Below are 115,343 nucleotides of genomic sequence, written 5' to 3' on the forward strand. Positions count from 1 at the left end.
TTGTAACTTTATCCAATTGCCCAATCAAACCGCGGTAGGCGGCTGAGGCACCGATCATATCACTGGCGCCAGACTCTTTGCGTCTTAGACTGGAGTTCTCACGGCGCAAACGCGACGCTTCCATCGCCCGCTTAATAACGACCATTAATTGGTCTATATTAAATGGTTTTTCGATGAAATCATACGCCCCTTGCCGGATAGCTGCGACCGCAATTTCAATATTTCCATGGCCAGAAATAATAACAACCGGGATCTCTGGCATATCACGTTTGACGGTCTTCAAGATATCGATGCCGTCCATCTGACTGTCTTTCAACCAGATATCCAAGATCAACAGCGAAGGCGCTTCCTGATCCAGCTGCGACATGCACTCATCCGAGTTGGCCGCCTTTCGCGTCGTAAATCCTTCATCCTCTAGGATATCAGAAATCAACTCACGAATGTCGCGTTCATCATCAACAATCAGAATATCACTCATGTCAGACCTGTTGCTATCATTGTGTTATGGGGGGACATACCGTCTAAACTGGCGGGCAGACGGATCACCGCCATTGCGCCGTAATGGTTTTGCCCTTCAAAAATCGGTGCATCCTCAAGAATGAGAGATCCGCCGTGCTCCTCGATGATTTTTTTAACGATGGGGAGACCAAGACCAGTGCCCTCATCTCGCGTGGTTACATAGGGTTCGAACAACCTGGCTCGGTCTTCGGGCAGTCCGATGCCGTTGTCCGCAATCGTAATCACATGCATCTCTCCGTCATCGTGCAAAGAAACGCGAATTTCTGGAATAAACTCTGGCGCATCAGAACGCCCCTTCAAACTTGTAATTGCTTCGCCAGCATTCTTGATCAAGTTCGTCAATGCCTGCCCGATCATGGTGGCATCCAATTCCGCCATAAGTTCGCCTTCAGGCAAGTCTGACGTAATCTTCAAATCTGGCTGCCCCGATTCTTGCAACAAAACAGCCCCTCGGACGAGATCCGATAGATCCTCTGAACGACGTTTGGGTTCAGGCATTCTGGCAAATTTAGAGAACTCATCAACAATGCGGCGTAAATCATTGGTTTGGCGAATAATTACCTCGGTCATACTTTGTAGTTTTTCGCTATTTTCCTCAATAAGCAATGGGGAAAATTTGCGTTTAATCCGCTCAGCGCTCAGCTGAATAGGTGTCAGCGGGTTCTTGATCTCATGCGCAATACGACGTGCGACATCTCCCCAGGCTGCCATTCGTTGCGCGCTCACAAGGTCAGTCACATCATCAAATGCCAGCACATAGCCTTCCAATGTCCCGTTTTCCGACCGTCGCGGCGACATGCGCAACAGTAGGTTCTCTAAGCGTCCGTGCCGCGTGACCTTCACCTCTTCTTGAACCACTTCGGCGCGACCTTCGACCAACTGCTCAAACAAGGCGCCAAATTCAGGGACAGCTACAGAAATTGCTACGTTCTTTTGGGTCTCTTGCCAGTCCAAAAGACGCTCAGCCGACCGGTTCACAAATGTAATGCATCCTTTATCATTTAACCCAACGACACCAGAAGTCACCGAAGACAGAACAGAATCAAAAAGGCGACGGCGTTGTTCGATTTGCTCTGTGTTCTCAAGCAGGGTTTCATGTTGTGTGTTCAGCTCGGCCGTCATCTGATTAAAATATTGTCCAAGCTGGGCAATTTCGTCCCCATCCTCCTCGGTTGGAACTTTTACCGAGAAATCGCCTGCCCCGACACGTTGCGCTGCAACCGTCAAACGGCCCACCGGGCGTGAAAGACGTTCAGCAAACCACATCCCCAACCATATTGCAGCCAGCACAAGGATAAGAACAAACCCCAAGTACAACAGTGCAAATTCAAACATGACACGGCCGCGGTCATTCTCCAGCTGATAATACAGATCCACTGTCTTTTGCGTGTCATCCAACAGTTGAAGCAGATCCCCCTCCACTTCACGACTTACATAGACATATCGATCCACGTAATTCTCTAGATGAACAAGCGCGCGAAATTCGTTGTTTTGCCAATCTTCAATGATCAAAATACGCTCATTGCGGGCCGCTTTAAAATCGGTGGCGCTTGGCTTTTCATAGTCAAATTTATAAGATCGCTCACCCCGTAGCCGGATTTCACCCGCACCATCAACGATATAAGCTTCGCGCAAGCCACGCTGGATCAACAATTGACCTTGAGTCAAAACTTCACGCAGACCACCTTCGCTGATGTAGTAATCCCGGCGCCGTTCGGTTTCTAGGAATTGCGCTAAAGCCAGTGCATCGTCAGTGAGATCCCGACGTTGAACCTCTTGATAGGCTTCTGCCGCTGCGAGTGAGCTGCCCACAGCGTCCCGAACACGGTTGGAAAACCATCCTTCCATGCCCACGTTCACAGTAATAACTGCAAAAACGGCCACAATGACGGCTGGAACCAGCGCTAAAAATGCAAAGGTTCCCGTAAGCCGTAAGTGTAGGCGGGATCCCGCCGATTTTGATCGGCGGGCTGCTCTGAGGCGCAAAATCTGCGTCAGAACCAGTACCGCAATCGACAGGATATAAACCAGATCCGCCAATAAGATGAGTCGCAGAGACGGAGATGCAGACCCCTGATTCAAAGGACCAATGACCAGATAGGTCACCACTGCCAACAATGGTCCAAGGAATACCAGACCAAATGTCGATAAATTGCGTGCTCGACGCGATTTTCGCCACCGATCCAGTGCCAACCATGCACCATACGCAGAGCGTAATTGTGACCTATGCGCCACCGACTGCCCTCACCCTGATGTGTTGTCTTTCTAGACAACCGCCACATTTAGTGACTCGATCCAGACCTTTGGCCCAGACGTCACTCTTATGTGACTAGATTACATCAGTTTGCGTCGCCGTGTCACCTCAATATCGAGATCAGTAATTTTTTTACGGAGCGTATTACGGTTGATCCCCAATAATTCAGCGCATCTCGCTTGATTTCCGCTGGTTGCGGACAGCGCAATCTCAATCATCGGCGTTTCGACCTCACGCAAAATACGTGTGTACAGCCCGGGAGGCGGTAACATGTCCCCGTGCAGATCGAAATAGCGTTGCAGATGGCGCGCAACCGAATCTGATAGTTTTTCATTACTCGCTCCAGTGACATTGGGTTCGGCAGCGGTTTGTGGGCCCAATGCAGAGGCAACATCAACCTTGGAAATCTCTTCTCCGCGGGCGGTTAACGCCAAACTTCTGATTACATTCTCCAACTGGCGTACATTGCCCGGCCATGCATAATGGCGTAAAAGATCCGTCGCATCATCGTCCAGAACCCGATGTGGAGCCCCTTCATTCTCGGCCCGGATCAGGAAATGCGCCGCCAACAGCGCGATATCTTCAACACGTTCTCTAAGAGCAGGCACGCGCAATTCCGTACCACAAATCCGGTAATACAGATCCTGCCGCAGGCCACCATGTTCGAGCAACTCATTCACATTTTTCTGGCAAGTCGCCATGAAACGTGGCGCGTGTTCACCGGGCGTGTCAATCATACGAACCAGACGGGCCTGAATTTCGTCCGGCAGATCGGCGATCTCATCAATCAACACGGTTCCGCCCTTGGCCTGTGTGAGCAACTGTGCTGGCCCCTCCAACGAGGTCAACTGTCCCGGCGTAGCCGTTACAAACGGTAAATTACGACGATCCGAAAAATCATGAATAGCCCTTGCAATCAGTGACTTGCCTGTCCCACTTTCTCCAGTGATCATCAAAGGCATGTCAGAATTCATCACGCGCGCAATCAATCGGTACAGCGCCTGCATCACCTCAGTACGCCCGACCAAGGGGAGTTCTTCAGGTCTCTCTTCCAACTGAATACGAGAATTAACAGGCGCGCTGCGCGTTTCATTCAACGCTTTTGCGGTGCGCTTCATCAATTCGGGAAGGTCAAAAGGTTTTGGCAGATAGTCATACGCATCTGCTTCAGCTGCCTTGATCGCAGTCATGATGGTGTTTTGCGCAGAAATTACGATCACCGGCAGACCGGGACGATCTTCCGCAATCTTCGGCAACATCTCCAAACCATTTCCATCGGGCATCATCACGTCCGAAATCACCACATCCCCTTTCCCTTCGGCAACCCACCGCATCAAGGTGGTAAGGGAAGAGGTTGCATGCACACGGCACCCTGCTCGCGTCAGCGCCTGGGTTAAAACGGTGCGGATCGTGCGATCATCATCTGCGACAAGAACGGTTCCGTCCATCGGAGCTACTCCTTGGGTTTTCGCTGGCGCGGTTCGCGCGGTAGCGATAGTCTAAATTTCGTTTCGCCGGGTTTGGATTGAACAGAAATCCATCCCTTATGGTCGGCGATAATCTTACTCACCAGCGCAAGCCCAAGACCCGTGCCATTTTCACGTCCCGATACAAATGGATCAAAGATGTCATCTTTGATTGCCATTGGCAGGCCGGGACCGTCGTCAATAATCTCAATCTGCAAAGGCAATGCATCCCCCGTGCCATCACTGCGTCGCAGATTAAACGAATGCTCGTAGTATGTCCGAAGGCGAATAACGCCGCCATCACCACCACAGGCTTCCGTCGCATTACGTAACAAGTTCAGTATCACCTGCAGTAGCTGATCTGCGTCTCCCCAGGCTGGCGGCAAGGAGGGATCATAATCCTCTACAATCGTCATCTGGGCACCAAATCCTAAAATTGCAGAACGGCGCGCCCGGTCCAAAACATCATGCAGGTTTACGGGCTGGAAATCTGGTTCAGTCAGATTTCCAAACTGCTCCACCTGCTCTAGCAATTTCACGATCCGTCGGCTTTCGCTCACGATCAGATCGGTCAACTCCAGATCTTCTGGGGCCAGGTTCATGCTCAGCAATTGCGCAGCCCCCGTAATGCCTGCCAGCGGGTTCTTAATCTCATGCGCCAGCATCTCAGCCATGCCAATGGCTGATTGCGCAGCGGATTTTGCAGAATGATTGCGCGTCAGACGGCCCGCCAATTCACGTGGGGACAGCATCAGCAACATGATCCCCTCTTGGCCTTGCAACGGTGCAACCTGCACGCCGCACTGCAACGGTGATCGTTGTCGCGTGCCAACGTCGATATCATTCACAAACAAGGTTGTGCTCTGGGCACGCGCGCGCTTAAACGCTTCTTCGATTGGCGCATCAATCGTAAGCAGGTCCCAGATGGTTTTACCAATGACGCTCTTGCGAGAGCTGTTCAAAAAACCTTCCGCCGCAGAGTTCACATCCGTGATTGTGTTGTCTTCTCCGATCAGGAAGCTGGGCAATGGAATGGAGGCCCAGAGCAATGTATCGACCAAAGTCATGCCACCATCTCCCCCTCATCTGAGGCCAAAGCATCTGGCAAAAGCCGCAAAACATCTTCTGGTTTTTTTGAGGTAAGGACTGATTTACGCAAAGCCGCGCCTGTGCGCGCCTCATCCATATACCACCCCAAATGTTTCCGCGCGACGCGCCCCCCTAGATCTGTCCCGTAGAAAGAAAGCATGGTCTCATAATGGGTTGCTACTAACACCACCAAGTCATCGCCCACAGGGATTTTGGGGGCAGCATGGCCCCACAGATCATGCGCGACCTCCGCCAAAAGCCAGGGTTTGCCCTGCGCACCACGACCAATCATGACACCATCAGCCCCTGAGGCTCCCAGCGCAGCCTGTGCCGTTTTACTATCCACAATGTCACCATTGGCTAGCACCGGTACACCAACAGCCTGTTTCACAGCGGATATCGCCTCCCAATCGGCGGAGCCTTTGTAGAACTGACATCGCGTGCGCCCATGTATCGTCACCATCTGGACACCTGCATTTTCGGCACGGTGGGCGACATCCGCTGCGTTCAGGCTGTTGTCATCCCATCCCAAACGGGTCTTTAGTGTTACAGGAATATCAACCGCTTCCACGACAGCCTCGATCAAAGACAACGCGTGGTCCGGCGTTTTCAACAAAGCTGAGCCCGAATAACCATTCGTCACCTTCTTTGCAGGGCACCCCATGTTGATATCTATAATACGTGCGCCGCGATCTGCGACTTGGCGCGCCGCTTCTGCCATCCAATAAGCGTCTCGCCCGGCGATCTGCACAGATGTATTTTCAACATCCGCACTCAGCTCTGCGCGCTCGCGCACGCCGGGTTTCGATTGAACCATCTCCTGACTGGCGACCATCTCGCTCACCATAAGACCAACGCCAAAAGAGCGCACCAGATCACGAAATGGGCGATCTGTGATTCCCGCCATTGGCGCAAGCGCGATAGGAGGAGAGAGCGATGTAGGTCCGATGTCAAAAGACAACTGCTTAATCCTTGTGCAATTGAGGTTAATTTAGCCCAAGATGCCTCTATGCTACAATGAGAGCTCGGTTGGCAATGCTCAGCAAAATGGCGAGTGCCTAATTTTTAATCACAGCTTTAGGGGTTATTGCCTCTCCCTGCATCAACTCATAAACAACTCGTAAAGAGATGGGAGAAAAAATGACCACAGCAGCCCTGATTGTCGCCGCAGGTCGCGGTATTCGTGCTGGGGGTGGTTTGCCCAAACAATGGCGTCTTTTGGGCGACCGCCGGGTGATCGACTGGACGCTAGAGGCTTTTCGAAATCCCTGCATTGATCACATCTGCATCGTACTCAATCCAGATGATACTGACATTTGGCAAGAGTTCTCAGCTGCTCCTGACATCATTACCGCACAAGGAGGTTCTGACCGCGCAAGTTCGGTGAGAAATGGCCTGAAAGCTTTGCAAAAATACAGTATCGATAAGGTTCTTATCCATGACGCAGCGCGCCCATGCATCAGCAGAAGCTTAATCGAGAACATTCTTCTTTCGCTCGATACAACATCTGCGGCAGCACCTGCACTTGCCGTGACAGATGCGCTGTGGCAGGGCGACAACGAACAGGTCATCGGAACACAAGATCGATCAGGTCTTTTTGCCGCACAAACCCCGCAAGGGTTTGACTTTGAAACCATTCTAGCTGCACACACATCCCATACCGGCACCGCAGCTGATGATGTAGAGGTGGCACGGGCGGCTGGCCATCCCGTTCACATTGTTTCAGGCGATGCTAATAATATCAAAATAACACGTCCCCAAGACTTTGCGCGGGCGGCCGAGATTTTACAGATCAAAGAAAGAGACACCATGGATATCCGTCTGGGCAATGGCTACGATGTGCATCGGTTTGGCGACGGAGATCATGTCATCCTTTGTGGCGTGAAAATCCCACATGATCGCGGGCTGCAAGGGCATTCAGATGCGGATGTCGGCATGCATGCAGTCACAGACGCGATCTATGGTGCATTGGCACAGGGAGACATAGGTCAACATTTTCCGCCATCAGACCCTCAGTGGAAAGGTGCCGCCTCAGACATCTTCCTTCGCCACGCTGTTCGTCTCGCAAACGAGATGGGCTACACGCTGTCAAACATCGATTGCACGCTTGTCTGTGAATACCCCAAAATAGGCCCACGGGCAGAGGCCATGCGCCAGACCATGTCGGATATCTTGGGCATTGAACCATCTCGCGTCTCGGTCAAAGCCACAACCTCTGAACGTCTTGGCTTTACAGGGCGAAAAGAGGGTATCGCCGCAATTGCAACCGCAGCATTGGTAAAAGCATGAAACCGCTGGCCCGCCTGATTGCCACTGTATGTGGTGTTGGATACCTGAAACCAGCACCCGGCACCTGGGGCTCTGCTGTCACGCTTCCTTTGGGGTTTGCATTACATGCCCTTGGTGGCTTTCCACTTATACTCATTGGCATCATCTCTACGTTTGCTAAGGGCTGGTGGGCAACCGCGGTCATGACACAAGGAAAAAAAGATCATGACCCTTCAGAAATCGTCATTGATGAGGTCGCCGGACAGCTGATCGCCCTCGCCCCCCTTTCCTATGCTGCATGGGCCCACGACCTGCCCGCGCTTGCGCTTTGGCCGGGATGGGTTGCAGCATTTCTCCTCTTTCGGCTGTTTGATATCCTCAAACCCGGCCCAATCGGATGGGCGGACCGTCGTGGGGATGCGCTTGGTGTGATGCTTGATGATATCATTGCTGGTATCTTTGCAGCCCTTGGCGTGATGGTGTTGGCCGGCCTATACCACGGAGTGTTAGGGCTATGAGCATAGATCTGGCACAATTGATCGCACAGGCGCGCAGCAAAGGTATCACAATTGCAACCGCTGAAAGCTGCACAGGTGGTTTAATCGCCGCTGCGCTTACGGAAACGCCCGGCTCATCCATTGTGTTTGACAGAGGTTTCGTAACCTACTCCAACGCCGCAAAACAAGACATGCTTGGAGTGCAAAACACCACACTAACGCAATACGGAGCGGTCAGCGAAGCTGTTGCGCAAGAGATGGCAGAAGGGGCGCTCAACGCTTCATCCGCGACACTCGCAGTCTCAGTCACTGGCATCGCAGGTCCAGGCGGATCCGAATTCAAACCTGAGGGTCGCGTCTGCTTTGGACTTGCGCAGGATGGGCATAAAACCCGCGTAGAAACACAAGACTTTGGCCCATTGGGACGCAGCAACGTGCGTAAAGCCGCACTGGCACATGGGTTGGATCTATTGTGGCAAGCCATCGACCCCAAACGATAAAAAGTAAAAACGGGCCCCGAAAGGCCCGCTTTGATCACAAATGAGAGAGCGTTTCGCACGTTCTGCGCGAAACAGAGGTTAACCCGTCGCATTCAAACCTGATGCATAGCCCATTTGGGCAAGCTTAGCGTTTGAAGAACGGGCTATATCGTTCGCCAAAGCACTCGCTCGCGCATCGTCCAATGCGGCTTGCGCTGTTTCCTGTGATTGTCTCACAGAGTGCGTTGCGCTTGCATCCGGGCCTTTTGAAACTGTCATTTTAATAGACACCTTCAAATCACCCGGCGCTGGCCGATTGTTTTCTACGCTTTTTGCGGGTTCTGCTTTGGCAACAGCAGGTCCGCTGCCTGTCCGAGCAAGAGACATATGTTGTGAGGCCGGTCCGGCCACGCCTGAAATCATTAGCACCCCCAATATGTTGTTAACCACACGATTGCATCCAGCATTAACCTATCTGAAAGGTATCGCGTTAACTTTTGGACAGCTTAGTTACCAAAGTGTTAACAATATAATTGACCTGTTTCAGGCCCCGTACAAAGCTTCAGCCCGGTTTTCAAAGGCACGCACGATACGTTGCATCGCTTCATTGAAAACGACACCGATAATGCCCTGCAACACCGCGTTCTTGAATTCGAAATCTACAAAGAATGAGACATCACACCCGCCTTTAGCACGGTCTTTGAATTGCCAATTCGATTTCATATACCGGAATGGGCCATCCAGATACTCCGTATCAATAGAATGATCTTCGGGATGCAACACCACCCGACTGCCAAAACGCTCTCGAAACACTTTGAACGAGATAACCAGATCTGCTTCCATAACTTCTGCTGCGTCCTGTGGCGTGCGACTGCGAATACGTGCCGCAGCACACCAGGGTAGAAATTTTGGATATTTCGCCACATCTGATACCAGCTCATACATTTGCTCGGCGCTGTAGGGCATCTGGCGGGTTTCAGAATGTATGGGCATTGTATCGTGATTTCCTACTGTCTTTGTGTCACTTGATGTCTTATGAACGGCGTGAAATTTCAAGGGGAGTCAATATGACACAGCGCCCATATGCCATCGATGTGATGATTTCCGCAAAAGCAATTGCTGCGCGTATTGAAGCCTTAAGTGCTGAAATCAAGGCCGAGTTCAACGACACCGATAAGCTGGTTGTCGTTGGCCTTTTGCGCGGCAGTTTCGTCTTTATCGCTGATCTCGTGCGCGAACTTGATCTCCCGATTGAAGTAGATTTTCTTGAAGCGTCCTCGTATGGAAACAGCACAGAAAGCAGTCGTGAAGTACGCATACTCAAAGACTTACGAGGCGCAATTGAAGGCCGTGATGTGCTTGTCGTTGAAGATATTGTCGACACGGGCCATACGCTCAAACATATCACACATCTCTTACAAAGCCGCAGCCCTGCACGTCTCAAAACGATTGCGCTTCTCGACAAGCCCTCTCGCAGAGAGGTTGAGGTGCGCGCCGATTGGATTGGATTTGAAATTCCAGACGAATTTGTCGTCGGGTATGGAATTGATTTTGCACAACGCAATCGCAACCTCCCCCATATCGGGAAGGTGCGGTTTACCGACTAAGGCAGGTGCGTCCCGGCGTCACCCGGATTCAAAAGATCCTGAATGATTTGTCGAAAGATCGTGATGCCAACCGGCAGGATTTCATCAGGAAAATCATAATCAGGATTGTGCAATTGAGGCTGCGTCTCACCAGAGCCCAGCCAAAACATCGCACTTTTTGCTCCTTGCCCAAAGACGCCAAAGTCTTCTGACCACCGCTGCGGTGCGTCCCACAAGTCCATATCATAACCCACTGTAAAAGAGGCTCTTTTTAGAATATCAGATGCATCTATGTTATTGTCACAGGCAGCAAAGACATCGTCAAAGTTCAGCGTGACGGTAAGCTCCTCAGCTTGCGCGACCTCTATCATCCGTTGCTCAACATTTGAAACAAGACGCGCCATACGCGCATCAGAAACAGTGCGCAGCGTCACCCAAAGCGTGCCCACCCCAGGCGCAACCCCAAATGTCGGCTCCCCCAATTGCACATGCGTCAAAGTGACCAAAGCGTAGTCTTCGTTCAATGGCGCGGATTCATTGCCCAATGCAACCAATTCAGACATCAGCTGAGATATGGCCCGCGCTGGCGAGAGCCCGTCCTGAGGTGCGGCCGCATGCGACGTTCGCCCATTTAGAGTGATCTTCACACCACGCGAGGCGCAATTCGCTGGTCCAACGCTCAACGCAGTTTTCCCAGACGCAAGGCCCGGAACATTATGAAGCGAAAATGCGTAGTCCGGCGCAATTTCATGAAACCGAGGATCGGCGACAACTGCAGTAGCCCCCTGCCCGGTTTCTTCGGCAGGCTGAAACAAGAGCACCACGCGCCCAGATTCAGGACGATTTTCTGCCAGCGCTTCAGCCAAGGCAAGCACCATGGTCATATGCCCATCATGCCCACACAAATGCCCGCACCCGTCATGTTGCGAACTATAAGGTTTGTCTGACTGTTCTGGAATTGGCAGCCCATCCAATTCCGCGCGAAACAGCACTGTCGGACCTTGGGCTTTCCCCTCAAACACCCCAGCAACACCATGCCCACCCAGTTGTGTAATCAACTTATCTGGATGGTATTTCGAAAGGTAATCCGTCACGTAATGAGAGGTTTTCTTTTCAAACCCAGACACTTCTGGAAATGAGTGAAGGTGTTGGCGCAGCTTAGTCAACCGCGCCAAATGGTCTGGCGTCATGCCAAACCCAGCTTTTTGTTCCGTGCATCACGCAGACGCACAAAATCATCACCCGCGTGATATGAGGAGCGTGTTAGCGGTGTTGCAGAAACCATCAAAAAGCCCTTGCCATAAGCCGCTTTTTCATAGGATTCAAATTCCTCAGGGGTCACGAAACGATCCACGGCGTGGTGCTTTGGTGTGGGTTGTAAATATTGACCAATAGTCAAGAAATCCACATCCGCTGCCCGCATATCATCCATCACCTGACGCACAGCCTGTGCGTCCTCGCCAAGCCCAACCATAATTCCAGATTTGGTAAAGATTGATGGATCCAGTTCTTTAACGCGCTGCAGCAGTCTCAACGAATGGAAATAGCGCGCGCCAGCCCGCACTTCTGGGTAAAGCCCGGGCACTGTTTCAAGGTTGTGATTGAACACATCAGGCTTTGCATCCACCACAATTTTGAGCACCTCAGGATCACATTTCAGAAAATCTGGCGTCAGAATTTCAATCGTGGTTTTAGGACTGCGATGGCGCACGGCACGAATAGTCTGTGCAAAATGTTCTGCGCCGCCATCTTCGATATCATCACGGTCCACAGACGTGATCACGACGTGGTTAAGACCCAGCTTTTGCACAGCATCTGCAACCCGCCCCGGTTCGAAAACATCCAATTCTTCTGGGGGTTTGCCAGTCGCAATATTACAAAAAGAGCAGGCACGCGTACAAACTTCCCCCATGATCATCATGGTCGCGTGACCCTGACTCCAACATTCGCCCACATTCGGACAACCTGCCTCTTCACAGACTGTTACCAACTTGTGCTCGCGCATAATTTTATGCGTATCTGCATAGCCTTTGCCACCGGGAGCCTTGACGCGAATCCAGCTTGGCTTCTTGGGCTGAGCATTGTCAGGGCGGTGCGCCTTTTCGGGGTGGCGCTGCTCTGGGATTTTAAGATCTCTCACGGGTCGTTTCCCTTTGGCATCTGTTGTTTCCTGTTTGTAACATAGCAAAAGAGGAATGACACGGCCCTATCTGCAATACAGCTATGCACTGTACACTACCTTCATACCGATGATTTCGCGGTTAGTTTCATGCTTGAAAATCCATCATAGATCCCATTTTTTCAACAAGTTATAGTTAACTTAGGAGAAAGTCGCATTCCCTCAACTAGAACAGAAATGCGGCATTGCCATCATTTTAGAACTATTATAATTCATCGCTTGAAAACGTATTTGTGATGTATGGAGTTTCCCATGAAAGCCGACGTAAAACTGCCTGACGTAACCTTTCACACCCGCGTCCGCGACGAGGCCGTTGACGGCCCCAACCCGTTCCGCTGGGAAGACAAAACCACAGCTGATTACTTTGCTGGCAAACGTGTGGTTCTGTTCTCTCTTCCTGGCGCATTTACCCCCACTTGCTCCACGTATCAGCTGCCTGGATTTGAAAAAGGCTTTGCAGATTTTTCTGCCGAAGGCATCGATGCGATCTACTGCATGTCAGTCAACGACAGCTTTGTCATGAACAAATGGGCTGAATCGCAAAATCTGGAAAACGTTGAGGTCATCCCAGACGGCTCTGGCGAGTTCACTCGAAAAATGGGTATGCTGGTTGCCAAAGACAATCTGGGTTTCGGTGCCCGTTCATGGCGCTATGCTGCGATCGTAAAAGACGGTGTTGTTGAAGCTTGGTTTGAAGAGCCCGGCTTGTCAGACAATCACCCCGAAGACCCATATGGTGTCTCTTCACCTGAGAATGTGTTGAAACATCTGAAAGATACCGTATCAGCTTAACGTATCTAACGAAGCGAAATTATAAGGGCCTGCAACTGCGGGCCCTTTCTCTTCAGCCAATCAGCTCTTTTTGATCTGCTAAAGCATCATAATGTGATTTCAGCTGTTGTAGTGCGATACGAAGAACAACCTTTCCAGAACGCGCTGACCACCCCAGTTGTTTCTCTGCGGTTTCAAGCCCTTCCAGATGACAACAACATCTTAAAGCGATATCGCATAGCCCTGGCCCTAAGGCTGCCAGGGCTTCATGCGCCCGCTGCCCTGCTGTGTCGGCATGCGCTTTGCCATGTGCAGGTTTCGCCGCACATGGCACATCAAAAACCGTATTTACCGGGTAAATATGCTCTGCAATCTGTGCAAGTTCATAATCTTCGCGCAACCTCTCACCTGCCCGCACCAGATCAACTGTTAAAAACGGCTCTCCGTTGCGGTCAGCCAGACGTGCAAGCATTGCAAGCGGAGTTTCCCCGCTGCCATATCTTACACGGCGCGCACCGCCACTATTGGCCACCTCTTTCCCCTGAAAAGACCGGGCTGCTTCGGCAAATCCAACATCTCTGCGCACACGTGCGCGGTTTTCCTGAGCTGCGACCATAGAAGACAAAGCAGCCCGACCATCGTCGCTCAATTGATATCGACTTAAACGCTTATGTGAGACGCATTGCACCCAGCCACGCAGTGCAATTTCACCAGCCAAGCCTTTATCAATGCTTATTTTCTTCTCATCTTGATCATCTCTTACGATAACCGCTTTATCCATACCTTCTGCATAGGCTAAAATAGCATTTCCGTGGTTCAACCAGATCAGCGCTTTCGTTACTTTCGCCTGTCCAGCTGTATCTTGGGGCGTCCGCTGTGGGCGAGGCATACTATGTCGGATATCCTCTTTAAAATACTGCTCTGTCAAACCATCGAGCGCACTGTCAATTAATGGGTCATCCCGCAAGGTTTCCATACGACGCACCTGCCTTAGCACCGTGGAAGGATGACAGCCCGCGCGCCGTGCGAGTTGTCGGATAGATCTACCATTTTCCGTATGTTCCAGATAGCGCCGAGCCTCCTCCGGAACCCATTCGGGAACTTGAATTACACGCATGGTTTGTATCATTCTTGACCCCATACCCTTGATTAAAACCTTTAGGCACGTACCACCCTCATCTTAGGTCACAGAGGGCAGAGGTCTATTCGCCGGATTTTGCGAGGTTTTCCTAATGCCGGGCACAATGTTTCCAAAAGAGTATCAATCAAGGCTAAAGCCAGCGCACGCTTCAATCTTGGAAACGCAACACCCCTTTAGGTTGTGGTATTTAGCAATTGATCCGAAAAATAGGAGACATCGATGCAAGATCTCACAACTCGCCTATCCGCACTATCACGCCCACGTCTGCTGGTAAGAGCAGCCCGAATGGGTGCTGAACACTACCAACGCACGCACAGTCTGGCCAAATTACTGCCCTCATCCGAGCGGCTACGCCCGGCTGCGATTGTCACGCAGTTGCTGGATCTGGAGCATGCTTATAACAAAAAGCGGCTCACAAATGACATTGGGTATCATTTTACACGGCACATCGAAATCCTGATCGCGCTGCAAGCCGAGGCACGGCTCTTTCATGCTCAACGCGCTGGCTCCCATCAGATAAACAGGGCAACAAAAAACGGCCCCCAAGAAGAGGCCGTTGATCATCAAAGCATAAGGTTTGCGTTGAACTCTTACGAAAACGCGTCTGGCATGGATGCTTTTTTCTCCGCCACATAAGTCTCAAGCGCGGCTTTGATCTCAGCATCAAGTGGAGGGGCTTGATAATTGTTCAACAGTGTATCGACGCGACCGCTTGCAAGCGCATAAGTATCACGTGCACCTTCTTCTTCCCATGTTTCAAAAGGCTTGTAATCCAAAACTTCAGATTTCCAAAAGGCCGTTTTGAAGTTTTGCTGCGTATGTGCACAGCCCAGATAATGCCCTCCGGGACCGACTTCGCGGATGGCATCCAGCGCCTGCGCGTTCTCATCCACAGAGACCCCTTTGGCAAGCCCATGGAGCGCGCCAAGCTGATCAGCGTCCATAACAAACTTTTCAAAGTCTGCAACCAGTCCCCCCTCGAGCCAACCACAGGAATGCAGCATGAAATTCACCCCCGCCATTAATCCCATGTTGAGTGAGTTCGCAGTCTCATACGCGGCTTGTGCATCTGGTAGCTTTGAACCACAGAAAGACCCCGCAGATCGGAACGGCAGATTGAGGCGCCGCGCAAGTTGCCCTGCACCATATGTCACCAAGGATGCTTCAGGCGTACCAAATGTCGGCGCACCAGAGTTCATATCGATTGAGCTAACAAAAGCACCAAAAATTACTGGCGCACCTGGGCGGATCAACTGGCTATAAGCCACACCGGCCAAGACTTCAGCCAGCACCTGCGTCAATGTCCCGGCAACGGAAACGGGTGCCATCGCGCCGCCCACAATAAATGGCGACACGATACAGGCTTGATTGTGCTTTGCGTAAACTTCAAGCGCGCCCATCATCACATCATCAAACGTCATAGGAGAGTTGATGTTGATCAGCGAGGTCATGACAGTATTGTCACGCACGAACTCTTTACCAAACAGGATTTCACACATCTCAACCGAGTCTTGTGCCCGGCTTGGTTCGGTCACAGATCCCATGAACGGTTTGTCAGACAAGGTCATATGGGCCAGCATCATATCCAGATGACGCTTATTTACCGGAACGTCTGTTGGCTCACAAACGGTGCCTCCCGAATGATGCAGCCACTTGGACATATAGCCCAGTTTCACAAATTTTTGGAAATCATCCAAGGTTGCATACCGGCGCCCCCCTTTTGCATCGCGCACGAAAGGTGGACCGTAAACTGGTGCAAGAACAAGGTTTTTACCACCAATGACAACGGACTTTTCAGGGTTTCTTGCATGTTGTGTAAAAGAACTCGGTGCCGTTTTGCACAGTTCACGCGCCAATCCGCGCGGGATACGGACACGTTCACCGTCGACTTCTGCACCTGCGTCCCGCCATCGCTGAAGCGCGGCTGGGTTGTCAACAAAGTTCACACCAATTTCAGCCAGAACAGTTTCCGCGTTGGTCTCAATAACCTCAAGCGCCGCGTCATCCAAAACTTCAAAGTTTGGAATGTTACGTTCGATATATTTCGCAGTCTCAAAGTTGATGGCGGACCGTTCAGCGCGGCGCGCTGCTCCCCCACCACCCCGAGCCCGGCGACGTGGCGCTCTTTCGGCCATGTGCATTTCCTCATAGCAGGTCTGTCAATTGATTTTGGTGTAGCGCTTCTCCAAAAGGCCGCACCCAAAGTTTGCGGCCTTTCAGGAGAAAAAACGACATTTCCCTGTGGTCAGGTCAGCTACGCAGCTTCCAACCTGGTTGTTTGGGCAAAAAGACTTCGATCGCAGTCGTCGCTAGAATCTGGCGCGCACCGCTTTCAGGGTCCACCACATCCATTCCCCCATCTACGATATGAATTTCGGGCGCGGGCGCAAACGGCAATACAATATCAGCTGCAGAAACTCCTGTACTGTCTTTGATACCGACAGAGACCTTAACCCGGATCTGATCTTCTGAGATGTTCATATTTTTCAATATACTTAGGGACGAATGTTGGAGCGCTTGCGAGATCGCATTCTGCACAGCAAGCGCAGCGCTTTTCCCGGTAACATCCGTGCCGATGCCCATAGCGATGATCAACCGACCCTCTTTGTTCAGATCAATGCTCATTCTGCGCGCTCCATATCAAAGGCCACTGACAGGGCAACATTCGCAATAATGGTTGGGTTACCCGTTCCTTCGGGGCGCGCAACATCCAAGCCGCCCTTTTGAACATTAAATGTTGTCTGACCGTAGGGAAATACCTCTGCCAGACCAGAAATATCCACCTTTTCAGGCTGTTGTACAGCAACGTCAACTGTGATTTGCATCGCGTCTTTGGGGAAATCAAACAGCTCAGCCAGATTAATTGAATTGTGCCACAACGCATTTTGCAGCGCACGTTTGGCCGCTTCAGTATAATCACCACGTCGCAAAGACGTGCCCATTCCAAATTCCGTCAACATGCGTTGCATTTCGCACCCTCACCTTTTGCCATGCTTTCATCGACGCCTACCCAGAAAGCTCGAAAACTCCAAGTCCCAGTCGCATTTCTTCCGTTGCGCTTTGGGTCAACTGTGCCTATTTGGAACCATGACAGAGACATCCCATGACCGCCTTCTTATTATCGACTTTGGCAGCCAGGTTACGCAGCTGATTGCGCGTCGCCTGCGCGAGCTGAATGTCTATTGTGAAATCCACCCCTACCAGAATGTGACGATGGATTTTGTGCGCACATTCGCGCCCAAAGCTGTGATCTTTTCTGGTGGCCCTGACAGTGTCACCCGTGAAGGAAGCCCACGCGCGCCACAAGAAATCTTTGAATATGGCGTCCCAATTCTGGGTATTTGCTATGGCCAACAAACCATGATGACCCAGCTGGGTGGTAAGGTTGAAAGCGGTCATGGCACTGCTGAATTTGGTCGGGCCTTCGTTACCCCATCCTCAGCCCAGCTTGATATTCTGGACGGCTGGTTTGCTGATGGCGATGAACAGGTCTGGATGAGCCACGGCGACCATGTCTCAGAAATCGCTCCAGGTTTTGAAGTATACGGCACCTCGCCCAATGCACCCTATGCGATCACGGCAGACACCAAACGCCATTTTTATGCCGTGCAATTTCACCCTGAAGTGCACCATACCCCCAATGGCGCAAAGCTTTATGAAAACTTTGTCAAACTTGCAGGGTTTGAAGGCGACTGGACCATGGGCGCCTACCGCGAGATCATGGTCGAGAAAATCCGCGAACAAGTGGGCGATAAAAAGGTCATCTGCGCGCTGTCTGGCGGCGTAGATTCTTCGGTTGCAGCTGCCTTGATTCATGAAGCCATTGGCGATCAGCTGACCTGCGTTTTTGTTGACCACGGCCTTTTGCGCAAGAACGAAGCAGATGAAGTTGTGGGCATGTTCCGCGACAATATGAACTTGCAAGTGATCCATGCGGACGAAACCGAATTGTTCCTTGGTGAACTGGACGGCCAATCTGACCCAGAGACCAAACGCAAGATCATCGGAAAACTGTTTATCGATGTGTTCCAGAAATACGCAGATTCCATCGAGGGCGCTGAATTCCTTGCGCAGGGAACGTTGTATCCTGATGTCATTGAATCTGTGAGCTTTTCAGGCGGCCCTTCCGTTACGATCAAATCGCACCACAATGTCGGTGGCCTGCCCGAAAAGATGGGTCTGAAACTGGTCGAACCTCTGCGAGAGCTGTTCAAAGATGAAGTTCGTGCGCTCGGACGAGAGCTGGGCCTGCCCGATAGTTTCATCGGCCGCCACCCCTTCCCCGGACCCGGCCTTGCAATTCGTTGCCCCGGTGAGATCACCCGTGAGAAACTGGAAATTCTGCGCGAAGCCGATGCGATCTACATCGATCAGATCCGCAAACATGGACTTTACGATGAAATCTGGCAGGCTTTTGTCGCCATTCTTCCGGTGCGCACCGTTGGTGTGATGGGAGATGGTCGAACCTATGATTATGCCTGTGCGCTGCGCGCGGTCACGTCGGTAGATGGTATGACCGCTGATTATTATCCCTTCAGCCATGAATTCCTGGGCGAGACAGCCACCCGGATTATCAATGAAGTCAAAGGCATCAACCGATGCACCTATGATATCACCTCCAAGCCTCCGGGCACTATTGAATGGGAATAACAGACACTCCAAAAAACCCCGGCTTTCATGCCGGGGTTTTTCTTTGCAATCTTGACGATCTTTGTGTTTTGCGCCCTGTTGCGGTGATCCCTTTTGAGAAAGCCAGAAATGCCACACAACCAAGCCCCCGTCGGACGCGCAGCCCTTTGGATGGTTGGTGCCATTTTGTCGTTTTCTTCGATGGCTATTGCCGGACGTGAAGCCGGATCGTCTTTGGACACCTTTGAAATCATGACCTACCGGAGCTTTGTGGGCGTCATCATCGTTTGCGTTGCGCTCACACTCACCAGATCATGGAACCAGGTGCGCATCGGGTTATTCAGTTTACATATGATCCGCAACCTTGCTCATTTCACCGGGCAAAACCTTTGGTTTTATGCGGTCACAGTGATCCCTCTTGCTCAGGTCTTTGCGCTTGAATTCACCTCTCCCTTGTGGGTACTTTTGCTGTCACCACTCTTACTCGGAGAGCGGATGACAAGGCCAAAGGTCGTGGTTGCAGCGCTAGGATTTATCGGCGCATTGGTTGTCGCACAACCCAATTCGGGTCAGTTGAATGTCGGTGTAATCACCGCGGCCGTCTCAGCGATTTTCTTTGCTTTAACGATTATAACGACAAAAAAGCTCACGCAAAGCGAGCAAATCGGCTCCATCTTGTTTTGGCTGACGATCATGCAATTGGGGATGGGATTGGCGATGGCTGGTTGGGATGGGCAGATTTCCGTGCCAAGTGCCGCAACGTCGCGATGGCTTTTGTTAATTGGCTGTGCGGGGTTGACCGCTCATTTTTGTGTCACCAAAGCGCTGTCTTTAGCACCTGCAACAGTTGTTGTGCCAATTGATTTTTGCCGCCTTCCAATCATCGCATTACTGGGAATAGTCCTTTATAATGAGAACCTTACATTAACTCTGATCGCTGGAAGCCTTTTGATACTTGTTGCAAACTATTTCAATATCCTCAACGCGGTTTCAACCAAAACCACACATCCGACGACCGCTAAATCGCAATAAATATATTAACTTACGCTCCGTTTGCTTTCCCCGGCGTCAATATTGACCCGAAACACTGTCTCACTAACGTTTCTGCCAGTCACAATCAGGTGTTAGCATCTGGACAGGGAGGAACAATGAAGAATTACTTGGCGACATCAGCGGCATGCGCGTTGATCTCAGCGAGCGGAGCCTGGGCAACAGGTCTGGACCGTACAGGGCAACCTATCGGGATACTCTTTGAAGAAGGAACCTATGTTGAATTCTCAGCAGCCACCACATCAGTGGATCTTTCGGGCAACGATCGGACATCGTTAAATCCATTTGGGTCAGCCAGCGGAGATGTGGGTGATCGCTTCAACCTGTTTGGAGCCGGTTTCAAAACTGACATCAATGAGCAACTGTCTTTTGCGTTGATCTTTGATCAGCCATGGGGCGTTGATGTCAATTATCCGGTCGGAGGTTCTGCGTTGTTGGGAGGCACACGCGCAACCGCTGACTCAAACGCACTAACAGCATTGCTGCGTTACAAATTCAACGAGCGTTTCTCCATTCACGGAGGTTTGCGCTATCAAGAGATTGATGGCGAAATCAATCTCCAAGGTGCAGCCTATGCCAGCATTCCTGGTGGCACCTATAATGTGCAAATCCAACAGGATGGCGCCTTTGGCTGGGTGGCAGGCGTCGCTTATGAAATTCCCGAAATCGCTCTTCGCGCAGCACTCACCTACAGCTCAGAAATCACCCATGACTTTGCATTGATTGAAAGTTTAAGCCCAACGACAACAACGTCGGCAGAGACGAAAACGCCACAGAGCGTGAACTTTGATTTTCAAACAGGTGTTGCCACCAATACGCTTTTATTTGGCGGCATTCGGTGGTCCGAAAGCAGCGTCACAGAGCTGACACCAACAACATTGGGCAGTAATCTGATCGACCTCGACGACTCGGTCACCTACACTATTGGTGTGGGGCGAAAGTTTAATGAAACATGGTCTGGATCTCTGGCCTTCATCTATTCAGATGTAAGCGGGGACGATCTTGTCTCCCCCCTTGCCCCAACCCACGGGCGCGAGGCAATCCGCCTTGGCGTACAATACACCAAAGACAAAATGAAAGTCTCAGCTGGGGTACGCTACACCATGCTTGGCGATGCTGTCGCTTCACCAGGTGGCAATCCAGTGGCAAACTTTAGCGGAAATGATGCCATAAGTTTTGGCGTAAAGGTCGGATATAATTTCTGATATACCCCTTATCCCCTCTCGATGTCAGTTTATCGAGAGGGGGAATACCATCTGTGCCGTTGTCTCTTGATTGACCCGTGATGCATTGATCATTAGCTAGTCAACAAACAACGGGGGTCCTTCATCCATGCTCTACTCGTCTGCGCAAGACTGGCGCGATGCTACGCAAAAGCGTATTTTGTTTTTTGGTATGTCGGGTTTGGGTAAGACCTATCTCAGCAATATGATGCGCAGCGCGGGTAGCTGGTTTCACTATTCCATCGATTACCGTATCGGCACACGCTATATGGGTGAATTCATTGCCGACAATGCCAAAGCTGAAGCCATGAAGGTCCCGTTTCTACGGGAGCTTCTACGGTCTGATTCAATCTATATCGGGTCAAACATCAGCTTTGAAAACCTTGCACCTGTTGCCTCTTATCTGGGCAAACCTGGCGATACCTCCAAAGGAGGATTGCAGATCGAGGAATACCGCCGTCGTCAGGATCAGTTTCAGCAAGCAGAAATCAGAGCACTGATGGATACCGAATATTTCGCCGAGCGGGCAGAGCGGCTTTATGGGTATCCTAATTTTATCTGTGATACTGGCGGATCTATCTGTGAATGGGTTGATCCAACTGATCCAAAGGACCCGATCTTAACCGAGTTATCCAAACATACGCTGATGATCTGGCTCAAAGGCGATGAAGCTCATACGCAAGAATTGGTGCGCCGCTTTGATCGCGCGCCCAAACCTATGTCATACCAACCTGAATTCCTTACGCAGGTTTGGGAAAAATACCTATGTGAAAACAACCTTAAAGAGCATGAAGTTGATCCAGATACCTTTATACGCTGGACCTTTTCACAGGCTATGGCGCATCGCCAACCCCGATATCAGGCTATGGCCGACAATTGGGGCATTACACTGACAGCAAAAGCTGTGAGCTCTGTAAAATCTGTGGAAGATTTCGAAAACTTGATCGCAGCAGCTATTGAGGCCCGCAGCTAGACAGACTATCTCGCTGCACTCGGCACCGTTTGTATATTTAGAAGGACATGACATGCCCATTAAGATCCCCGCTGACCTTCCTGCCTATGACGTTCTATCGAACGAAGGCGTGATGGTTATGTCGCCGGATCAGGCGGCGCATCAAGACATACGTCCCCTTCGTATCGGGTTGCTGAACCTGATGCCGAAAAAGATCCAGACGGAAAACCAGTTTGCACGGCTGATCGGCGCGACACCCTTGCAGATCGATCTTTCTTTGATCCGTATGAGCGAGCACCGCACAAAAAACACTGCTGCCGAGCATATGGCAGAATTTTATCGTCCTTTTCAGGAGATTAAGGACGAGAAGTTTGACGGTCTCATCATCACCGGCGCTCCAATTGAACACCTCCCGTTTGAGGATGTGACCTATTGGGATGAGCTGCGCGAGGTCATGGACTGGACTCAGACCAATGTACATTCAACCTTTGGCGTGTGTTGGGGCGGTATGGCGATGATCAACCACTTCCACGGCATTCAAAAACACCCCTTAGAGGCCAAAGCCTTTGGATGTTTCCGGCATCGTAATCTGCATGCAGCATCACCATACCTCCGAGGTTTTTCGGATGAATGTGTCATTCCGGTAAGTCGCTGGACTGAAATTCGTGACGATGACGTTTCCGAGCAAGCTGGCTTGCGCACCCTATTGGGCAGTGATGAGGTTGGGCCTTGCCTGATCGAAGACCCTTCCCACCGCGCGCTCTACATCTTTAATCACTTTGAATATGACAGTGATACGCTAAAGCAAGAATATGATCGTGACGTGGAAAACGGCACCGAAATCAATGTGCCCTGCCATTATTATCCAGATGATGACCCCAGTCAGCCACCTTTAAACCGGTGGCGGAGCCATGCTCATCTTCTGTATGGAAACTGGATCAGTGAGATCTATCAAACCACCCCGTTTGACAGGTCAAAGATCGGTCTAGAGACAACGGACCTTAGAGCCTAACCAAGCGCCAGCAAGAATTCTCTTGTTGGCGTTTTTTTCTCTCCAGGGTGCAGATTTTACTTAGTGCATATAAGGTTACTAATCACCAAAAGTAACTAGAGATGCAAGTGACTTTAAAGATACTTAAATATTATAGTATATAAAATATGCTAGGTTGCAGTTTTCAAATCTACCCCGCATACTCGTTTCATCGAATGTATTGACTGCGAGATGGTAGATATGCCCCTGCCCTTTGACGGCGCGATAAGTAGCTATTTTAAAACCAAAGCCCCAGCGGACATAAGAACCCAGATCGAGCAGAGCGATAAAGATGATATTCTATGCCCCAGCTACCCTCATCGGAAACGTTTGGGCCGAAAAGAATATGAAAAAACCTATGCCGCTTTGCAGGTTGAGCTGGTCAAGATGCAAGCTCACATCAAATCTTGTGGCACACGTGTCGCTATCGTATTTGAAGGGCGCGATGCAGCCGGAAAAGGCGGTACAATCAAACGCTTCCGTGAAAACCTTAACCCAAGAGGGGCACGGATCGTAGCCTTAGCAAAGCCAACAGATCTAGAACGCAGCCAGTGGTATTTTCAACGCTATATCGCCCAACTCCCCTCTGCCGGAGAGCTCATCTTCTTTGATCGCAGCTGGTACAATCGCGGGGTTGTTGAAAAAGTCTTTGGGTTTTGCACCAATGCAGAACGCGAACGGTTCTTTCATCAAGTTACCGGCGTCGAGGATGCTCTGGTTGAAGACGGGGTTCAACTCATCAAATTCTGGCTAAACGTCGGACGTGGAGAGCAGTTACGCCGCTTCATGGCCCGTGAATCTGATCCTCTAAAACAGTGGAAGCTCAGCTCTATTGATGTCGAAGGATTGGCAAAGTGGGATGAATATACGCGCGCGATCAAAGAGACGTTAGAACGCAGCCATACAGAGGCAGCCCCATGGACGATCTTGCGATCAGATGATAAACGCCGCGCTCGACTGGCGGCAATCCGACATGTGCTTTGTCAGGTTGATTACGCAGAAAAGGATCATAAAATCTTGAAAGACCAAGATAACACGATCTGTGGTGGGTTAGAAATCTGGAATGCCTAAACGCGGCTATCACCATGGGAACCTAAGGCAAGCCTTAGTCGAAGCCGCATTGCGACTGGTCGAAATCAAAGGGCCAACAGGGTTTACTCTTTCAGAAGCAGCCAAACAGGCCGGTGTAACCCCTGCTGCCGTATACCGCCATTTTGAAGGGCGTGAAGATCTAATTGCAGAGGCCGCGCGTCAAGGGTTTGAGATGTTTGCAGATCTCATGCAACATGCCTACGATAAATATCAGCCCTCAGCTCTTGCTGCCTTTGAAGCAACTGGCCGCGCCTATCTTGCCTTCGCCCGCAAGCATCCCGGACATTACATCGCAATGTTTGAAAGTGGTATCTCAGTGAATCGCACCCCCGAGCTTGCGGAAGTTGCAGCGCGAGCACGCGGTATTCTGGAACAGGCTGCTGCGGATCTAAGTCAGCATATCCCTGCAGAAAAGCGCCCTCCTGCCTCAATGTTTTCCGCACATATCATCGCCCTAAGCCATGGGGTGGTTGAACTATACGCGCGCAATTCTCCGGGAACAGCGTCGCCTTTTGCGCCAGAAGACCTATTAGAAAGCGGCATTGGCATCTATTTGCGTGGTCTGGGATTGATTGACGCCGACACCTAAAGCATTGTTATCCAGATACCTTTTACGGTCAAAATCGCCTAAAAGATCAATATATCAGCGTCGAACTGTATCATCAGGTGATGGGCAAACGGTTTTGCCGTTGGATGAGCATCCTTCACAAAAGCCTTGATAAAATGCGAAAAGGCCGCCGCAAGATTTTGCAACGGCCTTTCCCCAAAATATAGCAGCGATTAACGCTTTGAGAACTGGAAAGAACGACGGGCTTTGCGGCGACCGAATTTCTTACGTTCTACAACACGGCTGTCGCGCGTCAGGAAGCCAGCGGCTTTGAGAGCGCCACGCAGGGAGGGTTCATAAAGCTGCAGAGCTTTAGAAATACCGTGCTTAACCGCACCCGCCTGACCGGACAGGCCACCGCCTTTTACAGTTGCGATAACGTCGAATTCACCTTCAACACCTGCAACACCAAACGGCTGGCGAACGATCAACTGAAGCACAGGACGTGCAAAGTAAGCGTTCATCTCTTTGCCGTTTACGGTGATCTTGCCAGAACCTGGCTTGATCCAAACGCGTGCAACCGCATCTTTCCGTTTACCGGTCGCATAAGAGCGGCCCAATTCGTCACGAACAGGCTCACGCGGGGTGATCTCTTCTGCAACAGTTTCAACGCCTGCAACAGCGCTCAGCTCTTCGAGAGTAGTGATCTGATCAGCCATTGGTCATTAGCTCCGGGTGTTTTTCTTGTTCATGGATTTCACATCCAGAACTTCGGGGCTCTGTGCTTCATGCGGGTGTGCTTCACCAGCATAAACGCGCAGGTTGGTCATGATCTGGCGAGACAGGCGGTTGCCTGGCAGCATACGCTTAACCGCCATGGTCACAACGCGCTCGGGGTGCGCGCCATCCAGGATTTCCTGTTTGGTGCGCGACTTGATACCGCCTGGGTGGCCAGTGTGCCAGTAGAAGTTTTCATCGCGCTTCTTACCAGTCATCTGGATCTTTTCAGCATTGATTACGATGACATTGTCACCACAATCCATGTGAGGCGTGAAAGAAGGCTTGTGCTTGCCACGCAGGCGCATGGCGACGATCGAGGCAAGACGGCCCAGCACCACGCCTTCGGCGTCGATGATGATCCACTTCTTCTCGATGTCTGCTGGGGTAGCAGAGAAGGTTTTCATAGCAGGTCTATCCTGTTTGTCGTGAAGGCATCACAGTTCGCACTGGTGCCTGAATTCGATGGAGGGGTTTTAGGGAGTAGCCAGCACGCAGTCAATAACACTTTTCTCTATTTTATCGTTTAAATTCATATGCTTAAAAAATAGGTATAATGATACCCCATAATTTTCATCCCAAACCCTCAGCCACTGATCGTTTCTGGCGGATTATCAAGCAAATGCCGCAAACGTAACATCGCCCCTTCAAATCGCTCTAGCGAGATATGAGCGTTGATTGCAATCCGTACTGCATGAGGCGCGCGGCCATCACGCAGCGCAAATTCATCTGCAGATCGGATCTGCACACCTTGTAATTCCGCGGCACTGGTGAATGGTCCTGCACGCCACCCTGCAGGCAAGCGCAACCACAAAAATGGTACATCTGAACTCCAAGTCACATCAAACGCCCCGAGCGCATTAACAGCGACCTTAATGTAGCGCGCCATCTCATGACGGATATTGGTGACCAATTCCGGCGTCCGGAGATCACTCAACAATATACGCGTCACTTCCGCAATGGGTTGCGAGACACCAAAATACCCATATTCTGCAGCACGGCGCAGATCATTGCTGCGCCCATCCGGACCTACAGCAAAACCGACCCGCAGCGAGGGTGTTAACAGCTTAGAGATCGACGTCACATACCATGACAGTTCAGGTGCAAGAGAGCGATATGCAGGCGCGCGCGCTTCACCAATGCGGTAGCAATCATCCTCAATGATCTGAACATTATGCTTACGCACAACTTCTACAATTTCCTGCCGTCGCCATTGTGGCGTGAACAATCCAGTCGGATTGTGTACTTCTGGACTGGTACAAAGCACGGTGGCGCCTGTTTTTCGGATCATGAGTTCCAATGATTCCGGGCGGATCCCATATTCATCCATCGCAACGCCGCGCACACGTGCCCGTAGCATTTCAGCAGAGCGCCGAAATCCAGCGTAAGATAGATCTTCGACAAGTACGACGGGATCATTGCCGCGAAAGATCGCCTGCATCGCAAGCATCAATCCGTTTTGTCCACCGTGTGTCAATACAATGTCGCGCTCTGTTACAGCTCCAATTGGCGCGGTTGCAAGCCATTGAACGACCGCCTCCCGAACAGGACGATACGCGTCACGCGTGGGGTAATTCAAAAGCGCGTGAGCTTCGCTTTGAGCCACCTGTTGCAGGGCTTGCCGCATAGCCGCCACCTGCCCCATGTCGGCCACGCGTGGACTAAAAAGACTGATATGACCGGGATCTTTCGCTTCTTTCAAGTGCAATTGGCGCGACCATACATCGTCCTGCACTGGGGTCATTTTCTCAGCCACAAAAGTGCCGCGGCCCACTTCAGCCTTTAAAATCCCCTCATCTGTCAACACAGTATAGGCACGCGCGACGGTGCCCGGCGTAATCGACAATTGATAGGCCAAATCCCGAACGGGTGGCAGCTTTGTACCAACTGTCAGATTGCCACCTTCAATTGCGCCACGAATGGTCTCCGCCACACGTTGATATTTCGGACCGCTTTTTTTGCCGAGATCGGCGTTCCAAATTGTACCCATGACAATCCTTCCTTGGACTTAATCCCGACTGTATTGTACCTCCACAATCACAGCAACAATACAGGATTGTATTAATACAATATTGGAGAGAGATCATGACTTCGTATCAAGACACTGCCGAACCCCATCTGGCTTACCTCATGCGCCGCACGGCGCTGCCGATGCCTGCTCAGTTTGCAATCTCTTTCGCGGTCTTGGTCACAAAATGGTCTGTCCGTCGTCGCAGCCGACAGCATCTGGCGCAATTAAGCGCACACCAATTGAAGGATATTGGGATCACAACGCATGACGCGTATGTAGAAAGCACTCTTCCGTTCTGGCGCTCCTGATCCCGGGGCAAAAGAACCACCTAGTGGCCGGGGTTCGCCCCGGCCTTTTTTCATTGTTTGCGCTTTTAACAAACAAATTGCTTGATTGAAAATTAACTCCGGCGTATCTGCCCCTCACTTTCGGTACCGATCCCAACCCCGGACTCTTATCCGGGGGGGCGCTAAGGGCCGGCTGGATTGTCATCTACTGGAACGAAGGGGCTCGTCATGACAGACGCCAACCTCTTCCAACTGGGGATCGGTCTGGAGACAGGCGCCCAAGAGGAAGATACCACCCGCAGCACAACTGCTGCGACCATCGAAGCTATTGCCGATGCGGAGCGTGAAGATCATTTCATTCGCCGCGATGGTAAAATCTTTGCAGGCACACATCTTATCCTAGAAGTCACTAAAGGCACAGGGTTGGATTGCGAAACACGCATTCAAGACGCATTTCGCAAAATTGTAGAGGTGTGCGGTGCCACTTTGCTGCATATCCACACACATAAATTCTCTCCCCAAGGCGTATCCGGCGTTGCGGTTCTGGCCGAAAGCCACATCTCAGTGCACACATGGCCTGAAATCGGCTATGGCGCATTTGATGTTTTTATGTGCGGCGATGCGGAGCCTTGGAAAGCTGTTGATGTGCTAAAAGAGGCCTTTGAAACGGATCAGGTGGACGTGCGTGAATTGCTGCGCGGCGAAGAGCTGGTCGCAAAGGAAGTTGCAGCATGAGTGAGATCTGGAACACCGAGAAACTGCACGCGCACTATGCGCAATCCCTACGCGTAGATGATCTGCTTTATGACAGTAAAACTGAACATCAGCGCCTTAAAGTCTTCACCAATGGCACCTTTGGCCGAATCCTGACGTTGGATGATGTGGTACAAACCACAGAAGGTGATAACTTTATCTACCACGAGATGCTGACACACGTGCCACTACTTGCCCATGGAGCCGCAAAACGCGTGCTGATCATTGGTGGAGGCGATGGCGGCATTGCGCGCGAAGTCTTGAAGCACGAGAGCGTGGAACATGTCACTATGGTTGAGATCGACGCCGGGGTGGTGGATTTTTCCAAAGAATACCTGCCCATGCTCAGCCAAGGCGCGTTTGAAGATCCTCGCCTCAATCTGGTGATCAACGATGGCGCTGTGTTCATGAAAGAAAACACAGAAACATTTGATGTGATCATTGTAGATTCAACCGATCCAATCGGCCCGGGCGAAGTTCTATTCACAGACACATTCTATGGTCACGCCGCGCGCGCACTGTCTGAACATGGCATTATTGTGACGCAAAACGGTGTCCCCTTTATGCAAGGGGATGAACTAACAAACACAATGCGCGCCTTTCAAAGCCTGTTTGCAGATGCGACCTGTTATCTGGCGACCATTCCAACATATGCGGGCGGACCGATGGCTCTGGGCTGGGGAAGCCATTCGTCCCAATCGAGAAACGTGAACCTAGAAACAATTGAACGTCGGTTTATAGCAGCAGGCTTGAACCCTGATTACTATACACCAGAAGTTCATAAAGCGGCATTCGCCCTGCCCGGCTACGTCAAAAAATTGATGCCTTAACAAGGAATCGACAACGCATTACACCAAACAACCTCGCTTTCATTGCGGGGTTGTTTCGTTTTGGAGGTGTGTATTGCGAAATATTTTCAACTTTTCTGAAAATTTTATCGTTTGTTTACCAATTGAATTTTATTGTTTCCATGTCAGCTCTTTTAATTGGGGCACAAACATGGCAAAAACTGGACAAGGTTAACGCGATGTTAACCACGCTCGACAGAGCACAGATTTGGGCCGCAGTTGCGGAAGGTCCCTCCATCCGGATCTCTCACCCGGACAGACGTTCCCGCAGCAGCGGCCCCAAAATCTCTTCACTCGACAATTCATAGCAATACGTGATATGGCGGCTAAATCAGGCCTCAAATCCATTGCGCAAACCGCTGCTCTGGCCTATGTCGCATTTCATGACACAGACAGAGACATTACATATCGTCGGCGGCGGAATGGCCGGTTCTGAAGCAGCTTGGCAAGCGGCCAATATGGGCGTGAAGGTGGTAATCCATGAGATGCGCCCAAAGGTGGAAACCTTTGCTCACCAGACAGGCAATCTGGGCGAGATGGTGTGTTCTAACTCTTTTCGATCAGATGATGATGAACAAAACGCTGTTGGCCTTTTGCATTGGGAAATGCGGGCAGCCAACGGGCTGATTATGCAAACAGCTGAGGAACACCGCCTGCCCGCCGGTGGGGCATTGGCGGTAGATCGCGAACCTTTTGCCGAAAGCATAACCGCAAAACTCAAAGCACATCCTAATGTCTCTGTTTCATATGAAGAAATCACATCCCTCCCCACAGAGGGGCATTGGATTTTTGCCACTGGGCCGCTGACCTCAACCCAGCTAGGTCAGGCCATTCAATCCGAAACAGGAGCGGAGGCGCTTGCGTTTTTTGATGCAATAGCGCCTATCGTCTATGCGGATAGCATTGATATGTCTCAGGCGTGGATGCAGTCTCGCTATGACAAGGGAGAGACGGAAGAAGAGCGCACCGCCTACCTGAACTGCCCGATGACAAAGGAACAGCACGAAGCGTTTATAGATGCGCTTCTTGCTGCCGATAAAACTGAATTCCACGAAGGTGAAACCGCTGGCTATTTTGATGGCTGCCTGCCGATTGAAGTCATGGCAGAACGTGGACGTGAAACACTTCGCCATGGTCCAATGAAACCGGTAGGCCTGACCAATCCGCATCAGCCAGATGAAAAACCCTATGCAGTTGTACAACTGCGCCGAGACAACGCGCTAGGCACCTTGTTCAACATCGTTGGCTTTCAAACGAAGATGAAGTACGGTGCGCAAACCGATGTTTTTCGTATGATACCGGGATTGGAAGACGCAAAGTTTGCCCGCCTGGGTGGCATACATCGCAACACCTTTCTAAATTCTCCAACGCTTCTGGATGCGCAGATGCGCCTAAAATCCAGACCCAATATTCGGTTTGCAGGACAAATTACCGGTGTTGAAGGCTACGTAGAAAGTGCTGCGATGGGCCTTCTTGCCGGTCGTATGGCCGCAGCAGAGATCCTTGGCAAAACGCTAGAAACTGTTCCGCAAGACAGCGCAATGGGCGCGTTGATCCATCATATCACAGGGGGCGCTGAGGCAAAAACATTCCAACCAATGAATGTAAACTTTGGCCTCTTCCAACCCGTAGAAGGGCTAAAAGGTGGCCGACGCGGTCGTAAAGATCGCTACAAGGCTTATACGGATCGCGCGAAAGCAGCCTGGTCGACATGGCTTGAACAGTTCAGCTGAGATGGCAGCGCGTACACGCTTTGCCCCTTCCCCAACTGGTCCCCTTCATCTGGGGCATGCTTATTCTGCGATGATAGCCGCCCATGCAGCAAAAGTGCTGGGCGGGACGTTTTTATTGCGTATAGAAGACATCGATCAATCACGTGCACGGCCCCAATGGGAAGCGCAGATTTATGATGACCTCGCCTGGCTTGGTCTAAGCTGGCCCAAGCCCGTTCTACGCCAGTCTGACCGCTTACCACGCTACAGTGAAGTCGTCAGAGAGCTCACAGAGATGGGGCTTACCTATCCCTGCCGATGTAAACGCGCAGACATAGAAGCCGCAGCGAGTGCTCCGCAAGAAGGCGTACCACAGTTTGGACCAGACGGCAGAATTTACCCCGGCACCTGCCGCACAAGATTAGATGAAGCTTCTCAGCCCGAAGATGTGCTGCGTTTGAATGTTAAGAAATCCATTGAACACATTGATAAGGCTTTATTTTTAGAAACTGGGCCGGACCATGCAGGCAGCTATCAGCTTGATCCTGACCATCTGCAAAACACCATTGGTGACATTATTTTGGTGCGCCGCAACATGGGAAGTTCTTATCACCTATCCGTTGTTCTGGATGACGCGGACCAAGGGATCACCCATGTACATCGCGGTGCTGATCTGTTTGAAGCGACGCATATTCATGTTTTGCTACAACGGCTGCTGAAACTGCCAACACCCGTATACCATCATCATAAGCTTATTCGGGATACCGCTGGAAAACGGCTGGCAAAACGAGACGACGCACGCGCCATAACAACCTATCGCGCAGATGGGGCCGCTCCTGAAGATATTTTTAGACTGCTGGAACTCACACCGCTGTAGAAACCTCTGACAGTTTGACAATTGGCAGCCAAATTTTGACTGCCACATTGCCTAGTCAGTCATCGGGGTCATCAATTCTGTTTTTTCTCCGTCACGCACCGCAGTATAAAAACAGCTGCGCCGGTGCGTGTGACACGCCGCGCCCTCCTGATGCACAAGGGCAAGCAAACAGTCCTGATCACAATCCAATCGGAAATCTACCAATGTTTGCACATGGCCCGAACTTTCCCCTTTGACCCAAAACGACTGGCGAGACCGCGACCAATAAGTGACCCGTCCGGTTTCTAAGGTACGGACAACACTTTCAGAGTTCATCCAGGCCATCATCAGCACCTCACCATTGTCGGCATCCTGCGCGATACACGGGATCAGGCCAGCGGAATCAAATTTCAGATCTTGGACATCAAACGAACCTGAAGGCACAACATCTTTTGACATGGTAAAAACCTTTTGCATCTGGACTTTCGCTCCCTATGTATGGGGAACATTCACGAAGGGAAAGCCCGGTCGATCAACAGGCAGGGCCAAAATGCAGGACCGTCCATGCCAGCTGATACCGATCTGATCAAACTTTATTCACAAAAGATCCTAGCTCTGGCGGCAGATATGCCACATGTGGGCCGCTTGGATACCCCGGATGCAACGGTTAAAAAACGCTCTCCGTTGTGCGGGTCAACTGTGACGGTTGATCTTACAATCGCAGAAGGGCGCATCACCAGTTTTGCGCAAGACGTCAAAGCCTGTGCTTTGGGGCAAGCAGCCGCTTCCATTCTGGGTGCAGTGGTGATTGGATGCACATCTGACACGCTGAACCGTGCACGTCAGCAGTTAAAGACCATGTTAACAACCGAAGATGGTCCAGTTCCTCTCGAACCGTTTGATGGGTTTGAAGTACTACTACCCGCGCGGGAATTTAAAAATCGACATGCCTCTATCATGCTTGCCTTGGATGCCACGCTGGAAGCTTTTGAGCAGGCCGAGGCGCAACACTGCGCATGACCAAGCCACTTTTAAATAAAAAACCGCCGCACGTCGGGACAGACGGCGGCGGTGAGGCTTGTGTTCATGCGGGACCCAGACACGCGCTTGGATCAAGAGGCAGGTCCAATCGAAAATTCCATGAAACATACAGGCGGATATTTTCTATACTGTTCGGGACAGAACAGGCGTGGCTGGCACAAACACAAATCTGAAAATTATAAGAAACCAGGCGCATAAAGCGCAGCTATCAACATCACAATCAAGGCTGCGGCTCCGATTGCATCTTGCAACAAAGTGGAGTGAGCATTTTCAACGGTCTGTTTGATCTGTGCAATCATAGCTGGCGTCCTGTCGTCTGGTAAAGCAGTCTATCGTAAGCGAAGTTTCTTGTTTTGTTCTTGTTGCCACTTTGTTCTCATTTAAATCGCCAGCTGTAAAGAACTTTATGAGAACATTTTGCGAAAAATCGATCCTACCCTACGGGTAGAATCAAATTTTTCATACGTTAATCAGGCTAACCAACTGATATCAAACGTATCGCCTGATCTTGCTTCATCAACCACAAAAGGACGCGTGCCGCTTGCCCACGTGGCGTTTTTAGATGTGGATCCTGCGCTAACAAGCTACGCGCATCACTTTGCGCTACAGCCATCAGGTTTGATTGCTTTTCAAGATCCGCAATCTGGAATCGCGGAAGACCAGATTGCGCAGTCCCGATGACGTCTCCTGCGCCACGCATCTGCAGATCCGTTTCAGAAATAACAAAGCCATCCTCGCTTTCGCGCAGGACTTCCAGACGCTTGCGGCCTGATTGGCTTAAGGGAGGTTGATACATCAAAAGACAGGTTGATTGCGCGTCCCCTCGCCCCACGCGCCCACGCAACTGGTGTAATTGGGCAAGACCAAATGTCTCAGCCCGCTCGATCACCATGATGGTTGCATTTGGAACATTAACCCCAACTTCGATCACCGTTGTGGCAACCAGAACCTTCGTTTCTCCTGCCTGAAATGCGGCCATAGCAGCATCTTTTTCAGCAGCCGGCATTTGACCATGCACAAGGCCGACAATCCCTTCGCCCAAAATTGCGCGCAAATGTTTAAACCGCTCTTCTGCGGCCACCAAATCCATAACTTCAGATTCTTCGACCAAAGGGCAGACCCAATAGCATTGTCGCCCTTCGTCAATTGCACGGTGCAGGTGACTGACCACTTCCTCAATCCGCTCCGTTGAGACAACCGCGGTTTTGATTGGCTTTCGACCCGGTGGTTTTTCATCCAAGATGGACACATCCATATCGCCGTACTGCGCCAGCGCCAAAGACCGTGGAATAGGTGTCGCTGTCATCACAAGGACATCTGCACCCTTGCCTTTCTCAGCGAGTTCCATCCGCTGGCGCACCCCAAACCGATGTTGTTCATCGACGATGGCAAGACGTAAATCATGGAAATGTACATCTGCTTGAAACACCGCATGTGTACCCACCAGAATATGAATATCTCCGCACGCAAGCGCCTCTAGTTTGGCCCGGCGTTCTTTGCCTTTGTCACGCCCTGTGAGCAGCTCCAGCACCACACCTGCATCCTGTGCAAGCGGCTGTAGCCCTTCAAGGTGTTGACGCGCCAAAATCTCGGTTGGGGCCATCATCACCCCTTGTCCGCCAGCCTCTACAGCTATCAGCAACGACATAAAAGCAACCAAGGTTTTCCCTGCACCAACATCACCTTGCAGCAACCTGTTCATGCGTTCTGACGCGGCGAGATCCTTCGATATCTCGTCAATCGCGCGGGCTTGCGCCCGTGTCGGACGATAAGGCAAACTGGCCCAAACCCGCGCTTGACGTTCTCCGGTGCCTAATGATGACATTCCGCGTTGTTTGCGCTCGTTTTGACGCGCAAGCGCAAGTGTTAATTGATGGGCAAACAATTCGTCATAGGCCAAACGTTGACGGGCTGGGGATATCGCCTCGATCCCCTCAAACTGCTCAGGCCGTTGTGCTTGGGCAATTGCGGTATGCCAATCAGGCCAGTCGCTTTTTGATTTTTGGCCTGGATCAATCCATTCGGCCAATTCCGGGACACGCTGCAAGGCTGCGTCCACAGCTTTGAACATCGTCTTTTGCGTGACACCCTGCGTGAGATGATAAACGGGTTCAAAGGAAGGGATTCCATCTGCCTCGTCAAGAGCAACCATATGATCTGGATGCACCATCTGTGCCATACCATCAAAAAGCTCCAGCTTACCCGAGATCAGCCGCTGGCTCCCTTCTGGGAGTTGTGCTTCAAGATAACGAGTGCGGCCATGAAAGAAAACAAGTTGAAATTCTGTTTCAGAATCCTGCACATGAATGCGATAGGCCCCGCCACGATTGCGCGCGGGATGATGTTTTCCCACGGTGATCGCGACAGTGGCCACACTGGGTAATTCCAGCCCCTGTATTGTCTCTCGACGACGGCGATCAATCACCGAATATGGCAGTGAAAACAACAGATCACGTGGTGTTTCTACACCAATCTGCGCCATGTTCTGGGCCGTCTTTGGCCCGACACCAGACAGGCTCTCCACCCCTGCGAACAAGGGAAACAGAATTTCTGGGCGCGCACTCATAGATCTGCGATCAGCTCAAGCCATTGATCTTCATTCAGGATTTGAACGCCAAGATCCTGCGCTTTCTTTTCTTTGGACCCCGCCCCTGGACCTGCCACAAGAATGTCGGTTTTTTTCGAAACTGATCCAGATACTTTCGCCCCCAACCCTTCAGCGCGTGCCTTAGCTTCGTCTCGCGTCATTTTTTCCAGTTTGCCTGTAAACACAACAGTTTTTCCAGACACGGGGCTTCCTTTGGCGGGCGCTTCTGGCGGTAGAATTGTCAATTCCTCCGCCAATCGTAAGATCGCTGCACGTTCTTCAACATTGGCAAAAGTATCTGTCAACGAAACACCCACTGCAGCCCCAATACCGTCGATACCGGTTAATTCATCCCAAATGCTGGTGGACCCGGACGGTACAGCGCAGGCCATTATAGCCGCATCACGCGTTTCCTTGATACGTGCACGCCGCTTTTCATCTGCTGCCTGAATGCGTTCGGCCTCTTCCGCTTCGTCCGCTGCACGCCATGCTAAGGCTGCAGCGCGGGCCGCATCTGCCCCTTCTACCAGTCTGCGCCAATCCATAAAATGCTGCGCCAGATCTTTGGCAGCGCTTTCGCCAATATGGCGGATCCCTAAGGAAAACAGCATGCGCCCAAATTCAATCTGACGCTTGTCTTCAATCGCAGCAAAAAGATTGTTGGCACTTTGCTCCCCCCAACCTTTGCGGTTCTTTAATTTGCCCAGGTTGTCCGTATCACGCGAGGCGAGACGGAAAATATCAGCGGGCTCACGGATAGGTAAATCGTCGTCCTCATAGAACATTTCAATCTGCTTGGCGCCCAAACCTTCAATATCGAAGGCCTTACGAGATACAAAATGTTTAAGCTTTTCTTTGGCTTGCGCCGGGCAGATCATCCCACCGGTGCAATAGCGAACCGCGTCTCCTTCTTCACGCACGGCAGGACTACCACACTCCGGGCATGTGATTGGAAAATCAAAAGGCGATACCCCTTCTGTGCGTTTTTTCAAATCCACATCCGACACTTTTGGGATAACGTCCCCTGCCCGATAGATCTGCACCCAGTCTCCTGGGCGAATATCTTTACCCTCCCGGATTTCTGCACCTTTGGAGTCGCGGCCTTGAATATAATCTTCATTGTGAAGCGTTGCGTTGGAAACAACGACGCCGCCTACAGTCACTGGTGTGAGACGGGCAACAGGGCTTAACGCGCCAGTACGACCGACCTGAATATCGATGGCTTCTAGTCGTGTCCAAGCCAATTCTGCAGGGAATTTATGCGCAATCGCCCATCTGGGTGTGGTGGAACGAAACCCAAGCCGATCCTGCAATGCCAGTTCATTTACTTTATAAACAACACCGTCAATATCATACCCAAGCGTCGCACGCTGCGCCTCGATCTCACGGTAGTGTTCGATCAAAGCGGTTGTATCCTCACATTTTCGCGTAAGGGGATTCACTGAAAACCCCAACTTCGAGAGCCGTTGAATCGCCAAATCCTGCGTAGGTGCAAGCCGCTCTGAACATTCCCCCCAGCTATACGCAAAGAATTGCAAAGGGCGGGACCGGGTGATTTCGGCATCCAACTGGCGCAGACTGCCAGCCGCCGCATTGCGCGGATTGGCAAAGGTCTTTTCATTCTTCACAGCCTGGCGTCTGTTCAAGGCCGAGAATTCCTCATGGCTCATGTAGACTTCGCCACGCACCTCTAAAACATCAGGAGCGCCGTCGAGTTGCTGAGGAATATTGGCAATTGTGCGTGCATTTGCCGTAACATTTTCGCCTGTACTGCCATCACCACGTGTTGCGGCTTGCACCAGAGTTCCGTTTTCATACCGCAGCGACAAAGAAAGCCCATCGATCTTTGGCTCAGCTGTAAACGACAAAGGTTGGTTTGAAGCGAGACCAAGGTATTTTCGAATACTCGTATCAAAATCAATAACGTCTTGATCTTCAAAAGCATTTCCTAGTGACAGCATGCGCACAGCATGTTGCACTTTACCGAAACCAGATGCCACAGGTGCGCCGACCGTTTCCAGCTGTGTCGCAAATTTTACCAAATCCGGGAAGTGTTTCGCGAGATCAGCATATTTCCGTTTTGCTGCATCATAGTCGGCATCAGACAGGTCAGGTCGATCTTGCTGATGATAGGCCAGATTTGCCGCCGCAATCTGCGCATCCAGTTCAAGGAACTGTTGCTTTGCCTCTTCTGCTGACAGAATTGCAACCTCTTTGGACGGCATCTTGCTCATCGACGATCCCCTTTCGTTCTTATCAAAGGAGATAAGCTGCCCCTGCCCGCGCGTCGAGAGCAAATTTGGGCAAAAAAGAGCCCGGAAGAAATTCTCCCAGGCTCAATCCCTGCGCAAGCGCATTCAATTGACGTCAGTCTCTTCCTTTCAGGCGCCGACCGCGATGCGATGATCTTCAGGCATCGCTTCCTCCTGCGGGTCCCGCAGAACATAGCCTCGTCCCCAAACGGTTTCGATATAGTTGTCGCCACCTGTCGCTGTACTTAGCTTCTTGCGCAACTTACAGATGAAAACATCGATGATTTTCAGCTCAGGTTCATCCATGCCGCCATACAAATGGTTCAGGAACATCTCCTTGGTCAGAGTTGTACCTTTGCGCAATGAAAGCAATTCAAGCATCTGGTATTCTTTGCCCGTCAGATGCACAGCTTTGTTGTCAACTTCAACGGTTTTCGCATCCAGATTAACCGAGATTTTGCCGGTTTTAATAATAGACTGCGAATGCCCTTTTGAACGACGGATAATCGCATGGATCCGTGCGACCAACTCTTCACGATGGAAAGGTTTGGTCAGATAGTCGTCCGCACCAAAGCCGAACCCTTTGATCTTGTTCTCGGTATCATCTGCACCAGACAAGATTAGGATCGGAGTCTCAATCCGCGCCATACGCAGCTGGCGCAAGACCTCATGACCATTCATATCTGGTAGACCCAGATCCAAGAGGATCAGATCATAATCGTAAAGTTTCGCAAGATCGATACCCTCTTCACCTAGATCCGTCGTATAGACGTTCAGGTTGGCATGGGTCAGCATAAGTTCAATGCTTTTTGCTGTTGTCGGATCATCTTCAACTAGAAGAATACGCATATTCTATGTTCTCCGCCTGTACACTGTTTCCCTCAGGTTGAATTAACCGTGATCGAAAAAGGTTAACGCCTCGTTACCATGTTTATTAATTCTTTCGTTTGGAACAAGTGCGCAGAGAAATCAGTTGGAAAATAGTCCTATGTGTCACGGAATTTCTTCAATTGTGTTGTCTTTAAGGCCTCTTCGCCATGATCGGCCACCGCAGCAACCCAACTGCGGAACTCTTCATCGCTCAACCCGTATTTTTTTAATGCCTCTGTTTGGGGAATCAGCCCGTATAGCACGCCGCGTACAACAGCTGCTTTTCGTGACGCCACCCAACGACGCGTGTTTTCTGGCGGCAAATCCGCACGTGTCATGATGCTGCCATCAGGCAAGGTCACCGCACGGGGGCCATCTACTTTTTTCAAAAACATCGCTTAATCCTTTGCGGACCTGTATTTTTTCGCTCAGCCTCAGGTTTCGGCGGCTTTCCTTAACGATCAGTAAAACCTGCCCCTTGAGAGTCTGTAGGATTTTCCTATATTCTGCGACGCTTATGCTCTTTGCCTGATTGGAGACGCCACATGGCGCTGGATACAAACCACCCTGTGAACCTGCTTGGCTTTGCAAAACCGCCCTCTGAGACCCGAGTCGTCGTCGCTATGTCTGGCGGCGTAGATAGCTCTGTAGTGGCTGCATACCTTGCAGATCAAGGCTTTGACGTGGTTGGCGTGACACTCCAACTTTATGATCACGGCGCGGCATTGGCTAAAAAAGGCGCTTGTTGTGCGGGCATAGATATTCATGATGCCCGCCGGGTTGCCGAAGAGCGCGGCTTTCCGCATTACGTTCTAGATTATGAGAACATTTTTAAGGATGCCGTGATAGATGAGTTCGCAGACAGCTATTTGGCGGGTGCGACTCCTGTCCCCTGTATCCGATGCAATGAGCGCGTGAAGTTCAAAGACCTTCTCGAAACCGCCAAAGACCTGGAAGCTGACTGTATGGCGACCGGTCACTATATTCAGCGCAAAATGGGTGAGCACGGTCCTGAATTGCACAGCGCCGAAGATGCAAATCGCGATCAGAGCTATTTCTTGTTCTCGACCACGCCAGAGCAGTTAAACTTCTTGCGTTTTCCTTTAGGGCATCTGCCCTCCAAAGACGCAACCCGCGAGATGGCAGCACAATATGGGCTGGCCGTGGCCGATAAACCTGACAGTCAGGACATCTGCTTCGTCCCAGATGGGAATTATGCCAGTGTTATTGAAAAACTACGTCCGGGGGCCGCAGAACCTGGAGACATCGTTCACCATGATGGCCGCGTTCTTGGTAAACATGAAGGTGTTATTCACTATACCATCGGTCAGCGTCGCGGCCTTGGGATAGGTGGCTTATCAGAGCCACTTTATGTGGTGCGTTTGGATGTCGATAAAAAACATGTGGTCGTAGGTCCCAAAGAGCTGCTTGCCACGCGTAAAATCCCGGTCCGCGAAATCAACTGGCTGGGAGACCAGCCATTCACATCGCAAAAAGAATGGCACCTAAAAGTAAAAGTCCGTTCCACCCGCCCCCCAAGAGAGGCAATCATACGACCTTTGTCAGAGACAACGGCAGAGGTGGAATTGCTCACCCCCGAAGAAGGCGTCTCCCCCGGTCAGGCCTGCGTTTTCTATGCAAATGAAGACAGCCGTATTTTTGGCGGCGGCTGGATCTGGCGGGGGTATTAAGTTACCTCCTTGAGCACGACGCTCAACCCTCCCCCATCCCACGTCTAAAGCCAAAACTACATCACTCGCACGTACAGAATAAATTCCCAAATGAGAACTGCTCTGTTTTACAGGAGTGACAGAAGGCCCAAGAGATTTCCTGTACTGTTGGAAAATATACCCCTTCAAAGTTACCGTAATTTTCTATTAGCGTGAAATGCAACTTTTACGGTATCTTTTCTATTTTTAAACACTTTCTTAATATTTCAAAAATTACAAGAATTTACACAATTTCACTTTAAAGACAAAGGTTTAACATGCCTCAAACACCCGATAATATCCCACATATTCCTGTAGGCCATTCCTTTTACAATATCACTGGTGATTGGACCGCTCCATACTACGGCAACTATCGCGCCTCTGCCTCTACCGAGTTTGCATATGACAATAAGTTCCATTCAGGTAACGGGCACGACATATTAGATGGTTGGGATGGGAATGACTCCATCTATGCAGCTGGTGGCGACGATATCGTTCAAGGAGGAGCTCATGATGATACAATTAGCGGAGGTAGTGGAGATGATTGGCTTTACGGTGACTACTCATTCGGAGAAAGTGCGCACGATGGAGCCGATTACATTGTTGGCGGTACTGGCGACGACTATATATTTGGCGGCGGCGGCAATGATACTTTACTAGGTCTACAAGACGATGACACGATCGAAGGTGGCAGTGGTAACGACTCGTTACGTGGTGATGATGGCCTAGACCTACTTAGCGGCGGCACTGGAAACGATACGCTCAATGGTGGATCCGGTAACGACACGTTACTTGGAGATGATGGTAACGACTCATTGCTTGGTGACGACGGTCTAGACCTGCTTAGCGGCGGTACTGGAAACGATACGCTCAATGGTGGATCTGGTAACGACACGTTGCTTGGAGATGATGGTAACGACTCATTGCTTGGTGACGACGGTCTAGACCTACTTAGCGGCGGTACTGGAAACGATACGCTCAATGGCGGCTCTGGCAACGATACCCTACTTGGAGATGACGGTGATGATTTACTCTTCGGCGCTTTTGGCGACGATGTGCTAACCGGTGGGGAAGGCGCAGACTCCTTCGTGTTTATTGCGGACAACGGCGTAGATGTTGTTAGCGACTTTAGTCAAGGCGAGGATCTGCTTGTTTTTGCAGGCGCAACATCTCTATCGTTAGCCGAGTTTAATGGGGATGCGCTATTCATCCTCAATGAAAACTCCTACATCCTGCTCGAAGATATCGAGGTCCAGACAATTACCTCATCCGACTACACATTTATCTAAAGATATATCAACTATTGAGGCGTTTGAACAAAGCGCCTCAGTCATCTTGTTGCGAGCGAAAGCGTCTATAGATTTAGAGAGCAGCTAAAATCGCTTGAGCAGCACGAGTCCCCGGTGCAGCACCACCCTCCCCTAAACTCTGCATAGTCAATGCCATTGCGTCCTGCTGTGCTTTGGGGTTTTGCAAAACACGCTCCAGTTCAAGAAAAATGTTCTGCGGATGGCAGTCCGGGCCCAGACATTCTGGAACCACACGCGTATCACTGACCAAATTGACCAGTGTTGCTGTATCAATCAAAGCCATACGTTTCATCATCTGCCACGTGAGCCAATTGAAATTATACGCAATCACCATTGGTGTGCGGGCGGCAGCCAGCTCTAACGAAACTGTTCCGGATGCTGCAAGAGCCAAATCCGCTCCAGCAAAGGCCGCACGTTTGTGACGTTTCATTTCATCAACGGACAAGTTTGTCGGATCTAAAATGACGGTTTCAACTGGCCAGCTTTGCAATTCTTCCCGAACAAGATCCGCAACCGGACCTGCTGCAGGTACAACAACGCGAAACTCAGGGTGTTTTAGAACAAATTCCCCCAAGGCGGCACCAAACACAGGCGCAAGACGCCCCACTTCAGATCGGCGAGATCCCGGCAATGCTAAAAGAAACGGGGCATCATCAAGCCCATATGATTCACGAAAGTGCTGAATATCCTTCGGTGTTGCTGGAGGTTCTGCCACGACCGGATGCCCGACAAAGTCGCAGCGCATGCCAGCTGCTTCCATATAAGGTGGTTCAAACGGCAAAAGCGCCAGAACATGATCGATACACCTGGCCATCTTGACGGCACGTTTAGGGCGCCAGGCCCAAACGGACGGGGCAACATAGTGCACCGTCCGTATGTCGCTGTGTTCTTTGACTATTTTCGCCACACGTAGACAAAAATCAGGACTATCAATAGTGATCAATACGTCTGGTTTTGATGTAATAACAGCTTCCGCAGTTTCGCGAATGCGACGTTTCAGGTGGCGATACTTGGGCAGAACCTCTGCAATCCCCATCACCGACAGCTCTGCCATTGGAAACTGGGAGACCAAGCCTTGCTCTTGCATCAATGCACCACCGATGCCAGAAAATTCCACATCAGCTTTGAGTGCGCGCAAACCTGCCATCAGTGCGCCGCCCAAACGATCGCCAGAGGGCTCTCCCGCGACAACAAAGACCCGCAGGCTCATACCTGACGCACCCAGAGGAACAGGCCCAATCGGTCGCAAGCGTCAACAACCGCATCACGCTCTAACACAATGACGCCGCCTGCTTCGATAACGATACCTGATAATGCCGCCTGGGCCACCTGCTCCACTGTGTCAGGACCAATTGTGGGAAGATCTGCACGTCTTTCTTGTCCAGGTTTTGGCGCCTTGTACAACAGGCCACCTTCGCCATCGGGACGTATTGCGAGACTGTTCAGCATCCATTGCGTTCCAAACTGCCCTTCAATCGCAATAGCTTGCCTGTTGCGGATCGCACAGGATTGTCCAACATCGACAGCTGCCATTGCGGTCACCACCTCTGCACCACGTGCTGCATCTGCTTTGTCGATTTCACCGGGTTGGACAGAGGTCAGTACGCCCTCTGCCAAAAGGAGATCAGGCGCAACATCATGTGCGGCACGAACCGTAAAGCCAGATTTTTCAAAAATTTGGATGACGGCACGCAACGCCCCATCATCCCCCTGCCCTAAGGCTGCTTGTAAGATAGGTACCAAGGGCAAAGTTGCAGCATCAATTGCAGCCGGATCAATATGGGGGCGCGCGACAGCCCCCGCCATGCAAATCTCTGTTATATCCGCAGATTTAAGACGTTCAATAAAACTGCCAAGATGCTCCAGTCGGAACACCAATTCCGCGTCAACGTAATCAGGTTCTGACCCGTGCAGAGCACATATTAAAGGCCGCGCCTTAAGCCGTCCGGCAACTTCGTGCGGCAAGCGCCCAGTCCCGGCAATAAGAGCCAACATATTTTACCCTCCAGGCGTCAAGAACGAGCGATCACTTTGACCTGTGATAAATCCAACGATTTCTTTCACATAGCTGCTATCAGTTTCATCCCCGAGGCGTCGCGCCCGTTCCTGAAAAGTGCCTTCGCCCTGTGCCAGCATCTGAAAAGCAGCCCTTAAAGCTGTAATATCAGAGCGTTGAACGCCGCGCCGCTTCAAACCAACAAGATTTAGACCGTCCAACTCTCCACGCGGTGCCTGGACAAGCCCATAGGGAATGACGTCATTGGTTACCATTGTAACGGCACCAATAATTGCGCCTTTGCCGATCCTGACCCATTGATGAATACCAGACAATCCGCCAATGATCACATCGTCTTCCAACACACAATGACCCGCCACCGCTGCAGAATTCACGACGATCACACGATCACCGATCTGGGCATCATGGGCTATATGACATCCGGCCATAAAGAGCCCATCATCCCCAATTTTTGTGATACCGCCGCCGCCTTCCGTCCCCGCATTTACGGTCACATGTTCCCGGATGCGATTGCGTTTGCCGATGATTGTTTGGCAGGCTTCGCCCTTAAATTTCAAATCTTGTGGAATTTCACCAAGTACAGCAAAAGAAAACACCACTGTGTCTTCCCCGATCTGGGTATTGCCTGTCACAACCACATGGGATTTCAGCTGAACCCGATCCCCCAGCACAACATTTGCACCAACGACGCAAAACGGACCAATTTCTACATCATCACCTAGGATTGCTCCGTCTTCGATAACTGCACTGGGGTGGATCTGGGACATGATGATTACCCTTCCTGACGGTCAACCATCGCGGTGAACTCTGCCTCAGCGGCAACCTCACCTTCAACACTTGCAACGCCATGGAATTTAAAGATCTTACCACCGGGCTTACCGCGTGTGGTTGTAACCTTCATTTCTAAAACATCCCCCGGAATTACTTTACGGCGGAACTTACATTTGTCGATGTTCATGAAATAGATCAGCAATTCTGTATCGATCATATCCATACCAACACCAAGCATCACACCTGCCGTCTGTGCCATCGCTTCGACAATCGTCACGCCCGGCATAATCGGAGTGCCAGGGAAATGCCCTTGGAAATGGGGTTCATTCATGGTGACGTTTTTAATGCCGCGAGCGGATGTATAGCCGTCAATATCAACAACTTTATCGACAAGAAGAAACGGATAGCGATGTGGCAGAATCCGTTGAATCAGGTGAATATCGGCACTTTTCAGCTCTGCGCTCATGAGAAATTTCCCGTCATTTGATCTTAACTTGAGACGTGGGTATCAACTGTAACAGCTCAGAACAAGGGCACGCGCCCTTATTCCAACGGATCAGTCAGGCGGATACCATCGCCTAAAACAGCATTGATCCGAGCGATCGCGAGCTGTGTGATATCGGCACTGGCAGAGCTTAGGAATACGGTAGATTTTTCAAGAATTGCCCCCGCTCCCGCCTCGATCATGATTTCTTGTAAAATTGGATCTGCAGCTTCTAAAAATTCGCGCCGAGCTGTGTCGCCGATCTCATTGATTTCGCGTAATTTTTGCTCTTGCGTGCGTCGTGTGAGTTGCACTTTTTGATCAAAGGCATCAGCCAACCGACGAAAGGCTTCCGGGTCCATCTCTCCGCGACGGGCAACCAAATCCTGCTCTTCTTCGCGAAGATCCGATTCAATACGCCGATTTTCAGCCGTAAGCACAGCGCCCTCGGCCTCGATCTCTTGCGCGACCCGTTTACCAAAAGTGCTTTCGCGAAAAAACAAATCCGACTGGATCGTCACAACACCACTTTGTGGGACACCAAGATTCAGTACAGTTGTTGGCGCAGGTTGATAATTTTGAGCGTGAAGAGATCCGGCAAAAAATGACGCCGCCCCTAAAACAGAGGCGACGCACCAACGTATATTTGGTCGCTTAACGTTCAAAATCTAGAACCGAGCTTGCAAAGTCAGGTCAAAGTTACGCTCGATATCAAAGTCTTCACTGCTCAGAGGTCGTGAGAAGTTAAAGCGAAGAGGACCAATTCCAGTGGTCCATAACACCGAGAACCCTACAACATGACGCAAGGAGTTTCCTCCTCCAACCACGTTGGCTCCCGCTGTATCAACGTTATCTAATCCAAATAGGGTACCGACATCGTAAAACAGCCCCCCTCGTATACCCAATTCATCCGGTAGCCCCAGAGGGAACTCCGCATCAAAGCGCGCAACTGCGAAATAATTCCCGCCTAAGAAATCGTTAAATGTTGTTGAACCAACTGTCGATTGATCACGTGGCCCAATACCGCCGGGATCAAAACCGCGTAAAAGATCTGGCCCAAGAACAAATCGATCAATTGTACGACTGTTGCCATTGCCCTGGAACATGAATGCGCCAGCTTCAACAGTTGCTCTTAGCGTGACTTCCTCGTTGAAGACCTGTCTTTGCGCGACAAAACGTGCATTGGTTTTCAGGTACTCGGTATCCCCACCAAGACCTGCATAATCTGCGCCAATCTCGAACAGAAAGCTCCGGGTTGGGTCTAGCTGATTGAGTCGGCTATCGTAAGTGTATGTAAAACCAACCGAACTGGTAGATTGGCTCCCCTGCGCGATCTCACTCAGGATAACTGGACCAGCCAGCGGATCTCCAGCGCTGTTATTACCACGCGAAATCATTTCGTCGTCTTCCCAGCTGTAACGCAACTGAAGACGTGTGTTTTCGCCTGTGCTAAACGTTAGCGCGGGGCTAAAGAAAACGCGTTCAGTATCGAATTCAGAGAAGCTTGAATCACTGTTGAGCAACCCAAGGTTCAAATCAAATCGAAGATCACGCCCTAAAAGCAATGGCTCGGTAAAACCGATTGTGTAACGCTCGTTCTCTTGAGTGGTTGCAACATTCAAGGACAACCGTTGCCCACGGCCCAAAAAGTTATCTTCTGACAGGCCAATAGCAACACCAAATCCATCTTCAGCTGAGAAAGATCCACCAAGGTTCAAGGACCCTGTTGGCTGCTCTTCTACATCAACATCGACGATAACTTGGTTTTCGCTGCTCCCATCGCGCACATTTACTGCGGCATCAGAGAAGAACCCCAACGCCCGAATACGTTCAGCAGATTCGCGGATTTCACGCGGGTTAAAGGGATCTCCTTCAACCGTTCGGAAACGCTGACGAATAACACGATCCAATGTCGTCGCATTGCCTTCGATATCGATACGTTCCACAAAAATACGCGGTCCGCGCACAAGCGCAAATTCCACATCAATCGAAAGGTCACGATCATTCCGCGTTAAGCGTGGTTCAACCCGTAAGAAGTCGACCCCTTCGCGAACACCCAAGCGCTCAAGCGCTGTTACAGCATTATCGACCACATTCGGCGAATAAGTCATGCCTGGTTTGATCCGTAAAACAGATTCATACAGATCTGGATCAATCTCAGCCAATTCGCTACTCAGCGTAATTTCACCAAAGCTGAACTGCTGGCCTTCAGTGACATCCACAACTAGGAAGACGCCATCACGTTCTTCTGTCAGTTCAGCATTCGCACTATTTACGCGAAAATCCACATATCCCCGCGACAGATAGAAATCGCTTAGCAATTGGCGATCAAAATCAATGCGATCTTGAATAAGCGTGTCCTTATTGATGAAGTCACGCAAAAGGCCTGCTTGTTTTGTTTCCAGAACACGACGTAAGCGACGGTCAGAATATGCACGGTTTCCAACAAATGAAACACGTTCAACTTCTGTCGTATCCCCTTCAGCGATTTCAAAAATCAAATCGACACGATTGTTATCGCGGCGAATAATTCGTGGTGTCACCCGGGATGCCAGACGCCCTTGTGCACTATAGATTTCCGCAATTTGATTTGCATCACGTTCCGCGATGGTTGGGTTAAAAACACGACGCGGTGCAGATTCGATCGCTTCCGTCAGAACGTCATCTTTGACCCGACGGTTGCCTTCAAACCCGATACGGTTGATCGTCGGAAATTCAACAACCTTAATAACAAGTGTGTTTCCATTGGGAACAATTTCAACGCTTTCAAAAACGCCGCTGTCCAAAATGCGTTGGTTGGCTGCATTCAATTGGCCGCCACTGATGGCCTGCCCGCGTTCCAACCCTGTAAACGCCACAATAGTTGACGCTTGAATACGCTGATTGCCTTCTACGCGAACATCAGTGAACCGGAAAGCCTGCGCCATAGAAACATCTGGCAAAGCCGAAAAACCAACAGCAACGGCGATTGACAAAGCCGAAACTTGCCGCATCAATATGTTGCTGCGTTTCTGACGCCCACCACAGGATTTACCCGCTGCATTGCCCCAAGCCATCATTTTTAACCCACTTTATCGCAACTTTTTACATGTGCGTAACGGGTTTGAAGACCGTTGTCAAAAGCAACTCTACCGTGTCAAAGCTGTTAGCAAGAACAGGCGCATTTTAACAACGTTTTAAGGGTCATTGAACGATCAGAGCCAAGCCCAAATATAGACTTCCGATGATCAAAGAGGCCGTCAAAAACAAATCAAAATTGAGGCGAAGCAACAGATTCAGGCCTTTGTAGGAAAAATTCATCTTTTGCATGATATCTCCACATCAGTTTTGCACGACACACGCGAGATCTCCCCCGCTTAACAAAACTTTAATGGAGGAATGTGGCAGCAGTTTGGCACCGCCACACACCCTGTTGTGATATCAGCAAAACAGATCGTTGCTGAGCGAGAAAACCATCATCGACAACACCAGAGCGATACCAACGGTCATCAAAACTTGCATAACACGATCACGCGGTGGGCGACCGACCACGGCCTCATAAGCGTAAAAGACCAAATGCCCGCCATCGAGCGCTGGGATTGGGAAGAGGTTTAACATACCGATGCCTGCAGAGATCAGAGCAACCAAACGAAAGAAGCTGTCAATTCCCTGACTGGCAACCGCGCCAGAGGTCTCAGCGATACCAATTGGACCCGAGAGATTACAGGTACTGATATTGCCTAAAATCATATGTCCCAGGCCTGATAGCGACATCTGAATAACATTGCCAACCTGTGCAACGCCGCTCCCAATTGCAGTGCCAACACCGACGGTTTCAGTGGCAGGATCAAATGCCATTCCACCGCCAATTCCGATACGCCATTTCACTTCGAATCCGCCACCGGGCTGCGGCTCATCCGTGCGTCGTGGCGTCAACGTTTCTTCGAACTCTGCGCCATTGCGCCAGATATCCAACACCAAAGGGGCACCATTACCGCCTTCAACCGCTTCGCGAAGCTGGGAAAACTCATAGACGGGCGCACCATCGATAGCGGTGATAACATCACCGGGTTGCAGATTGATATCTGAGGCCGCGCTGCGAGGGGCTACGAAACGAACCAGCGTCGGCGACAAGACTGGCCCTGCGACCTCTTGCTCAACCCCATCTCGCAACACACGATAGCCCAAGACCTCTTGCATTGGTATGGCATCTGTAAAACGCGTCCAAGCTTCGCCATTTGCGAGACTTGGCACTTTAATACCTTCAACGGCTAGGATTTCATCACCAGCTTGCAGGCCATAAACCTCACCGGTCGACGCCGCTGGAAGATCGATCACCTGCCCCACAGTCAACGGATCACGTGCAGCCCCAGACGACAAAATCAACACTGTAAAAATCACAGCAGACAGCACGAAATTGAACACAGGCCCAGCGGCCACCGTTGCAGCCCGCGCCCACAATGGCGCACCATGCATTGTGCGCCGCAATTGCGCAGGATCGATTTCCGCCATAGCATCTGCATCTTTTCCCGAAGCGGCATTCGCATCGCCGAGAAATTTTACAAAACCGCCAAATGGCAAAAGCGCGATTTGCCAACGTGTGCCATGCCGATCAACGCGGCTACACAATACCGGGCCAAAACCAAGCGAGAACACCTCAGCATGGATACCCGACCATCGGCCAACGATATAATGCCCGTATTCATGCACCGCGACGACAATCGAAATCACCGCAATAAAACTCACGATGGTAAAAGCAAAACCGCTGATTTGCGGTAAGAAGGAGGCTAGGTCCAAGGGTTTATCCTATATTCTCGTGACACGCTCATCGGCGGCCATTCTGGCCAGATGGTCAACATGCGCCACACTATCAAGGGTCATTGAGGCATCAATGAGGCCAGGCTCTCGGTCAAGAGCTGCCATCACCCATTCGGTCAGATCAGCCATGTCTAAAAAGCCGATACGTCCAGCGATAAAATGATCTAACGCACGTTCTTTTGCCGCATTAAACACAGCCCCCATTAGGCCACCTCGTGCCATGGTCTCACGAGCGAGACGCAACGCTGGGTAACGCTGATCATCCGGTGCGTGGAAGTTCAACTGGCCAATCCTGGTCAGGTCTAGACGTTCTACCGGCAAAGGCTTGCGTTCAGGCCAATGCAACGCATAACCGATCGCATGACGCATATCAGCTGCGCCAACATGGGCCATCAGTGCGCCATCTTGAAACCCCACCAACGCGTGAACCAAAGATTCAGGATGTACCAACACCTCGATCTGCTTTGGATCTACCCCAAAGAATTCACGTGTTTCAATGACTTCCATGGCTTTGTTAAACATCGATGCACTATCGATTGTGATCCGTTGCCCCATGTCCCAGTTTGGATGCGTAGATGCTTGTTCGACTGTTGCTTTGGCAAGGTCTTCTAACGGCCAATCACGAAAAGCCCCACCAGACGCTGTGATAAGAATACGTTCAACAGCTGATAACTCTTCCCCAACAAGGCCTTGAAAGATAGCTGAATGCTCGCTGTCTACGGGGAGAATGCGCGCCTTGGATCGCGCTGCTGTGCCCAGCAGTAAACGACCAGCGCAGACCAAGGATTCCTTATTGGCAAGCGCAAGAGTCGCCCCCTGTTCAAGTGCGACGATACCGGGCTTTAGCCCCGCCGCGCCCACAATTGCCGACATGACCCAGTCCGCAGGTCGCGCTGCAGCCTCAGCCAACGCCATCTCGCCGGCTGCAGTTTTAACACCGCTTCCGGCAAGTGCTCTCTGCAATTCCTCCAGCTTTTCTGGATAAGCAGTCACAGCTATATCGGCTTTTAGCGCAATTGCATCTTTCGCAAGTTGCGCAATATTGCTGCCACCTGTTAATGCAACAACATCATATTCCTCAGGTGCTCGCCGAATTAGGTCAATCGTATTTTGTCCAATCGACCCTGTGGCTCCAAAAATCGAGACACGGCGCATACTTAAAGCCCCCAAAGAGCCGCTATCAGCAAAAAGACTGCAGAAGCCCCAAGCATGCCATCAAAGCGATCAAAAAGCCCACCATGACCAGGGATAATATCGGAGCTATCTTTGACACCGGCCTGGCGTTTCAGCGCGCTTTCAGCAACATCACCAGCCTGACTGGCCATCGATATGACAATGGACAACAAAACCAGCGTTCCTCCCGTATTAAGCGGCGCGGCAAAAGCCATGCCAACCCCGGCGGCAGCAATCCAACCAGAGGCGGTGCCTGACCATGTTTTCTTAGGGCTAATGCGTGGCCAGAACTTTGGGCCACCAATGATTTTTCCGGCGAAATACCCAACGACGTCCGTCGCGATCACCACAGAAACCAACCACAACAGAACACCTGTTCCATAAGAGTTGCGCAAGAAAACGAATCCCAGTGCTGCGCACATGATCCAGATTGAGAAAATCAGGAACTTTTTCTGTGTATCGCCCTTTGCCTCCCGCAGTCCGACAATGGTCGGTAGCGCCAGAACACATATTGCAAGCCAGATCGGTGTGATGGACGCAACGATGAGTGACACAGCCCCCAACAGGCCAAATTTCAAAGACCGGATTGATTGTCCTTGCCACAACATCCCTGAGAGCTCCCAAAGGATGCCACCGCAAACAGCCGCGATCACGACATTAAAAACCATGCCCCCTGCCCAAATGGCAAAAAAGCCAATGGCCAACATAACAACAGCTGAAAGGATACGGGGGCGCAAATCAGCCCAGCGGCTAAGACGGTTCATGTTTTCACGGCACCAAAGCGGCGATCACGGGCTCCAAATTTCCCGCAGAGACGCCCCATTTCTTCGGCCGTAAAATCAGGCCATAGCGTATCGATGAATTCATATTCCGCATAAGCTGACTGCCAAAGCAGAAAATTAGAAATTCGCGCTTCACCACTGGTTCTAATCACCAAATCTGGATCGGGCAAAACATGCGTATCCAGATATTTGGGCAGCGTCTCTTCGTCCACATTTTCGGGGTCCAAAGCACCGCTTGCGACATCTTGTGCCAAACGCTTGGTTGCGCGCGCAACCTCATCGCGACCGCCGTAATTCAGCGCAATCGTCAAATGGGTTCCTGTATTACCGGCCGTCTTCTCTTCGAGCCGGTCCATTAACGCAATTAATTTCGCATCCAAACGTGGCCGATCTCCGATAAATCGCACCCGCACATTTTGCTCAGCAAGGGCGTTCATCTCTTTGGAAATATATCGCCGGAACAAGCTCATCAAACCGGCGACTTCCACCTGGGTGCGCTTCCAGTTTTCCGTCGAAAAGGCAAAAATAGTGAGATATTTCACACCAAGTGCGGGACAACACTCAACCACTTCACGAACCCGGCGCGCCCCTGCGTGGTGCCCAAACAAACGAGGCCTGCCCCGTGATTGTGCCCAACGTCCATTGCCGTCCATGATAATCGCAACATGGCGCGGGCCTTCACCCGCGCCGGTTTTGCTGTTTTTTGCAGCTACATCCATGTCAGGTGTCAGACCTGCATAATTTCGGCTTGTTTGGTCTCAAGCGCCTGATCAACCTGTTTGATCATGCCATCCGTCAACTCTTGCACTTCAGATTCCCACAGCTTCTGGTCGTCCTCAGACATCCCATCCGCTTTGGCTTTCTTGATCTGGTCCATCCCATCACGACGCACATTGCGAACCGCAACACGAGCATTTTCAGCATATTGGCCAGCAACTTTGCCCAACTCACGGCGACGTTCTTCGTTCAGTTCAGGAATAGGCAACATAATAATGGTGCCGTTGAGCTGTGGATTGATCCCAAGGCCGCTTTCACGGATGGCTTTTTCCACTTTACCGACAAGTCCCTTGTCCCATACGTTGATGGTCACCATGCGAGGTTCTGGTACGTTAACAGTCCCCACCTGGTTGATTGGCGTCATGGACCCATAGGCATCAACCATAATGGGATCCAGCATAGAGCCAGACGCCCGGCCAGTACGCAGGCTTGCAAATTCAGTTTTCAGATTAGCCATGGCACCATCCATACGGCGCTGCAGGGCATCGGTATCCAGTTCAAAATCGTCAGACATTCTGCTCTCCCCTATTTGAGGCATTCTGGTGAAAGCTCTTAAGGCATGGACCTTCGATTGTATAGCAATCAGTTCTTATAGCTACACAAGGGCGGTCGATTGACACCTTTTTGATTGTAACTCAGTCCTTCACGCCAACCCGCTGCAGCAGTAATCAGATAATATTCCATCCAGAACCAAGCATTTGGATTGTCTTGCTGGCCAAGTTGCGCAACAAAATTTGGCCCATGTGGAACCCTGCTATCACACACACTGTGCTTTGAAAGAAATCGGACATAATCAGAAAACCGCTCTTCGTATCCTGCCCGAGCCAACCGCGCTTGATTAGCGTATTCAGTCGTTGGGCAAGCGCTTTCATCAATCACCAGATACCCAGCTGGTACAGTCTGCGCCTCGTCCGAAAAGAAAGCGATATCCCCAGCGATAAGAGCCCCTGCTACTGTGGAAAAGAAATCTTGAAATGCTTTTTCCCTTTTGAACCAAAATACATCGTATATCTGGTCTAGATCATCAAGATAGCAACCGGGTTGGTTGGGATAGGCGTCCGGTGCTGAGATGAATTTAGCTATAAATGGATCGTCAAGCGTATAACGCGGAGTGATCTTTGGCAGCCTGATCGTACATATGCTGTCATCAAGCACCACCCAATCGCGCTCTTGTTTGGCTTGACCTGCAGCCAACGAACGTTCTGTAAGGTTTTCTATTCCAGCAAGATCAATACCTTGCGCCGCAGCTTTTTGCAGAACAGGCGCACCAATCGTGCAGCCCTCGTGTTCTAGAAATGAAATCAAATCAACATCTTCCGCCTGCCCCAAAGCAGGCAGAAGAATCAGAGCACTTAAAAGCTCTTTTAATTTCAACAGGAAACCCTTTACCCTTGTACGCGAGTATAGGTGCCCTGACCTGACAAAATCCCCTTGAACCCACCAGGTTCATCCAGTGAGAACACAAGCAAGGGCAGATTGTTGTCACGTGCCAACGCAATCGCCGACGCATCCATAACCTTCAAGCGTTTTGCCAGAACATCGTCATAGGTCACTGTATCATAGCGAACAGCGTCAGCATGTTCTTTTGGATCTTTGTCATAAACGCCATCAACACCGTTTTTGCCCATCAAGATGGCCTCACATGCCATTTCATTTGCGCGCAACGTGGCGGCGGTATCAGTCGTGAAATAAGGATTGCCTGTGCCCGCAGCAAAAATGCAGACACGTTTCTTTTCAAGGTGACGCACAGCGCGGCGTCGAATGTAAGGTTCAGCCACCTCATCCATACGGATCGCAGAGATAACACGGGTAAACACGCCAAGCCCTTCAAGCGCAGACTGCATCCCCAGGGCGTTCATAACGGTTGCCAACATGCCCATATAGTCGGCGGTTGTACGTTCCATACCTTGGGCTGATCCTGAAAGGCCACGGAAGATATTCCCACCCCCAATGACCATGCAGATCTCAACGCCCATATCATGAACCGCTTTCACCTCTTTAGCGATACGCTGAACGGTGGGCGGATGCAGGCCAAACCCCTGATCTCCCATCAGGGCTTCGCCTGAAATTTTTAACATCACGCGCTTATATTTAGCCGCGAGAATATCATCCGGCTGATCCAGGTTAATGGGCATGTTGCGCTCCGCAATTTGTAGGGGTTATTTTGTCGGCAAAATGAAGCAAATCGCAGCTAGGATCAATCCATCGATCTTGGAAATGCTGCAAATTGTATCGCAACAGTCAGGATTTTTAAGATGAAGCTGCCCTCGATCGATCAAACATCCCCTATTTTGATCGCTGGACCAACAGCATCCGGAAAATCTGAACTCGCTCTTCAATTGGCCGAGACCTATGGCGGCGTGATTGTGAATGCAGATGCCAGTCAAGTCTTTGATTGCTGGCGGGTGATCACTGCCCGCCCTTCGGCCGCAGACGAGGCCCGCGCCCCACATCTCCTTTATGGTCATAAACCGTTTGATGCAGCCTATTCAGCCGGTCATTGGTTACGTGAAATCAAAACCCTATTGAAATCGGAAGCTCATGAGAGGTTGATTATCGTTGGCGGAACGGGGCTTTATTTTAATACATTGACCAAAGGTATGGCCGACATCCCTGCGACGCCCCCAGAGATTCGCGCAGAAGCAGACCAAGTTTCATTATCAAAGTTGCTTGCCGATCTAGAGGAAGACACAAGGGAACGCATCGATTGTAACAATCGCATGCGCGTACAGCGGGCTTGGGAAGTTCAACGCGCAACCGGACGAAGCCTCACATCTTGGCAAGATGGCACACCTCCGCCAACACTCCCTCTCGCACAGTGCATTCCTTTACATCTTGTCTCTGACAAAGAATGGCTGGAAGATCGCATTCGAAGACGATTTGACATGATGATTGCAGCCGGTGCGCTTGAGGAAGTGGAGCAAATGCTGTCACGCTACGACCCCTCTCTTCCATCCTGTAAAGCAATAGGTGTTCCTGAACTTATATCTTATCGTCGCAACCTCATCTCCCTTGATGAAGCACGCGAGCGCGCATCAGTGGCCACACGACAATTCGCAAAACGTCAGCGTACCTGGTTTAGATCTAAAATGCGTGATTGGCACTCGGTCCATTTACAGTAGAGATATTTTACAATCACAACCTTAAAGAGAAATATCTGATCATACGCACAGCTATATTAAATTTTAATTAAAGTTTACCGATGGACCTTGAAATGCTGTAGTAACACAGTTGTCTTTTCAGTTCGAATCACTTGCTGAGACTTGGAAAGCATCACCGTTCATTTGTATTCCGTTTGCCCTATGCCTTTAACACTTCTTTCAAGTAATTCCGTACAGGTCTTAACTTTGCCGCAGCTCAGCACTGCAGGTGATTGGCAGATAGAATTGTCGCACCACCGTCAACGCGATCTTCTGATCTGGTTATCGCAAGGCCAAGGCGATCTAATGTTTGATGGGCAGCGCATGACCGTCAATGCCAATGATGCATTGTTTATTCCGGCAGGAACGCTTTGGTCTTTAAAGACAATGTCGCAAACATCTGGACGGTGTTTACAGCTCCCTACCCATCACCGCTCCTCTATCCTCACCCACCCTTTGGTACATAAAATGGAAGGCGCGTGGGACCGTAGATACTTGTCAGCGCTTTTTGAGCAATTACAGCGTGAACAGAATTCAAAACGCGAAGGTTGGCAAAGCGCGATGTCTTCTTTGGCGCATGTTTTGCAGATCCACGTCAATCGAAACATACCAGCGCCCCAAACCCTGACCGCAGCACAACGATTGAGCCGCGCCTATTGTGAACGCGTTGTCGCGCATTACCGCGAGAATATCACCATGGCGGAACATGCAAATGCGCTACAGGTCACGCCAACGCATCTTACACGCGTCTGCAAAGCAGAAACAGGCAAAACAGCTGCGATGCTTTTAACAGAGCGTCAGCTTTATTCTGCGCGTGCCCTACTGGCTTTTAGTGACCTTCCGATCCAAGATATAGCCGCGCAACTTGGGTTTGGCAGTCCCGCCTATTTTACGCGCTTTATTTCGCAGCACACTGGAAATACGCCCAGTCGGTTGCGTAAAGTCGCACAACTGGATGTCGCATAACAGTTGACCGCGCATGTCGCCTCATATTTGACACAAGACATACTACAAGCAAAAAAAACCGCAGCTATAACCACTGCGGCCTCACCACCATAAAGATTACTCTGTAACCTCTACGACAAGTAATTCACGCTCTGATGCATCCCGCGCATGGGATAGAGCCTCTTGGTAATCCGCACTATTGTAACAGGCGACCGCAGCTTCAACGCTTGGAAATTTTGCGACCACGTTACGTGGACGCTCTTTTCCTTCAAGCTGAACATACCGCCCACCGCGTGCAATAAAGCTGCCACCATGTTTGGCAATCGCTGGGCCTGCCAATTCTGCATATTTCCCATAAGATTCAGAATCTGTGACAGTTACATGCGCAATCCAAAGTGCACTCATATCTTAACCCTCCAACAATCGTTCAGCAGCAGCAATCGCATCTGCGGCGCCTGAGAAATCTTTCCCGCCGCCTTGCGCCATATCTGGGCGGCCACCGCCACCTTTGCCACCTACAGCGGGAACCGCAGCCTTTAGTACATCAACCGCAGAAATCTGTTCTTTCAGATCATCTGTTACACCAGCGGCAACCGCTACTTTCCCGCCGTCATCTGCAATGAGCAGGATAACACCGGATCCGATCTTTTGCTTATGTGCATCAATCAAGCCGCGTAGATCTTTGCCAGACACTCCTTCAAGCGCCTGCCCCAGGAAAGTCTTGCCATTGATCTCTTTGGTTTCAGCACCTGCGCCACCACTACCCCCCATCGCAACCTCACGCTTGAGGTTCGCAACTTCATTCTGCAAGGCTTTGCGCTCGTCCATCAACGCCTTTAGGCGATCCACCACTTCAACCGGCTGCGCCTTGAGCGCACCCGCAATTTCAGCCATGCGCCCGGCTTCGGTTGCCAGATAATCAAAGGCCGCTGCACCTGTCAGCGCTTCAATCCGGCGTACCCCAGCGGAAGACGCGCTATCGCCTAGGATCACAAAGGTGCCAATGTCCCCTGTCTGTTTGACATGAGTACCGCCGCATAATTCGATTGAATAGGTTTCGCCGTCCTGACCCTTACCGGTTTCGGCACGCCCCATTGATACAACACGGACTTCTTCCCCATATTTTTCACCAAACAGGGCTTGCGCACCCAAAGCGCGTGCATCATCCGGTGTCATAATACGGGTTGTAACTGCACTGTTTTGGCGAATAAAATCATTCACTTCCCGGCTCACAATAGACAGTTCTTCGCTGCTCATCGCTTTATTGTGGCTGAAATCAAACCGCAGGCGATCGTTTGCATTCAACGATCCCTTCTGCGCCACATGATCACCTAGGGCATTGCGTAGTGCTTCATGAAGCAGGTGCGTGGCAGAGTGGTTGGCCCGGATCTGCGCACGACGCCCATGATCCACAACCATGGCTGCACCAGCCTCCACAGAAACTTCACCCTCAGTGACCTCTGCGATATGTAAGAACAGGCCTTCAACTTTTTTGGTGTCCGTTATCGTCGCCGCACCACCTTCGATCGTCAACTGACCACTGTCACCGACTTGGCCACCGCTTTCTGCATAAAATGGCGTCTGGTTCAAAATAACCTGAACGCTATCGCCTTTGACAGCCTTATCAACCTGCAAACCATCTTTCACGATGGCCACGATTTGGCCTTCTGCTGTTTCGGTTTCATAGCCAAGAAACTCGGTTGAGCCTTTGGCATCCAGAATATCGAAGTAAACTTTTACGTCCGCGGCTTCACCCAGACCAATGCCACCTGCACGTGATTTTTCTTTCTGTTCTTTCATCGCCGCATCAAAGCCGTCCGTGTCGACCTCAATCTCTTTTGCACGCAGCGCGTCCTGTGTCAGATCAAGCGGGAACCCATAGGTGTCATACAGTTTAAACGCAGTTTCACCCGGTAGCGTATCGCCTTTATCCAGATCTGCAGAAGCATCATCCAGCAGCTTCAACCCACGATCTAAAGTTTTCAGAAAACGGGTTTCTTCCTGTTCAAAAGTCTCTTCGATCAGCGCCTGCCCCTGTCCAAGTTCAGGATAGGCCGCCCCCATTTTCTGTACCAATGATGGCACGAGCTTGTGCATCACTGGATCTTTTGCCCCCAACAAAGACGCATGGCGCATCGCCCGGCGCATAATACGGCGCAGCACATAGCCGCGTCCTTCATTGGAGGGCAAAACACCTTCTGCAATCAGGAACGAACAAGAGCGCAAATGATCCGCAATGACCCGATGATGAACATTCTGATCGCCAAAGGGGTCAGTATTGGTTGCATCAGCAGAGGCTTCGATCAACGATTTAAACAGGTCGGTTTCATAGTTGTCATGGGTACCTTGCAAAAGCGCCGCAATCCGCTCCAACCCCATACCGGTATCAATGGATTGCATATCCAAATCCACCATAGACCCATCTGCGAAACGCTCGTTCTGCATGAAAACAAGGTTCCAGATCTCGATGAACCGGTCTCCGTCTTCCTCGGGGGAACCGGGAATACCGCCCCAGATATGATCGCCGTGATCGTAGAAAATTTCAGTACATGGGCCACAGGGACCGGTGTCGCCCATCTGCCAAAAGTTATCCGAGGTCGCGATACGGATAATACGGTCCTCTGGAACACCAAGTTTCTTCCAGATTTCAAAGGCTTCATCATCGGTGTGATAAACAGTGGTCAACAGGCGTGACTTATCGATCGCAAATTCTTTGGTGATTAGCTCCCACGCAAAGGGGATCGCGTCGTGTTTGAAATAATCGCCAAAGGAAAAGTTGCCGAGCATTTCGAAAAACGTGTGATGGCGCGCGGTGTAGCCGACGTTATCGAGATCGTTGTGCTTTCCGCCTGCGCGCACACATTTCTGCGAGGTTGTGGCACGCACATAGTCCCGCTTTTCGACGCCGGTAAAACAGTTCTTGAACTGCACCATCCCTGAGTTGGTGAACATCAAGGTCGGATCGTTGCGCGGCACCAAGGGGCTGGAGTCCACAACTTCATGGCCTTGTTTGGCAAAATAGTTGAGGAAGGTGGAACGAATATCGTTAAGGCTCGGCATCTCGGGATCTCTTTTTCAGAGGGAATTATAGCATCTGATCCGGTGTATCCCGGCGCTGGGGTGCTGTCCACAGGGGGTGTTGTGATAAACCCCTGATGCTGTGAAATATCCACGCAAGGTCATGTGGTGGCGTCGCTTACCTGACGATGAGCTTAGGCTGTGTCTGTTATCACGCACGGGATGACAGACACGCCGAAACTTCCCAATTGATAGAGTGAAATTGGCGTACTCTTTTACTTGTGCGTTACTCGCCGTCGTTTTCTTTGAAGTAATATGGTGAAAAAGGAGCGTCGAAATGTCCGTCACTGAACATATCATTCACATAATCTGGAAGCATCTCTCCCAGTAATTCATAGTACGCAGTGTGGAGCAGTTTATATGCGCGAGGATCATCAAAGCTGCCCAAAAATTCGTTCACCTGGTCGACGGTCTGATAGTGTAACGGCTGATGAAAGAAGCGGTTAAATTCGCCGAGTGTGGCGTGAACTTTCAATAGATCTCGCAATGGCACTTGTACGGTGGTGTTAGCATCAATTTTTTCGTCGATACCGTAGTTTGCGCATGCGATCAGATCTTTTGAGTATGTCTTCGCCATCGAGTTTCTCATTTTTGTGAAATATTGCTACATAGCTGAGCGCGTAATCAGTAATGTCTGGACGAGATGGTGAAGATACCGAATTTCCGCGTACGTTAAATTATAGGGTGAAGTTTTTATATTAGAATTCAATAGGAATTAAGGACGTTAAATGGAAAAGATATTTTTGATCGACAAGATGATGCATGGCACGGGTTCGCTTCTGAAAGTGTATGGGCGACCAATCTTGGTAAAGGTTTATTCAAGATGGAGAACTCCCTGTTTTTCGCAAAAGGGGTTAGTTTCGAGGACATTGTTGAAACTCAGTTGATCGACGGACGAAACACCTTCGTAAAAACGATCACTAGATCGGGCCATTCAACCTATCGCATTGTGACAGTTGCAAACTGTATACCAGAGGCTTTTGAACGCTTCTGGCGGCCTTTACAGAACGCCGGCTGCCTGTTTGAGAGTGGCGATTTTGGCTTTGTTCTTTATTCGGTCGACGTACCTGCAAACGCGGATATTAGTCTAGTATATGCTCTTCTTGAAGAAGGCGAGCGGAACGGGATTTGGGATTTTGAAGAGGCGCACTTTGGCCATTCAGTGATATGAGAAGGGCGCAGCCGAAGCTGTGCCCTTCTCATAAATCACCCCTCAAGAATATCGTCATCCTCGGCGATCTCAGGCTTTTCAAACTCCAGCCCATGTGAGGCGCGGATTTTGTCTTCGATCTCATAGGCTATGCTGGGGTTTTCCTTCAGGAAGGTCTTGGCGTTTTCACGCCCCTGCCCGATGCGTTCATCCCCATATGAGAACCACGCCCCCGATTTATTCACAATCCCGGCGGTGACGCCCAAATCCAAGAGTTCACCCATTTTCGAGATGCCCTCGCCATACATGATATCGAATTCGACCTGTTTGAACGGGGGGGCGACCTTGTTCTTGACGATTTTCACGCGGGTGGCATTCCCTACGACCTCATCCCGGTCTTTCAATGCGCCGATACGGCGGATATCCAACCTAACAGACGAATAGAATTTCAACGCATTCCCGCCGGTAGTCGTTTCGGGCGAGCCGAACATAACGCCGATCTTCATGCGGATCTGGTTGATGAAAATAACCATACATTTAGAGCGCGAGATGGAGCCTGTCAGCTTGCGCATAGCCTGGCTCATCAAACGGGCCTGAACGCCAACATTGCTGTCACCCATATCGCCTTCGAGTTCAGATTTCGGCGTCAGCGCCGCAACCGAATCCACAATCACCATGTTCACCGCACCCGAGCGCACCAGCGTGTCGGTGATTTCCAGCGCTTGTTCGCCAGTGTCGGGCTGTGAAATCAACAGCTCATCGAGATCAACGCCCAGCTTGGCCGCATACTGTGGATCTAGCGCGTGCTCCGCATCAACAAAGGCACAAACACCGCCCTTTTTCTGCTGCTCTGCTATACAGTGCAGCGTCAATGTCGTCTTACCCGAGCTTTCGGGGCCGTAAATTTCAACGATACGACCCATTGGCAAACCGCCAATGCCCAGTGCAATGTCCAACCCCAGAGAGCCGGTGGACGAGGCTTCGATCTCTTGCAACGGATTACCGTCGCCCAATTTCATGATTGAGCCCTTGCCAAATTGCCGCTCAATCTGTGCCAAAGCGCTATCGAGCGCTTTTTGCTTGCCGTCGTCGTTCTTGTTCTTTTTCATGGTCAAAAGATCCGCCATAGTCCCTTGTCCCTTTCTATGTGTCATACCCGCGCGTCGGCGGCAATCACTGCTTTGTTCACCTCTTGTTCCAATATGGACCAAAAAGAGAACATTGCAAGGCAAAACTTCTACTACCCAGAACATTCTGTGACTGTTAATAAGTGATTTACATCAACCTTTGGTTTGCATTATTTACCGGGCGCTTAACGAAATGCTTGTATTTTTAAAGGAAAACTTGGTTCTTTTATCTGTGCCCAAAACGGGGACCACAGCGCTGCACGAGGCTTTAAAGGACCGCGCTGATATCGTGATTTCCAATCCACCCGAGCTCAAACATTCTCCGGTTTATCGCTATAACCGCTGGTTCAGACCGATGTTCTCGAAAGTCTGCGACAAAGAACCTGAACTTTGCGCGGTTGTTCGAGAGCCTATCAGTTGGCTGGGCAGCTGGTATCGGTACCGACAACGCCCTCTGATTGATGGACAGCCGACCTCAACCAAGGGAGTAAGTTTCGATGACTTTGTGCACAGCTATTGCCGCGGAAAACAATCACCTTACGCAAATGTCGGCAGTCAGGCCAAATTTCTGGAAGCACAACCAAATGGATGTGCGGTTCAGCATTTGTTTCGCTACGAAAACATAGACGCCTATCATCAATTTCTACAGGCGCGTCTTGCGACGACACTAGACACGAAAAAAACGAATGTCAGCCCAAGTGGTGACCTGAGCCTGAGTATGAAGACCGAAGCCCTGTTTCGTCGAAAAAAACCAGAAGAATTTGAACTTTATAATAGCGTGACCTAAGCTGCCTCGGTCACCCCTTGCAACTGTTCATGCACCGTTTCCGTCAATTGGTTCAAAGAGAATGGTTTTGGAAGGAAGACAGAATTTGGCACTTCAGGTTCGTCTTCATCAAATGCGCCTTCCGAATATCCTGACATAAAGACCACGCGCGTCTCTGGGCGCACTTTTAAGGCCTCACGGACCCAACTGGGGCCATCCATACCTGGCATGACCACATCGGTCACAAAAACATCAACATGCAGTGATGGATCTTCAAGTTGGCTAAGCGCATCTTCGGCGTTTTCTGCCTCTAGCACGGTATATCCACGCATCCTTAAAGCACGTGACGCAAAAGCACGAACGGGTGCTTCGTCTTCAACCAGCAAGACTACGCCCTCTCCATGATTTGGAGCAGTGTCTGCCGCTTTCTCAACTTTTTCGACATTGACCTCGGGCTGTGCCTTATAGACCGGGAAGTAGAGTATGAACTGCGTGCCCTGTCCTTTGACAGAATCGACAAAGATAAAACCACCTGTCTGCTTGATAATTCCATAGGCCGTAGACAGGCCAAGACCAGTCCCTTCACCCGTGCGCTTTGTCGTGTAAAACGGCTCAAACACCTTTTCAACGCGATCGGGATCAATCCCGATCCCTTCATCTGAAACGCGAACCGTCACCCAGTCTCCCTCGGGCACAACTGCGCGGTTTCGCTGCAAAGCCTTGTGCAGGTGTACGACTTCGGTTTCCACGCGAATCTCACCGCCCTGTGGCATTGCATCACGGGCATTCACGACAAGATTCATCAAGACCTGTTCCAATTGTCGTTTGTCCGCGCGAATATTTTTCATGACTGGATCATGGCTCAGTGTGAGAGTTACTTTCTCACCGACCAGCCGGTTCAACAGGTGCGTTAGATCAGAAAGAGTATCACGTACGTCAATTACCTCAGGCTGAAGCGTTTGTTTCCGCGAGAAAGCCAGCAGCTGGCTCACAAGAGATGCAGCGCGATTCGCGTTTTCATGGATCTGAATCAGATCTCCATAATCCTGATCCCCCTGATCATGCCGCAACAAAAGCAAATCACAGTGGCCAGATATTGCTGTCAGGAGATTATTGAAATCATGAGCAACCCCCCCCGCCAGCTGTCCAATCGCCTGCATTTTTTGGCTTTGTACAAACTGCGCTTCCAGAGTTTTCAACTCGGTCGCGTCATTAAGCACGGCAATCAGCATCGGCTCTCCGTCTTCGAGTACCCGTGAGAGAGTAACCTGGACAAAAACCTCTTTATCTCGGCGCGCTATGCGTAGAAATTCTGATTTGTGCGGCGCAACACCTTTGGCAGTGTCATCCAGCCAATCTGCCATTGGCCGACCAAGCCCCTCCATCAACTGACCCAGCTTGATACCATCGCAGTTTGCGACACCTAACAGGCTCAAAGCCAAACGATTAGCAGATAAAACATCCCCATTTGGAGCAACTTTGACAAATGGCACTGGTAGTTTTTCAAAACTGGTTTGCCCATTTGAAAGCTCGGAATCGTTGATTTTTGAAACGTGATAATCAACGCGCCCGTTTTCCCTACTCTGCACCGTTACTGCAACTTGGACAGGTCCCGTTTTTGTAAGGATCGTATGGATTTGCCCGCTTTCGGTCGGGAGATTCTCAAACAAATGATCCGCAGATCGGGTGCGTTCTCCAATCAGGGTACGTGCGGCTTCGTTCATAAACCGCACCGCGCCTGTGCGTCCAACAGTGATCATCGCAACAGCAGATGTATCCTGTCGCCGGTTAGATGAGGGAACAGTATTGTTCAAATCTTCGACACGCCACAGAAAGCTGCCACTGGCCATCTGATGCACAGCGACACGAATCTGCCCTCGGCGGGTCGTGATATCTTCGCGGGCGGTTCCTTCTGCACTTGCACGGCTTTTTAGGCGAAACAAAACAGCTGGAGGATTGGCCAATACGGACCGCAAAGCCCCTGCTAAAGTTTCGCGCTCGGCGCTTGGAAACCGTTGTACAGCGGCGTTGTTACATGCATGAATGACGCCATCTTCGTCTGTGACAAAGCTTGGCGTTGCATCTTTCTCGATAAATCCGGTCAACAAATCTGTCGCCATGTCACGCGTGCGCCGCCGTAACCGGCTTTGTGCAAGCATGAAGCCAGACACAAGCGTAAGCGTAAGCCCAACCGCAGTCATCCCCCGCCCAAGCCAGTCCGCCAATGGAACCACCAGAGGTGTCCCAAGCATCAACGCTGAAACTGCCACTGTCGCCATAAGACGAGAGGTTTCAGGAGAAAAAATGCGCAGCTCGGGTACGTTGGTAATCTGGCGACCGATCATTGCGGCTCCATGCGTTGGCTTAAAGGTACTTCATAAGTCAATAATCAAAGTTAAGGACGCGTTAATTTAAACAAAAAACCAGTCAAAAGTTAATAAGATTAAGAGTGCCGTTTGAGAAGCGCGACAAAAAAGCCATCTGCCCCATCCTGAACCAACCAACGTTTAGAGAGGGTTTTCTGCCATTCAGGGTTGGACTGCAGAAATCGCGTCACTTGGTTTTCATTTTCAACATCAAGCATTGAGCAGGTCGCATAGGCCAAAACGCCATCTACGGCGACCAATTGCGCTGTCTGTTGCAAAACCTCTGCTTGTGTTTCTACAACTGCGGCAAGCCGCTCGGCTGTGAGACGCCATTTGCCCTCTGGCGCACGACGCCAGCTACCAGACCCAGAACAAGGCGCATCGCAAAACACGATATCAAAAGGAGCTTGTGCTGACAGTTCTGCAGTTCTGAGCAGTTCAATCTGGACACCAGCCCGTTCCGCCCTGGGCGACAGATCTTTCATCCTGTTCCAGTCGATGTCATGAGCATAAACTTGGCAATCAGCATGTGCGGCAATCGCAAGTGATTTGCCACCACCCCCTGCACAATAGTCCAAAACGCGTAGGCCAGCGCGCAACGGCAAAGCTTCGACAACCGCCTGACTTGCCGCGTCCTGCAATTCTACAACACCGCTTGTATAGGCCTTGGAGTTCCTGATTTTTCGCGCACCCTCACTGACGTTCAACGCCGCAGGTGCAATCGAGAGGCGTTCAGTTACGATCCCCTCCTCTGCAAGCTGTGATTGGGCATCTGCAACATCGGAAGCACGTAGGTTAACCCGTAGGTGCACCGGCGCGCGATGACGCAATGCTTGCGCTGCAGCCGTTGCATCCGCACCAAGACTGTCAGAAAACATCGGCCAAATCCAATCCGGCAGATCATTTTCCTCTGCCGCGGTCATGCGCGGGGTTCGCGCTACACTTTCGTCCCCCGTCAATCTGCTGGGGCCATACCCATCACCGGTAAACATCAAGGCAGGATCAGCGCCTGCCTCGCGCACGGCACCAAGCATCAAGCCCCGGCCAGTTTCCGCGCCGCCCAGCGCAGCATGAGAACGCCAACACCGCAGAGCCGTGAAAACATGATCACGCACAGCTGCGCGATCCTTGGATCCTGCAAAGCGGCTGGCGCGTGCCCAGGAAGTCAACGCCTGTTCAGCAGCCGCGCCAGCAATGACACGATCAAGGATTTCAATGGCAGCCTGCAATCGCGCAGCTGGGGTCATGTGCTTGTTCCATTCGGCAAAAGAGATGTAAACAAGCCCGCCCATTGGGCGGGCCTTTCATTTACTGCGTTGCTGCAGCACTGATTTTGTAGGTTAGCCCACGCGATAGTTTGGAGCTTCTCGCGTGATTTGGACATCATGCACATGGCTTTCTTTCAAGCCAGCGCCCGTGATGCGGACAAATTCGCAGTTTTTACGCATCGCATCCACAGTGGCGCAGCCTGTATAGCCCATCGCAGCCCGCAAACCGCCAACCAGCTGATGCAGTACCGCAGACGCCGGACCTTTATAGGGGACTTGGCCTTCGATCCCTTCCGGGACCAGCTTGTCATTGGCCGCGTCTTTTTGGAAATAGCGATCTGCAGACCCCCGTGCCATTGCCCCCATGGAGCCCATACCACGGTAAGATTTAAACGAGCGCCCCTGATAAAGGATCACTTCGCCCGGGCTTTCATCGGTGCCTGCAATCATTGATCCAACCATGGCGCAGGAGGCTCCGGCCGCGATGGCTTTGGCAAAATCACCAGAAAATTTGATGCCGCCGTCTGCAATGACAGGAACGTCACCCGCCGCCGCCGCGCAATCCATAATCGCGGTCAGCTGCGGCACACCGACGCCAGCAACCATGCGTGTTGTACAGATTGAACCGGGTCCGATGCCAACTTTCACCGCATCAGCTCCTGCCTCGATCAACGCTTTGGTCGCAGCGGCGGTTGCAACATTACCCGCAATCACATCAACCTTGTCATTATAGGCCTTAACGCGTTTGACGGCTTCAATAACACCTGCCGAATGGCCATGCGCCGTATCAATAACCAGAACGTCAACACCCGCTGCAATCAGCGCCTTGGAACGTTCAAAACCACTGTCCCCAACCGAGCTAGCGGCTGCCACACGCAAACGCCCCAGATCATCTTTGCAAGCGGTAGGGTTTAAAACCGCCTGAGAAGAGTCCTTGAGCGTCAAAAGACCTGTAAGCTTTTGATCTCCATCAACAACGAGCAATTTTTCGATGCGACGGGCTTGCATCAAGGATTTCGCCTCTTCAAGATCCGCAGGCTCTTGCAACATTGCGAGATTATCTGCCGTCATCATTGTCGCAACCGGTGTTGCATCATCAGATGCAAACCGCATGTCACGATTTGTGACGATGCCTAGAACTCGGCCCTCGTGATCCACCACAGGGAAACCTGTCACACGATACCGTTCTTGCAAAGCTTTGGCATCCGCCAGTGTTTGTTCAGGGCTTAGCGTGATGGGGTTATAAACAATCCCGGACACAAAGCGCTTTACGCGGCGCACCTGCCGGGCTTGTTCATCCACATCCAGATTTTTGTGGATCACACCCATACCACCTGCCTGTGCGAGGCAAATCGCCATTTTGGCTTCGGTTACTGTATCCATCGCTGAAGACAACAGTGGAATGTTCAGTGCAATATTGCGCGTGACGCGCGTGCGCGTATCTGCCGTGTTTGGCAGAACATCTGATGCACCCGGCACCAAAAGAACATCATCAAATGTGAGAGCCTCACGAATCTGCATTTTACTACCCCATGCATAGCCCGTTTGGCGGTGACCCTATGGCATAGAAACGCATAAGGGGAAAGGCTGGAATATCAGAAAGGTGAAAATCTTTATGAGAGGATATGGATTTCACGGGCTAACCCAATGGATCACTGGAAAAATAGCCGCGGTTAGATGCCGAAAAGGCGTTTCTATACCTTTTAGCACGGATAAAAACGCCATAGTTTGCGACAAATCACAGATCATCTGCAAACAGACGTTAGGACGCCTGCATGACCACCGATCCGCTCGTAGTCTTTACCCCTTCAGGCAAACGGGGAACTTTCCCAATTGGCACTCCGATCCTGACGGCCGCACGGCAATTGGGGGTTGATCTGGATTCTGTGTGCGGCGGTCGAGGCATTTGCTCCAAGTGCCAAATCACCCCCTCGTATGGTGAATTCTCCAAACTCGGTGTATCGGTCGAGCAAGATGCATTAAGCGAATGGAACGCTGTTGAGCAACGCTACAAAGACAAACGCGGTTTGATTGATGGCCGCCGTCTTGGCTGTCAGGCCACTGTTCAAGGCGATGTAGTTATTGATGTCCCCCCCGAAAGCCAAGTGCACAAACAGGTGGTGCGTAAACGGGCTGAGGCGCGCGATATCAAGATGACCCCATCAACGCGTTTGTTCTATGTTGAGGTCGCAGAACCAGACATGCACGAACCTTCAGGCGATATGGAGCGCCTGATTGAGGCTCTTGAACAGCAGTGGACTATTACCGGAGTGCAAACAGATCTGCACATCCTGCAGCAAATGCAACCAATCCTGCGAAAAGGGAACTGGAAAGTCACTGTCGCTGTACATCTTGGCGACGCAGCCCATGCCCCAAAGATTATGCATATCTGGCCCGGCTACTATGATGGAACCGTATATGGGCTGGCGGTTGATCTTGGTTCTACCACTATCGCCGCGCATCTTTGCGACCTAAAAACAGGTGAGGTCGTCGCCTCATCCGGGATCATGAATCCTCAGATCCGTTTTGGCGAAGACCTGATGAGCCGTGTCTCCTATGCGATGATGAACAGTGGTGGCGATCAGGAAATGACGCAGGCTGTGCGCGAGGGGATGAATGCCCTTTTCACCCAAATCGCCACGGAAGCTGAGATAGACAAAGCCCTGATTGTAGATGCTGTCTTTGTCTGCAATCCCGTCATGCATCATCTGTTTTTAGGAATTGATCCATTTGAGTTGGGACAGGCCCCTTTTGCACTTGCTACGTCCAATGCACTGTCTTTGCGCGCAGCGGAGTTGGACCTGAACATCCACCCGGCCGCACGTGTTTATCTGCTGCCTTGTATCGCCGGTCATGTCGGCGCAGATGCCGCAGCTGTTGCCCTTTCTGAAGCGCCAGACAAATCCGAGGATCTTGTTCTGGTGGTAGATGTCGGAACCAACGCTGAAATCTTGTTGGGTAATAAAGAGAAAGTCCTTGCCTGCTCTTCCCCCACCGGGCCCGCGTTTGAAGGCGCACAGATCACAAACGGGCAGCGCGCGGCTCCCGGCGCCATCGAACGCGTTGAAATAAATCCCGACACCAAAGATCCCCGTTTCCGGGTCATTGGATCTGATCTGTGGTCAGATGAAGAGGGATTTGATCTGGCCATCGCAACGTCGGGTATCACTGGTATCTGTGGATCAGGTATCATCGAAGCCATCGCAGAAATGCGTATGGCCGGTATTTTGGACGCTTCTGGGCTCATCGGATCAGCCGAGCAAGTTGGAAGCACGCGCTGCATCGCAGATGGACGCACAAATTCGTATTTGTTGTGGGACGGCACCGCTGAGGGCGGACCCAAAATCACTGTAACCAATCCCGATATCCGTGCCATCCAAATGGCCAAAGCAGCCCTGTATTCCGGGGCCCGTCTTTTGATGGACAAATTTGGCGTTGATCAGGTTGACCGTGTTGTCCTTGCAGGCGCTTTTGGTGCACATATTTCGGCCAAACATGCGATGGTTTTAGGCATGATCCCCGACTGCAAGCTGGAGCATGTTACCTCAGCAGGCAATGCTGCGGGCACTGGCGCACGTATCGCACTTTTAAATACAGATGCACGCAGAGAAATCGAAAACACGGTGCGCCGCATCGAGAAAATCGAGACCGCCGTAGAACCGCGCTTTCAAGAACATTTTGTCAATGCCTCTGCGATCCCTAATGCGGTAGACCCTTTCCCAATCTTAGCTGAAACAGTGACCCTGCCTTCTGCAAATTTCAACGCCGGGGCTGCCAGCTCAAACGCGTCAGGCTCACGGCGTCGCAGACGCCGCAGCTGAACACTTGCCACATTATCACTCCCTGCTTAACCTCTTCTCATTTGAGTCATTTGGTTAAAGCAGGGATTGGGTATATGTCTCGTAAATTGATTATTTGCCTAGATGGCACAGGCAACGAAGTTGAGAAGAATGAAAGCAATATTCTTCGCCTCTACAAATGCCTAAAACATGATGATAACCAGTTGGTCTATTACGAACCTGGCGTTGGCACGCTTTCAACACGCCCCTTTGCACGGTCTTTTCTTGCAAAAACGCGTCAGGTGATGGGGCTGGCATTCGGGCATGGTTTGCATGCAAACGTCATACATGCCTATTCCTTTCTCTGTAACAATTACCAAAACGGCGACCGGATCTATTTCTTTGGGTATTCACGCGGAGCCTACACAGCGCGCGTTCTGGCCGGGTTCATCAATGACTTTGGATTGGTTGCCTCGTATGAGCTGCACCTCATTGGCCCCGTCTTCGAAGCATGGCGAAAATTGCGCCAAGATGGTCCGCGCGAGCAATACGCCCCTTTGCGTATTTCTGAACAGTTCTTCCACGTCCGCCATGTTCCCATTCGTTTTCTTGGACTTTGGGACACCGTCAGCTCGATGATCAGAGTGGGATTTAGCCAAGGAACCTTTATCGAATATGGGACACATTCCAGCGTAGATGAAAACCCTTCGGTCGAGGCGGTCCGCCATGTCCTGTCTATCGATGAAAGACGCAGGTTTTTCCGCCCTCAAATGTGGATTGAGGGAAAAAAATTCTATGGCAATCGGTTTAAAAAACGATCGGACCCGCCGTCACAAGATGTAAAACAGGTCTGGTTTCCGGGCACACATACGGATGTGGCTGGCAGCATTCCAGAACAGGAAGCAGGTCTTTCAAAAATCACACTGCATTGGATGCGACAGGAACTCGATGCGCTTGGCGTAGATGCTCTAGAGTTCCGAGAGATTTATTATAACAGATATGCGCTTGGAAAGCGCGATAAGGTGACTGAACGCATGCAATTGGAAATCTCTGAACCCAATGCCAAAGGGCCATTGCATGACCAGCTTCAAAACCTGGCCTGGAAGGTTCTGGAATATCTTCCACGTTTGAAATCGCGCAGTGACTGGCCTGACCAATACAAGGAACCCGGTTATTATCAACCGAAAGGCCAGTACCGCTACATTCCCCCAAATGCAGACATCCATTCTTCTGCCTTTGACAGGCGTGACTGTCCCGAAACCGAATATGCCCCCCCTAATTTACGCGCGTTCACCCCCTCTCCTAAAGAGGAAACCTAAGATGATATTCGTTTTACGAGCAGACCAGCCCACGCTTATCCTCCCTATGTATCGATGCGCAAATCATGTGTATTGGGGGCACTTCCAAGCAATATAGTTTGAACATCAATATCTAAGTTGTTTATTGGACTGCATGGCGAAAGGGTGTTAAGCGCACAGCGTGTTGGAATGCTTATGCATTCTGGCAAGATAGTCTTTCGTCGACATCGAATGGGGTGGCCTTGGCCTGCGCAACAGATCATTTGCCTTTATGTTTTGATAAAAATGCGCAGCAAAAGCAAAATCGATCATGAATAAAAACATCGTGCGTATTGGTCTCACACTCCTGCTCGTTAGCGGTTGTGCTAAAACACCAGACCGTATCACAGCCACCTATGTCAGCCCGGCGCTCTTTCAGGAACAATCCTGCACAACACTGCTGGCTGAACGCAATCGCATCGTCACAGAGCTAGACCAGCTCGTAGCGGGACAGCAAAAAGCATCTGCAACCGACGCGGTTGCAACCGGTATCGCCTTGGTTTTGTTTTGGCCAGCGGCCCTGACGCTTGGCGTTACAAAAGATAACGCATCTGCATTGTCGTCGGCAAAAGGACACTACGATGCAATCTCTACTGCGATGCAACAAAAAGGCTGCCATATTACGGCTGCATAGGCGATTTAGGCACTCTCCAACAGCTTATCTCACGCTGCGTCACAGCTTGGCGTCTAACGGGACAGTGCATTAAGATCACCCTATGGCATTGCAATATCACACCCCCCTTTCCGCTGAGGCACAACTTGCTGCAGGCATCTCGCAACCGCAAACTCTTGCAATGGCGGATCGGGTTCGGTTTTCCGAACTCGACATCTTGCAGCACGTAAACAACAAAGCCTACCTGGATTGGTTTGAAGTGTCGCGTGTTGCCTATTTCAATAGATTTTGCGCACCACATTTTGAAGGGAAAGCCCCACCCAGAAACGTCTTGCGCAACGCAAATGTGCATTATGTTAAAGAAATGACACTGGGAGAGACCTATATCGCGACCTCACATGTCATTTCATTTCGCCGGACCTCATATGTTCTTGAACAACAAATCTGGGCTGGAGATCTACGGTGCCGCATGACAGGCGTTATGGTGCTGCGCACACCAGATGGCGCATCAGGCTATCCATTTCCAGACAGCCTGACCAACTATTGGACGCAAAGCGAAGGGGCCTGTTTCGAAGGCTAGGCCTGATTTAACACATAAGCCAAAAGCGCGGCGGTCGAACCATCCTTCTGGTCCGCGCTGGTTTCCCCCTTGACCATAGGTTCAAGAGATTTTGCCAATTCTTTACCAAGCTCCACCCCCCATTGATCATAGGAGTTAATACCTAAAATAACGCCCTCAACAAAAACGCGATGCTCGTAAAGCGCAATGATTTGTCCCAGAACAAAAGGTGTAAGCTGCGGATAAATCAGCGTGGTAGAAGGCCGGTTCCCTTCAAAAACACGATGCCGGGCTTGGCGTTCCAATTCATCACCAGATAGTCCCTTCGCAGCCATCAGACCACGGGCCTCATCCAGTGAACGCCCACACATCAACGCCTCTGACTGTGCAAGACAATTGGCGACAAGAAGCTGATGATGATGGTGCAGGTCAGGCTCATGCCCCTTGGCGGCAACCATGAATTCACATGGGACGATGCCTGTTCCCTGATGAATAAGCTGATAAAACGCGTGCTGGCCATTGGTTCCGGGTTCCCCCCAGACAAGCGGACCAGAAACGTATTCCAGACGGCTGCCATCCATTGCAACGGATTTACCGTTACTTTCCATTTCCAATTGCTGAAAATAAGCTGCAAGGCGCGAAAGACGCTGATCATAGGGCAGTACGGCTCGGCTCGGATAGCCGCAAACCTGATGATGCCAGATCCCCACCAGCGCAAGCATCAAGGGCATATTATCAACACCCTTGGCGGTACAGAAATGATCATCCATCGCCTTGCCACCTGCAAGGAACTGATCAAACGCTTCGGGGCCGACCGCAATCAACACGCTCAACCCAATAGGGCCCCACATCGAATAACGTCCGCCCACCCAGTCTTCAAACCCAAAGACCTGCTCCGCCGGGATGCCAAATGCGGCTGTTTTCTCAGCGGCCGTTGAAAGCGCAAGGAACTGCTTGCTGCAATCGCCACCACCCTGCTCCATCCAGCCTCGGGCAGTTTCGGCATTTGTCATGGTTTCGATCGTCGTGAACGTTTTGGATGCCACAACTACCAAGGTTGTATTGGGGTTTAGGTTGCGCAATTTGTCATGGATATCTGCCCCATCAACATTTGAGACAAAGTGGCACGCTGGACCGTCGTGGTAAGGTGCAAGCGCCAAAACAGCCATGGCAGGCCCAAGATCTGATCCGCCAATTCCAATATTGACAATGTCGGTGATCTTTCCGCCACTGCCCTTGAATTCACCAGACCGAATGCGGCGCGAGATGTCCTTCATTCGTTCCAATGTATCGCGCAAGGCTGGGCGGATATCCGCGCCTTCTACCTGCAAAGGCGGCCCATCTGGATCACGCAGGGCCGTGTGGAGCACCGCACGCCCTTCGGTATCATTGATGGCTTTGCCTGCGAACATCGCATCACGATAACTTGTGACACTACGCCTCTCAGCCAAATCCAAAAGCGCGTCTCTGACATCCGCGTCGATCTGCGTTTTGGAGTAATCAAAATACAGATCGCCAAGCGTGGTGCTGAAATCTTCCGCGCGATCTTTTGATACGGAAAACAGCTCCAAGATCGCACGCTCTCCAATTGCAGCGCGTTTCTGTTTTAACACATCAAACATGTTAAACTCCAATATCTTAAGGTGCCCAGTGAACCGTCATACCAGCTAAAACAGCCTGCACGGGTGCTTGTTCGGGCGGCAAGGATAATGCACGGTTTAGCGCATCTTTCTTAGCCTCACCATAGATCACCAGATGTTTCGAGAGCGCCCCGTTTAAAATATGTGCAGAAAGACTTACACGTGCCTCTGGTTGACTGTCTGGGCGCATTTCAACAAGTATTGGAGCATCTGCCGCCAGCGCTTGCTCTAGCCCTTCCACTCCAGGAAAGAGCGACGCTGTGTGCATATCCTCGCCCATCCCAAGAAGTACAACTGACAATGGCAAATGCGTATTCAACTGATCTGCCACTTTAGGAAGCGCTTCAGCCGGTGTTTCCCCATCACGATAGAAGGGAACAAATGTTGCAGCCTTGGCGTTATCTGTGATCAATCGTTGTCGGATCATCGTCGCATTGGAACGGTCAGACGTATCTGGCACCCAGCGTTCATCACTGGCCATCACGCTGACTCGTTCCCAATCAAGATCTACGGCACACAGATCATCAAAAATTGGCGCTGGAGACGTCCCGCCCGCTACCGCAAGAGAGGCATAAGGATTTTGATCCAGATGCTGCTTCAGCGCTTCCGCCAGTTCTTTGGCAACGTCGATCGCGAGTTGATCACGGTCCGCATATTCAACAATATTCAAGCTCAGCACTCCCTCATCTACGGTGACCCGCGAACTATCTATAAAATCTTTTGATACCTGAGTATTGTGACGGATTTACTGCGTCAAAATTCAAATGATATCGCTAACATTTCTATAGAAGGTCGCGCGGGTAACTTCTACCCCGAACAGATGCGGCATGCAAAAATGAGGAAAACATCACGGTGGCGCGGGCTAATGGATCGGAAACTCTCCAACGACATTTCGCCATTCACCGGGGGAAATCATTTTTCGGTGCTCAAACCGCACAGAATGCAACGGACCATCAATTTCACGATGCCAGAAATCAATGAATTCAAACAATCGCGGATGGTCTGGTGCCAGATCATAGTCTTGCCAAACAAAGACATTCAAAACATGGGCATAGTCAGGCATGTGATAGGTGAATTCTGCCGTGGTCAGCCCATATCCTTTTAACAGCAGTTCAGTTTCGCTCATCTCCATGTAGTGCCTCCTTTGATGGATGCGTTTCACCAGACTAGCATGAAAGAGCTTAATTTTAATATAATTCCGACACTTAGCCGCTTATTTGCCACCCGCAGCGCCCTATTGAGCGCTCTTACTTGCGCATGATATGCCCTGTCTGATAAGGTGCAGACACAAGATATAGACCCCAAAGAAAGAACGGGCAGCCAACGTGAGCGATACGCCGGAAACTCCTGAAAACATGGAAGAAAACCTACCGGAACGTCCGGCATATGATGGACCTTCTGTTTCTATTGAAACCGAGATGCGTAATTCCTACCTGGATTACGCAATGTCTGTTATTGTCAGTCGGGCCATTCCTGATCTGCGCGATGGCTTGAAACCAGTGCACCGACGTATTCTTTACGCCATGCATGAAACAGGCAATACGCACGAAAAGACTTATCGAAAGTCCGCACGTCCTGTTGGTGATGTAATGGGTAAATACCACCCTCACGGGGACGGTGCGATCTATGACGCGCTTGTGCGTATGGCACAGGATTTCTCTATGTCACTGCCTCTTCTGGATGGTCAGGGCAACTTTGGTTCCATGGATGGCGACAATCCAGCGGCGATGCGCTACACCGAAGTGCGCATGGATAAACCCTCGGCCTTTATGCTGGCAGACATCGACAAAGATACCGTCGATTTTCAAGACAACTACGACGGCAAAGACAAAGAGCCGACTGTCCTCCCTGCCCGTTTCCCCAATATGCTGGTCAATGGTGCGGGTGGTATTGCGGTTGGTATGGCGACCAACATTCCACCACACAACTTGGGCGAAGTTGTTGATGCGACACTGGCCCTGATTGACGAACCCGATCTTACATCAGAACAGCTGATCGAATATGTGCCCGGTCCTGATTTCCCAACTGGAGCCACTATGCTTGGCCGGTCGGGCGCCCGCAAAGCTTATCTGGAAGGGCGCGGCAGCGTCATTATTCGCGCAAAAACCCGCGTCGAAGAGATCCGCAAAGATCGCTATGCAATCGTCGTGGATGAGATCCCCTATCAGGTCAATAAGGCCTCGATGATTGAAAAGATCGCGGAACAGGTGCGCGAAAAGCGCATTGAAGGCGTCGCTCATGTGCAAGATGAATCAGACCGCAACGGCGTGCGCGTCGTTGTCGAACTGAAGCGCGATGCAACGCCTGAAGTGGTCTTGAACCAGCTTTACCGTTTTACCCCCATGCAGACCTCTTTTGGCTGTAATATGCTGGCTTTGAACGGTGGCCGCCCAGAACAGCTAACCCTGCGTCGGTTCTTGACCTCATTCATTGATTTCCGCGAAGACGTTGTTGCACGCCGCACAGCTTATCTGCTGCGCAAGGCACGCGAACGCAGCCACATTCTGTGTGGTTTGGCTGTTGCAGTGTCGAATGTGGACGAAGTTGTTGCGACGATCCGCGCCTCTGCTGATGCCGCCGAAGCCCGTCAAAAACTGATGGAACGTCGTTGGCCTGCTGCAGATATCGCAAGTTACATTCGCCTCATTGATGATCCAACGCATACAATGAATGACGATGGCACCTATAATTTGTCTGAAACTCAGGCCCGTGCCATTCTTGAACTGCGCCTTCAACGCCTGACACAGATTGGTGTAAAAGAAGTCACGGACGAGCTGGAAGAACTGGCACGTAAGATCAAAGAATACCTTGAAATTCTGTCCTCTCGCGAACGTATCATGGGCATCATTGCCGATGAACTGCGCGAAGTGAAAGAGAATTTTGCAGTGCCCCGCCGTACCGAGATCGTCGATTGGGCTGGCGATATGGACGACGAGGACCTGATCGAGCGCGAAGATATGGTCGTGACGGTGACTTCAGGCGGGTATATCAAACGCACACCTCTGGCTGATTTCCGTCAGCAAAAACGCGGCGGCAAAGGCCTGTCGGGGATGCAGACCAAAGAAGAGGATGTGGTCACCACCCTCTTTGTCGCCAACACCCACACACAACTGTTGTTCTTCACAACGGATGGGATGGTTTACAAACTCAAGACTTGGCGCCTGCCACAGTCTGGCCGAACCGGTAAAGGTAAGGCGATTGTGAATATCCTACCAATCCCAACCGGTGTCTCGATTGCCGCAATCATGCCGGTAGATCGTGACGAGAAAGAATGGGCTGATTTGCAGATTATGTTTGCAACTTCTGCAGGGACTGTCCGGCGCAACCGCCTGTCAGATTTCACCAACGTGAAATCCAACGGTAAAATCGCGATGAAGTTTGAAGACGATAACGTTGACACCAAGCTCATCAACGCGCGCATCTGTTCAGAAGATGATGATGTTATGCTGGTCACCAATTCAGGCCGCGCCATCCGTTTCCCATCTACAGAAGTTCGCGTCTTTAACTCTCGCAATTCTGTTGGCGTGCGGGGTGTTAAACTGAATGATGGCGATGAAGTTGTGTCTATGTCGGTGATCCGTCATTCAAAATACACACCAGAACAGCGTACCGCTTACCTTAAAATGCGTCGCGCAATGGCTGGTCTCACCGATGACGATGCTTCAGATGAAGAGGCTGTGGAAGATCCAAATTTCTCAACCGAGCTTTATGCGGAAATGTCAGCAGCAGAAAACCTGATCCTGACCATCACCACAGGGGGGGCCGGAAAGCTCTCCTCCAGTCATGACTACCCAGTGCGTGGTCGTGGTGGCATGGGCGTGACAGCGATGGACAAGGCTATGCGGGGTGGTGCACTGGTCGCATCTTTCCCGGTTGAAATGGGTGATCAGATCATGTTGGCAACCTCGAAGGGGCAATCAATTCGCGTCCCCGTCGAAGGTATTTCCTTCCGGTCCCGCTCGGCAGGCGGTGTGCGTGTCTTTAATACCGGCGCTGGTGAAGAAGTTGTCTCGGTCGCTTGGATTGCAGAGCAAAACGACGAAGAAACCGAGGCGAACGAAGAGTAAAACTCTTCGCTGAAACCTCTAAGATATCTAGAGCCGCCCAATTTGAGGGCGGCTTTTTTCATATTGCGTCGCGCCAGAAACAAAAAGCGCCCCATCTGACACCAGATGAAGCGCACGAGTATTGTGAGCGATAGACCTTATCGTGATCAGCTGAGCGTAATAATCGCGACCATGACCAAGTTGATCGTCGAAAACCCAGCCCATGAGGGAACCCGTTTTTGGCGAAATATGTTAACAATCGCCAATACAACTGAGGCCACAACTGCCGCAAGGCTGAGCATGGAAAAAAGCTGGTCTAAATCGTTTTGGAAAACTGCCGTTTCTAAAATCCAAAACCCTTTAAAGGCAAAGCCAATCAAACAGCCCAAAAGTGCTCCCAAAAGAGATAGCTCAGTCAAGGGTTTACGTGTTTCGCGTGCTGCAATCACCTGATCAACCATCATTTTGGATGGTGCGGCTGTTGGGACCCAGTGAATGCCATTCAGGCGATTTTCAAAGCTACTTACGGTCAAGTTCTTCACTCCTAGAATTGGAGAAAAGTTGACAAAAGATTAAGGCGACTTAGTGGCAAACTGACGTCGTTAACGAGACATTAAGCATTGTAAACAAATTGTTTCGAAAATTCTAACAGACTGCTCCCTGCCGCTAGCTGCCCCAGATTTTACGCACGTAATTCTGGGTCTCTTTATAGGGTGGAATACCACCGTGTTTCGTCACAGCATGAGGCCCTGCATTGTAGGCTGCCAAGGCCAAGCGCCAAGATCCGAAAGTGCGATATTGCTGCGCCAGATACCGCGCGCCGCCTTCCAGATTCTGCTTGGGAATCGTTGGATCGACCCCCAGTTCCGCAGCTGTCGCGGGCATCAACTGAGCGAGGCCAAGCGCACCCTTATGAGACTTGGCCTTTGGGTTCCAGTTACTTTCTTGTTGGATCAGTCGAAGAAATAGCTCTTCTGGTATGTTGTGTGTTCGCGCTACTGCGCGTGCAAGGCCCAGATACTCACCCCGATATTTTCCACGGTACTGGCGGGTGAAGTTAGAACTTTGCTCTGGAATTTCAATTGCATAGGTTTGAGGTTTCAAACGATCAGAATTTTTGTACTGCGACGCAGCACGCGTATCCAGAACTTTTGCATGCGCAGAAAAGATATCTCGACGGCTTTTGCTGCCAAAAATCTCAGCCTGAACGGCACTCGCACCAACGGACAGCGCAACCGTCGCTGCAATCACAAAAACTCTCATTGATCCATCCCACACTTCGCCGCTCTCGGCTCGCTACGACTATAGCCGATTTAAGAACAATTTGAACCACCTGCGTTGAACACGAATAATCTGCCGTTCAAAATCGGCAGGAACGTGCCTTCCCTCGGTCTAATCGCGCGGGTAATATGGCGCAAATCACAACACTCTGACGGCGGAGAATCGACACCTTCCGCCCAAACGACGAAGGACAGGACCATAAAATGGCCGGATCACTGAACAAAGTCATGCTCATCGGCAATCTGGGCCGCGACCCTGAGGTTCGCAGCTTCCAGAATGGCGGCAAGGTCTGCAACCTGCGCATCGCAACGTCTGAAACCTGGAAAGATCGAAACACAGGTGAACGTCGCGAAAAAACGGAATGGCATTCTGTTGCAATCTTCAATGAAGGTTTGGTGCGTGTTGCAGAGCAGTACTTGCGCAAGGGTTCAAAAGTTTACATCGAAGGCCAGCTGCAAACCCGAAAATGGCAAGATCAAAGCGGTCAGGACCGATACAGCACCGAAGTTGTGCTCCAAGGATTTGGCTCTACGCTCACCATGCTAGATGGTCGCGGTGAAGGCGGCGGTGGCGGCTTTGGCGGTGGCCAAAGCGGTGGTGGCTACGGCGGCGGCCAAAGCGATGGCGGTTATGGCGGCGGAGGGTATGATAGCGGCCCGCAAAGCGGCGGTGGTTTTGGGGGCGGCAGCCAAAGCGGGCCGTCTCACAACATCGATGATGACGAAATTCCGTTCTAATCACGAACAGATCAAACGATATACACCTTTAGAAAGAGCCACATATGCAGGCTCTTTCTATTTTGGCTTATTGCAGTTGATCTCTCGCAAGCCAAAACCCATCTGCACTGTCCCCGCCTTTAATTAAATGCCCCTGTCGTAATACTTCAGGGTAGGCTGCAATCCAGTCTCGGAACCGGTCATTGCTGACAATTTTTGCATCCAAGGTGCGCGCGAAATCCAAAATCATGGGATCCGCTTGCGTACCGCGATGCACAACTGTGACCTGTTTTTCAGGTACACCCAGTGCTTTGGCCAGTGCTCGGTTGTTTTGGTAATGCCCCGACAAAAGATAACCAGCATTCGCATCGAAAACGATGCAAGGCACAAACTGCAAACGGGTCAGTTGATCAACGATTTCCCGAACACTGTTAACGCTGGGCACCCCATCACGCCAGTACATCACATTAGAACCATCGATGACGATATACTTGGGTTTTAATTTTCGGATGCGCGCGAAGACTGCGCGAAATAAAATAAATAAGCTGGCAGAGAATATAGCAAAGCCAATCACAACAAAATCTGACCAAGCGTCATTGATTGCCGAGAGAACCAATACAAGTGTTGAGAAAATCACCAAAGAAAGTGCAACAAACATACTCGTCAAACCATCGCAAACACAAAAACCTGGCCTGCAGTCCCAAACTAGGTCGTGAATATTATCAACTTACGCGATCACAACTGACGCCCAGTTTGGGAGAACAAATAGCAGCTAAAGGGCCGTTAAACCTACCGCGCTGCGAGAGCATCCTGCAGCACATTCAAAACAAGATTTTGGGGAACATCTGCGGTGACAAATGCCTCGCCAATGCCACGCGCGAGGATAAAGCGCAGCTGACCATCAATGACCTTTTTATCCTGGCCCATCAAGTCTACCAGCGCCTGTGCATCTGGAAGATCCCCCGGAATGTCTGCAAGATCAACTTTCATGCCCATGTCTTTTAGATGTGCACGCACCCGACTGGGCGCCTCTTGGCTGCATAAACCAAGGCGAGAAGACAGTTCAAACGCCAAGGCACATCCAATCGCAACCCCCTCGCCATGCATGAGACGATCAGAATATCCCGTCGCAGCCTCCAACGCGTGACAAAAGGTGTGCCCAAGATTCAATAGCGCGCGATCCCCTTGTTCGGTTTCATCCCGCACAACAATATCAGCTTTCATTCGAACGGAATGTGCTACGGCTTGCACACGTGCCTCAATATCCCCGGCTGAAAGCTTAGGGCCATGTTCTTCGAGCCAGGCAAAAAACTCAGCGTCTCCCAACAATCCATATTTCACCACCTCGCCATAACCTGACAGGAAATCGCGCGGTTCGAGTGTGGCAAGAACGTCTGTATCTGCAAGTACCAAGGAGGGTTGATGGAAGGCCCCAATCAAATTCTTTCCGTGTGGGGCGTTAATGCCGGTTTTTCCACCAACAGAACTATCAACCTGAGCTAAGAGCGAGGTCGGAATTTGAACGAAACGTACACCACGACGCAGGACTGCGGCTGCGAATCCCGCGAGATCTCCGATCACCCCACCGCCCAAGGCGATCACAATATCATTGCGCTCCACCTTTTGCTCGAGCAGCCATTCCACAGAGCGGGTAAATTGAGGCCAGCCTTTCGTACTCTCTCCGGCAGGCAAGGCAAGCGCGGTCATTTCGATACCTGCTCTTGCAAGACCTGCCTGCAAAGCTTCAAGATGGAGCTCTGCAACAGTTTCATCCGTCAAAACAGCAACCCGGCGGCGCGTGCCAAGCAGTGGTAAAATACGTTCACCCACTTGCGCAATCAGACCCGGACCGACAACGACATCATAGGCGCGCACGCCAAGATCCACATGTACGGTTTGTTCCATTATTCAAACTCCACCACGTCCGGGCGTGCTTTTAATGCGTAAAGCACCCGTTCAACCATTTCTTCAATCGAGGAGAGCCCGTCAGAAACGACGCTTAAATCGGCCAAACTATAAATTGGCACACGGGCTTCGTATAAGGATTTGAGCGTTGCATAGGGATCATCCGTCCGCAGCAAAGGACGCGTATCGCGATGGCGCACACGTTTCCACAACACTTCAAGATCGGCCTGTAAACAGACAGCGACACCGTGTTTTGCAATAATGGAGCGGTTCTCATCCGCCAAAAACGCACCACCACCCGTTGACAACACGCCCCGCTCTTCTTTGAGCAAACGTGCAATCACCTGACGTTCTTTATCACGAAAAAAAGCTTCTCCTTCACGCGCAAAAATCTCAGGGATAGTGAGGTTTGCAGCGGCTTCGATTTCATGATCACTATCAAGAAACGGAACCTCCAAGCGCTGCGCCAGCGCCCGACCTACTGCCGTTTTACCAGCCCCCATCATGCCAACCATGACGATCGTCTTTTTAAGACGCCCCGGTGCTCTATGCATCACACCGCTCTCGTTTTGCTCTTTTTCGCTCATACTTCAGTGAATGACGTGATATTCCAGAAAAGGCCATATATAACTTTAAGAAAAGATATTGAGACGGGTAGGAGTGACCATGGGGCGACTAATCAAATATTTGCTTTACCTTGTAATTCTCGCCGGAATTGGTCTGGTGGCCTATGCTTATGTAGGACCTTGGTTTGGAGCAGATTTTAACGCACCATTAGAAGAAGTGCGTAAGCCTGTGGTGCTGAATGCCAATTAGGCTGGCAAGCGCCGCCACATTTGTTGCTGTCTGTCTGTGCACTGCGCCTAAGTTAGGCCAGGCAAACGAAAACATGCCGCTGGCGGCAATTGACTGGCTATCGCAAAACCAGCTGCGCAACGATCTGCCCGGCACAATTTTGAAAGAACCACCGGCAACCACAAGCGCTGCACAGCCTGAAATAACAGTCACGCCGCTCAAAGCCAAAAGTGGCCCCATTGGCCTTGTTTCAGCAGCAACTACGGGATTGCCCGTCGATCTATGGGGAAACAGTGCAGCGAAAGAGCTTGCGCATCTTATCCACGCCGTAAAAGTCGACAAAAGTCCAGCCATGCAGGCTCTTTTGTTTACGCTTCTTTTATCTGAGACACATCCCCCCACAACTGATCCAGATACTTTGCTTTTGGCCCAATTGGATCGGCTGATGCAATTGGGGGCACCAGATCCAGCGCAAGCACTTGCAGAGCAAGCAGGCCCGACCGCCACACCTGCGCGTTTTCAAAGATGGTTTAATGCCGCGCTTCTGACCGGGGATGAAGATCTGGCTTGTGCTGCGTTGGCTGCAAAGCCGTTCCTTGCGCCAAATTATGCAGCCCGCATTTTCTGCTCGGTGCGACGTGGTGACTGGTCAACGGGTGCCTTGACCCTTGAAACGGCTTATAGTTTGGAATTGTTACCTGAATCCGAACTGGCACTTTTAGATCGTTTTCTGAACCCAGACATCTTCGAAGATGCATCACCACTCCCAAAACCGCGCAACGTAACCCCCCTAGAGTTTCGCCTGTTTGAAAGCATCGGAGAAGCGCTTCCAACCCCCCCCCTGCCCCGCGCCTTTGCCGCGGCAGATCTGCGCGGTGTATCAGGCTGGAAAGCCCAAATCGAAGCCGCAGAGCGGCTCACTCATATAGGTGCACTGAACCCCAATCAACTGCTTGGCCTTTATACAGAACGCAAGGCCGCCGCATCAGGTGGCGTATGGGAACGCGTTGCGGCCATCCAAGATTTAGACAATGCCTTGAATGCGAAAAACAAAACAAAGGTCGCTGAAACACTACAAACCGCCTGGCATGAGATGCAAGCTATTGGGATCGAAATCGCTTTTGCAGATCTGTTCTCCACGCGCCTCGCCGCCCTTCCTTTGGAAGGTTCTTCTGCTGTCTTAGCTTGGCACATCAACCTACTTTCAGCAGATTACGAAGTAGCAGCAGAAAACCGCCCGAATGAGACGCCAGAAACCCTTTTGCTATCAGCGATTGCAAGTGGGGATGCTGTCGAAAACACCCCTACCTCACCTCTTGCGCAGGCGATAAACACAGGATTCAACAGCGGCAGTAAGGCCCAAGAACTGGCCCCCAAAGCGCTTCGCGACCTCATCGAACAAGGTGACCTGGGAGAAGCCATCCTAGAAGCAATGATGCTGTTTCAACAGGGCGCGCAAGGCAACAGCGCCTCGCTTTCACAAGCGCTTGCAACATTCCGATTGGTTGGTCTGGAAGACACTGCACGTCGGGCAGCGTTGCAATTGTTGATTTTGAAAGACGAATAACCATGATGAGTATTCCCCGTGATGATCTAGGGTGGATCTCCCTCTTTTTAGATGCTCAAGCTGCTGAAATAGGCGCGGCGCAAAACACACTCCTTGCTTATGGGCGAGATTTGCGTGATGTCGCGAGCTGGCTCAAATCCAACACCTCCAGCTTTGTCGAGATGCAGCGGTCAGATGTGGAATCATATCTGATTGCCTGCGATGCCGAAGGGCTATCACGCGCCACACGTGCCCGGCGCCTCTCTGCGATCAAACAGATCTATCGTTTTGCCTTTGAAGAAGGCTGGCGCGAAGACAATCCCGCCATACAAATCAAAGGGCCAGGACGCGCAAAACGCCTTCCCAAAACCTTGGAGGTGATCGAGGTTGATCGCCTATTGGACGCCGCACGCAAAAGCGGACGAGCTAAAACAGACAGGCTGCGCAATACCTGTTTGGTCGAACTTCTCTATGCAACTGGCATGCGTGTCACCGAATTGGTATCCTTGCCCGTCTCTGCGGCACGGGGTGATCCACAGATGATATTGGTCAAAGGCAAAGGTGAGAAAGAGCGTTTGGTGCCTCTCTCCCCGCCAGCCCGAGATGCGCTGGCAAGTTGGTTGCTTGAACGCGATCGCGTTGACGCTTTGGCACAAAGCAAAGGCAAACCTGCGTCTCGGTTTTTGTTTCCCAGCCGGGGAAAGTCTGGCCACCTCACACGACACCGCTTTTACCTACTTATCAAAGAGTTTGCCGTCACGGGCGGAGTTTCCCCGGAGAAAGTGACGCCGCACACGCTGCGACATGCCTTTGCCACCCACCTTCTCGCCAATGGCGCAGACCTGCGCGCAATTCAAGCGATGCTAGGGCATGCTGATATCGCAACAACTGAGATCTACACTCATGTTCTGGATGCGCGCCTGTCTGAACTGGTGCATGAACACCATCCCCTTGCAAACACTGCGACCAAAACAGCGTCGATCACTGAAATTGAAGACGAAACACCTTGAAAAATCACCAGAGATCTCTTGATCCAACCAGTGCTGCGCCCCATAACCAATGGGGTATCCTAAATATTTCCAATTGATAGCGGTGATGGACACATGACACTTGACGGCGCGTTCTGGCTGACAGCGGGCGGTATTTTATTGCTTTTGGTATTGTCTGGATTCTTTTCAGGATCAGAAACAGCGTTAACGGCCGCGTCTCGCGGGAAATTGCGGACCCAAGCAGACAAAGGTGCACGCGGGGCAAAACGTGCGCTCAAAATCACCGAGGACAGCGAGCGCCTGATTGGTTCGGTTTTGCTCGGCAACAACCTCGTCAATATCCTCGCAGCCTCTTTAGCAACCTCATTGTTTACCCGCCTGTTCGGCGAAAGCGGCGTTGCCCTTGCTACCTTAGTCATGACTCTGTTGGTCTTAGTGTTTGCCGAGGTGCTGCCCAAAACCTACGCGATTTCCAACGCGGAAAAAGCCGCATCCACCGTTGCGCCAATCATTGGCGCTCTTGTCACGATATTGGCGCCCATCGTCGGTGCTGTCCGCCTTATGGTTCGCGGCATTTTACGCCTGTTTGGTGTCAGAATTGATCCAAACAGCCATATCATGGCGGTCCGCGAAGAAATTGAGGGCGCTCTTGCTCTTGGCCATTCTGAAGGATTGGTCGAAAAAGAAGATCGTGACCGTATCTTGGGAGCCTTAGATCTGGCAGAGCGCTTGGTGGAAGAGATCATGCTGCACCGCTCCAATATTGAAATGATCAATGCCGATGATGATCCACAGGACATTCTAGAGCAGATTCTAAAATCTCCACACACCCGCTTACCCGTGTTTCAAAACGAGCAGGAAAACATCATTGGTGTGGTTCACGCCAAAGATCTCTCTCGCCATATGTACGCGCTGATCAGCGGCCCAAATGGCGATGCCAATGCGCTGAGCACATTTAAAATCACAGAGGTTGCAACCCCCCCCTATTTTGTACCCGAAACCACAAGCCTTGATGATCAAATGCGCCAATTCCTGCGGCAAAGGTCTCATTTTGCACTGGTCGTTGACGAATATGGTGCATTGCGCGGCTTGATCACTCTTGAAGACATTCTGGAAGAGATTGTGGGTGAGATCACCGATGAATTTGACCCTGCTGCCGAGACTGTGGTGACGAAAACGCCAGAGGGGCATTTCCTGATCGACGGAGCAACAACCATTCGCGACTTGAATCGGGCCACCGATTGGGCCCTTCCTGATGAAGAAGCGAATACCATTGCAGGTCTGGTCATTCACGAAGCCCAGATGATTCCTACCGTTGGGCAGGTCTTTTCATTCCATGGTTTTCGTTTTGAAGTATCTGCACGCGAAGGCAATCGCGTAACAGAGCTGAAAGTGCGCCCGCTTCAATAACGACGCAATCCACACACACCAGGCAGATTTTACTTGATTTCCCATAAGAGATGCATGTTACGATGATTATTATACATTATTTTAATCGAGTAACACATGGAAAATCAAATCAATCGTCGCACGATGCTTGGCGCGGGTGCTGCATTGGCAGCGACTGCATCAATTGCCTCCTCCTCCCTCGCCCAAGCAGAGCCAAATAGTCTTTCAGGCCAATCTGTACTTATCACAGGTTGTTCAAGCGGGTTTGGATATTTAACCGCCCTGCATTGTGCAAGATTAGGCGCAAAAGTCGTCGCAAGCATGCGTAATCTGCCGCGACCTGAGGCAGACACGTTACATATGGCAGCCAAAGATCTCGATCTCCATATCGTCGAAATCGATGTCACAGATGATATAAGCGTCACGACCGGTACCGAGGCGGCGATATCTCTGATCGGTGGCGCTCCCGATATTTTGATAAACAATGCAGGCCTCGCCATCGTTGGTCCTTTGGAAGCACAGGATCTGGACGCGACGCGGCTGATTTTTGAAACCAATGTATTTGGATATCAACGAATGATCCGAGCCATACTTCCCGGCATGCGACATCGCGGGAGTGGCCATATTGTAAATATGTCTTCTCAATCTGGTCGTCTGATATGGCCGGGTCTTGGCCATTACTGCCCCACAAAGTTCGCCGTCGAAGCAATGTCAGACACATTGGCCTATGAAGTCGCAGATAAAGGGATTGATGTGACGCTCATCCAGCCCGGCGGATATCCTACAGCTTTCTGGAACAATCGTGAGACTTTGACTGGCGCGCTTAAAAAACGGTCTGACCCTAAGCACTTAAATGGTTACGGCGCGATGAGTGATAACATGGGTTCTGGTCGTGTACCTCAGTTGACGGGCGATCCGATGGATGTGCCCGAAGCTATTGCACGCAGTCTGGTCAGCCCACAAGGACAGCGCCCACATCGTGTTATGGTCAGCGCAAGCCGTCATCCGCAAGAAACTATCAACCAGACACACCGTGAAACACATCTCAATTTTTTAGGGCGCGGCCCATTTGGAGATGCTGCACGTAAAGTACACAACAGCTAATTCAGAAAAAATGAGGGGCGAGATTTTGCAACCTCGCCCCTCATTTATCAGACTTACGTCAGTGTCCTAGTGGACCAACAAGCGCGCTTCATGTTTTTTCAGAGAGCGGCGTGCGGAAACATATCCTTTGCGCCCCTCTTGATCTTTCAACTCAGGGAAGAGTGCAAAGATCTCATTGCGCTGATCTGCATCCAAGCCACGCAGGGTTTGATCCCCTGGTTGGAAGCTTTCGGTCCAAGCGCCATCAGACAGCACAACCTCGTGCTGATCAAACATGAAGTGGATATAGGTGATACCCGCTGTTTCGACAACGTCGACACCTTTTAGACCAGTCAGATGTTTCGCAGCGACCAAAACCTCACGGTCTTCGAAATAAAGCGCTGTTTTGTCATTTGCGACAAGAACACGGTGGTTTGGAGAAACCAACATGTCGCGCTCTGGCAGACCATTGCCCAATGCGCCCTGCCGGATCAGCACAGGCTGCAGTTTGGGTGATCCATCCATTTCTTCATGCGCCAGAGAGCGATGACCAACCCAGCGGATCTGTTGGATGCCATTATCACGGGTGATAATACGATCACCGACCTGCAGCTCTTCGACTTTGCGCTCACCCTGCGGGGTTGCGATCAAAGTGCCTGGCGTGAAACAGGGCAGAACCACGTTCTCAATCTCAGAGAAGGTCGCGGTGCCTGTTTCCATGCCGTCAGCATCAAGGAAGGTGACGGTGCCACTTTCTGGATCCCCGGGAGTAAAATCAACGGTCAAGCTGCCGCCAGGATTCGCAGCTTCAGCTGCACCTGTCAGGTCAAGAACGTCAATGTCGCTGTCATCCGGGTTTTCACCGCCGACAATTGTGTCGCCGACGCCAACACCTGTGAACCGGTCGGAATCCAACCCGCCACTTGCACTGTCCGCTTGCGCATCACCACCAAGGTCAATCGCATCTTCACCGTCGCCACCAGCCAGACTATCTGCGCCCTGACCACCAAGGATGGTATCATTGCCTTCACCACCGGTGACCGTGTCATCATCGATACCTGCGTCGATACTGTCGTTACCAGTACCGCCATCAATGCTGTCATCATCATCTTGGCCAAAGATAACATCATCACCTTCGCCGCCAAGGATCGTATCCATACCATTGGTTGGATCTGGATCTACTGGACGTCCATCCGAACCATCATCCGTGATATTCAGCGCATCTGGGAAGGCCGGATCCAATCCGCCATAGATCGTATCTGCGCCGGTTCCACCGAGAATACTGTCAGACCCTTCGCCGCCAATAATAACATCCGCGTCGGTTCCACCATCAATGGTATCATCATCGATCCCACCATCAATACTATCACGACCGGCACCACCTGAGATTAAGTCAGCGTCATCCCCTGTCGTAATCGTATCGTTGCCAGCACCACCTTCGACTGTGTCACGATCATTTTCAGGGTCAGTATCAGCAGGAGCCGCTGGGATATTTGGTGTTGTGCCCGTATAGCCTGCAAATCCGCGATCAACGAGTGGTCGACTACCGGACGTGTCGATCAGGTCATCGCCATCGTCCCCGGTAACACTGTCGTTGCCATCGCCAGCCTCAACAACGTCGTCGCCTTGACCGGCAATAATCGTGTCGTCGCCATCCTCACCTGAAAGCGTATCGTTATCGATCCCGCCATCAATGTAGTCATTGCCCGCACCGCCATCGATGCTGTCTGCGTCATCAAGACCATAGATGACATCGTCACCTTCGCCGCCATCGATGGTATCGCGATTATTCTCTGGGTCCGGATCAACGGCATTGCCGTCTTCATCGACATCCACCAGATCCAGCGGACCAGCAGCTGTCGGATCACCACCACCACTAATCGTATCGTTGCCTGCGCCACCTTCGATAAGGTCAGCGCCTTCGCCACCGATGATCGAGTCATCGTCTTCGCCACCATCAATCGTGTCATCATCAATGCCACCATCAATCGTGTCATTGCCTGTGCCGCCGGTAATGAGGTCAGCATCATCGCCTGTCGTGATGCTGTCGTTGCCTTCACCGCCGTCGACAGTATCGCGATCATCTTCGGGATCTGCATCGGCTGGAACTGCAACCGCACCGCCAACACTTGGAATACCACGATCTGGTGTACCCGCCGCAGAAGAGGTGTCGATCACATCGTCGCCATCATCTCCAGAGACACTGTCGTTCCCGTCACCGCCAACAAGCGAGTCATCACCGTCCCCACCGTCGATGATATCATTTCCATCACCACCATCAATGGTATCATTTCCAGCATCCGAAGGCGGCACCACAACAACCGGATCAAAATAAACATCGGTAACGCGTACACCGGTCGTGGCACCATCTTGTGCATGGTCGATCTCGATACGCGAGATTGGGCCAGGAATGGTCACAAGCAGAGAGTAATCTGGGTTGCTGGTATCAGCGAATCCACCCTGTGAAATGGCAGTGTCATTTCCCGCAACCGCATCGGTGTCATCCAGAGTGAGCAGCGGCCCACCTGATAGATTCACAACCGATGGATTTCCGTCTGCATCAAATGCAGTGACCTGAACAACGCCGCCGCCATCAATATCATTGATACGGAACGACACGTCTTCGACCGGACCAGAAAAGTCGAGGCGGTAGCCAATGCTATCCCCATCGGTTCGCACCAGCGATCCAAGTCCGCTTCTCTCGTCGGCATCACCGCCGCCCGTGTCGATATTGGTAACGTTCTCAAGCTCATCTGTGAAGAAGGTTTCAATACCCGCATCTTGTTGCGTGACCGAGAAATCAACCGTCACAGATCCCGTGTTCTGAGAGAATCCGCCATCTAGTGGATCGTCATTGTCAATTGGATCTGCGTCATTTGGGTCAGGCGCCAAATCCCATTCAAAAACTTCACGGCCTGGGCTGGTGGTCACGCCAGGTGCATTGGTGTCACCAGAGAGAACATCGTCCCCCTCACCACCATCAATGCTATCATTCCCGCCACCGCCGTGCACGGTATCATCACCGGCGCCAGCAATAACAGTATCATCGCCTGCCCCCGCATTTACAAGATCGTCATCGGGACCATCTGCAGGGTTGATCGCATCCCCATTGTCAATCCGGTCTCCTTCTGGATCACCCAGATAATCCGTATCGATCAAATCATCTCCGGCAGTGCCTTCAACAACACCGTCCAAGCCCGAGTTCAAGACGTCGTCATCCAAAACGGCTACATAATCGATTGAGCCATCAAAACTTTGCGCATAGTTATCTTCGGTCGTCTCGCGGATACCAATGGCAAAACTTTGTTCGCTATCATCGGTAATATCGAGGCTGAGACCTACTGTATCAGCACCATCAGTTGCACTGGTGCCTTGTGTGGTGTTCTCCACCACCATTTGAACACCGCCACTGTTCCATGAATAGGTCAGCTTGATGATATCATCAGGGCCTAAGAAATCATCTGGTGTGGTGAGTAATGCCGTTTCGCCGCTGTCCGCATGATAGACTTCAACCGCACCCTCAGCCGTAACGCGAACCTCAAAGTAATTTGGATCTGACCCATCGTCGCCAGTCAGCCCCCTGCTTACAACGGTCTGATCGTCACCTGTCAGTGGTTCATTTTGACGGAACTGCGTAACAATTGTACCAGTCTCCAAGTCAAACGCCGCATCGTCTCCATCGTCGACATCAAAACGCGACTGATCACCATTCCCTAGAAACCATCCGCCAGCAAACGTGCCACCAGAAGCCTCTAAGCCATCCTGTGCAATCCCATCACCCAGGCCGGTATCGTTGTTCTCAAAACCACCACGGAAGTCCCACAAACCAATTACGTTTGCGCTCGTGGTGTTATCAAAATTATCCGCCATCACTATCTCCTTTGTGACGCGACGCATTCTAGTCGGTGCACAGGCCCCTGCGACACAGACATGTGGCTCAGACGCAGTTACTCTCAATAAACTCAAGGAATGTGAATTTGGTTACCGCCCCAGCATCAAACAAACCAAACGATTTCTCTGTCGTGAGAACAAAGTAAAGACTTTCTTCTCAGTGGCTGTAATCAGGAGCTTGTCCTCAACATTCACCCCCCCAAGGGCTTAACTTTGTTTATCCGAGCAGAGCCTTCACACAAAGTTCAAATCACTAACTACTTACTTTCGAGGCTTTCGTTTTCGAGAAAAAAGGTAAAAATACGCCCAAGCTGTCAACTCACCACAAAATCGCCATTGTTTCGCAAATCAGCAAAAAACCTCAAGAAACGCAATAATGTAGGCCGTAATCATAACAAATACCCCTTACGCAGAAGCTTACTTACTTCAAATTGTCAGCAATTGAGAAACAAAAAGCATCCGCGTGTTTCAAATCTGTAACGCAAATCATGAATTCAAAAAAAACAAGGCAATATCGAGGCAACAGCAACAAAGTAGTCAAAATGGTAGAATTAACCTACTACAGTGGACAATTGTCGCATTTATGCCCGAATCACCCAAGGTATAACGTTTCAACACAATCAATAAAAGCGCCCCTAACCTTCTAAAAGCGCCACATATACCTAGGATTTGATGTATCACCTCAAAATACTAACCCAAGGTTAATGATAACCGGCTAATCTTAGTCTTCACCATCGATGAGCTGGATTTCGTATTCCTCAACTACATCGCCAAAGCTGTTGCGGTTCAGTTTCGCCTTACTGGCATAGTCTTCTATGCTTTCAAAATAAAAGCCATTTTCGTCTGGATCATATGGTTGTGCGTGTAGCTTCGGCATGTATCTATCTTCTCTGGCCTCTGGCGGGTTGCGCATGCAACCGTCTGGCTTTCGCCAAGAAACAGGAGGGCAAGGGTCAAAAGCGACCATAGGTCGGGATCAGAGCCACGCGCAGGTGCAGCGCAGCGAACCGAGCGTGACGAGGACCCACCCTTTGAACCGCGCGCGGGGGCGGGGCGGCTGACCCTCCGCCACTGAATTGGTTCGCCCGTATAGTTATCAAACGGAGGATCCAATATGGGAATCAAACGACACAAGCCGGAAGAGATTGTCACGAAGTTGCAGCAGGTTGAGGTGCTGTGCGGCCAGGGAATGCCGCGCATTGATGCAATCAGGCAGGTTCAGACAACGGAACAGACATTCTATCACTGGCGTAAGCAATAATAGCATTCTGGTGGAAAACCTGCTGGCGTCTGTGTCTCAGCACCAACGCCAGAAAAATGGTGAGCAAACCAAGAACCGTATGCGGGGCCGTGCGCTTAATGGTTATTGGGTGTTCCGCGCCCCGATTGGATACAAGTATGAGCGCGTTGCAGGCCATGGCAATATGCTGGTGCGGGATGAAGCTTTGGTATCCATCATCCAAGAGGCCTTGGAAGGTTTTGCCTCTGGTCATTTTGAAACACAGGCCGAAGTGAAACGGTTTCTGGAGTCCAACCCTGCGTTCCCGAAAGACTTCGCCGATGGCACGATCCGTTTTGAACGGATCATCCGTCTGATGACCCGCACGCATTTTGCGGGTTACATCGAAATACCTGAATGGGACGTGTCGCTGTGCAAAGGCCATCATGAAGGCCTGATCTCACTGGAAACTCATGAATTGATCCAGAAGCGGATCAAAGATGGGGCACGTGCACCCGCACGTAAGGATATCAGCGCCGACTTCCCACTGCGGGGCTTCGCATGTTGCGACGACTGCAACACCCCTCTGACGGCGTGCTGGTCCACCAGCAAGTCGGGCAAGAAACACCCGTATTACCTCTGCCACGCCAAAGGATGCCCGAGCTATCGCAAATCGATCCGTCGTGATGTGCTGGAAGGAGAATTTGATGCGCTGATGCAAAGCCTCACGCCATCCGAGGGTATGTTTGCCATGGCATCAAAGATGTTCAAAGACGCTTGGGGACAACGTGCGGGGCAGATGGAGGTTGACAAACGCCTGATCCGCACGGAGCGCAACAAACTGGATAAGCAAATCGAAGGCCTCTTGGATCGTGTCGTGGACGCGGATAGCTCGACCCTAATCACGGCCTATGAAAAGCGCATCGAAAAGATGGAGCGTGAGAAGCTGGTTTTAGACGAAAAACTGGTAAACCAAGGAAAGCCAATGCATACCTTCGAGCAAATGTTCGAACACGCCCTGCAATTCCTATCAAACCCGTGGAAACTCTGGAAAAGTGGAAATCTCATCGCCCAACGAACTGTCCTGAGACTGGCCTTTGCAGAGAAAATCAGCTTTGCAAGAAATGAAGGACTTCGAACACCCAAAACCAACTTACCATTCAAGGTGTTAGAGGGGTTTTCTTGCCAAAAGAAGATAATGGCGGAGAGACAGGGATTCGAACCCTGGAGACGGTTCCCCGCCTACACACTTTCCAGGCGTGCGCCTTCGACCACTCGGCCACCTCTCCGTTGAGGGGCCTTTTGAAGGAATGACATGAGGATTGCAAGACCAAAACAGCGGAAAAAGACGAAAGATTGATTATTTTTCAAACGCTATTTCAAACGCTTCGCCGTTGCTTCTTTTGAACAAGCCCCACTGGCAGCGGGGCTTGTTCTATTCAGCGTTTCACTGAATTAGGGTCATCTGCGCGCAGAACTTCGGGATTGCGTATCCACAGATCGCGTTGTGCAAATGGGATTTCAATCTGCTCTTGCGTAAAGCGTTCTGCAATCTTGTAGTTTAATTCAGATTTCACCGTTAGCATCCAGTTCACATCTCGCAAAATAGCACGGATCTCAAAATCAAGACTATCCGCACCAAACCCCTGAAACACCACGCTTGGCGCGGGATTTGCAAGAACCATAGGATGACTTTGCGCGATTTCCTGCAAGATTGCTTCGACCCTCCGTGGGTCGGTGCCATAGGCAACCCCAACGGGTACAATTACACGGCCAACCGTATTTCCACGGGTGAAATTGGTAACTGTCCCAGTGATCAGATCGGAATTGGGAACAATCACATCGGTGCGGTCGAATGTCTCAATCCGGGTGGAACGCACTGAGATATCGCGCACATAACCCATCATGCCCCCGACTTCGATCCAGTCCCCTTTTGAAATCGGGCGCTCGATCAGCAGGATAATGCCTGACACAAAATTCGACACGATGGTCTGGAGGCCAAAGCCAATCCCAACCGACAATGCCCCTGCCACAATCGCAAGAGATGATAAATCTAACCCAGCGGAGGAAATCGCGACCAGTGCCGCTAGGAAAATACCAACATATCCGGTGCCCGAGACAATCGCATTTTGACCACCTGGGTCAATTTTTGTCTTTGGTAAAAGCGAGCTGCGCAAACTGCCCTGAATGAAACGTGTCGCACTATAGCCAATGAAAAATACGACAGCAAAGGTGATAAAGGCTGTTGGTGAAATTCGCGTATCGCCGATCTCAAAACCATTGAGAAGCTTGCGCCACAAGTCAAACAGATCCGCATCCCGTACGCCCCAAACACGCGCCAAGAGAGGCATCGCAGCAAAGCTTAGCAAAAACCCAATCAGCACCGCCCCAAGGGTTTCTTTTGCTTCTGCGCCTTTGCCAGAAATCAATCCATAGAAATCAATCAGAAAACGATGCAAAACGAGGAACGCTGCGATCAACGCGAGTGTTTGAATTGCGGGATAAATCATAGCCTCTGCGGCAGCCATAAATCCCAAACTCGCCAGGATGGGTGAGACAAATCCTAAAAGATATGCGCCTCTGCGGACAAAATTCAAAATGAATCCTGCTCCCGCGGCCAGCGTTCGGCCAGCTTCAGTCTCGCTCACACTCTCATCACGGTTATCTCGTGCACGTTGCCCTTCACCGATCCGTCGCAATTGCAGCAAAACCAGTGCTGCAATCACAATCAACGGAAAGCGTAGAACCGCCAGCGCACCGTCTGAAAAAGAGGTCGTATGTTCAAATGCACCCAGCACGTCTTTCAGGACCAAAAGAAGCGCCAGCACATCCAGCAATGAACGTGACTTTAACGCGTTCTCAGGGTCAACAGGCAATAGCGCACTGCTAGCACCAGACAAGAACAGCTGCTTGCTCAGCCAACGAAATGCAAGAAGCGTCAAAGCCCAGCCCGGCACCTCGAGTAATAATAAGGTGCCTCTAACCCCAAGTAGATCGGAAACATCGATCACAAAAGTGATCACTACGATACCAGCATAGGGCAAGAACACCTGCAGCAAAGAGGCAACAAAGCTCCAAACGCCCGTACCTTTCCAATGCTTATTCCGAAAATAAGATGCCCCCTTCACCGCAAGCTTGCGCCCACCAACCAACAAGATCAGCGCTATAACAAGCGATATGGCCAACGACGGCCAAGTAGCTCCAATGTTACGGCGCACCGCACTTGAGCTCAATTGACCTTTCACCTCCCCCAAGACCGCATTGATCCCATCCTGCAACGCGGTGATTGCGCTGGGCCAATTTTCCGGATTAATTGGCACTGGACCACGCTCTAGCAAAACGGTCTTACGGCGCTCGCGAATGATATCATCAACTTCAATTACAAGGCCGTTTGCGCGCAATGCGGCCTCTTCCGCAATAATACGAGGCACACGCAGGTTTGCCAGCCGGGTCGTCAGGCGGCGGCGCAACTCGGCCAGATCTTGAGGTTCATCTACACCCTCTTCGGGCGCGTTACCCAATGCAGCAACCTGCGCTTCAAGCGTTTCGATCCGGCTTTGATTTTCAGTCTGCGCCTCGCGAAATCTATCACGAAATTCAACCAGATCTTCGCGCAATTGTTCGAGCGCAGCCGTCGATGCGCGATTGGCGTCAATCACACCTTCGGCACGTTGCGCAGTCTTGAGCCAAGACTGATAAAACACCTGTGCATCCGTCAACGGTGCTTCAGCAGCCGCTCCTGGCACGGTCACCACTTGTGCGTGAATCGGGGATGCGTTTAAAAAGCAAAGGCTGGTCAACACGACCAGCCCCACACAAAACGTTTGCAACGTTCTACAAATGAAAATCATGTTTCCTCGAAAACTCCGGGAATAGACGCAGGTGTATGGTTCATCCAGTCTGGGACGGGTAACCCTTTATCTCGCAGGAAATCTGGATTGAACAGTTTTGACTGATACCGTGTACCGTAATCACACAAGACTGTCACGATGGTATGTCCTGGCCCCAATTCACGCGCAAGGCGCACTGCACCTGCGATGTTAATACCCGACGACCCTCCCAAGACCAGACCTTCTTCGTGCAACAGGTCAAAGACATAAGGCAGCGCTTCTGTGTCTTCAATTTGATAGGCGTGATCTGGTTTAAACCCTTCCAGGTTTTTGGTGATACGCCCCTGCCCGATGCCTTCGGAAATAGAGGAACCGTTGGAAGCCAGTTCACCGGTCGTGTAAAAAGAATAAAGCGCAGCCCCCATCGGATCTGCCAGACCAATCTTCACACCTTTGGGCTGCAATGCTTCGGCAACACCGGCGAGTGTTCCCCCAGATCCGCAAGCACAAATAAAGCCATCGACCTTACCACCGGTCTGTTCCCAGATTTCTGGACCAGTGGTTTCAACATGCGCCTGACGGTTTGCTGTATTGTCGAATTGGTTGGCCCAGACCGCACCATTTGGTTCAGTCTTTGCTAATTCTTCAGCCAGACGGCGTGAATAATGCACATAGTTGTTTGGGTTGCGATAAGGTGCCGCGGGCACCTGAACCAGCTGTGCCCCTGCAAGACGCAGCATGTCCTTTTTCTCTTCGGATTGGGTTTCTGGGATCACAATGACCGTCTTGAACCCCATAGATGCGCCAACCAAGGCAAGCCCAATCCCAGTATTTCCAGCGGTACCTTCGACAATTGTTCCACCGGGTTTCAGGTCTCCACGCGCAATCGCATCCCGAATGATATAAAGCGCCGCACGGTCTTTGACCGACTGGCCCGGGTTCATGAACTCAGCCTTGCCGAGAATTTCACAACCGGTCTCATCTGACACCTTATTCAGGCGGATCAGTGGAGTGTGGCCAACAGCATCGGCCAGATCACGTGCAATGCGCATGGTATCCCTTTCAAACTTTCACACAGATGTAGCGAAGGGAGAACGCTTTCACAAGGTATCGCAAGGCAGATCCCCTTTGTAAGAACGTTGTTCCAACTACTGTAAATTTGCGCGAATACGATCCCGATGACGGGCCAACCACAAGGCTGTTGCGACCAGCGGCATGTCTTGATAGCGCTGCTTGTCCACACCTTCCATCAGAGCATCAAAGCTTAGGATCTGGCGACGGATATCTTCGCCCTCGCTCGCAAGCCCTCCGCCGCCTGCGACATTTTCCAAACTGCCTGTTCCAACAAAGAGATAGACCAGCTCACCTGATGCACCGCTGGAGGAATAGGTTCGCCCGGCACTATCCAAGTGTTCAATCACAATCCCAGCTTCTTCAAGCGCTTCCCTGCGGGCTGCCTGCTCTGGGGTTTCACCGGGGTCAATCAGACCTGCAACAGGTTCCCACATCCAAGGGTTCGTTTCTCCTGCAATGTAGGTGGCCGCCCGAAACTGCTCAACCAGTAAAACTTCATCCCGGATTGGATCATAAGGAAGAATAGCCGCTGCCTGACCAACAAGGAAAGACGCCCGATTCATCGTCTCAGACCACGTGCCATCATAGCGACGATGCTGGAAATCGATCTCCTCCAGCGCAAAGAAATTCATATAGGGACGTTTTCGCGCATGTACCCGAACGTGTTCTGATAACGGATGCGCTGGATCTTCTGGACGGCTTTTTTGATCCACCCAAGCGGCGGCGCGCAGATGTATTGCAATCAGGCCACCTGCAACCTCTGATGCAGGTTTCTGGCCATGATATGCCATAATTTCCTCGGCCGCACGCAAAGTCAGAGAAAACCACGTTTCACGCCACGTGGAAGCCTGCCAAGGTTCTTTTTGCAACGATACTGTATCTGCCCGCGTATAAATCTCGACTGTATGAGACGCACCCGCACTGCATACAACTGTTGCTGTTGACCACAGATGGCCTGTTGCCTCCAAATAGTAGGACAGGCACGCCTGATCGCTATCCGTCGCATTGAACAGCACGCCAGATGTCTGCTCCCCTCTAGAGAAGCCAAGAATCGGCGCATTCGCACCATCTGCGCATCGCAACTGGTAATCTGGTAAAACCGCAGAGGTCATTTCCACACCGATGACTGCACGCCCCAAGACCTGCTCCAGCAGTGGACGCTCACACAATGGACCGCAAATAAAGATTTTAGACAATTCGTTAATCCTATGAAGGCCTACTTCCAGCGTTTTGAGGCGCTTTCTGTCAGAACTCCCACGATGCAGCCCCCGATCGCAAGCGTTCCAAGCACGGCTGGAACTGAAATCAGGAATAAATAATCCACAGAGATTGTAAAAATAGCACCCAGCGCATCGAATGGGCCGTCAAAGCGATGGCGCATTGCCAGACGGAACATTTCATTGGAACCTTGCGCCAATAATCCAAGCCCCAACAAAAGTGCTGTTCCGGTCAATCCATTATTTAGGCCTGACACCAATCCACGACCGATCCGACGGTTGAAATAAAACCAGCCCACAAAAACACCCAAAGCCATATTCAATGGAAAAAAATAGCCCATATCCGTGCCCTCTGGCAGCAAAGGAACAATTTGCACAGAAGTGATATAAGCAAGAATAGCCAGCAGCACAGCGGCTATCAGTCTGGGTGCAGTTGGCATGGCGATCTTTCAGTTACCGATGAGAAATTGTGATCTGTGTCACATCACAGGTTCCCGCTTTAAACGCAGCAGCGCAAGAGGTCAGATAAAAATTCCACATTTTGCGGAACCGTTCATCAAATCCCAGTTCGCTGATAACATCCCAACGGGTGTTGAATGTTTCATGCCAGCGCCGCAGCGTTTGGTCATAGCTGCTGCCAAACTCGATAGAGTTCACCACATTCAGTCCCGCGCGTTCAACCTGCTGATGCAGAACTCCAGGACTGGGCAACATCCCTCCGGGGAAAATGTGTTTCTGAATGAAATCAATACCTTTGCGATAGATATCCCACCGGCGATCTGCGACAGTGATAATCTGTAATGTCGCTCGACCTTGTGGCTTTAATCGATTGCGAATGGTATCAAAATAGGTGGGCCAATACTGTTGTCCAACGGCTTCAAACATCTCGATCGAGACAATGCCATCATAGGTTCCTTTGACATCGCGATAATCTTGAAGACGCAGATTAACTTGATCAGATAACCCATTCTTTTCAATACGCTGCTGTGCAAAGTTAAGTTGTTCTTTACTGATCGTCAGACCTGTCACATGCAGCCCCCGTTCACGCGCTGCATATTCCGCAAAACCACCCCATCCGCATCCAATCTCAAGAATATGGTCTCCGGGCTTTGCCCCCATTTGATCAATCATCGAGGCGTATTTTTCTTGTTGAGCCCGCTCTAGGCTTTCTTGGCCATTTATGAACTTGGCACTGGAATAGGTCATCGTATCATCCAACCACAATTCGTAGAAATCATTCCCTAAATCATAGTGATACGAGATGTTCTTACGCGCCTGACGTCGGTGGTTTCGGTTCAGCCAGAACCGAAAACGCTCATATGCTCGCGCAAGGCCTTTTCCCGGAAATCCATCATAGACAGTATCCGCGCCCTCATGCACCAGATCCATAAATGCCTGTAGGTCACTGGTGCTCCACCAGCCTTCTAAATAGGCATCTGAAAAGCCGAGATCACCTTCCCGAACAAGGCGTGCAAAACAATCCGGATGATGGATGTGCAAATCCGCAGCAGGCCCCGATCGTTGTCCGATTGCGCGAAATATGCGCCCATCTTGCAGATGTATATCAAGTTGCCCTGTTTCCATTTGCGAAACCGCGCGAAAGACATGGGTAAAATAGCGCGGAAGATCCGGCTGCCCTTCGGTGGATGTCAGATACATATCTCTTCCCCCTTTGTCTGCTGGTATAACAAAAGGCTAGGACGAGATTTTAAATCTGGCAAGGATCACGTGAGATGGTTTTACGTCAGCTGTTCTGTCGCAAAGCCTGATATGCCTCAAGCGCACGCGCCCGTCCTGCAGCTAAATCTAACATGGTTTGGCATCTTTGTTGTTGTGCCGACAGGCACCAACGACGAGGAATGGCCTCAAAGAAATCAAGCGCAGTTTGAGGCGGAGCTTCCTGCCCCTCAGCCAACCAACGACGGCAATAATTTCCTGATCCATCATACGTCTTGCGCTGTGTTTCAGGATTAAAGATTCGAAAAAAAGGTGCTGCGTCAGGACCAGAGCCTGCAACCCATTGCCAGCCCATGGCGTTGCTTGCAGGATCCCAGTCCACCAGACAGTCACGGAACCAGTCAGCACCAATTTTCCAATTTATCATCATATGCTTACAAAGAAAACTTGCCACAACCATACGGGCACGGTTGTGCATTTTTCCCGTCGTATACAGTTCACGCATGGCGGCGTCGATAAGGTCAAATCCCGTCTGTCCTTGCTGCCAGCGCAAGACGTCATCTCCTTGTCCATCCTGCCACGAAAACGCATCCCAGTCTGGCCGCCAATTCTGGCTAATCATTTGTGGCGTATGGTACACGAGATGTGTTGCGAACTCGCGCCAAATCACCTCTTTGCAGAACTGCTCAGCCCCCGCCAATCCGCGCGCAAGCCCCGCTTGCCCAACACTCCAAAGACGAAGCGGACTGACCTCGCCCCAGGCTAAATGATCAGAAAGATCAGACGTCGCTTGAGCAGCCAAAATATTGCGTGACTCGTTGTATGAGGCCAGACTCTGATCACAAAAATCAGAAAGTTTACGCAAAGCGACCTCCTCGCCCACTTCGCAATACCTTGCCAGAACGGCAGCCCCTCTGTTCATTGGACTCGAAAAATCAAGATCCTCAAACGTCAGACTGCGTGGCCAGTGATCCAATCCACGCAGAGATCGCGGTGCGTCTGTAAGGCTTGCCACTTCACGCCCACGTACCGCTTTCCAAAAGGGGGTAAAGACTTTAAATGCGCCACCTGTTTTTGTTTCCACTGTCCAGGGCTCAAACAACATCCGCCCGGCATAAGATCGGGCTTCTACCCCCTGCGCTTTTAGGCCAGCCTTGACCTTGGTATCCCGTTCAATTGCTTCAGGATCATATAGCCGTGACCAATAGACTGCATCAGCTCCAGTTTCGGCGCACAGCTTTTGAAAGGCTTGCAATGCATCACCAGTCGTCAAAGTGAGGCCTAAACCGAGGCCTTGCAGACGCTGTTGCAACGCGTGCAGCCCCTGCCCCAATCGCCATTTGGCCGCGGCGCCGAGCGCGCGCTCATGTTCATCAAAAACGTAGACCGGGACAACTGCCCGGCCTTTTGCTGCAATTGCTTCAAGAACCGTATTATCTGCAAGGCGCAAATCTCGACGGATCCACCAGATAATGGGCGGCGCACTGGATGTCATGTCATATTCAGAGGTGACGATCCAAAGCCTTCATCAGCTTGGTCACCTCTGCCTCAGTTGTGTAATGGGTAAAACTGATACGAAGAACACCGCGATCTGGATCAACGCCAAGCGCCTGCAGCAAGCGAACCGCATAAAAATTGCCTGCACCGACCATAAGGCCTTCTTTGGCGAGTGCTTTTGCGATTTCAACGGGGTCTTTGTGTGTCTCTAGAGCGACCGTCGGGGCACGTCGGCTTGCATCATCTGGCCCAAGCAAGCGTACACGGTCATCACTTGCCAGCATATCAAGGAGCGGCTGCAACAGCTTGACCTCATGCGCCCGCATAAGATCGTGCACAAAAGAACCAGTTTCAACGGGATTGTTCGCGACACAGCCGTGGTGCGTGGCAAAGGCCTCAAAATAATCAACCAGTCCTGACATGGCAGCAACCTGCGCATGATCTGGCCCCGCTGGGGTGAACCGTTTGTAGAGCACATCACCGTTAAAGTAATGTCCCTGGTTCGGAAGTAGGTTTCCAATCCCCTTCCTGACCACCATCACACCTTGATGCGGACCATATACTTTATAAGCTGAAAACAAATAGATATCAGCGCCGAGTTCTTCCACGTTCGGCAGTCCATGTGGTGCATAAGAAACCCCATCAACACACACGAATGCTCCCGCAGCATGTGCAATCGCGGTCAATTCAAGTACAGGGTTAATCTCTCCCACGATATTCGAGCAATGCGGGAAACACACCAAACGAACGTTCTCGTCCAGAATGTTTTGCAGATCATCTGGATTTAGACACCCCGTTTCTGGATCCACTTTCCATTCTCGCACCTCGATCCCATCTTCGGCAAGACGTCGCCATGGACCTGTGTTGGCCTCATGGTCCTGATTTGTGACCACAATAGCTTCACCGGGTTTCAGTAACTGGCGCACAGCTTGAACCAAAACATAGACATTTTGCGTGGTGGAGGGGCCAAAGCTCAGCTCGTCGGTCTGCACCCCCATCTGCGCAGCCAGACGCGCACGGGCTTCGTCCATCTCTGCACCCGCATCTTGCGATGCACCATAGACGCCATAGGGCTGTACTTTGCGCTGCGTATAAAACCGATTCAACCGATCTAGGACCGGTCTGCACATATACGATCCACCTGCATTTTCAAAAAAGGACTGATCAGCAAGAGGTTCTTCTGTAAACGCAGGAAAACAGCTTCTTACAAATTCTACATCAAGATCCGACACGTCTCATAACCTCTTGCATAAACAGTCTTAAATACGCTGCACAGCATCATAGCAGCTGCATCAAAATTGGCGAAACAATGCTGCGCATCAAGGTCTTTTTTGTCGAAAAGATATTCCTCTCGGGTTTCAGGCATTTACGTCAACAACAATGCGTCCTTTTACCTGCCCGGCCAGAATATCCCGCCCCAGTTGTGGCAAATCAGAGAGCTGGGCGACCTGTATCATCGATTCCAGTTTTTCAAGTGGCAGGTCTTTTGCCAACCGCTCCCAAGCAACCCGTCGATTTTCATAAGGTTGGAGCACCGAATCAATCCCTAAAAGATTCACCCCCCGCAATAAAAACGGGATGACAGAGGCAGGCAGATCTGCTCCACCTGCTAAACCAACAGCGGCCACAGAGGCCCCGTACTGCATCTGCCCAAGAATGCGCGCCAGCATTGAACTACCAACTGCGTCGATACACCCAGCCCAGGCTTCGCTTTCTAATGGGCGCTTTACGGTTTCACTCAGACTGCTGCGCGGCACCAGTTGAGTGGCCCCCAACGCACGCAGGTAAGATTCAGTCTCGGGGCGCCCGGTAACCGCAGCGACATCATATCCTAAATTGGCCAAAAGAGCCGTCGCAACAGACCCAACTCCACCTGCTGCCCCAGTCACCAACACAGGTCCCGCGCCCGGTTTCAGACCCTGTTTTTCAAGCCCCAAAACAGCGAGCATCGCAGTAAATCCTGCGGTTCCAACCGCCATCGCTTGACGTGGTGTTAGGCCTTCGGGCAATGGCACCAACCAATCAGCGTTCACACGCGCCTTTTGACTATAGCCGCCCCAATGCATCTCGCCAACACGCCAGCCGGTCAAAACAACCTTGTCTCCGGGAGTAAAGCGCGCATCCTGCGAAGCTTCAACAGTTCCGGCAAAATCAATCCCAGGAATATGCGGATAAGACCGAACAAGGCCCCCACCAGCCCCCAGACACAAACCGTCTTTGTAATTTACTGTAGAATAATCAACCGCCACCAACACATCGCCTGCAGGCAAGTCATCGATAGAAAGAGATGTAATCCGCGCCTCTGTGTTTCCAGTTTCAGTGTTTTTATCGACTAGCAATGCGTTAAACATGCGTTCCTCCCATGAACCGCCCATTCATCGTCAGTAAAGCAAGATTTGATACAAAAAGCACGTAGAACGCAGCGATAAATCCAAAGTTCTCAAACAAATCTCTTCATTAGAAAAACGTGTTTTTCCTCTTTAACTCCCGTGCTCAAACGCATATATTTTCTATGTTCCCTCGGGAACTATGGACATAAATGCGCTCGTAATAAACGGATCGGACCCGGGGGCGGTACCCGGCGTCTCCACCATATATCCTTCATTTGAGGATCTTGGGGACGAAATAGGATCGACGGACGTCTAAAGGGGTTAGCTTTGTCTCGGCTGTCTGCCACCGTTATCGGCGAAACTTGTACAATTGCAAATGACAATCGTGCTCCGGCAATGGCAGTTGCAGCGTAAGCTGTAAATGTCGCCGAAACTTAAGTCCTTACGCCTAGCCGCGTAAGGCGGGGTTCGCAGGTACCTGGCAACAGAAACCTGCACTTCCTTCTCTGATGACCTTTCTACATTATCAGCTGCACCAGCCTCGAAATGCAATGCGCGCCCCTCCGCATTACTAGTTTTTGCTATTTTCACGCTACATATTTAAAGGGTAACGAATGCAGACTTGTCTAAGCGTTTAATCTCCTTAAGGTATATTGGTGTCGAGAGGTACGATTTAGGAGCGACTACGATGTCTATAAAAACTGACCTAATGCTCCAATACTACCGAGATGTTTGGGAAAATGGTGAGCTCGAAAAAATCGAAAGTTATTTCACCCCACAAGATCATGATCAGTACATCGTAGAAGGAAAAAAGATCGTACCCAGTGAGATCCGGGAATGGGTCAGTATAATCCGAAGCTTTGTAACTGACATAAAGGTCACGGTTTTACAGTCTGTTGAAGAGGGTGACTGGCTTGCATTGATGCTCCGCATTGATTGTTTACGCGTAGACACAAGAACTCCGGTCCGTGTTCATCAACAAATTATGTTCCGCTTTGACGGCAACCTAAAGGCGGAAAGCTACCCGTTTTTTGATTTTCTCAATTTTTTCGAGCAACTGGGGCAACTACCCGAAGATGTTCACGCACTACTACTAGCGGGCACAAATCTGGATTAGGAACACACACGACCACTAATTTCATCGCCTGTACGTTCCGACCAAAAGCCTTCATCTAGACGGCCTCTTGGCTACTGCAGTAGTGCCAGGAGAGAGTTTCATGCTGAAACTCATCCTTGCACCTTTTACCACCACTTCAAAGCAAACATTGCTTGAAAGACATTGCAGTAAAACCAAAACAAGATCCGTTCGCGGCCTGAACAACAATAGCACCGATCAGGTTCGTTCCCCTACATTCCCGCTGCACCGAAACATGGTATTTTCACACGAGAAATACCCTCTAGAAAAGTGAACCACTTTACATAATAAGTTTTTGATAAAAAGTAAAAAATATCTAGAAAAACCCATCACTTTGCGACAGGTTTACGAAGAAGAGTGCCGAAGGTGTTTCATGCACACTAAAGCTCTCATCGTTGAGGCAAATACTTCGCGTTGCGTAAGGAATAAGTATAATGACTGCAACAAACAAAGAGCTGCTGGAAACATACCTTGATGAGGTCTGGTGCAAAGGAAACACTCACAAAATCAAAGATTTTTTAGCGATCGACCATGATATTAAAGGTACATATTATGATGGCGTAATGTCCATCGAAGACCTTACAGCACAAACCCATGCATTACATGCATTGGTCCAAAACCCGCACTACACAATCACGCATGCTGTGGAACAAGAAGACACAATCTCTATTCGTGCGCTGTTCACACTCACTGCAGCACACAATACTGGGCAGTCCTTTACCATCCAAGTACACTTATTTATGCGCGCCAAAGATGGAAAAATTGCCGAACTTTCAAGTTTGATTGACATGATGAGCCTATTTGAACATCTTGGGCAGCTTCCCTCAGACGTGTTGCCGATCTGCATGACAGGACAAAGGCTCAGATGGGCAGAGGAAAGTTTGGAGCTGGAAAACTAAGCCAAAATTCCGGCTCGGACAGCGTGCATAAAGATGGCAATCAGGTCAGGAGTTTTCATAGATATATGGGCCATGGGGCGTCATAGAATTTTTCAAATCCAGTGATATCGGTCAATGACGACACAAATCTGCCAACAGTCTTTGTGAAAGAACTCCAATGCCAGTTGATTTTCCCGCGTTATTTCGATGTTTTCTACGCATCGGATTCCTTAGTTTTGGCGGGCCTGCTGCGCAAATAGCGTTGATGCATCAGGAGTTGGTCGAAAAACGCAAATGGCTGAATGAAGATAGCTTTCTACGTGGCCTGTCCTTTTGCATGCTTCTGCCTGGCCCCGAGGCGATGCAATTGGCCACCTACATCGGCTGGCGATTAAAAGGCACAGTCGGAGGATTGATCGCGGGTCTTCTCTTTGTATTGCCCGGCAGCCTGGTCATCAGTTTGCTTTTATTCGCTTATGTCAGCTATCACGATACATCTTGGGCTGAAGGCGCATTTCTTGGCATCAAGGCCGCTGTTGTCGCAATAATCCTAAAAGCCCTGATCGGACTATCACGTAAAGCGCTAAATGGGTCGATAGATATACTGATCGCGGGCATGGCGCTCCTTGCCTTGTTTCTGTTTGGCCTTCCCTTCCCTGTCGTCATACTCGCAGCTGGCAGCATCGGATTTTTTGTTCGCCACACTCAGGCGAATTATGAACAAAAGCTGACGGTCCATATAACCCCTCGCATCCGGGCTATTTTGTCATGGGCTGCGCTCTGGCTCATTCCATTGATATTGCTCTCTATTGTTGGGGCCCCTTTTTTAGCCGCAATAGGTTGGTTCTTTGCAAAGCTTGCAGTGGTAAGCTTTGGCGGCGCGTATGCAACTCTCGCATACATGAGCCAAACTGTTGTTTCACAACAAGAGTGGATCAACCAAGGTCAGCTACTGGATGCACTGGGTCTCGCAGAAACAACACCCGGCCCGCTGGTTTTGGTCACGCAATTTATTGCGATGCTCGCAGGCCATATCGAGGGTGGGTGGGATAGCGCATTCGCCGCTGGTCTGATTGCGCTTTGGGCGACGTTTATTCCCTGTTTTCTTTGGATATTCGCGGCGGCCCCATATGTAGAGACACTCACTGAACATCCCCGCATCGGACCAGCGCTTCAATCCATTTCGGCCTGTATCGTCGGTGTTATCGCCAATCTTGCAATGTGGTTCTTAATATCTCTGATATTTCGTCATGTATCCACAGTTGAGTTCGGTGCTATGTCACTTCTTTGGCCAGACATGTCCTCCGTGGACCCAATAGCTCTTTTATTGGTGTCTGTCGCACCTATGATCTTATGGGTCGTGAAAGGGAGTTTATGGCTCTTTCTACCACTAATGGCGATAGTTTCGCTGCTGCTACAATAGCTTATTCCGATGCACTATCGCATATCTCATATTAGTTTTTACACAAATCCCGCTTTGCAGTGTTGTGATTCCGCGCGTGATCCTCTTTAGTTCCGGCAAATTTCATCTATGCTAGGCGCAAAGACAAAAGGGCGAACACCATGACCCGTGAAATCGATTATGGCAATTTGATGCACACAGCGATGCGCAGTTTAATTAAGACTGTGCTTCAAGATGTTGCTGACAACGGCCTTCCTGGCAATCACCACTTCTTTATCACCTTCGACACCAACCACCCCGACGCCCAGCTGGCGGATTGGTTAAGTGACCGCTATCCCGGCGAGATGACGATCGTCGTGCAGCATTGGTTCGACAATCTTGTGATTGATGATGATGGGTTTGCCATCACGTTGAACTTTGGCGACAATCCTGAGCCACTCTACGTTCCACTGGATGCTATTGCGACGTTTGTTGATCCTTCGGTTGAATTCGGCCTGCGCTTTGAAAGCGCTGAGCATGACGACGAAGACCTGGAAGACAGCATCGTGACTGAACTTGAAGATATCGCGAGCCGAGAAAGTGAACCAAAACCCGCCACTGAAAAGAAAGACGCGGATGTTGTTTCACTAGACAGCTTCCGCAAGTAAAACCAAAGCTAAACGACTTCTTCAAAAGAGGCGGCTGTAGTTCACAGCCGCCTCTTTTGCATACACATTCAAGGGTTATTGCAAACGCTCAAGAAAGCTTTGTACGCTGACCAGCGGCATCCCATTCCTATGAGATTTAAAATCCAGCATCAGCCCACCTTCAACAAGTGTGCGGTCATATTGCTGGATATCGTAGTTCCCATCAGGATCGATAAACAGTGAATACACGGTGAGGGTATCCCCTATAATCCGCCCCCAGACATAAGGTTCACCTTTCAGCGGGTTTAATGGAACGGCGTGACCAAATACATTATGGCGCATAGCTGCTGCAAAGATGCCTTCACGATCGCTTGGTCGAAATTCAACCTCGTAAGATTTGTTCTTTAGGCTTCCATCCTGACGCACACGCCCTGTCGTCCATTTTACCCAAAAACTTCCTTCGCCATCTCGAATCTGGACCTGCAAATGCCGTGTTTCAGCTTCACCAAGGGCGTTGGTCAAATGAGCTTCACCAGTATAGACACCCACAAACCTTGATATTTCCGACGTCGCAAAGGTTGCTTGCGTGGAAAGCGCAAGGAAAAATCCAAAAAGCAGTGCCAAAACTGCAAAACACCCGCGCGGCACTAGAGAAAGCGCGATACCCTTTGCGGAATTATGTGTTCCATATCCGGCATGTCGCATAGTCAAAGGCATCTCCACTTTGGTCTCATAGTTACAATAGTACTCCGTATATCCATATCTAGTTTAAGTAATTAACTTTACACGAGACACAATAGGGTGAACTTAAATCAACCGCACGCGATTTAAAGCTTTCCCTAATTTAGCGGCGCTTTCGCCAATTGAACCGTACCGCACAGTGCGATACATGCCTACAAAAGCCCTTATTAGACGGAGAGGAGACACCATGTCTGAAACTCGCACCGAAACAGACAGCTTTGGCCCGCTAGACGTACCTTCTGAAAAATACTGGGGCGCGCAGACGCAGCGCTCGATCATGAACTTCCCCATTGGCTGGGAAAAGCAGCCGGTCGCGATCGTGCGTGCACTTGGCGTGATCAAAAAAGCCTGTGCAATGGCGAACAAGGAAAGCGGAAAGCTGGACGCCAAGATTGCGGATGCGATCATTCAGGCTGCGGGTGAAGTGTTTGAAGGTAAGTTTGACGATAACTTCCCACTGGTGGTTTGGCAGACGGGCTCTGGCACGCAATCCAATATGAATTCAAACGAAGTCATCGCCAACCGTGCGATTGAAATACTAGGCGGTGTTATTGGCTCTAAAGACCCGGTTCACCCCAACGACCATTGCAACATGGGCCAGTCCTCTAACGACACCTTCCCCACAGCAATGCATATTGGTGCCGCCATGACAGTGCGTGACGTACTGTTGCCCGGCTTGACCAAACTCGCCGAAGGTTTGGAAGCCAAATCTGAAGAGTTCAAAGACATTATCAAAATCGGCCGCACCCATACGCAGGATGCAACGCCACTGACACTGGGCCAGGAATTTGGCGGCTACGCGCACCAAATCCGCCAAGGTATCGCACGTGTAGAAGCCGCCCTGCCCGGCATCTACGAGCTAGCGCAAGGTGGCACCGCTGTTGGGACTGGTCTGAACACTCAACACGGTTGGGGCGAAACCGTTGCAGCACACATGGCTGAAATCACCGGCCTGCCCTTTGTCACGGCGCCAAACAAATTTGAAGCGCTGGCGGCCCATGACGCGATGGTCTTTATGTCTGGCGCTTTGGCAACCGTCGCAGGCGCGATGTATAAGATCGCCAACGATATCCGCTTTTTGGGCTCTGGCCCGCGTTCTGGCTTGGGCGAGTTGATCTTGCCTGAGAACGAGCCCGGTTCATCCATCATGCCTGGTAAAGTGAATCCCACACAGGCCGAAGCAATGACCCAAGTGGCCGCGCATGTCATGGGCAACAATGCTGCAATGACCTTTGCAGGCAGCCAGGGTCACTTTGAACTAAACGTCTACAACCCAATGATGTCTTACAATCTGCTGCAATCCATGCAGCTGCTGGGTGATGTAGCGGACAGCTTTACCGAGCGTATGCTGAACGGCATCAAGGCGAACGAGCCACGCATTGAAAAACTGATGAAAGAGTCCCTGATGCTGGTGACAGCGCTGGCACCAACCATTGGCTATGACAATGCCACCACCGTTGCAAAAACAGCCCATAAAAATGGCACCACTTTGAAAGAAGAAGCCATCGCATTGGGGTTTGTAGATGCCGAAACTTTTGACGCAGTTGTGCGTCCTGAGCAGATGATTGGTCCAAAAGACTAATGGATAAACCGGTCAACCTAAACCGGTTTAGAAAACAAAAAGCGCGGGCTGAAAAAAAGGCCCGCGCTGATCAAAATGCAGTGACATTTGGCAGAACCAAGGCTGAGAAAGATCTGGACAAAGCCCGCAATGTCCAAAGCCTTCACAAGCTAGATCAGCACAAGCGCAGTGACGAGAAGCAGGATTCAAAGACATGAGCCTGCGCCCAAAAAAACATTCGCTGACCTTACGTGGCCATCGCACTTCTGTTTCCTTAGAGGACGATTTTTGGAACGCATTTCGCAAGATTGCTGCGCAAGACGGTCGTGCAATCAACGAACTCGCAGCTGAAATTGATGAAACACGCGGAGAAGACTGCGGGCTTGCCTCCGCCATTCGATTGTTTGTCCTTCATCACTTGCAAAGCAGGCGATCATGACCCCGTTTTCGTTTGCATACTTTCAATCATATTCAAAACCTGACGGCGTGGTAGCAGCGGCGTAATCCAGTTCAGCAGAAACGCCAGACGACCTTCGTTTATGGCTATTAATTTGCCCTTCTGCATGGCGTCATATCCGCATTTTGCAACCGAAGCAGGTGTCGCTCCTTTTTGTGCGGCAAGCCCCGTGTTTTCCAAACCGGCAGCGGCAACAAATTCCGTATGCACCAAACCGGGGCACAGCGCGGTTGAAGTTATCCCCGCTTTGCGCATTTCTTGATCAATAGATTGGCTGAACGACGTTACAAAGGCTTTGGTCGCGAAATACACTGCTTGATTAGGCCCGGGCATAAAGCTTGCAGTGGATGACACCTGCAACATTTTCCCACCGCCACGCGTTTTCATTTCATTTCCAAACAGATAACTTAGTGCCACGAGTGCGGACACATTCAAGTCAATCATAGCCAGTGTTTTTTCTAGGTCTGCATTCAAGAATGGGCCATGCCCACCGAAACCTGCGTTGTTGATCAAAATGCCAACATCCAATCCCTTGGTTTTAACCGTCTCAAACAAAAGCTTTGCTTGTTCAGACGTGCCCACATCCATCGCAATCACGGTAACAGCCACGCCATGTGCTTTTTCTAACTCAGCTTTCAGCGCTTGCATCGGAGGTTCACGACGCGCAACGAGGATCAGGTTTCCCCCTTTAGACGCATGATACCTTGCGAATTCAGCACCAATTCCTGATGACGCACCGGTAATCAAAGCTGTGGGGGTCATAATTTTCTCCAGAACTCGACACTTTCGTTTTGCTAAGCTAGGCACTCACATGTGAAATTCAACAGTTGTTGACGCAATTTATTACCGACATAATTAACCATTATGAACGAACCTCTCACGACCAAAGAAAAACTCTTGATTGCAGCCCGAGACCTTTTCTGGACGCGCGGATACTCAAATGTATCGGTACGTGACATCACCCGTGCAGCCGGTGTAGATGCGGCACTTGTCTCACGGTATTTTGGTGGGAAAAAAGCACTGTTTGAAGCCACTTTAGAGCAAATCAATGGGTGGGAGGCACTTCAGGCCGAGCCTGACCAGATCTTATCTGCAGCAGTCGAGAGTTTTTCGCATCCTTATGATCCCAAAGCGGATACCTCCAATCCGTTTATTATGCTGATCACAAACGTCATTGATCCCATAATGGGCGATACAATTCGACAATTGGTGCATGATGAAATGGCCTGCCCTTTGGCAGATAAATTAGGCAGCAAGCATAAAGAAACTCAAGCTGCGCTGTTACTTTCAGTCTTATTTGGTGTGGCTTTAATGCGGAAGAATTTCCAGATTGAACCACTCAAAACAATGTCGCGCGACGCGTTGATTGAACACACAATACATTTGGGTCATGCAGCCCTCTCGTATAAAGACTAAGCCGAGGCTTCCCTCCGAGAAAGCCCCAACTGTATTCCGTCTTTGCCTCTTACTGTCAGATGGGCAACAGGCACCGGCGCGGGGGCAGAGATCAATGAAACACGATAGTCTTTTAGGATCATCGACAATAACAATACCCCCTCGACCATCGCAAATCCTGCCCCTGTACAGACACGCGCGCCGGTTGAAAATGGCATATACGCCTCTCTTTGGCATTTTTTCCCATTCTCGGTGGCCCATCGGTTAGGATCAAACCCGTCAGGATTGTCCCAAAGTTTAGTATGCCGGTGAAGATGCCAAGGGCTCAACACCATCTGTGATCCGGTGGGAATATCGCGCTCTCGAAAGCGTTCTGGGCAAGTCGACTCGCGCACCATCATTGGAACAGGAGGGAAAAGGCGTAATGTTTCGCGAAAAACGTCACGACTGATCTTAAGCTTTGACATGACTGCAAAATCAGGACCAGTGATCGCACCTGCCTCATCCGCGAGTTTGTCCTGCCATTCAGGATATTGTGCCATCAGGTACAGTGCCCACGCCAGCGCTGATGCGCTTGTTTCATGTCCTGCAAGAAAGAAAATAGCCACCTGATCAACCATCTCATCTGTTGTGAAATGATCTCCGGTTTCTGGATCTGCGGTTGACATGATTTTTGTTGCCAAATCATCCGGCGCAGTGCCCGCTTCGATTTCGTGCATACGGGTCTGCGTTAAAGTGGTTATAAGCCGCCGAATTTCAGCCGCGTTCTGCTTTGCTCCACGGTTAAAAAACCTTGGCATCCAACGCGGCAGCGGCAGGAATGCGCCAAGATTTAATATAGGCTGGCTGCGCTGGTAGTCACGAAAGCGGTGAAACACCTGAGATGCAAGTTCATCCTCAATCGGAATTGAAAACAACGTGCGAAAGATCACATCTGCCGCGAGGTGAGAGGTAATCTCTTCCACCTCAATCACGTCTTTCTCTGCCTCAAGCCGCTCTAGCGCTGCTTGTCCCGCTGCAAACATCGCAGGAAAGGTTTCTTTTATCCGTCCACCTTCAAAGGCTGGATCAATGATCCGTCGTTGACGTTTCCACGTCGCGCCGTTGGTCAAGAAAACAGAGTTCCCCAATAAAGGCCGCAACCCTTCAGCAATGCGATTGGATTTGGGAAAATCATCCGGTCGTTTTCGCAAAATCTGATCAACCAAATCCGGTTGGTTCACCAAATAAGATCTGAAAAAGGGCGTGCGAAATTCTGCCATCCACGCGCCATACAGCCGCGCGGGCTGGGCAGACAGAATGTCTTTACGAAAGAGCTTTAGATACTGAAACAGTGAAACACGATCAGCACGTGACGGAGGTTTAGGCGGCAAACGTTCCATTAGGCCCCACCAATCGATGTATATTTTGAGGCTGCAACATCAATGCGTGACTGGGATGGTTTACACCCGGCGAACCGCACGCCGAGCCTCTGTGGCCCAGCTGTAATCTGAAAATAGTCATACACGCCCGGCTGATCAAAGGCGCAGAGATATTGAAAATGCAGGCGAAAAAAACGCCATCTTAAAGCTTTCCATCGCTCAGGGCTCAAGGTCTGGGTAAACGCGGCTGACATCACCAAAGGCCATATCTGCCCCTCACGCGCAACCCCACTTACGGCAACCGGATCACACAGAGCAAAGGCACAACCGTCACCCGGTGCGGTAATATCAACCCAAGGAATGTCAGCCTGTTCTGACAGATATTGCAAATCGCCGCGCAGCCGTTGGGCGTTTGGGAGGAATGAAACCATGGGAACAACTTGGCCCAGACTGAGAAACGCCAAGCTAGGCCCTGCAGTAGGTAATCCTTGCCGTTTTAAATCTGCCAGGACAGATACACCAACATGCGCGCCAGATGAATGCCCCACCACCAAAACTTCATCCAGAGATTGATCAGAAAGAGCGGCGCGAATTTCTGATCCAAACACCTTCATGCGCTCTTCTAATTCAGGTGGGTTTGCCCCGCGCGAAGCCGCTGAATACGCATAATCATGCATCAGATAGTAAGCGTAGAACTTACCATCAAGGCGCTTACACCATTTCAAAAGTCGAATAGCTGTATATCCCCCTGCCCCCCAGGACAGCAATTTAATGATGCTCCAAACAGGTAGAACGAGACCCCATAGGATTTGAACAGAATAAGCGACTCCAATCGCAAGAAGTACGGCAAGAAGAAGCTGTAAAAGCAACATGCCGACCGGGTAAAGTGCGGCAATAACAGGACCTTTTCGCAACCAAGTTAATCTTCGCAGTGTTCCTGATGCAATA

General features: G+C 50.9%; 109 protein-coding genes, 1 tRNA gene, 1 other RNA gene and 2 pseudogenes (2 of these 113 running past the window's edge). 48 read left to right on the forward strand and 65 right to left on the reverse strand.

The features are described from left to right. The 5 genes from ntrX to dusB all read right to left on the reverse strand — a co-directional run. Positions 1-478, reverse strand: partial view of a nitrogen assimilation response regulator NtrX gene (gene ntrX, locus BLP79_RS06085; RefSeq protein WP_090217315.1) — the start only. It extends 938 nt beyond the left edge of the window; 478 of the gene's 1,416 nt are visible here — the first part of the coding sequence; it begins with the start codon at positions 476-478; its stop codon lies off the left edge, out of view. Further along, positions 475-2,754 carry a sensor histidine kinase NtrY-like gene (locus tag BLP79_RS06090; protein WP_090217316.1) on the reverse strand — a complete coding sequence of 760 codons (2,280 nt, stop codon included), beginning with the start codon at positions 2,752-2,754 and terminating at the stop codon, positions 475-477. Before BLP79_RS06090 ends, ntrX begins: the two co-directional genes overlap by 4 nt. 99 nt (positions 2,755-2,853) lie before the next feature. Next, positions 2,854-4,221, reverse strand: a complete 1,368-nt coding sequence (locus tag BLP79_RS06095; protein WP_090217318.1) for a response regulator — start codon at positions 4,219-4,221, stop codon at positions 2,854-2,856. Positions 4,222-4,226: 5 nt separating this feature from the next. After that, the gene (locus tag BLP79_RS06100) at positions 4,227-5,306 is read right to left on the reverse strand and encodes a two-component system sensor histidine kinase NtrB (RefSeq protein ID WP_090217320.1); all 1,080 of its coding nucleotides are present in this window, start codon (positions 5,304-5,306) and stop codon (positions 4,227-4,229) included. After that, positions 5,303-6,289, reverse strand: a complete 987-nt coding sequence (gene dusB / locus BLP79_RS06105) for a tRNA dihydrouridine synthase DusB (protein WP_090217322.1) — start codon at positions 6,287-6,289, stop codon at positions 5,303-5,305. Before dusB ends, BLP79_RS06100 begins: the two co-directional genes overlap by 4 nt. 179 nt (positions 6,290-6,468) lie before the next feature. On the opposite strand from dusB, the gene BLP79_RS06110 reads away from it, so the two are divergent. The 3 genes from BLP79_RS06110 to BLP79_RS06120 are packed head-to-tail and all read left to right on the forward strand — an operon-like array spanning position 6,469 to position 8,593. Beyond that, positions 6,469-7,617, forward strand: a complete 1,149-nt coding sequence (locus BLP79_RS06110; RefSeq protein WP_090217619.1) for a bifunctional 2-C-methyl-D-erythritol 4-phosphate cytidylyltransferase/2-C-methyl-D-erythritol 2,4-cyclodiphosphate synthase — start codon at positions 6,469-6,471, stop codon at positions 7,615-7,617. After that, the gene (locus tag BLP79_RS06115; RefSeq protein ID WP_090217324.1) at positions 7,614-8,114 is read left to right on the forward strand and encodes a phosphatidylglycerophosphatase A family protein; all 501 of its coding nucleotides are present in this window, start codon (positions 7,614-7,616) and stop codon (positions 8,112-8,114) included. Before BLP79_RS06110 ends, BLP79_RS06115 begins: the two co-directional genes overlap by 4 nt. Further along, positions 8,111-8,593, forward strand: coding sequence for a CinA family protein (locus tag BLP79_RS06120; RefSeq protein ID WP_408607918.1), 483 nt, complete (start codon positions 8,111-8,113; stop codon positions 8,591-8,593). The genes BLP79_RS06115 and BLP79_RS06120 overlap by 4 nt, the downstream gene beginning before the upstream one ends. Positions 8,594-8,671: 78 nt before the next feature. Here BLP79_RS06120 and BLP79_RS19470 read toward each other — a convergent pair whose 3' ends face one another. Then, positions 8,672-8,851, reverse strand: coding sequence for a hypothetical protein (locus tag BLP79_RS19470; protein WP_139163174.1), 180 nt, complete (start codon positions 8,849-8,851; stop codon positions 8,672-8,674). A gap of 264 nt (positions 8,852-9,115) precedes the next feature. Further along, on the reverse strand, positions 9,116-9,565 hold the full coding sequence (locus BLP79_RS06130) for a type II toxin-antitoxin system RatA family toxin (RefSeq protein ID WP_090217329.1): 450 nt from the start codon (positions 9,563-9,565) through the stop codon (positions 9,116-9,118). A gap of 74 nt (positions 9,566-9,639) precedes the next feature. Here BLP79_RS06130 and hpt point away from each other — a divergent pair, with 74 nt between their 5' ends. After that, complete coding sequence (gene hpt / locus BLP79_RS06135; protein ID WP_090217330.1) at positions 9,640-10,179, forward strand: hypoxanthine phosphoribosyltransferase; 540 nt, start codon at positions 9,640-9,642, stop codon at positions 10,177-10,179. On the opposite strand, the gene BLP79_RS06140 is transcribed toward hpt, so the two are convergent. Both BLP79_RS06140 and lipA read right to left on the reverse strand, forming a co-directional pair. Next, complete coding sequence (locus tag BLP79_RS06140) at positions 10,176-11,348, reverse strand: amidohydrolase (RefSeq protein WP_090217332.1); 1,173 nt, start codon at positions 11,346-11,348, stop codon at positions 10,176-10,178. The genes hpt and BLP79_RS06140 overlap by 4 nt on opposite strands. Next, positions 11,345-12,298, reverse strand: a complete 954-nt coding sequence (lipA, locus tag BLP79_RS06145) for a lipoyl synthase (RefSeq protein WP_090217335.1) — start codon at positions 12,296-12,298, stop codon at positions 11,345-11,347. The genes BLP79_RS06140 and lipA overlap by 4 nt, the downstream gene beginning before the upstream one ends. Positions 12,299-12,589: 291 nt before the next feature. On the opposite strand from lipA, the gene BLP79_RS06150 reads away from it, so the two are divergent. Beyond that, positions 12,590-13,129 carry a peroxiredoxin gene (locus BLP79_RS06150; protein WP_090217336.1) on the forward strand — a complete coding sequence of 180 codons (540 nt, stop codon included), beginning with the start codon at positions 12,590-12,592 and terminating at the stop codon, positions 13,127-13,129. Between the two features lie 52 nt (positions 13,130-13,181). On the opposite strand, the gene BLP79_RS06155 is transcribed toward BLP79_RS06150, so the two are convergent. Continuing rightward, the gene (locus BLP79_RS06155) at positions 13,182-14,225 is read right to left on the reverse strand and encodes a DUF6456 domain-containing protein (RefSeq protein ID WP_170830457.1); all 1,044 of its coding nucleotides are present in this window, start codon (positions 14,223-14,225) and stop codon (positions 13,182-13,184) included. A gap of 243 nt (positions 14,226-14,468) precedes the next feature. Between BLP79_RS06155 and BLP79_RS06160 the strand changes: the two genes are divergently transcribed. Continuing rightward, a complete protein-coding gene (locus tag BLP79_RS06160; RefSeq protein WP_198511968.1) occupies positions 14,469-14,885 on the forward strand; it encodes a DUF6477 family protein in 417 nt (138 codons plus the stop codon). Here the strand turns inward: BLP79_RS06160 and BLP79_RS06165 are convergent. The 3 genes from BLP79_RS06165 to BLP79_RS06175 form a co-directional block, all read right to left on the reverse strand. Next, positions 14,840-16,384, reverse strand: coding sequence for a trimethylamine methyltransferase family protein (locus tag BLP79_RS06165; RefSeq protein WP_090217338.1), 1,545 nt, complete (start codon positions 16,382-16,384; stop codon positions 14,840-14,842). The two genes, BLP79_RS06160 and BLP79_RS06165, sit on opposite strands and share 46 nt — an antisense overlap. A 115-nt stretch (positions 16,385-16,499) precedes the next feature. After that, entirely contained in the window at positions 16,500-16,874 is a 375-nt protein-coding gene (locus BLP79_RS06170; RefSeq protein ID WP_090217340.1) for a Lin0512 family protein, read from the reverse strand. Continuing rightward, entirely contained in the window at positions 16,871-17,218 is a 348-nt protein-coding gene (locus tag BLP79_RS06175; RefSeq protein ID WP_090217342.1) for a Lin0512 family protein, read from the reverse strand. The genes BLP79_RS06170 and BLP79_RS06175 overlap by 4 nt, the downstream gene beginning before the upstream one ends. Positions 17,219-17,336: 118 nt before the next feature. On the opposite strand from BLP79_RS06175, the gene guaA reads away from it, so the two are divergent. From guaA to BLP79_RS06210, 7 genes are all read left to right on the forward strand, one after another. Beyond that, positions 17,337-18,899: a glutamine-hydrolyzing GMP synthase gene (guaA, locus tag BLP79_RS06180; protein ID WP_090217344.1), complete on the forward strand. Its 1,563-nt coding sequence runs from the start codon at positions 17,337-17,339 to the stop codon at positions 18,897-18,899. A 108-nt stretch (positions 18,900-19,007) separates the two neighbouring features. After that, positions 19,008-19,910, forward strand: a complete 903-nt coding sequence (locus BLP79_RS06185) for a DMT family transporter (protein ID WP_090217345.1) — start codon at positions 19,008-19,010, stop codon at positions 19,908-19,910. Positions 19,911-20,026: 116 nt separating this feature from the next. Further along, complete coding sequence (locus BLP79_RS06190) at positions 20,027-21,133, forward strand: OmpP1/FadL family transporter (protein ID WP_090217347.1); 1,107 nt, start codon at positions 20,027-20,029, stop codon at positions 21,131-21,133. Between the two features lie 127 nt (positions 21,134-21,260). Next, positions 21,261-22,124, forward strand: coding sequence for an ATPase (locus tag BLP79_RS06195; RefSeq protein ID WP_090217349.1), 864 nt, complete (start codon positions 21,261-21,263; stop codon positions 22,122-22,124). 52 nt (positions 22,125-22,176) lie between these two features. After that, positions 22,177-23,115 carry a homoserine O-acetyltransferase MetA gene (gene metA / locus BLP79_RS06200; protein ID WP_090217351.1) on the forward strand — a complete coding sequence of 313 codons (939 nt, stop codon included), beginning with the start codon at positions 22,177-22,179 and terminating at the stop codon, positions 23,113-23,115. Between the two features lie 219 nt (positions 23,116-23,334). After that, positions 23,335-24,204 carry a polyphosphate kinase 2 gene (gene ppk2, locus BLP79_RS06205; protein ID WP_090217353.1) on the forward strand — a complete coding sequence of 290 codons (870 nt, stop codon included), beginning with the start codon at positions 23,335-23,337 and terminating at the stop codon, positions 24,202-24,204. After that, entirely contained in the window at positions 24,197-24,814 is a 618-nt protein-coding gene (locus BLP79_RS06210) for a TetR/AcrR family transcriptional regulator (RefSeq protein WP_090217355.1), read from the forward strand. The genes ppk2 and BLP79_RS06210 overlap by 8 nt, the downstream gene beginning before the upstream one ends. A 191-nt stretch (positions 24,815-25,005) precedes the next feature. On the opposite strand, the gene rpsI is transcribed toward BLP79_RS06210, so the two are convergent. From rpsI to BLP79_RS06225, 3 genes are all read right to left on the reverse strand, one after another. Then, positions 25,006-25,491 (reverse strand): 30S ribosomal protein S9, encoded by a 486-nt coding sequence (gene rpsI, locus BLP79_RS06215; RefSeq protein ID WP_090217357.1) that lies wholly within the window; start codon positions 25,489-25,491, stop codon positions 25,006-25,008. A 6-nt stretch (positions 25,492-25,497) separates the two neighbouring features. Then, on the reverse strand, positions 25,498-25,956 hold the full coding sequence (rplM, locus tag BLP79_RS06220; RefSeq protein WP_090217359.1) for a 50S ribosomal protein L13: 459 nt from the start codon (positions 25,954-25,956) through the stop codon (positions 25,498-25,500). A 179-nt stretch (positions 25,957-26,135) separates the two neighbouring features. Next, positions 26,136-27,539, reverse strand: a complete 1,404-nt coding sequence (locus BLP79_RS06225) for an aminotransferase-like domain-containing protein (protein ID WP_090217361.1) — start codon at positions 27,537-27,539, stop codon at positions 26,136-26,138. A gap of 95 nt (positions 27,540-27,634) precedes the next feature. On the opposite strand from BLP79_RS06225, the gene BLP79_RS06230 reads away from it, so the two are divergent. The 5 genes from BLP79_RS06230 (at position 27,635) to gluQRS (ending at position 32,037) form a co-directional block, all read left to right on the forward strand. Then, on the forward strand, positions 27,635-27,868 hold the full coding sequence (locus tag BLP79_RS06230) for a DUF1127 domain-containing protein (protein WP_090217363.1): 234 nt from the start codon (positions 27,635-27,637) through the stop codon (positions 27,866-27,868). Positions 27,869-28,075: 207 nt separating this feature from the next. Next, entirely contained in the window at positions 28,076-28,582 is a 507-nt protein-coding gene (gene speD, locus BLP79_RS06235; protein ID WP_090217365.1) for an adenosylmethionine decarboxylase, read from the forward strand. After that, entirely contained in the window at positions 28,579-29,430 is an 852-nt protein-coding gene (speE, locus tag BLP79_RS06240; RefSeq protein WP_090217367.1) for a polyamine aminopropyltransferase, read from the forward strand. The genes speD and speE overlap by 4 nt, the downstream gene beginning before the upstream one ends. A gap of 401 nt (positions 29,431-29,831) precedes the next feature. Continuing rightward, the gene (trmFO, locus tag BLP79_RS06245) at positions 29,832-31,181 is read left to right on the forward strand and encodes a methylenetetrahydrofolate--tRNA-(uracil(54)-C(5))-methyltransferase (FADH(2)-oxidizing) TrmFO (RefSeq protein WP_090217624.1); all 1,350 of its coding nucleotides are present in this window, start codon (positions 29,832-29,834) and stop codon (positions 31,179-31,181) included. Position 31,182: 1 nt separating this feature from the next. Next, positions 31,183-32,037, forward strand: a complete 855-nt coding sequence (gene gluQRS / locus BLP79_RS06250; protein WP_090217368.1) for a tRNA glutamyl-Q(34) synthetase GluQRS — start codon at positions 31,183-31,185, stop codon at positions 32,035-32,037. Positions 32,038-32,088: 51 nt separating this feature from the next. Here gluQRS and hisI read toward each other — a convergent pair whose 3' ends face one another. Further along, positions 32,089-32,493, reverse strand: coding sequence for a phosphoribosyl-AMP cyclohydrolase (hisI, locus tag BLP79_RS06255; RefSeq protein ID WP_090217370.1), 405 nt, complete (start codon positions 32,491-32,493; stop codon positions 32,089-32,091). 87 nt (positions 32,494-32,580) lie between these two features. Between hisI and BLP79_RS06260 the strand changes: the two genes are divergently transcribed. Next, positions 32,581-33,036, forward strand: coding sequence for an iron-sulfur cluster assembly scaffold protein (locus tag BLP79_RS06260; RefSeq protein ID WP_090217372.1), 456 nt, complete (start codon positions 32,581-32,583; stop codon positions 33,034-33,036). 197 nt (positions 33,037-33,233) lie between these two features. Here the strand turns inward: BLP79_RS06260 and BLP79_RS20135 are convergent, their stop codons facing one another. From BLP79_RS20135 to sciP, 5 genes are all read right to left on the reverse strand, one after another. Further along, on the reverse strand, positions 33,234-33,356 hold the full coding sequence (locus tag BLP79_RS20135) for a hypothetical protein (RefSeq protein ID WP_269799298.1): 123 nt from the start codon (positions 33,354-33,356) through the stop codon (positions 33,234-33,236). Between the two features lie 176 nt (positions 33,357-33,532). After that, positions 33,533-35,623: an ATP-dependent DNA helicase RecG gene (gene recG / locus BLP79_RS06265; protein ID WP_090217374.1), complete on the reverse strand. Its 2,091-nt coding sequence runs from the start codon at positions 35,621-35,623 to the stop codon at positions 33,533-33,535. Beyond that, positions 35,620-37,878 (reverse strand): NAD-dependent DNA ligase LigA, encoded by a 2,259-nt coding sequence (ligA, locus tag BLP79_RS06270; protein WP_090217375.1) that lies wholly within the window; start codon positions 37,876-37,878, stop codon positions 35,620-35,622. The genes recG and ligA overlap by 4 nt, the downstream gene beginning before the upstream one ends. Before the next feature lie 147 nt (positions 37,879-38,025). Then, on the reverse strand, positions 38,026-38,745 hold the full coding sequence (gene ctrA / locus BLP79_RS06275; RefSeq protein WP_090217377.1) for a response regulator transcription factor CtrA: 720 nt from the start codon (positions 38,743-38,745) through the stop codon (positions 38,026-38,028). A 137-nt stretch (positions 38,746-38,882) separates the two neighbouring features. Further along, positions 38,883-39,161, reverse strand: coding sequence for a CtrA inhibitor SciP (gene sciP / locus BLP79_RS06280; RefSeq protein WP_090217378.1), 279 nt, complete (start codon positions 39,159-39,161; stop codon positions 38,883-38,885). A gap of 150 nt (positions 39,162-39,311) precedes the next feature. On the opposite strand from sciP, the gene mnmA reads away from it, so the two are divergent. After that, positions 39,312-40,457, forward strand: coding sequence for a tRNA 2-thiouridine(34) synthase MnmA (gene mnmA, locus BLP79_RS06285; RefSeq protein WP_090217380.1), 1,146 nt, complete (start codon positions 39,312-39,314; stop codon positions 40,455-40,457). A 296-nt stretch (positions 40,458-40,753) separates the two neighbouring features. Continuing rightward, a complete protein-coding gene (locus BLP79_RS06290) occupies positions 40,754-41,764 on the forward strand; it encodes a calcium-binding protein (RefSeq protein WP_090217382.1) in 1,011 nt (336 codons plus the stop codon). Positions 41,765-41,837: 73 nt separating this feature from the next. Here BLP79_RS06290 and lpxB read toward each other — a convergent pair whose 3' ends face one another. From lpxB to pyrH, 13 genes are all read right to left on the reverse strand, one after another. Then, complete coding sequence (lpxB, locus tag BLP79_RS06295; RefSeq protein ID WP_090217384.1) at positions 41,838-42,995, reverse strand: lipid-A-disaccharide synthase; 1,158 nt, start codon at positions 42,993-42,995, stop codon at positions 41,838-41,840. Further along, positions 42,992-43,780 (reverse strand): LpxI family protein, encoded by a 789-nt coding sequence (locus tag BLP79_RS06300; RefSeq protein WP_090217386.1) that lies wholly within the window; start codon positions 43,778-43,780, stop codon positions 42,992-42,994. The genes lpxB and BLP79_RS06300 overlap by 4 nt, the downstream gene beginning before the upstream one ends. 3 nt (positions 43,781-43,783) lie before the next feature. Beyond that, the gene (gene lpxA / locus BLP79_RS06305) at positions 43,784-44,569 is read right to left on the reverse strand and encodes an acyl-ACP--UDP-N-acetylglucosamine O-acyltransferase (protein ID WP_090217387.1); all 786 of its coding nucleotides are present in this window, start codon (positions 44,567-44,569) and stop codon (positions 43,784-43,786) included. A gap of 5 nt (positions 44,570-44,574) precedes the next feature. Beyond that, positions 44,575-45,039 carry a 3-hydroxyacyl-ACP dehydratase FabZ gene (gene fabZ / locus BLP79_RS06310; protein ID WP_090217389.1) on the reverse strand — a complete coding sequence of 155 codons (465 nt, stop codon included), beginning with the start codon at positions 45,037-45,039 and terminating at the stop codon, positions 44,575-44,577. Positions 45,040-45,116: 77 nt separating this feature from the next. Further along, positions 45,117-45,608, reverse strand: a complete 492-nt coding sequence (locus tag BLP79_RS06315; RefSeq protein WP_232716244.1) for an OmpH/Skp family outer membrane protein — start codon at positions 45,606-45,608, stop codon at positions 45,117-45,119. A gap of 117 nt (positions 45,609-45,725) precedes the next feature. Continuing rightward, a complete protein-coding gene (gene bamA, locus BLP79_RS06320) occupies positions 45,726-48,113 on the reverse strand; it encodes an outer membrane protein assembly factor BamA (RefSeq protein WP_090217625.1) in 2,388 nt (795 codons plus the stop codon). 364 nt (positions 48,114-48,477) lie between these two features. Beyond that, a complete protein-coding gene (gene rseP / locus BLP79_RS06325) occupies positions 48,478-49,833 on the reverse strand; it encodes an RIP metalloprotease RseP (RefSeq protein ID WP_090217392.1) in 1,356 nt (451 codons plus the stop codon). Between the two features lie 9 nt (positions 49,834-49,842). Beyond that, complete coding sequence (dxr, locus tag BLP79_RS06330; protein WP_090217393.1) at positions 49,843-51,009, reverse strand: 1-deoxy-D-xylulose-5-phosphate reductoisomerase; 1,167 nt, start codon at positions 51,007-51,009, stop codon at positions 49,843-49,845. A 2-nt stretch (positions 51,010-51,011) separates the two neighbouring features. Beyond that, positions 51,012-51,791, reverse strand: a complete 780-nt coding sequence (locus tag BLP79_RS06335) for a phosphatidate cytidylyltransferase (RefSeq protein WP_090217395.1) — start codon at positions 51,789-51,791, stop codon at positions 51,012-51,014. Further along, on the reverse strand, positions 51,788-52,528 hold the full coding sequence (locus BLP79_RS06340; RefSeq protein ID WP_090217396.1) for an undecaprenyl pyrophosphate synthase: 741 nt from the start codon (positions 52,526-52,528) through the stop codon (positions 51,788-51,790). The genes BLP79_RS06335 and BLP79_RS06340 overlap by 4 nt, the downstream gene beginning before the upstream one ends. 8 nt (positions 52,529-52,536) lie before the next feature. Beyond that, positions 52,537-53,100: a ribosome recycling factor gene (gene frr, locus BLP79_RS06345; RefSeq protein WP_090217398.1), complete on the reverse strand. Its 564-nt coding sequence runs from the start codon at positions 53,098-53,100 to the stop codon at positions 52,537-52,539. Positions 53,101-53,168: 68 nt separating this feature from the next. Further along, the gene (locus BLP79_RS06350) at positions 53,169-53,960 is read right to left on the reverse strand and encodes a hypothetical protein (protein WP_090217399.1); all 792 of its coding nucleotides are present in this window, start codon (positions 53,958-53,960) and stop codon (positions 53,169-53,171) included. Positions 53,961-53,971: 11 nt separating this feature from the next. Then, entirely contained in the window at positions 53,972-54,721 is a 750-nt protein-coding gene (gene pyrH, locus BLP79_RS06355; protein ID WP_090217401.1) for a UMP kinase, read from the reverse strand. A 120-nt stretch (positions 54,722-54,841) separates the two neighbouring features. On the opposite strand from pyrH, the gene miaA reads away from it, so the two are divergent. Further along, entirely contained in the window at positions 54,842-55,708 is an 867-nt protein-coding gene (gene miaA, locus BLP79_RS06360; RefSeq protein WP_090217403.1) for a tRNA (adenosine(37)-N6)-dimethylallyltransferase MiaA, read from the forward strand. 324 nt (positions 55,709-56,032) lie between these two features. Further along, positions 56,033-56,692, forward strand: a complete 660-nt coding sequence (locus BLP79_RS06365; RefSeq protein WP_232716203.1) for a helix-turn-helix transcriptional regulator — start codon at positions 56,033-56,035, stop codon at positions 56,690-56,692. 96 nt (positions 56,693-56,788) lie between these two features. Here the strand turns inward: BLP79_RS06365 and BLP79_RS06370 are convergent, their stop codons facing one another. The 3 genes from BLP79_RS06370 to BLP79_RS06380 all read right to left on the reverse strand — a co-directional run bounded on the left by BLP79_RS06370 (position 56,789) and on the right by BLP79_RS06380 (position 60,326). Further along, positions 56,789-57,076, reverse strand: a complete 288-nt coding sequence (locus tag BLP79_RS06370) for a DUF1330 domain-containing protein (protein ID WP_090217406.1) — start codon at positions 57,074-57,076, stop codon at positions 56,789-56,791. 3 nt (positions 57,077-57,079) lie between these two features. Beyond that, complete coding sequence (gene alaS, locus BLP79_RS06375; protein WP_090217408.1) at positions 57,080-59,731, reverse strand: alanine--tRNA ligase; 2,652 nt, start codon at positions 59,729-59,731, stop codon at positions 57,080-57,082. Between the two features lie 244 nt (positions 59,732-59,975). After that, entirely contained in the window at positions 59,976-60,326 is a 351-nt protein-coding gene (locus BLP79_RS06380) for a hypothetical protein (RefSeq protein ID WP_090217409.1), read from the reverse strand. Positions 60,327-60,488: 162 nt separating this feature from the next. Between BLP79_RS06380 and BLP79_RS06385 the strand changes: the two genes are divergently transcribed. Further along, a complete protein-coding gene (locus BLP79_RS06385) occupies positions 60,489-60,920 on the forward strand; it encodes a DUF4265 domain-containing protein (protein ID WP_269799302.1) in 432 nt (143 codons plus the stop codon). Between the two features lie 35 nt (positions 60,921-60,955). On the opposite strand, the gene recA is transcribed toward BLP79_RS06385, so the two are convergent. Continuing rightward, the gene (recA, locus tag BLP79_RS06390) at positions 60,956-62,026 is read right to left on the reverse strand and encodes a recombinase RecA (protein WP_090217412.1); all 1,071 of its coding nucleotides are present in this window, start codon (positions 62,024-62,026) and stop codon (positions 60,956-60,958) included. Positions 62,027-62,219: 193 nt separating this feature from the next. Between recA and BLP79_RS06395 the strand changes: the two genes are divergently transcribed. Further along, positions 62,220-62,813 carry a sulfotransferase family protein gene (locus tag BLP79_RS06395; RefSeq protein ID WP_090217414.1) on the forward strand — a complete coding sequence of 198 codons (594 nt, stop codon included), beginning with the start codon at positions 62,220-62,222 and terminating at the stop codon, positions 62,811-62,813. Here the strand turns inward: BLP79_RS06395 and BLP79_RS06400 are convergent. From BLP79_RS06400 to guaB, 3 genes are all read right to left on the reverse strand, one after another. After that, complete coding sequence (locus BLP79_RS06400) at positions 62,810-65,137, reverse strand: ATP-binding protein (protein WP_090217416.1); 2,328 nt, start codon at positions 65,135-65,137, stop codon at positions 62,810-62,812. The two genes, BLP79_RS06395 and BLP79_RS06400, sit on opposite strands and share 4 nt — an antisense overlap. Before the next feature lie 98 nt (positions 65,138-65,235). Continuing rightward, positions 65,236-66,405 carry an RsmB/NOP family class I SAM-dependent RNA methyltransferase gene (locus tag BLP79_RS06405; RefSeq protein ID WP_090217627.1) on the reverse strand — a complete coding sequence of 390 codons (1,170 nt, stop codon included), beginning with the start codon at positions 66,403-66,405 and terminating at the stop codon, positions 65,236-65,238. 93 nt (positions 66,406-66,498) lie between these two features. Continuing rightward, the gene (gene guaB / locus BLP79_RS06410; RefSeq protein WP_090217417.1) at positions 66,499-67,947 is read right to left on the reverse strand and encodes an IMP dehydrogenase; all 1,449 of its coding nucleotides are present in this window, start codon (positions 67,945-67,947) and stop codon (positions 66,499-66,501) included. A 254-nt stretch (positions 67,948-68,201) separates the two neighbouring features. Between guaB and BLP79_RS06415 the strand changes: the two genes are divergently transcribed. The 4 genes from BLP79_RS06415 to BLP79_RS06430 all read left to right on the forward strand — a co-directional run bounded on the left by BLP79_RS06415 (position 68,202) and on the right by BLP79_RS06430 (position 72,735). After that, a complete protein-coding gene (locus tag BLP79_RS06415) occupies positions 68,202-70,247 on the forward strand; it encodes an ASKHA domain-containing protein (protein WP_090217419.1) in 2,046 nt (681 codons plus the stop codon). Between the two features lie 74 nt (positions 70,248-70,321). Beyond that, positions 70,322-71,524 carry a DUF2235 domain-containing protein gene (locus BLP79_RS06420; RefSeq protein ID WP_090217421.1) on the forward strand — a complete coding sequence of 401 codons (1,203 nt, stop codon included), beginning with the start codon at positions 70,322-70,324 and terminating at the stop codon, positions 71,522-71,524. Positions 71,525-71,813: 289 nt separating this feature from the next. Beyond that, the gene (locus BLP79_RS06425) at positions 71,814-72,176 is read left to right on the forward strand and encodes a hypothetical protein (RefSeq protein ID WP_090217422.1); all 363 of its coding nucleotides are present in this window, start codon (positions 71,814-71,816) and stop codon (positions 72,174-72,176) included. Positions 72,177-72,258: 82 nt separating this feature from the next. Beyond that, positions 72,259-72,735: an acyl-CoA thioesterase gene (locus tag BLP79_RS06430; RefSeq protein ID WP_090217424.1), complete on the forward strand. Its 477-nt coding sequence runs from the start codon at positions 72,259-72,261 to the stop codon at positions 72,733-72,735. Here the strand turns inward: BLP79_RS06430 and pgi are convergent. The 3 genes from pgi to BLP79_RS06445 form a co-directional block, all read right to left on the reverse strand. Then, entirely contained in the window at positions 72,732-74,336 is a 1,605-nt protein-coding gene (pgi, locus tag BLP79_RS06435) for a glucose-6-phosphate isomerase (RefSeq protein WP_090217425.1), read from the reverse strand. The two genes, BLP79_RS06430 and pgi, sit on opposite strands and share 4 nt — an antisense overlap. 16 nt (positions 74,337-74,352) lie before the next feature. Further along, positions 74,353-75,024, reverse strand: coding sequence for a 6-phosphogluconolactonase (gene pgl, locus BLP79_RS06440; RefSeq protein WP_090217629.1), 672 nt, complete (start codon positions 75,022-75,024; stop codon positions 74,353-74,355). Positions 75,025-75,216: 192 nt separating this feature from the next. After that, positions 75,217-75,486 (reverse strand): usg protein, encoded by a 270-nt coding sequence (locus BLP79_RS06445; protein WP_090217426.1) that lies wholly within the window; start codon positions 75,484-75,486, stop codon positions 75,217-75,219. Positions 75,487-75,679: 193 nt separating this feature from the next. Between BLP79_RS06445 and gyrA the strand changes: the two genes are divergently transcribed. Then, a complete protein-coding gene (gene gyrA / locus BLP79_RS06450; RefSeq protein WP_090217427.1) occupies positions 75,680-78,421 on the forward strand; it encodes a DNA gyrase subunit A in 2,742 nt (913 codons plus the stop codon). Positions 78,422-78,567: 146 nt separating this feature from the next. On the opposite strand, the gene BLP79_RS06455 is transcribed toward gyrA, so the two are convergent. Further along, the gene (locus BLP79_RS06455) at positions 78,568-78,933 is read right to left on the reverse strand and encodes a hypothetical protein (RefSeq protein WP_090217429.1); all 366 of its coding nucleotides are present in this window, start codon (positions 78,931-78,933) and stop codon (positions 78,568-78,570) included. A 133-nt stretch (positions 78,934-79,066) separates the two neighbouring features. Further along, positions 79,067-79,663 (reverse strand): lytic transglycosylase domain-containing protein, encoded by a 597-nt coding sequence (locus tag BLP79_RS06460; protein WP_090217431.1) that lies wholly within the window; start codon positions 79,661-79,663, stop codon positions 79,067-79,069. Between the two features lie 221 nt (positions 79,664-79,884). Here BLP79_RS06460 and ssb point away from each other — a divergent pair, with 221 nt between their 5' ends. Continuing rightward, positions 79,885-80,418 carry a single-stranded DNA-binding protein gene (ssb, locus tag BLP79_RS06465; RefSeq protein ID WP_090217432.1) on the forward strand — a complete coding sequence of 178 codons (534 nt, stop codon included), beginning with the start codon at positions 79,885-79,887 and terminating at the stop codon, positions 80,416-80,418. 67 nt (positions 80,419-80,485) lie between these two features. Here ssb and BLP79_RS06470 read toward each other — a convergent pair whose 3' ends face one another. From BLP79_RS06470 to BLP79_RS06480, 3 genes are all read right to left on the reverse strand, one after another. After that, positions 80,486-81,055: an NYN domain-containing protein gene (locus BLP79_RS06470; RefSeq protein WP_090217434.1), complete on the reverse strand. Its 570-nt coding sequence runs from the start codon at positions 81,053-81,055 to the stop codon at positions 80,486-80,488. A 131-nt stretch (positions 81,056-81,186) separates the two neighbouring features. Continuing rightward, on the reverse strand, positions 81,187-82,302 hold the full coding sequence (aroB, locus tag BLP79_RS06475; RefSeq protein WP_090217436.1) for a 3-dehydroquinate synthase: 1,116 nt from the start codon (positions 82,300-82,302) through the stop codon (positions 81,187-81,189). After that, positions 82,302-82,889, reverse strand: a complete 588-nt coding sequence (locus BLP79_RS06480; protein ID WP_090217438.1) for a shikimate kinase — start codon at positions 82,887-82,889, stop codon at positions 82,302-82,304. The genes aroB and BLP79_RS06480 overlap by 1 nt, the downstream gene beginning before the upstream one ends. Before the next feature lie 79 nt (positions 82,890-82,968). Between BLP79_RS06480 and BLP79_RS19625 the strand changes: the two genes are divergently transcribed. From BLP79_RS19625 to BLP79_RS06500, 5 genes are all read left to right on the forward strand, one after another. Then, positions 82,969-83,118: a hypothetical protein gene (locus BLP79_RS19625; protein WP_170830458.1), complete on the forward strand. Its 150-nt coding sequence runs from the start codon at positions 82,969-82,971 to the stop codon at positions 83,116-83,118. Next, positions 83,108-84,664, forward strand: coding sequence for a hypothetical protein (locus tag BLP79_RS06485; RefSeq protein WP_232716201.1), 1,557 nt, complete (start codon positions 83,108-83,110; stop codon positions 84,662-84,664). Before BLP79_RS19625 ends, BLP79_RS06485 begins: the two co-directional genes overlap by 11 nt. A 5-nt stretch (positions 84,665-84,669) precedes the next feature. After that, complete coding sequence (locus BLP79_RS06490) at positions 84,670-85,653, forward strand: site-specific tyrosine recombinase XerD (RefSeq protein WP_090217632.1); 984 nt, start codon at positions 84,670-84,672, stop codon at positions 85,651-85,653. Positions 85,654-85,746: 93 nt separating this feature from the next. Continuing rightward, entirely contained in the window at positions 85,747-87,042 is a 1,296-nt protein-coding gene (locus BLP79_RS06495; protein WP_090217440.1) for an HlyC/CorC family transporter, read from the forward strand. Positions 87,043-87,138: 96 nt separating this feature from the next. After that, complete coding sequence (locus tag BLP79_RS06500; RefSeq protein WP_090217441.1) at positions 87,139-88,125, forward strand: SDR family oxidoreductase; 987 nt, start codon at positions 87,139-87,141, stop codon at positions 88,123-88,125. A 66-nt stretch (positions 88,126-88,191) separates the two neighbouring features. On the opposite strand, the gene BLP79_RS06505 is transcribed toward BLP79_RS06500, so the two are convergent. Beyond that, entirely contained in the window at positions 88,192-91,974 is a 3,783-nt protein-coding gene (locus tag BLP79_RS06505) for a Hint domain-containing protein (RefSeq protein WP_232716198.1), read from the reverse strand. Between the two features lie 742 nt (positions 91,975-92,716). Then, a complete protein-coding gene (locus tag BLP79_RS19630; RefSeq protein WP_157843940.1) occupies positions 92,717-92,872 on the reverse strand; it encodes a hypothetical protein in 156 nt (51 codons plus the stop codon). 237 nt (positions 92,873-93,109) lie between these two features. On the opposite strand from BLP79_RS19630, the pseudogene BLP79_RS19475 reads away from it, so the two are divergent. After that, positions 93,110-93,253, forward strand: a pseudogene (locus tag BLP79_RS19475) (IS3 family transposase); the annotation flags it as partial. Between the two features lie 337 nt (positions 93,254-93,590). Then, positions 93,591-93,908 (forward strand): annotated as a pseudogene (locus BLP79_RS20235) (recombinase family protein); the annotation flags it as partial. A gap of 505 nt (positions 93,909-94,413) precedes the next feature. On the opposite strand, the gene BLP79_RS06515 reads toward BLP79_RS20235, so the two are convergent. The 9 genes from BLP79_RS06515 to BLP79_RS06555 form a co-directional block, all read right to left on the reverse strand. Continuing rightward, positions 94,414-94,503 (reverse strand) — tRNA-Ser (locus BLP79_RS06515). 150 nt (positions 94,504-94,653) lie between these two features. Then, positions 94,654-97,017: a DUF3772 domain-containing protein gene (locus tag BLP79_RS06520; RefSeq protein WP_332835848.1), complete on the reverse strand. Its 2,364-nt coding sequence runs from the start codon at positions 97,015-97,017 to the stop codon at positions 94,654-94,656. A gap of 44 nt (positions 97,018-97,061) precedes the next feature. Further along, on the reverse strand, positions 97,062-98,096 hold the full coding sequence (locus BLP79_RS06525) for a cysteine synthase A (RefSeq protein ID WP_090217446.1): 1,035 nt from the start codon (positions 98,094-98,096) through the stop codon (positions 97,062-97,064). Positions 98,097-98,192: 96 nt separating this feature from the next. Then, a complete protein-coding gene (locus BLP79_RS06530) occupies positions 98,193-99,314 on the reverse strand; it encodes an NUDIX domain-containing protein (protein ID WP_090217448.1) in 1,122 nt (373 codons plus the stop codon). Positions 99,315-99,334: 20 nt separating this feature from the next. Beyond that, positions 99,335-99,775, reverse strand: a complete 441-nt coding sequence (locus BLP79_RS06535; RefSeq protein ID WP_090217449.1) for a TrgA family protein — start codon at positions 99,773-99,775, stop codon at positions 99,335-99,337. A 13-nt stretch (positions 99,776-99,788) separates the two neighbouring features. Next, complete coding sequence (locus BLP79_RS06540) at positions 99,789-100,994, reverse strand: SAM-dependent methyltransferase (RefSeq protein WP_090217451.1); 1,206 nt, start codon at positions 100,992-100,994, stop codon at positions 99,789-99,791. 85 nt (positions 100,995-101,079) lie between these two features. Beyond that, positions 101,080-102,507: a cryptochrome/photolyase family protein gene (locus tag BLP79_RS06545; RefSeq protein WP_090217452.1), complete on the reverse strand. Its 1,428-nt coding sequence runs from the start codon at positions 102,505-102,507 to the stop codon at positions 101,080-101,082. A gap of 7 nt (positions 102,508-102,514) precedes the next feature. After that, positions 102,515-103,741 (reverse strand): aminotransferase class V-fold PLP-dependent enzyme, encoded by a 1,227-nt coding sequence (locus BLP79_RS06550; RefSeq protein WP_090217454.1) that lies wholly within the window; start codon positions 103,739-103,741, stop codon positions 102,515-102,517. Between the two features lie 126 nt (positions 103,742-103,867). Next, complete coding sequence (locus BLP79_RS06555) at positions 103,868-104,860, reverse strand: MDR family oxidoreductase (RefSeq protein ID WP_090217455.1); 993 nt, start codon at positions 104,858-104,860, stop codon at positions 103,868-103,870. A 124-nt stretch (positions 104,861-104,984) separates the two neighbouring features. Here BLP79_RS06555 and ssrA point away from each other — a divergent pair. From ssrA to BLP79_RS06580, 6 genes are all read left to right on the forward strand, one after another. Next, positions 104,985-105,338, forward strand: a transfer-messenger RNA (tmRNA) gene (gene ssrA / locus BLP79_RS06560). A gap of 189 nt (positions 105,339-105,527) precedes the next feature. Further along, positions 105,528-105,956 (forward strand): ester cyclase, encoded by a 429-nt coding sequence (locus BLP79_RS06565; protein WP_090217457.1) that lies wholly within the window; start codon positions 105,528-105,530, stop codon positions 105,954-105,956. A gap of 100 nt (positions 105,957-106,056) precedes the next feature. Then, entirely contained in the window at positions 106,057-106,248 is a 192-nt protein-coding gene (locus BLP79_RS19480; RefSeq protein ID WP_139163175.1) for a hypothetical protein, read from the forward strand. Positions 106,249-106,408: 160 nt separating this feature from the next. After that, positions 106,409-106,873, forward strand: a complete 465-nt coding sequence (locus BLP79_RS06570; protein WP_090217459.1) for an ester cyclase — start codon at positions 106,409-106,411, stop codon at positions 106,871-106,873. 157 nt (positions 106,874-107,030) lie between these two features. Continuing rightward, positions 107,031-108,275: a chromate efflux transporter gene (gene chrA / locus BLP79_RS06575; RefSeq protein WP_090217461.1), complete on the forward strand. Its 1,245-nt coding sequence runs from the start codon at positions 107,031-107,033 to the stop codon at positions 108,273-108,275. A gap of 140 nt (positions 108,276-108,415) precedes the next feature. Continuing rightward, positions 108,416-108,901 carry an SspB family protein gene (locus BLP79_RS06580; RefSeq protein WP_090217462.1) on the forward strand — a complete coding sequence of 162 codons (486 nt, stop codon included), beginning with the start codon at positions 108,416-108,418 and terminating at the stop codon, positions 108,899-108,901. Positions 108,902-108,976: 75 nt separating this feature from the next. Here the strand turns inward: BLP79_RS06580 and BLP79_RS06585 are convergent, their stop codons facing one another. Further along, a complete protein-coding gene (locus BLP79_RS06585) occupies positions 108,977-109,585 on the reverse strand; it encodes a hypothetical protein (RefSeq protein WP_232716238.1) in 609 nt (202 codons plus the stop codon). Between the two features lie 223 nt (positions 109,586-109,808). Between BLP79_RS06585 and fumC the strand changes: the two genes are divergently transcribed. The 3 genes from fumC to BLP79_RS06600 are packed head-to-tail and all read left to right on the forward strand — an operon-like array spanning position 109,809 to position 111,621. Then, positions 109,809-111,203, forward strand: coding sequence for a class II fumarate hydratase (gene fumC / locus BLP79_RS06590; protein WP_090217464.1), 1,395 nt, complete (start codon positions 109,809-109,811; stop codon positions 111,201-111,203). Further along, a complete protein-coding gene (locus BLP79_RS06595) occupies positions 111,203-111,400 on the forward strand; it encodes a DUF4169 family protein (protein ID WP_090217466.1) in 198 nt (65 codons plus the stop codon). Before fumC ends, BLP79_RS06595 begins: the two co-directional genes overlap by 1 nt. Beyond that, the gene (locus BLP79_RS06600) at positions 111,397-111,621 is read left to right on the forward strand and encodes a ribbon-helix-helix domain-containing protein (protein ID WP_090217468.1); all 225 of its coding nucleotides are present in this window, start codon (positions 111,397-111,399) and stop codon (positions 111,619-111,621) included. Before BLP79_RS06595 ends, BLP79_RS06600 begins: the two co-directional genes overlap by 4 nt. Here the strand turns inward: BLP79_RS06600 and BLP79_RS06605 are convergent. After that, a complete protein-coding gene (locus BLP79_RS06605; protein ID WP_090217469.1) occupies positions 111,616-112,401 on the reverse strand; it encodes an SDR family NAD(P)-dependent oxidoreductase in 786 nt (261 codons plus the stop codon). The genes BLP79_RS06600 and BLP79_RS06605 overlap by 6 nt on opposite strands. 102 nt (positions 112,402-112,503) lie before the next feature. Between BLP79_RS06605 and BLP79_RS06610 the strand changes: the two genes are divergently transcribed. Next, positions 112,504-113,055 carry a TetR/AcrR family transcriptional regulator gene (locus BLP79_RS06610; protein ID WP_090217471.1) on the forward strand — a complete coding sequence of 184 codons (552 nt, stop codon included), beginning with the start codon at positions 112,504-112,506 and terminating at the stop codon, positions 113,053-113,055. Here BLP79_RS06610 and BLP79_RS06615 read toward each other — a convergent pair. Next, on the reverse strand, positions 113,052-114,416 hold the full coding sequence (locus BLP79_RS06615) for a cytochrome P450 (protein ID WP_090217473.1): 1,365 nt from the start codon (positions 114,414-114,416) through the stop codon (positions 113,052-113,054). The two genes, BLP79_RS06610 and BLP79_RS06615, sit on opposite strands and share 4 nt — an antisense overlap. Further along, a protein-coding gene (locus tag BLP79_RS06620; RefSeq protein ID WP_090217637.1) for a hypothetical protein crosses the window boundary here: on the reverse strand, positions 114,416-115,343 show its 3' portion. 338 nt of this gene lie beyond the right edge of the window; 928 of the gene's 1,266 nt are visible here — the last part of the coding sequence; its start codon lies beyond the right edge, outside the window; its stop codon occupies positions 114,416-114,418. The genes BLP79_RS06615 and BLP79_RS06620 overlap by 1 nt, the downstream gene beginning before the upstream one ends.

Source organism: Epibacterium ulvae (genome assembly GCF_900102795.1).
Taxonomy (GTDB): domain Bacteria; phylum Pseudomonadota; class Alphaproteobacteria; order Rhodobacterales; family Rhodobacteraceae; genus Epibacterium; species Epibacterium ulvae.

What these genes read in the sequence shown, in the direction of transcription:
- BLP79_RS06505 (WP_232716198.1), bottom strand. Translation starts at nt 91,974, where the DNA reads ATGGCGGATAATTTTGATAACACCACGAGCGCAAACGTAATTGGTTTG.
- dxr (WP_090217393.1), bottom strand. Translation starts at nt 51,009, where the DNA reads ATGCGCCGTGTCTCGATTTTTGGAGCCACAGGGTCGATTGGACAAAAT.
- BLP79_RS06395 (WP_090217414.1), top strand. Translation starts at nt 62,220, where the DNA reads ATGCTTGTATTTTTAAAGGAAAACTTGGTTCTTTTATCTGTGCCCAAA.
- BLP79_RS06335 (WP_090217395.1), bottom strand. Translation starts at nt 51,791, where the DNA reads ATGAACCGTCTTAGCCGCTGGGCTGATTTGCGCCCCCGTATCCTTTCA.
- ligA (WP_090217375.1), bottom strand. Translation starts at nt 37,878, where the DNA reads ATGAGCAAGATGCCGTCCAAAGAGGTTGCAATTCTGTCAGCAGAAGAG.
- BLP79_RS19470 (WP_139163174.1), bottom strand. Translation starts at nt 8,851, where the DNA reads ATGACAGTTTCAAAAGGCCCGGATGCAAGCGCAACGCACTCTGTGAGA.
- BLP79_RS06110 (WP_090217619.1), top strand. Translation starts at nt 6,469, where the DNA reads ATGACCACAGCAGCCCTGATTGTCGCCGCAGGTCGCGGTATTCGTGCT.
- BLP79_RS06540 (WP_090217451.1), bottom strand. Translation starts at nt 100,994, where the DNA reads ATGTATCTGACATCCACCGAAGGGCAGCCGGATCTTCCGCGCTATTTT.
- metA (WP_090217351.1), top strand. Translation starts at nt 22,177, where the DNA reads ATGCCCATTAAGATCCCCGCTGACCTTCCTGCCTATGACGTTCTATCG.
- frr (WP_090217398.1), bottom strand. Translation starts at nt 53,100, where the DNA reads ATGTCTGACGATTTTGAACTGGATACCGATGCCCTGCAGCGCCGTATG.
- lpxA (WP_090217387.1), bottom strand. Translation starts at nt 44,569, where the DNA reads ATGTCCCAGATCCACCCCAGTGCAGTTATCGAAGACGGAGCAATCCTA.
- BLP79_RS06120 (WP_408607918.1), top strand. Translation starts at nt 8,111, where the DNA reads ATGAGCATAGATCTGGCACAATTGATCGCACAGGCGCGCAGCAAAGGT.
- fabZ (WP_090217389.1), bottom strand. Translation starts at nt 45,039, where the DNA reads ATGAGCGCAGAGCTGAAAAGTGCCGATATTCACCTGATTCAACGGATT.
- BLP79_RS06370 (WP_090217406.1), bottom strand. Translation starts at nt 57,076, where the DNA reads ATGAGTGCACTTTGGATTGCGCATGTAACTGTCACAGATTCTGAATCT.
- speD (WP_090217365.1), top strand. Translation starts at nt 28,076, where the DNA reads ATGACAGACGCCAACCTCTTCCAACTGGGGATCGGTCTGGAGACAGGC.
- BLP79_RS06535 (WP_090217449.1), bottom strand. Translation starts at nt 99,775, where the DNA reads ATGCCAACTGCACCCAGACTGATAGCCGCTGTGCTGCTGGCTATTCTT.
- pgi (WP_090217425.1), bottom strand. Translation starts at nt 74,336, where the DNA reads ATGTTTGATGTGTTAAAACAGAAACGCGCTGCAATTGGAGAGCGTGCG.
- BLP79_RS06565 (WP_090217457.1), top strand. Translation starts at nt 105,528, where the DNA reads ATGTCTATAAAAACTGACCTAATGCTCCAATACTACCGAGATGTTTGG.
- fumC (WP_090217464.1), top strand. Translation starts at nt 109,809, where the DNA reads ATGTCTGAAACTCGCACCGAAACAGACAGCTTTGGCCCGCTAGACGTA.
- BLP79_RS06130 (WP_090217329.1), bottom strand. Translation starts at nt 9,565, where the DNA reads ATGCCCATACATTCTGAAACCCGCCAGATGCCCTACAGCGCCGAGCAA.
- pyrH (WP_090217401.1), bottom strand. Translation starts at nt 54,721, where the DNA reads ATGCCCATTAACCTGGATCAGCCGGATGATATTCTCGCGGCTAAATAT.
- BLP79_RS19625 (WP_170830458.1), top strand. Translation starts at nt 82,969, where the DNA reads ATGGGGCGACTAATCAAATATTTGCTTTACCTTGTAATTCTCGCCGGA.
- ppk2 (WP_090217353.1), top strand. Translation starts at nt 23,335, where the DNA reads ATGCCCCTGCCCTTTGACGGCGCGATAAGTAGCTATTTTAAAACCAAA.
- BLP79_RS06585 (WP_232716238.1), bottom strand. Translation starts at nt 109,585, where the DNA reads ATGCGACATGCCGGATATGGAACACATAATTCCGCAAAGGGTATCGCG.
- BLP79_RS06165 (WP_090217338.1), bottom strand. Translation starts at nt 16,384, where the DNA reads ATGGCCGAAAGAGCGCCACGTCGCCGGGCTCGGGGTGGTGGGGGAGCA.
- BLP79_RS06365 (WP_232716203.1), top strand. Translation starts at nt 56,033, where the DNA reads ATGTTTGATGGGCAGCGCATGACCGTCAATGCCAATGATGCATTGTTT.
- BLP79_RS06095 (WP_090217318.1), bottom strand. Translation starts at nt 4,221, where the DNA reads ATGGACGGAACCGTTCTTGTCGCAGATGATGATCGCACGATCCGCACC.
- rplM (WP_090217359.1), bottom strand. Translation starts at nt 25,956, where the DNA reads ATGAAAACCTTCTCTGCTACCCCAGCAGACATCGAGAAGAAGTGGATC.
- alaS (WP_090217408.1), bottom strand. Translation starts at nt 59,731, where the DNA reads ATGCCGAGCCTTAACGATATTCGTTCCACCTTCCTCAACTATTTTGCC.
- BLP79_RS06140 (WP_090217332.1), bottom strand. Translation starts at nt 11,348, where the DNA reads ATGACGCCAGACCATTTGGCGCGGTTGACTAAGCTGCGCCAACACCTT.
- BLP79_RS06480 (WP_090217438.1), bottom strand. Translation starts at nt 82,889, where the DNA reads ATGAGCGAAAAAGAGCAAAACGAGAGCGGTGTGATGCATAGAGCACCG.
- BLP79_RS06160 (WP_198511968.1), top strand. Translation starts at nt 14,469, where the DNA reads ATGCAAGATCTCACAACTCGCCTATCCGCACTATCACGCCCACGTCTG.
- BLP79_RS06445 (WP_090217426.1), bottom strand. Translation starts at nt 75,486, where the DNA reads ATGGAGATGAGCGAAACTGAACTGCTGTTAAAAGGATATGGGCTGACC.
- rpsI (WP_090217357.1), bottom strand. Translation starts at nt 25,491, where the DNA reads ATGGCTGATCAGATCACTACTCTCGAAGAGCTGAGCGCTGTTGCAGGC.
- recA (WP_090217412.1), bottom strand. Translation starts at nt 62,026, where the DNA reads ATGGCGGATCTTTTGACCATGAAAAAGAACAAGAACGACGACGGCAAG.
- BLP79_RS06555 (WP_090217455.1), bottom strand. Translation starts at nt 104,860, where the DNA reads ATGTTTAACGCATTGCTAGTCGATAAAAACACTGAAACTGGAAACACA.
- BLP79_RS06430 (WP_090217424.1), top strand. Translation starts at nt 72,259, where the DNA reads ATGGCATTGCAATATCACACCCCCCTTTCCGCTGAGGCACAACTTGCT.
- guaB (WP_090217417.1), bottom strand. Translation starts at nt 67,947, where the DNA reads ATGCAGATTCGTGAGGCTCTCACATTTGATGATGTTCTTTTGGTGCCG.
- BLP79_RS06500 (WP_090217441.1), top strand. Translation starts at nt 87,139, where the DNA reads ATGGAAAATCAAATCAATCGTCGCACGATGCTTGGCGCGGGTGCTGCA.
- BLP79_RS06580 (WP_090217462.1), top strand. Translation starts at nt 108,416, where the DNA reads ATGACCCGTGAAATCGATTATGGCAATTTGATGCACACAGCGATGCGC.
- BLP79_RS06115 (WP_090217324.1), top strand. Translation starts at nt 7,614, where the DNA reads ATGAAACCGCTGGCCCGCCTGATTGCCACTGTATGTGGTGTTGGATAC.
- BLP79_RS06260 (WP_090217372.1), top strand. Translation starts at nt 32,581, where the DNA reads ATGCCAGCTGATACCGATCTGATCAAACTTTATTCACAAAAGATCCTA.
- BLP79_RS06230 (WP_090217363.1), top strand. Translation starts at nt 27,635, where the DNA reads ATGACTTCGTATCAAGACACTGCCGAACCCCATCTGGCTTACCTCATG.
- BLP79_RS06600 (WP_090217468.1), top strand. Translation starts at nt 111,397, where the DNA reads ATGAGCCTGCGCCCAAAAAAACATTCGCTGACCTTACGTGGCCATCGC.
- BLP79_RS20135 (WP_269799298.1), bottom strand. Translation starts at nt 33,356, where the DNA reads ATGATTGCACAGATCAAACAGACCGTTGAAAATGCTCACTCCACTTTG.
- hpt (WP_090217330.1), top strand. Translation starts at nt 9,640, where the DNA reads ATGACACAGCGCCCATATGCCATCGATGTGATGATTTCCGCAAAAGCA.
- ssb (WP_090217432.1), top strand. Translation starts at nt 79,885, where the DNA reads ATGGCCGGATCACTGAACAAAGTCATGCTCATCGGCAATCTGGGCCGC.
- BLP79_RS06380 (WP_090217409.1), bottom strand. Translation starts at nt 60,326, where the DNA reads ATGGCGAAGACATACTCAAAAGATCTGATCGCATGCGCAAACTACGGT.
- BLP79_RS06615 (WP_090217473.1), bottom strand. Translation starts at nt 114,416, where the DNA reads ATGGAACGTTTGCCGCCTAAACCTCCGTCACGTGCTGATCGTGTTTCA.
- aroB (WP_090217436.1), bottom strand. Translation starts at nt 82,302, where the DNA reads ATGGAACAAACCGTACATGTGGATCTTGGCGTGCGCGCCTATGATGTC.
- bamA (WP_090217625.1), bottom strand. Translation starts at nt 48,113, where the DNA reads ATGGCTTGGGGCAATGCAGCGGGTAAATCCTGTGGTGGGCGTCAGAAA.
- BLP79_RS06210 (WP_090217355.1), top strand. Translation starts at nt 24,197, where the DNA reads ATGCCTAAACGCGGCTATCACCATGGGAACCTAAGGCAAGCCTTAGTC.
- BLP79_RS06405 (WP_090217627.1), bottom strand. Translation starts at nt 66,405, where the DNA reads ATGACCCCAGCTGCGCGATTGCAGGCTGCCATTGAAATCCTTGATCGT.
- BLP79_RS06415 (WP_090217419.1), top strand. Translation starts at nt 68,202, where the DNA reads ATGACCACCGATCCGCTCGTAGTCTTTACCCCTTCAGGCAAACGGGGA.
- chrA (WP_090217461.1), top strand. Translation starts at nt 107,031, where the DNA reads ATGCCAGTTGATTTTCCCGCGTTATTTCGATGTTTTCTACGCATCGGA.
- BLP79_RS06225 (WP_090217361.1), bottom strand. Translation starts at nt 27,539, where the DNA reads ATGGGTACAATTTGGAACGCCGATCTCGGCAAAAAAAGCGGTCCGAAA.
- BLP79_RS06610 (WP_090217471.1), top strand. Translation starts at nt 112,504, where the DNA reads ATGAACGAACCTCTCACGACCAAAGAAAAACTCTTGATTGCAGCCCGA.
- miaA (WP_090217403.1), top strand. Translation starts at nt 54,842, where the DNA reads ATGAAGCTGCCCTCGATCGATCAAACATCCCCTATTTTGATCGCTGGA.
- BLP79_RS06460 (WP_090217431.1), bottom strand. Translation starts at nt 79,663, where the DNA reads ATGAGAGTTTTTGTGATTGCAGCGACGGTTGCGCTGTCCGTTGGTGCG.
- BLP79_RS06470 (WP_090217434.1), bottom strand. Translation starts at nt 81,055, where the DNA reads ATGTTTGTTGCACTTTCTTTGGTGATTTTCTCAACACTTGTATTGGTT.
- BLP79_RS19630 (WP_157843940.1), bottom strand. Translation starts at nt 92,872, where the DNA reads ATGCCGAAGCTACACGCACAACCATATGATCCAGACGAAAATGGCTTT.
- BLP79_RS06525 (WP_090217446.1), bottom strand. Translation starts at nt 98,096, where the DNA reads ATGCGCATTGCACGTGATCTGGCCGATGCTGTTGGCCACACTCCACTG.
- BLP79_RS06300 (WP_090217386.1), bottom strand. Translation starts at nt 43,780, where the DNA reads ATGTTGGCTCTTATTGCCGGGACTGGGCGCTTGCCGCACGAAGTTGCC.
- recG (WP_090217374.1), bottom strand. Translation starts at nt 35,623, where the DNA reads ATGAGTGCGCGCCCAGAAATTCTGTTTCCCTTGTTCGCAGGGGTGGAG.
- BLP79_RS06195 (WP_090217349.1), top strand. Translation starts at nt 21,261, where the DNA reads ATGCTCTACTCGTCTGCGCAAGACTGGCGCGATGCTACGCAAAAGCGT.
- BLP79_RS06545 (WP_090217452.1), bottom strand. Translation starts at nt 102,507, where the DNA reads ATGACATCCAGTGCGCCGCCCATTATCTGGTGGATCCGTCGAGATTTG.
- mnmA (WP_090217380.1), top strand. Translation starts at nt 39,312, where the DNA reads ATGGCGCTGGATACAAACCACCCTGTGAACCTGCTTGGCTTTGCAAAA.
- BLP79_RS06490 (WP_090217632.1), top strand. Translation starts at nt 84,670, where the DNA reads ATGAGTATTCCCCGTGATGATCTAGGGTGGATCTCCCTCTTTTTAGAT.
- BLP79_RS06170 (WP_090217340.1), bottom strand. Translation starts at nt 16,874, where the DNA reads ATGAGCATTGATCTGAACAAAGAGGGTCGGTTGATCATCGCTATGGGC.
- lpxB (WP_090217384.1), bottom strand. Translation starts at nt 42,995, where the DNA reads ATGAGCCTGCGGGTCTTTGTTGTCGCGGGAGAGCCCTCTGGCGATCGT.
- speE (WP_090217367.1), top strand. Translation starts at nt 28,579, where the DNA reads ATGAGTGAGATCTGGAACACCGAGAAACTGCACGCGCACTATGCGCAA.
- BLP79_RS06400 (WP_090217416.1), bottom strand. Translation starts at nt 65,137, where the DNA reads ATGATCGGTCGCCAGATTACCAACGTACCCGAGCTGCGCATTTTTTCT.
- BLP79_RS06100 (WP_090217320.1), bottom strand. Translation starts at nt 5,306, where the DNA reads ATGACTTTGGTCGATACATTGCTCTGGGCCTCCATTCCATTGCCCAGC.
- hisI (WP_090217370.1), bottom strand. Translation starts at nt 32,493, where the DNA reads ATGCAAAAGGTTTTTACCATGTCAAAAGATGTTGTGCCTTCAGGTTCG.
- BLP79_RS06155 (WP_170830457.1), bottom strand. Translation starts at nt 14,225, where the DNA reads ATGCGTGTAATTCAAGTTCCCGAATGGGTTCCGGAGGAGGCTCGGCGC.
- gluQRS (WP_090217368.1), top strand. Translation starts at nt 31,183, where the DNA reads ATGGCAGCGCGTACACGCTTTGCCCCTTCCCCAACTGGTCCCCTTCAT.
- BLP79_RS06340 (WP_090217396.1), bottom strand. Translation starts at nt 52,528, where the DNA reads ATGGATGTAGCTGCAAAAAACAGCAAAACCGGCGCGGGTGAAGGCCCG.
- BLP79_RS06175 (WP_090217342.1), bottom strand. Translation starts at nt 17,218, where the DNA reads ATGCAACGCATGTTGACGGAATTTGGAATGGGCACGTCTTTGCGACGT.
- BLP79_RS06485 (WP_232716201.1), top strand. Translation starts at nt 83,108, where the DNA reads ATGCCAATTAGGCTGGCAAGCGCCGCCACATTTGTTGCTGTCTGTCTG.
- trmFO (WP_090217624.1), top strand. Translation starts at nt 29,832, where the DNA reads ATGACACAGACAGAGACATTACATATCGTCGGCGGCGGAATGGCCGGT.
- BLP79_RS06290 (WP_090217382.1), top strand. Translation starts at nt 40,754, where the DNA reads ATGCCTCAAACACCCGATAATATCCCACATATTCCTGTAGGCCATTCC.
- BLP79_RS19480 (WP_139163175.1), top strand. Translation starts at nt 106,057, where the DNA reads ATGCTGAAACTCATCCTTGCACCTTTTACCACCACTTCAAAGCAAACA.
- BLP79_RS06190 (WP_090217347.1), top strand. Translation starts at nt 20,027, where the DNA reads ATGAAGAATTACTTGGCGACATCAGCGGCATGCGCGTTGATCTCAGCG.
- guaA (WP_090217344.1), top strand. Translation starts at nt 17,337, where the DNA reads ATGACAGAGACATCCCATGACCGCCTTCTTATTATCGACTTTGGCAGC.
- BLP79_RS06425 (WP_090217422.1), top strand. Translation starts at nt 71,814, where the DNA reads ATGAATAAAAACATCGTGCGTATTGGTCTCACACTCCTGCTCGTTAGC.
- BLP79_RS06185 (WP_090217345.1), top strand. Translation starts at nt 19,008, where the DNA reads ATGCCACACAACCAAGCCCCCGTCGGACGCGCAGCCCTTTGGATGGTT.
- BLP79_RS06605 (WP_090217469.1), bottom strand. Translation starts at nt 112,401, where the DNA reads ATGACCCCCACAGCTTTGATTACCGGTGCGTCATCAGGAATTGGTGCT.
- BLP79_RS06150 (WP_090217336.1), top strand. Translation starts at nt 12,590, where the DNA reads ATGAAAGCCGACGTAAAACTGCCTGACGTAACCTTTCACACCCGCGTC.
- BLP79_RS06495 (WP_090217440.1), top strand. Translation starts at nt 85,747, where the DNA reads ATGACACTTGACGGCGCGTTCTGGCTGACAGCGGGCGGTATTTTATTG.
- ctrA (WP_090217377.1), bottom strand. Translation starts at nt 38,745, where the DNA reads ATGCGTATTCTTCTAGTTGAAGATGATCCGACAACAGCAAAAAGCATT.
- BLP79_RS06420 (WP_090217421.1), top strand. Translation starts at nt 70,322, where the DNA reads ATGTCTCGTAAATTGATTATTTGCCTAGATGGCACAGGCAACGAAGTT.
- BLP79_RS06595 (WP_090217466.1), top strand. Translation starts at nt 111,203, where the DNA reads ATGGATAAACCGGTCAACCTAAACCGGTTTAGAAAACAAAAAGCGCGG.
- sciP (WP_090217378.1), bottom strand. Translation starts at nt 39,161, where the DNA reads ATGTTTTTGAAAAAAGTAGATGGCCCCCGTGCGGTGACCTTGCCTGAT.
- BLP79_RS06570 (WP_090217459.1), top strand. Translation starts at nt 106,409, where the DNA reads ATGACTGCAACAAACAAAGAGCTGCTGGAAACATACCTTGATGAGGTC.